General features: G+C 37.9%; 89 protein-coding genes and 1 tRNA gene (1 of these 90 running past the window's edge). 33 read left to right on the top strand and 57 right to left on the bottom strand.

Going from position 1 to position 115,343, the window contains the following annotated elements:
* The 5 genes from G525_RS0112770 to G525_RS0112750 all read right to left on the bottom strand — a co-directional run.
* A protein-coding gene (locus G525_RS0112770; protein WP_027126513.1) for an ABC transporter permease crosses the window boundary here: on the bottom strand, positions 1–2,025 show its 5' portion. Its footprint begins 375 nt before the window's first position; only the first 2,025 of its 2,400 coding nucleotides appear in the window; its start codon is at positions 2,023–2,025; its stop codon lies off the left edge, out of view.
* A 57-nt stretch (positions 2,026–2,082) separates the two neighbouring features.
* The gene (locus tag G525_RS0112765; RefSeq protein WP_027126512.1) at positions 2,083–4,503 is read right to left on the bottom strand and encodes an ABC transporter permease; all 2,421 of its coding nucleotides are present in this window, start codon (positions 4,501–4,503) and stop codon (positions 2,083–2,085) included.
* A gap of 121 nt (positions 4,504–4,624) precedes the next feature.
* On the bottom strand, positions 4,625–7,072 hold the full coding sequence (locus G525_RS0112760; protein ID WP_027126511.1) for an ABC transporter permease: 2,448 nt from the start codon (positions 7,070–7,072) through the stop codon (positions 4,625–4,627).
* A gap of 112 nt (positions 7,073–7,184) precedes the next feature.
* The gene (locus tag G525_RS0112755) at positions 7,185–7,871 is read right to left on the bottom strand and encodes an ABC transporter ATP-binding protein (RefSeq protein WP_027126510.1); all 687 of its coding nucleotides are present in this window, start codon (positions 7,869–7,871) and stop codon (positions 7,185–7,187) included.
* A gap of 143 nt (positions 7,872–8,014) precedes the next feature.
* Positions 8,015–9,271: an efflux RND transporter periplasmic adaptor subunit gene (locus G525_RS0112750; protein ID WP_027126509.1), complete on the bottom strand. Its 1,257-nt coding sequence runs from the start codon at positions 9,269–9,271 to the stop codon at positions 8,015–8,017.
* 207 nt (positions 9,272–9,478) lie between these two features.
* Here G525_RS0112750 and G525_RS0112745 point away from each other — a divergent pair, with 207 nt between their 5' ends.
* Together G525_RS0112745 and G525_RS0112740 are read left to right on the top strand one after the other, a co-directional pair.
* Positions 9,479–10,822, top strand: a complete 1,344-nt coding sequence (locus tag G525_RS0112745; protein WP_027126508.1) for a sigma-54-dependent transcriptional regulator — start codon at positions 9,479–9,481, stop codon at positions 10,820–10,822.
* Positions 10,812–12,155 carry a sensor histidine kinase gene (locus G525_RS0112740; protein WP_027126507.1) on the top strand — a complete coding sequence of 448 codons (1,344 nt, stop codon included), beginning with the start codon at positions 10,812–10,814 and terminating at the stop codon, positions 12,153–12,155. Before G525_RS0112745 ends, G525_RS0112740 begins: the two co-directional genes overlap by 11 nt.
* Positions 12,156–12,374: 219 nt before the next feature.
* On the opposite strand, the gene G525_RS21785 is transcribed toward G525_RS0112740, so the two are convergent.
* The 3 genes from G525_RS21785 to G525_RS0112725 form a co-directional block, all read right to left on the bottom strand.
* The gene (locus G525_RS21785) at positions 12,375–13,109 is read right to left on the bottom strand and encodes a PRC-barrel domain-containing protein (protein WP_051209926.1); all 735 of its coding nucleotides are present in this window, start codon (positions 13,107–13,109) and stop codon (positions 12,375–12,377) included.
* Positions 13,110–13,121: 12 nt separating this feature from the next.
* Positions 13,122–13,763: a hypothetical protein gene (locus tag G525_RS20965; protein WP_035479644.1), complete on the bottom strand. Its 642-nt coding sequence runs from the start codon at positions 13,761–13,763 to the stop codon at positions 13,122–13,124.
* A gap of 299 nt (positions 13,764–14,062) precedes the next feature.
* Positions 14,063–14,533 (bottom strand): hypothetical protein, encoded by a 471-nt coding sequence (locus tag G525_RS0112725; protein WP_027126506.1) that lies wholly within the window; start codon positions 14,531–14,533, stop codon positions 14,063–14,065.
* 404 nt (positions 14,534–14,937) lie between these two features.
* On the opposite strand from G525_RS0112725, the gene G525_RS0112720 reads away from it, so the two are divergent.
* From G525_RS0112720 to G525_RS0112695, 6 genes are all read left to right on the top strand, one after another.
* Positions 14,938–15,021, top strand: a tRNA-Leu gene (locus G525_RS0112720).
* A 123-nt stretch (positions 15,022–15,144) separates the two neighbouring features.
* Positions 15,145–16,044 (top strand): MerR family transcriptional regulator, encoded by a 900-nt coding sequence (locus tag G525_RS0112715; RefSeq protein ID WP_027126505.1) that lies wholly within the window; start codon positions 15,145–15,147, stop codon positions 16,042–16,044.
* A gap of 48 nt (positions 16,045–16,092) precedes the next feature.
* On the top strand, positions 16,093–17,580 hold the full coding sequence (locus G525_RS0112710; protein ID WP_027126504.1) for a phytoene desaturase family protein: 1,488 nt from the start codon (positions 16,093–16,095) through the stop codon (positions 17,578–17,580).
* The gene (locus tag G525_RS0112705; protein WP_027126503.1) at positions 17,564–18,403 is read left to right on the top strand and encodes a phytoene/squalene synthase family protein; all 840 of its coding nucleotides are present in this window, start codon (positions 17,564–17,566) and stop codon (positions 18,401–18,403) included. The genes G525_RS0112710 and G525_RS0112705 overlap by 17 nt, the downstream gene beginning before the upstream one ends.
* Positions 18,404–18,411: 8 nt before the next feature.
* Positions 18,412–18,861 carry a sterol desaturase family protein gene (locus G525_RS0112700; protein WP_027126502.1) on the top strand — a complete coding sequence of 150 codons (450 nt, stop codon included), beginning with the start codon at positions 18,412–18,414 and terminating at the stop codon, positions 18,859–18,861.
* 21 nt (positions 18,862–18,882) lie between these two features.
* Complete coding sequence (locus G525_RS0112695; protein WP_027126501.1) at positions 18,883–20,031, top strand: lycopene cyclase family protein; 1,149 nt, start codon at positions 18,883–18,885, stop codon at positions 20,029–20,031.
* On the opposite strand, the gene G525_RS0112690 is transcribed toward G525_RS0112695, so the two are convergent.
* From G525_RS0112690 to G525_RS0112660, 7 genes are all read right to left on the bottom strand, one after another.
* Entirely contained in the window at positions 20,017–20,583 is a 567-nt protein-coding gene (locus tag G525_RS0112690; RefSeq protein ID WP_027126500.1) for a TlpA family protein disulfide reductase, read from the bottom strand. The two genes, G525_RS0112695 and G525_RS0112690, sit on opposite strands and share 15 nt — an antisense overlap.
* 65 nt (positions 20,584–20,648) lie before the next feature.
* Positions 20,649–22,913, bottom strand: coding sequence for an aconitate hydratase (locus G525_RS0112685; RefSeq protein ID WP_027126499.1), 2,265 nt, complete (start codon positions 22,911–22,913; stop codon positions 20,649–20,651).
* A 238-nt stretch (positions 22,914–23,151) separates the two neighbouring features.
* Entirely contained in the window at positions 23,152–24,261 is a 1,110-nt protein-coding gene (locus tag G525_RS21780; protein ID WP_051209925.1) for an acyltransferase family protein, read from the bottom strand.
* A gap of 49 nt (positions 24,262–24,310) precedes the next feature.
* Entirely contained in the window at positions 24,311–25,264 is a 954-nt protein-coding gene (locus tag G525_RS0112675) for an AAA family ATPase (protein WP_027126498.1), read from the bottom strand.
* Between the two features lies 1 nt (position 25,265).
* Entirely contained in the window at positions 25,266–26,717 is a 1,452-nt protein-coding gene (locus G525_RS0112670) for a peptidylprolyl isomerase (protein ID WP_027126497.1), read from the bottom strand.
* Entirely contained in the window at positions 26,680–27,534 is an 855-nt protein-coding gene (locus G525_RS0112665) for a hypothetical protein (RefSeq protein ID WP_051209924.1), read from the bottom strand. Before G525_RS0112665 ends, G525_RS0112670 begins: the two co-directional genes overlap by 38 nt.
* Positions 27,531–29,477, bottom strand: coding sequence for a peptidylprolyl isomerase (locus G525_RS0112660; RefSeq protein WP_027126495.1), 1,947 nt, complete (start codon positions 29,475–29,477; stop codon positions 27,531–27,533). Before G525_RS0112660 ends, G525_RS0112665 begins: the two co-directional genes overlap by 4 nt.
* Positions 29,478–29,818: 341 nt before the next feature.
* Here G525_RS0112660 and G525_RS0112655 point away from each other — a divergent pair, with 341 nt between their 5' ends.
* Positions 29,819–30,274 carry an SRPBCC family protein gene (locus G525_RS0112655; protein WP_027126494.1) on the top strand — a complete coding sequence of 152 codons (456 nt, stop codon included), beginning with the start codon at positions 29,819–29,821 and terminating at the stop codon, positions 30,272–30,274.
* Positions 30,267–30,503, top strand: coding sequence for a hypothetical protein (locus G525_RS0112650; protein ID WP_027126493.1), 237 nt, complete (start codon positions 30,267–30,269; stop codon positions 30,501–30,503). Before G525_RS0112655 ends, G525_RS0112650 begins: the two co-directional genes overlap by 8 nt.
* Positions 30,504–30,757: 254 nt before the next feature.
* Here the strand turns inward: G525_RS0112650 and G525_RS0112645 are convergent, their stop codons facing one another.
* On the bottom strand, positions 30,758–31,690 hold the full coding sequence (locus G525_RS0112645) for a peptidylprolyl isomerase (protein ID WP_027126492.1): 933 nt from the start codon (positions 31,688–31,690) through the stop codon (positions 30,758–30,760).
* Between the two features lie 265 nt (positions 31,691–31,955).
* Between G525_RS0112645 and G525_RS0112635 the strand changes: the two genes are divergently transcribed.
* The gene (locus G525_RS0112635) at positions 31,956–32,894 is read left to right on the top strand and encodes a hydrogen peroxide-inducible genes activator (RefSeq protein WP_027126491.1); all 939 of its coding nucleotides are present in this window, start codon (positions 31,956–31,958) and stop codon (positions 32,892–32,894) included.
* A gap of 109 nt (positions 32,895–33,003) precedes the next feature.
* Here the strand turns inward: G525_RS0112635 and G525_RS22690 are convergent, their stop codons facing one another.
* From G525_RS22690 to G525_RS0112515, 24 genes are all read right to left on the bottom strand, one after another.
* A complete protein-coding gene (locus G525_RS22690; RefSeq protein ID WP_027126490.1) occupies positions 33,004–33,201 on the bottom strand; it encodes a hypothetical protein in 198 nt (65 codons plus the stop codon).
* A gap of 140 nt (positions 33,202–33,341) precedes the next feature.
* The gene (locus tag G525_RS0112625; protein ID WP_027126489.1) at positions 33,342–34,142 is read right to left on the bottom strand and encodes a TIGR00266 family protein; all 801 of its coding nucleotides are present in this window, start codon (positions 34,140–34,142) and stop codon (positions 33,342–33,344) included.
* Positions 34,143–34,343: 201 nt separating this feature from the next.
* Complete coding sequence (locus G525_RS0112620; protein ID WP_027126488.1) at positions 34,344–35,735, bottom strand: exopolysaccharide biosynthesis polyprenyl glycosylphosphotransferase; 1,392 nt, start codon at positions 35,733–35,735, stop codon at positions 34,344–34,346.
* A gap of 469 nt (positions 35,736–36,204) precedes the next feature.
* Positions 36,205–37,227 carry a glycosyltransferase family 4 protein gene (locus G525_RS0112615; protein WP_035479641.1) on the bottom strand — a complete coding sequence of 341 codons (1,023 nt, stop codon included), beginning with the start codon at positions 37,225–37,227 and terminating at the stop codon, positions 36,205–36,207.
* The gene (locus G525_RS0112610; RefSeq protein WP_027126486.1) at positions 37,178–38,569 is read right to left on the bottom strand and encodes an O-antigen ligase family protein; all 1,392 of its coding nucleotides are present in this window, start codon (positions 38,567–38,569) and stop codon (positions 37,178–37,180) included. Before G525_RS0112610 ends, G525_RS0112615 begins: the two co-directional genes overlap by 50 nt.
* A gap of 40 nt (positions 38,570–38,609) precedes the next feature.
* Positions 38,610–39,683: a glycosyltransferase gene (locus G525_RS0112605; RefSeq protein ID WP_027126485.1), complete on the bottom strand. Its 1,074-nt coding sequence runs from the start codon at positions 39,681–39,683 to the stop codon at positions 38,610–38,612.
* A gap of 204 nt (positions 39,684–39,887) precedes the next feature.
* Positions 39,888–41,024: a glycosyltransferase gene (locus G525_RS0112600; protein ID WP_027126484.1), complete on the bottom strand. Its 1,137-nt coding sequence runs from the start codon at positions 41,022–41,024 to the stop codon at positions 39,888–39,890.
* Complete coding sequence (locus tag G525_RS0112595; protein ID WP_027126483.1) at positions 41,021–42,016, bottom strand: glycosyltransferase family 2 protein; 996 nt, start codon at positions 42,014–42,016, stop codon at positions 41,021–41,023. Before G525_RS0112595 ends, G525_RS0112600 begins: the two co-directional genes overlap by 4 nt.
* Complete coding sequence (locus tag G525_RS0112590) at positions 42,017–43,558, bottom strand: glycosyltransferase family 2 protein (protein WP_027126482.1); 1,542 nt, start codon at positions 43,556–43,558, stop codon at positions 42,017–42,019.
* 3 nt (positions 43,559–43,561) lie between these two features.
* Positions 43,562–44,386, bottom strand: coding sequence for an FkbM family methyltransferase (locus tag G525_RS0112585; RefSeq protein ID WP_027126481.1), 825 nt, complete (start codon positions 44,384–44,386; stop codon positions 43,562–43,564).
* Entirely contained in the window at positions 44,383–45,531 is a 1,149-nt protein-coding gene (locus G525_RS0112580; RefSeq protein WP_027126480.1) for a glycosyltransferase family 4 protein, read from the bottom strand. The genes G525_RS0112585 and G525_RS0112580 overlap by 4 nt, the downstream gene beginning before the upstream one ends.
* A complete protein-coding gene (locus tag G525_RS20955) occupies positions 45,528–46,934 on the bottom strand; it encodes a hypothetical protein (RefSeq protein ID WP_035479639.1) in 1,407 nt (468 codons plus the stop codon). The genes G525_RS0112580 and G525_RS20955 overlap by 4 nt, the downstream gene beginning before the upstream one ends.
* Before the next feature lie 19 nt (positions 46,935–46,953).
* Positions 46,954–47,655, bottom strand: a complete 702-nt coding sequence (locus tag G525_RS0112570; RefSeq protein WP_027126479.1) for an acylneuraminate cytidylyltransferase family protein — start codon at positions 47,653–47,655, stop codon at positions 46,954–46,956.
* Entirely contained in the window at positions 47,655–48,812 is a 1,158-nt protein-coding gene (neuC, locus tag G525_RS0112565) for a UDP-N-acetylglucosamine 2-epimerase (protein WP_027126478.1), read from the bottom strand. Before neuC ends, G525_RS0112570 begins: the two co-directional genes overlap by 1 nt.
* Before the next feature lie 226 nt (positions 48,813–49,038).
* Positions 49,039–50,043 (bottom strand): N-acetylneuraminate synthase family protein, encoded by a 1,005-nt coding sequence (locus G525_RS0112560; protein ID WP_027126477.1) that lies wholly within the window; start codon positions 50,041–50,043, stop codon positions 49,039–49,041.
* A gap of 48 nt (positions 50,044–50,091) precedes the next feature.
* Entirely contained in the window at positions 50,092–51,003 is a 912-nt protein-coding gene (locus tag G525_RS0112555) for a glycosyltransferase family 2 protein (protein ID WP_035479638.1), read from the bottom strand.
* 6 nt (positions 51,004–51,009) lie between these two features.
* The gene (locus G525_RS0112550; protein WP_027126475.1) at positions 51,010–51,852 is read right to left on the bottom strand and encodes a glycosyltransferase family 2 protein; all 843 of its coding nucleotides are present in this window, start codon (positions 51,850–51,852) and stop codon (positions 51,010–51,012) included.
* 39 nt (positions 51,853–51,891) lie between these two features.
* Positions 51,892–52,803 (bottom strand): glycosyltransferase family 2 protein, encoded by a 912-nt coding sequence (locus G525_RS21775; protein WP_157491937.1) that lies wholly within the window; start codon positions 52,801–52,803, stop codon positions 51,892–51,894.
* 17 nt (positions 52,804–52,820) lie between these two features.
* Positions 52,821–53,732: a glycosyltransferase family 2 protein gene (locus G525_RS20945; protein WP_035479636.1), complete on the bottom strand. Its 912-nt coding sequence runs from the start codon at positions 53,730–53,732 to the stop codon at positions 52,821–52,823.
* On the bottom strand, positions 53,725–54,384 hold the full coding sequence (locus G525_RS20940; RefSeq protein ID WP_051209922.1) for a class I SAM-dependent methyltransferase: 660 nt from the start codon (positions 54,382–54,384) through the stop codon (positions 53,725–53,727). Before G525_RS20940 ends, G525_RS20945 begins: the two co-directional genes overlap by 8 nt.
* Positions 54,377–55,669 carry an ABC transporter ATP-binding protein gene (locus tag G525_RS0112530; RefSeq protein ID WP_027126474.1) on the bottom strand — a complete coding sequence of 431 codons (1,293 nt, stop codon included), beginning with the start codon at positions 55,667–55,669 and terminating at the stop codon, positions 54,377–54,379. Before G525_RS0112530 ends, G525_RS20940 begins: the two co-directional genes overlap by 8 nt.
* Positions 55,670–55,797: 128 nt before the next feature.
* Positions 55,798–56,658, bottom strand: coding sequence for an ABC transporter permease (locus tag G525_RS0112525; RefSeq protein WP_027126473.1), 861 nt, complete (start codon positions 56,656–56,658; stop codon positions 55,798–55,800).
* A 54-nt stretch (positions 56,659–56,712) separates the two neighbouring features.
* Positions 56,713–57,645, bottom strand: coding sequence for an NAD-dependent epimerase/dehydratase family protein (locus G525_RS0112520; RefSeq protein WP_027126472.1), 933 nt, complete (start codon positions 57,643–57,645; stop codon positions 56,713–56,715).
* Between the two features lie 443 nt (positions 57,646–58,088).
* Entirely contained in the window at positions 58,089–58,391 is a 303-nt protein-coding gene (locus tag G525_RS0112515; RefSeq protein ID WP_027126471.1) for a hypothetical protein, read from the bottom strand.
* Positions 58,392–59,203: 812 nt separating this feature from the next.
* On the opposite strand from G525_RS0112515, the gene G525_RS20935 reads away from it, so the two are divergent.
* From G525_RS20935 to G525_RS0112495, 3 genes are read left to right on the top strand one after another with little or no spacing between them, the layout of a single operon-like run.
* Complete coding sequence (locus tag G525_RS20935; protein ID WP_084647759.1) at positions 59,204–62,203, top strand: SusC/RagA family TonB-linked outer membrane protein; 3,000 nt, start codon at positions 59,204–59,206, stop codon at positions 62,201–62,203.
* 19 nt (positions 62,204–62,222) lie between these two features.
* Positions 62,223–63,608: a RagB/SusD family nutrient uptake outer membrane protein gene (locus G525_RS0112500; protein ID WP_027126469.1), complete on the top strand. Its 1,386-nt coding sequence runs from the start codon at positions 62,223–62,225 to the stop codon at positions 63,606–63,608.
* A 28-nt stretch (positions 63,609–63,636) separates the two neighbouring features.
* Entirely contained in the window at positions 63,637–66,198 is a 2,562-nt protein-coding gene (locus tag G525_RS0112495; protein WP_084647758.1) for a S9 family peptidase, read from the top strand.
* A gap of 45 nt (positions 66,199–66,243) precedes the next feature.
* Here G525_RS0112495 and G525_RS0112490 read toward each other — a convergent pair whose 3' ends face one another.
* The 4 genes from G525_RS0112490 to G525_RS0112475 form a co-directional block, all read right to left on the bottom strand.
* On the bottom strand, positions 66,244–66,531 hold the full coding sequence (locus G525_RS0112490; protein WP_027126467.1) for a DUF6520 family protein: 288 nt from the start codon (positions 66,529–66,531) through the stop codon (positions 66,244–66,246).
* Positions 66,532–66,615: 84 nt separating this feature from the next.
* Complete coding sequence (locus tag G525_RS20930; RefSeq protein ID WP_157491936.1) at positions 66,616–68,103, bottom strand: MauE/DoxX family redox-associated membrane protein; 1,488 nt, start codon at positions 68,101–68,103, stop codon at positions 66,616–66,618.
* A gap of 131 nt (positions 68,104–68,234) precedes the next feature.
* A complete protein-coding gene (locus G525_RS21770; protein ID WP_027126466.1) occupies positions 68,235–69,179 on the bottom strand; it encodes a helix-turn-helix domain-containing protein in 945 nt (314 codons plus the stop codon).
* Complete coding sequence (locus tag G525_RS0112475) at positions 69,179–69,544, bottom strand: DUF7793 family protein (protein WP_027126465.1); 366 nt, start codon at positions 69,542–69,544, stop codon at positions 69,179–69,181. Before G525_RS0112475 ends, G525_RS21770 begins: the two co-directional genes overlap by 1 nt.
* Positions 69,545–70,114: 570 nt before the next feature.
* Between G525_RS0112475 and G525_RS22090 the strand changes: the two genes are divergently transcribed.
* From G525_RS22090 to G525_RS0112455, 5 genes are all read left to right on the top strand, one after another.
* A complete protein-coding gene (locus G525_RS22090) occupies positions 70,115–70,312 on the top strand; it encodes a hypothetical protein (protein WP_084647757.1) in 198 nt (65 codons plus the stop codon).
* Positions 70,313–70,539: 227 nt separating this feature from the next.
* Positions 70,540–71,052, top strand: coding sequence for a type II RES/Xre toxin-antitoxin system antitoxin (gene parS, locus G525_RS0112470; RefSeq protein ID WP_027126464.1), 513 nt, complete (start codon positions 70,540–70,542; stop codon positions 71,050–71,052).
* Entirely contained in the window at positions 71,052–71,525 is a 474-nt protein-coding gene (locus tag G525_RS0112465; protein ID WP_027126463.1) for an RES family NAD+ phosphorylase, read from the top strand. Before parS ends, G525_RS0112465 begins: the two co-directional genes overlap by 1 nt.
* Positions 71,526–71,995: 470 nt before the next feature.
* The gene (locus G525_RS0112460) at positions 71,996–72,745 is read left to right on the top strand and encodes a hypothetical protein (RefSeq protein WP_027126462.1); all 750 of its coding nucleotides are present in this window, start codon (positions 71,996–71,998) and stop codon (positions 72,743–72,745) included.
* Between the two features lie 379 nt (positions 72,746–73,124).
* The gene (locus G525_RS0112455) at positions 73,125–73,520 is read left to right on the top strand and encodes an endonuclease domain-containing protein (protein WP_027126461.1); all 396 of its coding nucleotides are present in this window, start codon (positions 73,125–73,127) and stop codon (positions 73,518–73,520) included.
* Between the two features lie 384 nt (positions 73,521–73,904).
* On the opposite strand, the gene G525_RS0112450 is transcribed toward G525_RS0112455, so the two are convergent.
* The 5 genes from G525_RS0112450 to G525_RS0112425 form a co-directional block, all read right to left on the bottom strand.
* Positions 73,905–74,903, bottom strand: coding sequence for an SDR family oxidoreductase (locus G525_RS0112450; protein ID WP_035479630.1), 999 nt, complete (start codon positions 74,901–74,903; stop codon positions 73,905–73,907).
* A 53-nt stretch (positions 74,904–74,956) separates the two neighbouring features.
* Positions 74,957–76,249 (bottom strand): nucleotide sugar dehydrogenase, encoded by a 1,293-nt coding sequence (locus G525_RS0112445; protein WP_027126459.1) that lies wholly within the window; start codon positions 76,247–76,249, stop codon positions 74,957–74,959.
* 156 nt (positions 76,250–76,405) lie between these two features.
* Positions 76,406–76,522 (bottom strand): hypothetical protein, encoded by a 117-nt coding sequence (locus tag G525_RS22775; RefSeq protein ID WP_281170399.1) that lies wholly within the window; start codon positions 76,520–76,522, stop codon positions 76,406–76,408.
* 323 nt (positions 76,523–76,845) lie between these two features.
* Positions 76,846–79,326 (bottom strand): exopolysaccharide transport family protein, encoded by a 2,481-nt coding sequence (locus G525_RS0112430; RefSeq protein WP_027126458.1) that lies wholly within the window; start codon positions 79,324–79,326, stop codon positions 76,846–76,848.
* Positions 79,327–79,332: 6 nt separating this feature from the next.
* Entirely contained in the window at positions 79,333–80,124 is a 792-nt protein-coding gene (locus G525_RS0112425) for a polysaccharide biosynthesis/export family protein (RefSeq protein WP_027126457.1), read from the bottom strand.
* Positions 80,125–80,825: 701 nt separating this feature from the next.
* On the opposite strand from G525_RS0112425, the gene G525_RS0112420 reads away from it, so the two are divergent.
* From G525_RS0112420 to secA, 6 genes are all read left to right on the top strand, one after another.
* Positions 80,826–82,685 (top strand): ABC-F family ATP-binding cassette domain-containing protein, encoded by a 1,860-nt coding sequence (locus G525_RS0112420; RefSeq protein WP_027126456.1) that lies wholly within the window; start codon positions 80,826–80,828, stop codon positions 82,683–82,685.
* Positions 82,686–83,099: 414 nt separating this feature from the next.
* On the top strand, positions 83,100–83,870 hold the full coding sequence (locus G525_RS0112410; RefSeq protein WP_027126455.1) for an O-methyltransferase: 771 nt from the start codon (positions 83,100–83,102) through the stop codon (positions 83,868–83,870).
* A 180-nt stretch (positions 83,871–84,050) separates the two neighbouring features.
* Complete coding sequence (locus G525_RS0112405) at positions 84,051–84,734, top strand: ABC transporter ATP-binding protein (protein ID WP_027126454.1); 684 nt, start codon at positions 84,051–84,053, stop codon at positions 84,732–84,734.
* 386 nt (positions 84,735–85,120) lie between these two features.
* On the top strand, positions 85,121–85,696 hold the full coding sequence (locus G525_RS0112400; RefSeq protein ID WP_027126453.1) for a cob(I)yrinic acid a,c-diamide adenosyltransferase: 576 nt from the start codon (positions 85,121–85,123) through the stop codon (positions 85,694–85,696).
* Positions 85,697–85,853: 157 nt separating this feature from the next.
* Positions 85,854–86,075 carry a DUF2795 domain-containing protein gene (locus G525_RS0112395; protein WP_010177336.1) on the top strand — a complete coding sequence of 74 codons (222 nt, stop codon included), beginning with the start codon at positions 85,854–85,856 and terminating at the stop codon, positions 86,073–86,075.
* A 199-nt stretch (positions 86,076–86,274) separates the two neighbouring features.
* Positions 86,275–89,628 carry a preprotein translocase subunit SecA gene (gene secA, locus G525_RS0112390; protein ID WP_027126452.1) on the top strand — a complete coding sequence of 1,118 codons (3,354 nt, stop codon included), beginning with the start codon at positions 86,275–86,277 and terminating at the stop codon, positions 89,626–89,628.
* Between the two features lie 140 nt (positions 89,629–89,768).
* Here the strand turns inward: secA and G525_RS0112385 are convergent, their stop codons facing one another.
* Positions 89,769–90,959 (bottom strand): C40 family peptidase, encoded by a 1,191-nt coding sequence (locus tag G525_RS0112385; RefSeq protein ID WP_027126451.1) that lies wholly within the window; start codon positions 90,957–90,959, stop codon positions 89,769–89,771.
* Positions 90,960–91,270: 311 nt separating this feature from the next.
* Here G525_RS0112385 and G525_RS0112380 point away from each other — a divergent pair, with 311 nt between their 5' ends.
* The 4 genes from G525_RS0112380 to G525_RS0112365 all read left to right on the top strand — a co-directional run bounded on the left by G525_RS0112380 (position 91,271) and on the right by G525_RS0112365 (position 100,992).
* Positions 91,271–95,230 (top strand): AsmA family protein, encoded by a 3,960-nt coding sequence (locus tag G525_RS0112380; RefSeq protein WP_027126450.1) that lies wholly within the window; start codon positions 91,271–91,273, stop codon positions 95,228–95,230.
* Positions 95,231–95,661: 431 nt separating this feature from the next.
* Complete coding sequence (gene nrfH, locus G525_RS0112375) at positions 95,662–96,261, top strand: cytochrome c nitrite reductase small subunit (protein WP_035479626.1); 600 nt, start codon at positions 95,662–95,664, stop codon at positions 96,259–96,261.
* Positions 96,262–96,273: 12 nt separating this feature from the next.
* Positions 96,274–97,770, top strand: a complete 1,497-nt coding sequence (gene nrfA / locus G525_RS0112370; protein ID WP_027126448.1) for an ammonia-forming cytochrome c nitrite reductase — start codon at positions 96,274–96,276, stop codon at positions 97,768–97,770.
* A gap of 69 nt (positions 97,771–97,839) precedes the next feature.
* Complete coding sequence (locus G525_RS0112365) at positions 97,840–100,992, top strand: cytochrome c biogenesis protein (RefSeq protein ID WP_027126447.1); 3,153 nt, start codon at positions 97,840–97,842, stop codon at positions 100,990–100,992.
* A gap of 331 nt (positions 100,993–101,323) precedes the next feature.
* Here the strand turns inward: G525_RS0112365 and G525_RS0112360 are convergent, their stop codons facing one another.
* The 6 genes from G525_RS0112360 to G525_RS0112335 form a co-directional block, all read right to left on the bottom strand.
* Positions 101,324–102,892, bottom strand: coding sequence for a serine hydrolase (locus G525_RS0112360; RefSeq protein WP_027126446.1), 1,569 nt, complete (start codon positions 102,890–102,892; stop codon positions 101,324–101,326).
* A 131-nt stretch (positions 102,893–103,023) separates the two neighbouring features.
* Positions 103,024–103,629: a bifunctional nicotinamidase/pyrazinamidase gene (pncA, locus tag G525_RS0112355; protein ID WP_027126445.1), complete on the bottom strand. Its 606-nt coding sequence runs from the start codon at positions 103,627–103,629 to the stop codon at positions 103,024–103,026.
* A gap of 197 nt (positions 103,630–103,826) precedes the next feature.
* Positions 103,827–105,230, bottom strand: coding sequence for a nicotinate phosphoribosyltransferase (locus G525_RS0112350; RefSeq protein ID WP_035479622.1), 1,404 nt, complete (start codon positions 105,228–105,230; stop codon positions 103,827–103,829).
* 11 nt (positions 105,231–105,241) lie between these two features.
* Positions 105,242–106,267 (bottom strand): threonine aldolase family protein, encoded by a 1,026-nt coding sequence (locus tag G525_RS0112345; protein ID WP_027126443.1) that lies wholly within the window; start codon positions 106,265–106,267, stop codon positions 105,242–105,244.
* Positions 106,268–106,864: 597 nt separating this feature from the next.
* Complete coding sequence (locus tag G525_RS20915) at positions 106,865–108,403, bottom strand: bifunctional metallophosphatase/5'-nucleotidase (protein ID WP_051209921.1); 1,539 nt, start codon at positions 108,401–108,403, stop codon at positions 106,865–106,867.
* Between the two features lie 233 nt (positions 108,404–108,636).
* A complete protein-coding gene (locus tag G525_RS0112335) occupies positions 108,637–109,089 on the bottom strand; it encodes a KTSC domain-containing protein (protein ID WP_027126442.1) in 453 nt (150 codons plus the stop codon).
* Positions 109,090–109,338: 249 nt separating this feature from the next.
* Here G525_RS0112335 and G525_RS20910 point away from each other — a divergent pair, with 249 nt between their 5' ends.
* Together G525_RS20910 and G525_RS0112325 are read left to right on the top strand one after the other, a co-directional pair.
* The gene (locus tag G525_RS20910; RefSeq protein WP_051209920.1) at positions 109,339–110,043 is read left to right on the top strand and encodes a DUF4382 domain-containing protein; all 705 of its coding nucleotides are present in this window, start codon (positions 109,339–109,341) and stop codon (positions 110,041–110,043) included.
* 645 nt (positions 110,044–110,688) lie between these two features.
* Positions 110,689–111,279: an FMN-binding negative transcriptional regulator gene (locus G525_RS0112325; protein WP_027126441.1), complete on the top strand. Its 591-nt coding sequence runs from the start codon at positions 110,689–110,691 to the stop codon at positions 111,277–111,279.
* On the opposite strand, the gene G525_RS0112320 is transcribed toward G525_RS0112325, so the two are convergent.
* Positions 111,276–112,691 carry a hypothetical protein gene (locus G525_RS0112320; RefSeq protein ID WP_027126440.1) on the bottom strand — a complete coding sequence of 472 codons (1,416 nt, stop codon included), beginning with the start codon at positions 112,689–112,691 and terminating at the stop codon, positions 111,276–111,278. The two genes, G525_RS0112325 and G525_RS0112320, sit on opposite strands and share 4 nt — an antisense overlap.
* A 330-nt stretch (positions 112,692–113,021) precedes the next feature.
* Here G525_RS0112320 and G525_RS0112315 point away from each other — a divergent pair, with 330 nt between their 5' ends.
* Entirely contained in the window at positions 113,022–113,771 is a 750-nt protein-coding gene (locus G525_RS0112315; RefSeq protein ID WP_027126439.1) for a DJ-1/PfpI family protein, read from the top strand.
* Between the two features lie 258 nt (positions 113,772–114,029).
* Complete coding sequence (gene xerA, locus G525_RS20905; protein WP_051209919.1) at positions 114,030–115,178, top strand: site-specific tyrosine recombinase/integron integrase; 1,149 nt, start codon at positions 114,030–114,032, stop codon at positions 115,176–115,178.
* Positions 115,179–115,343 lie beyond the last annotated feature (165 nt).

Genomic DNA, 115,343 nt, shown 5'->3' with positions numbered 1-115,343 from the left:
ACGCGCTGTCCTTTCCTCAGATGCATATAACTGCGCCACATGTCGGTCCAAAAACTGATAATCAAACGCTGTGTTTGGTAAGGCTTCGTTGAAAGTTGACTGCAATTGCTCCATAAATTGAGACAGATTTTGTGAGTTATAGCGCACTAAAAGGGTGCGAATCCCTTCTGGAGCCCTGCGCGATTTATAGTACATATAACCACCAATATCTTCCTTAAGCGAATTAAAATTGAAATTCTCCACCACGCCGGTGATTAGGGCTCTCGGGCCCAATTCAGTATGGATTATTTTCCCAATGGCTTCGTCAGGGGTCTGATAGCCCAAATAATTAAGGATTTTCTCATTGATCAAGGTATAAATAATGGAATCCCCCTCGGTAATTGTCTCTGGAAGTTCAGTCCCAGCCAGAACATTTAGCTTTAGGGTTTGAACAATATTCCCATCCGTACGGCAACTGGCTATGGGCATTCCTGTATTGTCCGTAGCCAATTTGAGCACCGCCCGTCCACTCTCATTGGCGCCGGGCATGGATTGTACGGCAGAAACACTTTCCACCGCCACCTGTCGTTCCAAACTTTTAATCAAACTTTGAATTTGTTGCCCAGTTTCAGCAGAGCTGACCGAAACCGCAACGATTCCGCTAGGGTCATAACCCAAATTTTTATTTTTTATGAAGGACATCTGCTGAAGGATAACCGTCACCGCAATGATCAAGACAATAGAAGCAGCGAATTGAAAGACTACCAATCCTTTGCGCACCAACTCAGAAGCCGCACCTTTTGTCTTAGATTTATTCACCAAAATAAGCGGAGAGATACTCGACATTGAGATTGCTGGGTAACTACCTGCAATGAGCGTGACCAGAATCCAGATAATTAATAATCCGATTAAAATTGGTGCGGCTAATAGATCTTGATACCCGAGTTCATTCCCCGTAATACTTCTAAACAATGGGAGTATCAAAAAAGAAATAGCATACCCGATCACAATGGATAAAAACACCATAATTCCGGTTTCGACATAAAACAAGGATAGCATATGGCGTCTGCTGGCGCCCAAAACCTTATTCATTCCAATACTCTTTGCCCGTTTTCGAGAATTAGCGGTGGCAAGGTTCATATAGTTGATACAGGCTATAAAAAGTACTAGCAAAGACAAGAAAAGGAGGCTTTTAATGGTCGTGATGCTCCCCAATTTTGTTGAATACCCTTCTCTGACCTCCGCCGAATACAAATGGATTTTTGTGAGCGGCTGCAGCAAGAATTTCGTAAAATATTGGTCTTCTTTATCCACATATTTATCGATTAAAGCGGAGGCTTGATTCTCAATTTCGGGAATATTCGCATTAGGCTCAAGTTGGACAAAGGTTTCATAGCTGGCATTGCTCCAGTACACATTGGTGCCCATCCAGGAGTCCATAATATTATAGACCATATTAAAGTCCATCACGCTGATTTTGGGTAAATCGGCATAAATTCCTGAAACTTCCAAAGTGTCATGATTATTTACGGTTATAAGTTGCCCCATTGCTTCTTGGTTACCAAACAGACGTTTTTTGGTGGTCTGCGAAAGCACAACCGACTTAGGTTTTGAAAAAGCAGTTTCAACATTTCCTTGAAGAAATTCAAAATCAAACATTTTAAAAACCGAAGAATCTGCCAAATAGAGGTTGTTTTCAGTAAAATTCTTATCGCCGATCTTTAAGGATGCCGTAGCGCCAAAATCATCTTTAATGAGTCGCGCCATTCTTTTTATCTGAGGAATGTCCTGCTCCAATGCCGGGCCAACAGCGTTAGGCATGGTCGCCCAGGTTTCAAAATTGTATTCTTCTGAAGTTTCCATATTTACCCTATAAATGTCATCAGAATTAGAATACATCTTATCAAAACTAAGCTCTGTATTCACAAAGGAAAACAAGATAATGCACACACAAATACCAATGGCCAACCCCGCGATATTTAATACGGTGAAGAGTTTGTTCGCGCGAATGTTCCGCCACGCGATTTTAAAATAATTTCTGATCATAATTTTATATTTTCTAAGACCTCACAGGTTTTTGAAACCTGTGAGGTCTGATTAACGTTATTCGGTTCGTAAACTTTTTACCGGATTCGCAACCGCTGCTTTTATGGCTTGAAAGCTCACGGTCAAAAGCGTTATAATCAACGCCGCAGCTCCTGCAATCACAAACACCCACCATTCGATGGCAATTCGGTATGGGAAATCCTCCAACCAGTTTTGCATAACGATATAGGCCAATGGTGTCGCAATGATAAAAGCAATACCTACCAACCTTAAAAAATCCTTGGTTAATAGCCGGACTACATTTTGCACACTTGCACCCAAGACTTTACGGATGCCAATCTCCTTTTTCTTCTGCTCTGCCACGAAAGAAATCAGACCGAACAATCCTAAGCAACTAATCAATATGGCCAAAGACGTAAACACCACCGATATTTTGCCCAAGCGTTTTTCTTCCGCATATAATTTCTCGACTTCCTTATCCACAAAAGTGAACACAAACGGCGTGTTGGGATTTATGGTTTTCCAAGCGCTTTCAAGGTTATTAAGAAGAGCCTCGAAATTTTGGGTGTCTGCTTTGAGCAGCACCCAATCGGGTTCGGTTTCGTTGTAGAGCAACATGGGCTCTATTTTATCCTTTAAACTTCCAAAATTAAAATCGGCCGTCACCCCTACAATCTCGAATTCATCGGTTTCGCCACCATTGGAGTTCACAAGCTTTGAACCAACAGACTTTTCCAAAGAAATATTGAAAGCATCAAGCGTTGCCTTGTTGACCAAAATCTGATTACCATCATTAGAGCGTAAGGTGCGACCAACAAGCAGCGCAGTTTCGACCGTTTCGAGGTATTCTGGTGTCACCCCATTATAATGCACGATGGTGCGATCGGCCAAGTTTCCTCCCGGAAGGATCAACCCCATATCACCCATGATAAATGCCGACGGATAATAATTGGTACCCGCAACTTTACTAATCCCATTTATCGTTTGGAAGTTGGATTGAATGGCACCGAAGTTCTCGGAAAGATCTTGTGTTCCCAACCGGATCGCAATCAGATTCTCTTTATCAAAACCCATATCCATCTGTTGGGCATAGTTTACCTGTTGGGTGATGATGATGACTGTAGAAATCAAGCCGATAGAAACCACAAACTGAAACACCACCAATGCTTTTCGCAAATAACCATTCCCCAAATTAAGATTTACGGACGCTTTTAAAACTTTTACAGGTTTAATGGCTGACAAAATAAGCGCAGGATACAGGCCAGCAATAAGCCCCGTCGTGACCCCCAAAACCAAGAGTGCTATTAAAAGTCGCCAATCGAAGAGATTGACATAACCGATGTCACCTTGGGTCAAGGTATTTACGTAAGGTAATGCCAGCGCGGTTAGTGGAATGCTGAGCACCGAAGCGACAAGTGACAGCAGCACGGACTCTCCTAAAAACTGCCGTACCAAATCCTTCCTATCTGCACCGATGGCTTTACGCACCCCAATTTCCTTAGCCCGCTTATTGGCGTGGGCCGTACTGAGATTGATAAAATTGATACAGGCCACCAATTGGATGAACAGGGCCAAAAGAAGCAACATATACAAATAGTTAATGTCCGAAACGCTCCCAATCTGAAATCTGACATCTTTTGAATACAGATGAATATCCGTGATTTTTTGCAAGGATAATATTTTGTGGAAACCAACCTCAGCAAAGTCCTTCGCTCCATGTCGTTCTAAAAATCCCGGAAGTTTTGCTTCCACACGGGATGCTTTTGTTCCCGTCTTTAATTTGACATAACTTTTAGCGAAATTTTCCGTAGCAAAATTAGTGACGGACAATACCTGTTGGCCTAATCCACCGGAATCCATAGTCAAAATATAGTTGGGATTTAAGTGCGATTTTCCAAAACCATCCTTAAAAACACCTTTTATGTTAAGCGTCTGTTCTGCCGCCCCACTTCCCAGGATCAAAGTTTTGTTCAAGGCATTTTTTGATCCGAAGAGTTTTTTGGCCAAGGTTTCAGAAAGCACGATTGAATTTGGTGCTGTTAGAGCACCTTTTGAAGTGCCTTCAACAAAAGGGTAATCGAATACTTTGAAGAATGTAGAATCTGCCAGGTAACCTCGGGATTCATAATAGGCTTGATCCGTTTCTGGATTTCTTAAAAGTCCGTCGTTACCGGCGCCAAAATATACAACTCTACAGGCCTCAACGACTTCCGGGAAATCGGCTTTCATCGCCATAGCAATGGGTGGCGATGACCCTGCGGACGTCTCGCCATTAGCGTGCTCTGTGATGACCGTATTAATTCTATAAATGGATTCCGAATCTGAGAATTGTTCTTCATACCCAAATTGGGCGATCACATAGATAAGGATGCTCAAACAGCACACCGTACCCACGGTTAAGCCCAATAGGTTGATAATTGTCTGAAGTTTATTCTTCTGAAGACTTCGCCAAGCGATTTTTATATAATTTCTGATCATAATTTTATGTTTTAAAGACTTCACAATTAGATTGCTTCGCGCCTCGCAATGACCCAGTTCTGAATTTTTTATTTATAATACCGTCCGAGTAAGCGTTCCCCCTTCGGGGGCTAGAGGGCTTTTATTCGGTTCGTAAACTTTTTACCGGATTCTTACTGGACGTAGAAAGTGTTTTCACACTCATAATTACCAGAGCCAATCCACTTATTCCCAATCCGCTGACCGCAAAAATCCACCAGCTCAAATTCGTTTTATAGGCATAATCCTGAAGCCAATTATGTAATCCATACCACGCAATAGGTGCCGCAATGACAAAAGCCAAAAGGACCAGCACTAAAAAGTCCTTACAAAGCAATACATTGAGCTGTACCAATGAGGCTCCCAAAATCTTGCGGATCCCAATTTCCTTGACCCGTCTTTCGGTGGTATAGATCACCAAGCCCAATAGCCCAAGACAGCTGATCAAGACCGAAAGAAGTGTCGCCCAATTGAGCAGCTTGGTCATACTGCGTTCCTGTAGGTAAAACTTTGCAATGGATTGGTCTATAAATTCCATTTTAAAGTCCGATTCGGAATACATTCTTTTCCATGCTTCTTCGGCCTTTGCAATCGCGGTTGGCCAATTGTCGGAACTTGCTTTGTTCAATTGAAGATGCAGCGTATTGAATTGCGAATAGCGCTTTCGGTTCCAATCGCCCACAAAGGCCATGGGCTGAATTTTCGATTTTAGGGATCGCTGATTAAAATCTTCCATCACTCCAACAATGGGCACGGCCTCTTCCCCTTGGCTAACCATTTTGCCGATTGCTTCCTGCGGCGTTTCAAATCCCAATAATTTGCGATAAGTATCATTGATAATATATTCATGGATGGAATCATTACGAAGTTGGCGACCTGCCATAAGATGGATGTCGTATAATTCCAAATACTGATCATCGCCATATAATAATTCCAGATCGCTACGTATTTCTTTTTTTCCATCCCGATAAATGGCATTAGTAGCATGGGTGTTAAAAGATGCCGGCGGCGAACCGCCAAGACTTACGTTCTCTATTTGCGGGATGGAATTTAATTTTTGGATCAACACTTCACGCTTTTCAAGGGAAGAATCCATCCAAGGCGTTCTGATGTTGGTGATGGCTTCGGTTTTAAAGCCCATATCCTTTTTCATCAAAAAATGGATCTGTCGTCCTACGGCAACCGTTGAAATAATAAAGACTTGGGCAATAATAAACTGAAAAACAATCAATCCCTTTCTCAGTGAAATATGGTTATTGGTCGAAAACACCCGATTTTTCAATACTGAGATCGGCTTGAATGACGAGAGCACCAAGGCCGGATAGAATCCTGAAAGCAGACTAATGGTGACAATCAAAACACCTGCGAATGCGATGATCAGCGGATCTGCAAACAATCCAAAATGAAGTCCTTCCGGCGTAAAATCTTCAAATACGTTTAGCAATCCTGCGGCCAAAACAATAGAGAACAATCCCGAAATAAGGGTCAGCAAAAAGGTTTCCCAAAGAAATTGAAATACCAATTGTTTTTTGGAGCTGCCCAAAGTTTTACGAATCCCGATTTCCTTGGCACGTTGCGTGGCTTGCGCGGTATTGAGATTGATGAAATTGATGCATCCTAAAAGCAATAAAAATGCGGCAATCCATAACAAACCCAGCAATACCTTTTTGTTGGCGACATGCTCCGTAAAATCAAAGATGCCATCGGTTTCGCCAAAATGGAGCTCCTTCAAGGGTTGCATATAAAAGCTGCGATATTCGCCATATTTCACTGCATCTTTACTTTCGTTTTTCTTGGCGATATCGTTAAGCTGCTTTTTTGCGGTAGAAAGGGCATTTTTACTGTTGAGTTTGACAAACAATTGGGTCATGGAACTTGTGCTGTTCCAATTTCCGTCCGTTATTTGATCTTTCAGATAAGACTGCTTCCCGGTTTCCAAGGAAATCATTTCCTCAAAAGTAAAGTCGGTGCGTTCTTTAAAATTGGCGACTATGCCCGTAACCGTTGTGGAAACGGAATCGTCATAAACAAGCGTTTCACCCAAGATGTCTTGATAGCTTTTATTGGGGAAATATTTTTTGGCCCGCGTTTCAGTAAGCACCACCTGATTGGGAGATGCCATGGCCGATTCGGGGTGGCCCGCAAGCCATTCATAATCAAGAAACTTAAAAAAATCGGGATCGGCAAAAATTACTTTTTCAGGATTGTTATAAGCTTTTGAAAAGGACGTGTTCATTACCCTACTCGGCTCGGTCGTAAAGAAAGCAGTCGCTAGTTGAATCCCCGATAAATTTTCCTTGACTTCTGCAATCAATGGCACGGAGACCCCGTAATTATAATCCTCCCCTTCCGGAGAACCGTAAACCGTAGTAATGCGATAGATTAAATCTCCATCTTTATGGAAGTTATCAAAAGTAAAGTCATAATACACCATGAGGCCAATCACAAAAGACGCACTCAAGCCAATGGCTAAACTGATCACGTTAATGACAGAGAAGAGTTTGTTCTTCCAGATGTTTCGCCATGCGATTTTGAAATAATTCCGTATCATTTTTCTTATGTTTTAAAAATCTCTGTCAGTTAGATTGCTTCGTGCCTCGCAATGACTCAATTCTTAGTTTTTATTTATACTCCCGTTCGAGTAAGCATTACCCCTTCGGGGATTAGGGGGCCTCCATCAAAATATTCTCCGTCACCTTCTGCCCATCGAGCATACGGATGATACGGTGGCTGTATTTAGCATCGTGTTCGCTGTGGGTCACCATGATGATCGTAGTTCCTGCTTCGTTTAATTCGGTCAACAGGGCCATTACCTCATTACCATTGCTGCTGTCCAAATTCCCGGTAGGCTCATCGGCAAGGATGAGTTTAGGATTGTTCACTACCGCCCTGGCTACCGCCACCCGCTGTTGTTGTCCTCCGGATAATTGCTGCGGAAAGTGTTTTCTACGATGCATAATCTGCATTTTTTCCAAAACCGCTTCTACACGTTCCTTTCTTTCGGCCGCTTTCACCCCAGTGTAGATCAGCGGCAACTCCACGTTTTCAAAGACCGTCAATTCATCGATCAAGTTAAAGCTTTGGAACACGAAGCCGATGTTGTGCTTGCGCAGTTCAGCACGTTTCCGTTCATTAAAGCCAGAGACTTCAATGTCATTAAAAATAAAGCTGCCACCGTCCGGATCGTCCAACAGTCCCAAAATATTCAACAAGGTGGACTTCCCGCAACCGGATGGACCCATTATAGCCACAAATTCCCCTTCCTTTACGTTAAAGGACAATTTGTTGAGCGCAATCGTTCGGACTTCCTCGGTAGCGTAGTACTTTTCTAAATCTGTTATTTTTATCATGGTTGTAATAATTATCGTTGGTTTTCTATTGGTTATTTTCTTTTCAGATCTCCAAGGAGATTGGTTATTTCCTCGTTATAAGACCTAAAAGGACCGCTTGGCTCCTATCTTGCAGGTCTTGCTAGAAGTCCCACTTCGGGGGTTTAGGGGGATTTCAATACCAATTCCTGCACGTCTCCATAATTGTCATAACTGCTGGTAATAACTTTATCCCCGGGTTGGAGGCCGCTAAGCACTTCATAATACTCTGTGTTCTGACTGCCTAAAGTAATATCCACCTTGTAGGCGGTGTCTCCATTTTCGCTGATCTTAAAGATCCAATTGCCGCCAGTTTGTTGAAAAAATCCGCCCTTCGGAATCAACACTGCTTGTTTCTCGTCGCTTAAAGCCAACCGAATCTGCAAAGTCTGCCCGCGACGGATGCCGTCCGGGATATCTTCTTCAAACTGCATATCCACTTGAAATCTCCCATTGGTCACCTGCGTGTACACTTTTTTAATGCTCAAACTGTAACTTTTCCCGCTCATGGTAAACTTCCCTGTTTGTCCATTATAAATTCGAGAGATATAATGTTCATCGATATCTGCGCGGACTTTAAATCCGCTCAAAACATCAATTTGTCCCAAACGTTCCCCTTTGTTTTTTGATTGGCCAATTTCAGCATCCAAGGACGTCACTTGTCCATCAACAGGTGCTTTTACGACTAAGTCCGCTACTTTTCTGCGCATCAGTTCCAATGCGTTTTGTGTACGTGCGTAACTATTCTGTACTTGGCTTTGTTCCTGTTTTACGGCAATCGAATCCTCACTTAATATTTGTTTGGACAACTGCATTCGTTCCTTTTGATAATCATATTCGTTTTTTGCCTTGATGTAGTCCTGCCTTGCAATCACTTTTTTCTCGTACAATTTGCTATTGAGCTCATAAAGCCTTTTGGCCTCTATTAACCCACTCTCCACATCTGTGTTTTGGTTAAGTTTATTGATGGTGTTCTGACGGGCTGCATTTTGCGAGATCTGCATTTGGGTCAATAGATTGTACACTTGTGTTTCTTGATTGATGAGGCTCAATTCTAGATCAGTGTTTGATAATCTCAAAATAGGATCGCCTTTTTTAAGGATGGCGCCATCTTCTACAAATTTCTCTTCCACACGGCCACCTTCCAACGCGTCTAAATAGATGGTTGTAATTGGCATCACAATGCCGTTGACAGGAATATTCTCCTGAAAAACACCTTTTTCAACCGTATTAATACTGATCCGTTCTTTTTCCACATTGAGCTTTGAACCTCCCATTGAGGAGAAAATGACAAAAACGATGAGTGCTATTAAAAGAATAATGCCACCTATAATAAGTAGTTTTTGAGTTGAAAAGCGCTTTTTTTCCAGTTGGATGTCCATATAATATGTTGTTTTACAGTTAATACATGTTCAAAATAATGCCAAAAACATAACTCACTTATTTACAGCACAATACTCATATTAGTACGATGAGAAAGTGTTCGGTATTGAGACACTTCCTGTTCGATGCTGGTACACTTTTATTAATTCACAATTATGGATTGAGAATTCATCATTAAAAGACTTGAATTTATTAATATTGTAGTTATGCTACTCCATAACGCCAAAATATTAGTTGTTGATGACGATGAGGACGTTCTTATCGCGCTTCGGCTTTTGCTAAAATCAAAAGTAAAAGAAGTAACTACCAGCAAAAACCCCAATAGCATCCTCAGTTTAATGCAAGAAAACGCGTTTGACCTGGTCATCTTGGACATGAATTTTAACGGCTTGGTAAATACCGGTAACGAAGGGATTTTCTGGTTGAACAAAATAAAAAAACAAAAACCTGAGATCGATGTGATCCTTATTACCGCTTATGGCGATATTGATTTGGCCATTCGGTCTTTAAAAGAAGGTGCTTCAGATTTTATCGTAAAGCCCTGGCAAAACGCTAAAATCCTTGAAACCGTCTGCGAACATGTTGGAAAACAAAAAAAGAAGCAACCACAAAAACTACATCTAAATGCCGAAACCCAAATTATAGGTGAAAGCGAACCGATGCAGAATGTGTTTGTCAAATTAAACAAAGTAGCGCCTACCGATGCCAATATATTAATCTTAGGTGAAAACGGAACCGGGAAAGATCTTATTGCCAAAGCCATTCATGACCATTCCCTTCGCAAAAACAAACCTTTTGTAAAAGTTGATGTAGGATCCTTAACGGATACACTTTTTGAAAGCGAACTTTTTGGATATAAAAAAGGGGCGTTTACGGATGCGCGGGAAGATCGTAAAGGTCGGTTTGAATCGGCTCAAGGTGGCACGCTTTTTTTGGACGAGATAGGCAATATTTCGCTTAGACAGCAGGCAAAACTACTCACGGTTTTACAAAACAGACAGGTCACACCTTTAGGCGCCAACCAACCCATTCCTATTGATATCAGGTTAATTTGTGCTACCAACGTCTCAATTAAAGATTTGGCGGATGAGGACCGTTTTAGAAAAGATTTAATTTATCGCATCAATACGGTGGATATTACCATTCCGCCTTTACGTGAAAGAGGGACAGACATCACGCTCCTTGCGCACTATTTTGTCGATTTTTATGCTGCAAAATATGGAAAGAATGCTTTTAGTCTATCTCCAGGTTTTCTTCAAAAATTAAAAAACCATTACTTTAGTGGTAACGTGCGCGAATTGCAATATGCTTTGGAACGTTCTATTATTATGGCAGAACACCAAACTTTGGAAGCCGACGATTTGACCTTTTCTGCTATTGAACAACCTCAGCAAACGATGGGTCAAAATGAAACTAATTTAGATGCACTTGAAAAAAACACCATCCTCGCGGTAATTGAAAAAAACAATGGAAACATCTCTAAATCCGCCAAAGAACTAGGGATCACCCGCGCTGCACTATACCGAAGACTCCATAAGCATGACTTATAAAAGCTATTTATTTACGCTGACACTTCGGGTTATAGGGCTACTCATCGCACTCATGCTCTTGGCTTTTGGCATTGTTTTGATTCATACCTACGCAATTGTGGGAGGGGCTATTTTTTCAGGAATTGCTGTTTATAATTTGTATCAATTTGTCATAAAGCGCTTCTTGGAAGTGGACGATTTTTTTGAATCGGTTAAATATCGTGACTTCTCAAGATGGTTTGTAGAAACCAAAGGTCCGCAGGATATACGCCAATTGCACAAAGGTTTCAATATGGTCAACAAAACCATTAAAACCATAGACAGTGAAAGACAGGCCCAGTTTGTTTACCTACAAAAAATACTGGAGATGGTCAATATCGGGATTATCGCCTATAATGTGGAAAGTGGCGCTGTGCTTTGGGCCAACGACTCCATATTAAAGACCTTGGATTTCCCTAACTTTAAGAACATCAGCTTTGTTGAAAAAAGGCGTCCTAAAATCTATGACGAATTGTTTGAGACCTACCATTCCAATACGGCATCTGTGACGTTGGAAATGCAACAGGAAACCTTAAAAGTTTTGATTTCTGATACCGTTTTTGAAATGGATGATGCGTCTTTTAAACTCATCGTGCTACAGAATATTGAAGAGACCTTAAACAGAAATGAAAGTGAAGCTTGGAAAAAACTGTTGAGTGTGATGACCCATGAAATCATGAACAGTATAGCACCAATCACTTCTTTGGCTGAAACGCTTCAGAAAAACATTCAGGATTCCATGGAGCAATCACAGCCTGAAACTTTGGAATTAGAGGATATCAATGCGGGATTAAAGAGTATCAAAAAACGAAGCGAGGGCTTGATGAAATTCGCAAAAACCTATCGCAGTCTAAACAAAGTAACGCATGTCAACAAATCAAAAATAAAAGCTTCCGTTCTGTTTGATAGCATCAACGAACTCATGAAGCCTTCATTGGAAGATAAACTAGTGACACTCGCTTTTAAGCTGGATGACCCTAATCTGACTTTTGAGCTCGACACGTATCTTATAGAACAAGTACTCATCAATTTAATTCTGAATGCGATTGATGCCACTGAAGGCATTAAGAATGCCCAAGTTTTAGTATCGGCCGACTTAAGCCATAAAGGTGTTGGTCAAATAAAAGTTACCGATAACGGTAGCGGAATCCCCGCGGAAATTATGGACAGTATTTTTGTGCCATTTTTCAGCACTAAAAAAACCGGTAGCGGGATTGGCTTAAGTCTTTGTAAACAGATCATGTTATTGCATGGCGGTAAGATTCAATTACAGAGTTCTGAAGACCAAGGAACGGTGGTAAGTCTGCTTTTTTAAATTCTTTCCTCATTTTTTTTATTTTGAAATTTTTTGACCTAGCAACATAATCCTCTTTCGCGCATGCCGTTGGATGTGCTCAATTGATAGTTGACTAATTTTAAGGATTTATAAAATTCACTTATCTTCCAAGAAATTAGATTGGCTTTAAACTGAAAAAAGAGAATTTACAAATTGTAAATCCTCTTTTTTATTTAAAAATAATCTGCTATTGAAAGTTTACCAACGGGATGTATGGTTTTTAAAACGTTTGTCATAAAACTCCTTTCGCTCATAAAAATTATCGTCATCACTGACTTGATTATCCTCCAATCGCTTTTTCAAGGCCAACTCTTCATCAGAAACAATTACCGCTTCTTCAAAATCATCTGGCTCATTGAATGGCTCGGAGGCTTTATAGCTCGTATTCTTATCGGCATCATGATGATATTTTCTTATCTCATCTCGGATAATCTCCCGAAGTCGGGTTTCATCCTTAAGCAAATTCAGGTCAGTAACCGCTTCTTCTCGATTTTTTCTCCGCCCATAAGATCCTAATACTTGATTTTCATAAGTTCTGTTAATGTTATCTCCTTTTCGGTATCTCTTTGTTTCCGCAAAGGTGCGATGGTCAATAACATCCGTGTAAACATAATTTGAATCTTCATTTAAATCCACTAAACCAATAGGCACAATAATATGGTTTTCTCCATCTTTATTGACAAATTCTCTAACTTCTGTTTGATTTGGCCTTCCATAAGGGTCATATTTTGCGTCAATAATACTTTGATCGACATCGACATCAAGATAGACCACGCGTTGCGCTTCTTTATTAACCAAAAGATTATCGACCTTACCAATCACACGATTATCAATATCCTTTACATCCCATCCTCTAACGTCCGGATATCCATCTGAAATTTTATAATCAGAAAGTTCATTTATATAATAGAGGTGTTTATTTTGATCTGTCATAACTTTATTATTTTATTCATTCATAGTTCTTAATATGTCCCTTGATTTTCGCAAAAACTCATAAATAGGTGTTTGCTGACTGTTCATATTGACATACCCATCAATTTTTTCATTAATTTGTTTCAAATCCGATACTTCAGACTGTAAGCCTGGAAAGTTTTTGGATTGAATATCTTCCAAAACCTTTACAACTTTATCCCCAGCGGTCTTAAAGTTTTTAGCATCTTCTTTTTTACCTAAAGGACTTGATACCTTAGTAATAAGCATTGAAAATTCTCTTAAATCCTTCAATTCCTTAGAATCTTCCACACTATTCTCGTCAGCCACATTCACTACGGCTTTGGTAAGATTGTAGTAAGCTTTTTTAGTGTATGATGAATCTACTGCAATCCGGGTAGAGTCACTGATAGAGCCTTCAAATGCAGCATACTGATTGTAAGTGTTACTGGAATAATCAGTAGTTTGAGAATGATCTTGTGGTGAAGTTTGACTGTCCAACACCTGCTCATTGGTGATGCCATCATCAAAATCATCATTTAAATCAATCTTATCTTGATTATCATAAACCAAATACGCAATAATTCCCAAAATAATGAGGACCAATAAAATCCAGGGCCACATTGGTTTTTTCTTTTCAATTTTAATTTCAGCCATAATTATATGTTTTTAGATTAATTAGTAATTGCAAATAACTGTATTCTAAGTTATTCAAATAAAATTAGGTATCCTAATCTCATATGCAATGCTCATTTAAAGAAAATTTTAACTTGATAACGTTTTCTTAAATTAAGGATGACTTTAAAGAGTTGTTTTCATATGCACAGCCATTACATGAAGGCACAAATAGCGTTTCCTATGAATTCATCTCTCATATTAACTTCACGTAAAGAACGTAAAAGCTCATATATAGAGCCTTACCCACACTTTATTTTAAATCAAGCCCTAAAGACAATCTAATTTCTTAAATCATTGGAATTCGACCATTTCTTATAACGTTCGTACTGCGAATCGTCGAGAATCTCCTTTAAAATTCTATTTTCTTCTTTGATTTTTTCATTGGCGGATAGTACTTTAAAGGCATCATCATGTTCAGATTCCTTCCAAGTTCGCAATGCTGCTTCATATTTCTGAATCTGATCTTGCGACATATCAAAGGTTAAGTATAAATTTTCCTTCCGCTTCGGATTGTCCAAATTCCAATTTTCATTTAAACTATCGGCAACCTTATCATTTCCAACAGAGTTTTCATCCATGGCATCAAAGTTTCCTGTATTTTTATAATTGGTGGTATTGGTTATATCTTCATTTTCAGGAACCGCCCTTCCTGTAGTGCTGTGATCCGGCGAATTGTTTTTGCCAAAATCGCATGCCATCATTAATAGGGAGACAAGAAAAAGGGCTGCTAGATGGTTATATTTTTTCATAATGTTCTGATTTATGGTGAACTATAAAATTACAACTTTGGAACAACAGCTCTTTTCTCTATTGCATAAATCATTGCCTGTAAAGAAAAAATTGATATTGGAAATTACGGAAAGAGCGATATAGCCTAAAGAATCATGGAGAGATGAATTACTTGCGCATATGATGAGAATTATCGAAAAAACCGCTGTATAACCAAGGGTTCAGAATTTTATGTTGATCCGTATCGTTTAATTTAACAATTTTAATGGCAAACAATTAAAAGTAAATTGAAAATATCGCATAAAAAATATTTGATTTTTTATATTTGCACCGCTAAAGTTCTTTTGGATGCGTTTTGAATACCAATCAAAACATAAAATTAAGCAGCTGCTTCAATTTTGCATCCCATATTATAATATTTAATGCGCACGTGGCGGAATTGGTAGACGTGCCAGCTTGAGGGGCTGGTGACCATTAGGTCGTGGAAGTTCGAGTCTTCTCGTGCGCACATAAAAAAATTAACTTTAAGCAAAAATATCCTCCCTCCTTTCTCCATATTCCTATTATAAACATATTCTTTGATTTCATATCATAAATTAGTTTAATTTTGTTTCATACTTTAGAGAAAAGAATGAACAATATTAAGACCATTTTCAGCATAAAAGATTTAGAAAATCTCACGGGCATTAAGGCCCATACCATTAGAATTTGGGAGAAGCGCTACAAACTGCTCGAGCCAGAACGCACAGATACCAATATCAGATTTTACAATTTAAGTCATCTTCAAAAATTGCTGAATATTAGTTTTTTGAATAATCACGGCCATAAAATCTCGAAAATTGCCTCATTAACACAACTAGAAATTCATCAACAGGTCAGAGAACTAGCGGGCAAAGGTCTGCTTAAAAACCATGCCATCAACACATTCAAATTGGCAATGCTAGATTTTGACCAAGATCTATTTTATGAAACCTACAACGGACTCCTTAATACAAAGTCGTTTCGTGAAATTGTCTATGAGGTCTTTATGCCTTTTCTTTCGGAAATCGGCTTGTTATGGCAAACCGACACCATCACACCTGCCCACGAACATTTTGCTTCGTCATTAATTAAGCAAAAATTGTTGGTCAATACTGAACTCATACAAGCGGAGAATAAAATAGTACACAACAATGCCTTCGTTCTTTTTCTACCCGACAATGAAATTCACGAAATCGGACTCATGTTTGTCAATTATGAGTTGGTATCCCGCGGGCATCGTTCTATTTTTTTGGGGCCAAGTGTTCCTATTATGAGTTTAAGCGATGTGCTTCCTTATTATAACAAAATCACTTTTATTTCTTATTTCACCATTAAGCCTGAAAAGGATGAACTGTCAAATTACCTCACAGAGTTCGACTCAACACTTTTAAAAGAAAAGGACCATAATCTATGGGTACTTGGGCACATGACCCAATATATTGAAAACCAATCCTTACCTCAATCTGTAAAAATATTTAGGACAATAGACAGTTTAATAGCAGCAATTTAATTCTATAAAATTGTTTTTTGTTTAACTTTTTTGTACTTTTGTTAAACAATGAAAACACGTATTGCAATCATAGGTTCCGGATTTTCTGCATTATCTGCAGCATGTTACCTTGCCAAGGCTGGCACTTCAGTAACCATCTTTGAAAAAAACAAAACTATTGGAGGCAGAGCCAGACAGCTAAAAAAGGAGGGGTTTATCTTTGATATCGGTCCCACTTGGTATTGGATGCCCGATGTGTTTGAGCGCTTTTTTGCCGATTTCAGCAAAAAGCCTTCAGATTACTATCAATTGGAAAAGCTGAATCCTGCTTACAGCGTTTATTTTGCAAAGGACGATTTCATTACTATTGAAGATACTTTGGGAAAAATTTGCGAAACATTTGAAAAAGAAGAACCAGGAAGCTCCCAAAAGCTCAAAAAATTTATTGCCAATGCGCAACACAACTATGATGTTGCCATTAAAGATTTAGTATATAGACCAGGAGTATCAGCCTTTGAGTTGATGACTCCTGTAACTATTAAAAAATTAGATCAATTTTTTAGCACAATTAAAAAGGATGTTCGTAAAGAGTTCAAAAACGATCGGTTGGCTAAAATTTTAGAATTTCCGGTATTGTTTTTAGGTGCAAAGCCTGATAATACGCCATCGTTTTATAGCTTTATGAATTACGCCGATTTTGGAATTGGCACTTTTCATCCCAAAAAAGGGATGTATGAAGTGGTGTTGGCAATGGAGCAACTCGCCATGGATTTGGGCGTTACCATAAAAACGGAAACTGATGTTGAAAAAATTGAGGTTTCCAACCATCACGCCATCGGAATTATTGCCAATGGTAAAAAGTTTGAATGCGATATTGTACTGAGCGGTGCCGACTATCATCATTCGGAAACATTGTTGGATAAAACCTACCGTCAATATTCCGAAGCCTATTGGAACAAAAAGGTTTTTGCACCTTCTTCCCTTCTATTTTATGTGGGTTTTGATAAAAAGCTAAAAAATGTTAACCACCATACTTTATTTTTTGATGTGGATTTTGAGGCACACGCAAAAGAAATTTATGATACACCGCAATGGCCTAAAGATCCCTTATTTTATGCAAGTTTTCCTTCTAAAACCGATGCTTCCGTAGCACCTGAAGGACAAGAAGCAGGAATTTTTCTAATTCCCCTTGCACCAGGATTGACGGATACAGAAGAATTAAGATCTACTTATTTTAACAAAATTATGGAGCGTTTTGAAAATTTAACATCGCAAAACGTTAAAAATAACATTATATTTAAAGAGTCCTTTTGTGTCAATGATTTTAAAGAGGATTATAATTCTTTTAAAGGCAATGCCTACGGAATGGCCAATACGCTCATGCAAACGGCCTTTTTGAGACCTAAACTAAAGAGCAAAAAAGTACACAATTTATATTTTACTGGGCAACTCACGGTTCCAGGTCCAGGAGTCCCGCCGTCACTGATTTCTGGAAAATTAGTGGCTGAACTTATTAAAAAACACCATAACCTGAAAGCCCATGAAAGCGCTATTTGATATTGTTTCACATAAATGTAGTATGGCAGTCACGGCCTCTTACAGCACTTCATTTTCTCTCGCTACCAAAATGTTGGCCAGAAGTATCCGGCAGGATATTTACAACATTTACGGATTTGTGCGCTTTGCCGATGAGATTGTAGATTCTTTTCATGATTATGATAAAACAGCGCTTTTTAATCGATTTGAAGAAGATTTGGAACTTGCGATTGCACATAAAATCAGTCTCAACCCCATTCTAAATGCGTTTCAGGAAACCTACCACAAATATCATATTGATAAACATCTTGTAGATTCCTTTATGAAAAGTATGCGATTGGATCTGCACAAAACGGATTATCTGACTGAGTCCGATTACAAAATGTATATTTATGGTTCTGCGGATGTAGTTGGGCTTATGTGCCTAAAAGTATTCGTAAAAGGAGATCAGGAAAAATATGAAAATTTGAAGGAGGGCGCCATGAGCTTGGGTTCTGCCTTCCAGAAAGTGAATTTTTTAAGAGATTTGAAAGCGGATTATGAAGATTTAAGTCGCACCTATTTTCCCAACACCAACCTGAACCAATTGGATGAAACTTCCAAACAAAAGATAATTGACGACATAGAACATGATTTTACCCTGGGATTAAAAGGAATTAAAGAACTGCCCATTGAAGCAAAGTTTGGCGTTTTTATGGCCTACCGCTATTATAACCAATTGCTCAAAAAGTTAAAAAGCACGCCCGCACTAGATATCAAATCAACACGGATTAGAGTTCCAAATTACAAGAAATTTGAGCTTCTAACCAGAAGTTATGTCAAATATCAACTCAATTTAATGTAAATTTGAACATGCAAGTTTTTCTTTGGATACTTATATTTTTCGGTACGTTTGCCATCATGGAATTTAATGCCTGGTTTACGCATAAGTATATCATGCACGGTTTTTTATGGAGTTTGCACAAAGACCATCACCATAAAGATCACGGCAGTTGGTTTGAACGTAATGATGCGTTCTTTATTTTCTATGCCATTGTGAGCATGATTTTGTTTTATTTATGGAGTTACGAAGGTCTTTGGTATTGTCTTCCACTTGCGCTTGGCATCTTAGCTTACGGCATCGCCTATTTTACGGTTCACGATATTTTTATACACCAGCGCTTTAAAATCTTTAGAAACGCTAATAATCGTTATGCCAAAGGCGTGAGGCGCGCACATAAAATGCACCACAAACACAGAGGGAAAGAAGATGGCGAATGTTTTGGCATGCTCGTCGTGCCTTTTAAATACTTCAAAAAATAATACCCAAGGTCAATTTTAGCTATGCAGGACACTTTTGATTATCTCATCATTGGAAATGGTCTTGCCGGTTTGCAGTTGGCCCTAAAGCTTTCAAAAGACCCATTTTTTGAAAGTTATAAGATAGGACTTATTGATCCTTCCGATAAAACAGAAAACGACAAAACCTGGAGTTTTTGGGAAAAAGGTGAAGGGAAATTTGATGACGTTGTAGAAAAAGTTTGGCATACGGCTAAATTTGAATCTCCTACAATTTCATTACGACTCCCCCTTAAAGAATACAGTTACAAAACGATCAGGGCGATAGATTTCTATAATTGGACGAAAAATCAACTGTCCATAAAAGATAACTTCAGCTTTATCTCAGATAGCGTTCAAACTATTGAAGAAAATGCGATCTCAAAGGTTATTGGCCTTAAAAATAATTATTCGGCAAATCATGTGTTTGATAGTAGAATACCCAAAGAATTCAGATTACACCTCTCTAAACACACACTTATCCATCAGCATTTTAAGGGATGGCTCATTGAAACTGATACACCAAGCTTTCAGCCCGATGCTTTCACTATGATGGACTATAGGTTTCAATATAGAGATTCGACAAGTTTTATCTATGTCTTGCCTTTTTCTGAAACTAAAGCACTTATTGAATATACCTTTTTCACACCTTTCACGGTGGAAATCCAGGTTTATGAAGAGGCCATTAAAGAGTATCTTAATCAGGCTTTGAACATCGAAGCCTACAAAATTCTAGAGACAGAAGTGGGCAATATTCCAATGACAGATTTCCCATTTTGGGACTATCACACTAAAAATGTTACAAAAATTGGCACTGGTGGTGGTTGGATAAAAGGATCGACGGGCTATTCGTTTAAGCATACCGAAAAAAACGTGGCTCGATTGATTGCAAACATCAAATCAGGAAAGCCTCCTTCAAAAAACATGTTCAAAAAGAAATTTAAGTTTTACGACAAAATATTCCTGAAAGTCCTTCATGATGAAAACGAAAAAGGCGTTTGGATCTTTGAACGTTTTTATTCTAAAAACTCCATTCGGACCATGTTCCGATTTTTAGATGAGGAGACCCGTTTTTCAGAAGACCTCGCTATTATGAAATCTCTTTTTTCAATAGCATTTATAAAAGCCTTTTTTAAAGTCTTATTCAGGTTTTAGCAAATCATCCAAAAGTGTTCTTACGGTTTGACTATTCCAGTCTGCAGCTCCCGTTTTATCAATAACGATATGTCCTTCTTGATCTATCACAAATGTTCTCGGGATTGAAGTCGCCTCTAAAATTTCCGGATGTGCATTAATCGACGAATGGACCGTAAATTGATAGTCGTTTTTTTCCTTAAACTTTGAAATGACGTCCTGACTTTCACCTGAAACAAAGAGAAAGACCACCTCATTTTTATACGCTTGATAAAGCTTCTCCATACTTGGCATTTCGGCAATACACGGCGGACACCAAGTTGCCCAGAAATTGATAAAGATTACTTTTCCTTTGGCTTGATTAAAGTCATAACCTAATCCATGTTCATCTACCAATTGCCAATTGTAATCAGTTAGGGTCACGCGATCTTCTTTATCGACAACTGAAGGACTGAACTTAGCCAAACCTTTTTGCAATAAAATTTGAATAGGTTGACGGGTTTGTGGAATGATCATGATCAAAATAATGACCAAAAAAATAATATTGTTACGTTGACTTTTTGAAATTTTCATAATTAAAAAAACAAAAAACTCCCAACAGACATTGGGAGTTTTATTAAAATATTTAGTCACTAAGCTTAAGAAGCATTTTGCTTTTTAATCAAGTTTAAAGCCGAACCTTCATTATACCAATCAATTTGTTGTTGGTTATAAGTATGGTTTACTTTAATCACATCCTTACTGCCATCCGCATGAACAAACTCCAAATTAAGAGCTTTGTCCGGAGCAAATTGATCTAAGTCTAAGAAATTAATGGTATCATCTTCTTGAATTAAATCATAATCATTCTCATTATCAAATGTCAAGCCTAGCATTCCTTGCTTTTTAAGGTTTGTTTCATGGATACGTGCAAAAGATTTCACTAAAACCGCTGCAACCCCCAAATGTCTTGGTTCCATGGCTGCATGTTCACGAGAAGAACCTTCACCGTAATTATGGTCTCCCACAACAACTGTAGGAATTCCCTTAGCTTTATAATCTCTTGCGACATCAGGAACACCACCATACTCACCTGTCAACTGATTTTTAACAAAGTTTGTTTTCTTACCAAAGGCATTTACTGCTCCAATGAGCATGTTATTTGAGATATTATCCAAATGCCCTCTGTAACGCAACCAAGGTCCAGCCATAGAAATATGGTCTGTCGTACATTTACCGAAGGCTTTGATCAACAATTTTGCGCCTTTAATAGAATTTCCCAAAGGTTGGAATGGTGTTAATAATTGTAAACGTTCAGAAGTTGGACTTACTGATACATCCACATTGCTGCCATCTTTAACTGGCTCAACATAGCCATCATCTTCTACATCAAACCCTTTTGGTGGCAATTCAATGCCTTGTGGCGCATCCAATTTCACTTCTTCCCCATCTTCATTGATAAGCGTGTCATTCATTGGATCAAAATCCAAACGGCCCGAAATTGCTATTGCGGCCACCATTTCTGGAGAACCAACAAAGGCATGTGTATTTGGATTCCCATCGGCACGCTTTGAGAAGTTACGGTTAAACGAATGTACAATCGTATTTTTCTCATCACCTTTTAAATCGCTTCTATCCCACTGACCAATGCAAGGTCCACAAGCATTGGTAAAAATGGTAGCATTCAAGTCTTCAAATACTTTTAAAATGCCATCACGTTCTGCTGTATAACGAATAGTTTCAGAACCAGGGTTGATTCCAAAGTCCGATTTCGCTTTTATTTTTTTATCAACCGCTTGCTTAGCAATTGAAGCAGCACGGGTTAAATCTTCGTAAGAGGAGTTGGTACAAGAACCTATTAAACCCCAATCTACTTTTATTGGCCATCCTTTTTCTCTGGCAAGCTTGCCAAGCTCTCCAACCGGAGTTGCCAAGTCTGGTGTGAAAGGTCCGTTTAAATGAGGACGCAATGTGTCTAAGTCAATTTCAATCACTTGGTCAAAATACTGCTCAGGATTTTCATAAACCTCATCATCGCCAGTTAAATACTCACGGATTTTATTAGCTTCATCAGCAATTTCAGAACGGTCAGTAGCTCTTAAGAAGCGCTCCATAGAATCATCATATCCAAAAGTTGATGTGGTTGCACCAATTTCAGCACCCATATTACAAATGGTTCCTTTTCCTGTACAAGATAAATTCTTAGCACCAGGTCCAAAATACTCAACAATAGCACCGGTACCACCTTTTACAGTTAAAATTCCAGCCACTTTTAAGATCACATCTTTAGATGCCGTCCAGCCATTAAGACTACCTGTTAATTTGACGCCAATTAATTTAGGAAACTTTAATTCCCAAGCCATTCCAGCCATAACGTCAACAGCATCTGCGCCACCAACACCAATGGCAACCATTCCCAACCCACCTGCGTTCACGGTGTGCGAATCAGTTCCAATCATCATTCCTCCAGGAAATGCATAGTTTTCTAAAACCACTTGATGAATAATACCTGCTCCTGGCTTCCAAAAGCCAAGACCATATTTATTAGATACTGAAGCTAAAAAATCAAAAACTTCACTACTGGTTTCATTCGCTCTTCTTAAATCTGGCACTGCACCTTGTTTTGCTTGAATCAAATGATCACAATGCGTCGTAGTAGGCACTGCAACTTTAGGCTTACCAGCTTGCATAAACTGAAGCAACGCCATCTGTGCCGTGGCATCCTGCAATGCAATTCTATCCGGAGCAAAATCCACATAGTCCTTGCCTCTCTTAAAAGCAGTTGTTGGCTCTCCGTCCCAAAGATGGGCGTATAAAATCTTTTCAGATAAAGTTAAAGGCTTACCAACAATCTGACGCGCTTTGTCCACACGTTCAGGCATAGTTTTGTAAACTTTTTTAATCATGTCAATATCAAATGCCATAGAATATATTTTAAAGGTTGATGTTTATTTAATTTCCGAGGACTCGGACTGCAAATTTACGAAATTTCAAAGACTTTTAAAAATCTGTAATAGAATCTAAAAAACATTGAACATTATTCAATAAACCTTGACAAACAAGGCTGATAATCTGAAATTTGACAAAATAACAACTGATATTATATTAAATTGGTAATTTATGAGTCCGATGAAATTAATGAGGATGTCCATAGTAACATTTTTAGCGCAGATTTCTATCGCGATAATTCAAAATTGGCTTCTCAAAATAAATGTAAAGCAAATTTGAAAGACTAAGGGTCAACAACAAAAATACAATACACAACGTAATTTTTAGCAGCAAAGCGGCCCCACTAATGTCTACTATATAGCGAATACTCAATAAAATTATTGAAAAGTTGATGAGATAAATGGCGTAAGACCGCGTACTTACAAAATAAATGAGCGGATTAAAAGTGGTGCTGCGCTTCATACTAACAGCAAATGGGAAGGCTAGCGCACAGCTTATAGAAATTAGTGGCAGGTACATAAACACATAAAAAAACAAATGGGTTTCCGGCTGCAAATCCATGGTATAAATGAGAAGGTGCATTCCGGCGAAAACAATGGCGCCCAAAAACAAAAGTTCAATTTTTAATTTTTGAAAAATGGTTGGCCAATGTCGCATTATATACACTAACAAAAATCCTAAATAGATGGCATCCAATCTATAAATGACTACTTTTCTGAACATCCCACTCCAGTTCTTATGATTGACATTTTCAACATACATATAAAAATGTAGTTTCACCAAGAACCCAATAAATATCACCACAAGCGTGGCCCATAAAAAAACAGAATGACTACGGTTTTTAAATATAAAAAAGCCGCAAAACATTACGAAAGGTAAAATTAGATACGCGTATTCTTCGATGGACAAACTCCAAGATTCTGTAAAAAAGTAGGATTGAGGCGTCGAAAAATTCTGTAGAAACACAAAGTATGAACCGGTAGATTCTGGTAAATCAATTGAGAAAACATAAAAAACACCGATGTTGATTAGGAGGACTAGAAAATAGTTGGGCAAGGTCCGCCACCAACGTCGTTTCCAAAAAATCACCAAGTTCTGAAATTTTGTATGGCCTTTATCGATCTCTTTTAATAATATGCCACCAATTAAAAAACCACTTAGCACAAAAAATAAATCGACCCCCACGGCGCCCATGGTCCGCATCAAGATCACAACTAAATTATCGGATTCTCGAACAAAAAGAAACGTTGCATGAGATAAGACGACTAAAGCAATAGCAATGGCTCTTACTAAATCCAATCCGAAATTACGCTCTTTTCTCATTAAAGGAAATTAAGGGTGTACCCAAAATGGCATTAGAACAAAATGCGGGTTAGAATAAACTCTTGATAATTTGATCGTCCGTAATACCTTCAGCTTCCGCCTTGTAATTTTTGATAATGCGATGACGAAGAATGCCACTTGCAACCGCCTGTACATTTTCAATATCTGGTGAAAACTTACCATTGATGACGGCATGGGTTTTAGCTGCCAAAATGAGATTTTGCGATGCTCTTGGGCCCGCACCCCAATCTACAAACTCCTTGACCAAAGCCGAAGCAGTCGCTTCTTTTGGCCGCGTTTTGCCCACCATGGTCACGGCGTACTCAACAACGTTATCTGCTACAGGGATCCGTCGGATTAAATTTTGGAATTCGATAATTGCTTGAGCGGAGAATAACGGGTTAACCGTTGCCCTATGATCAGAAGTCGTTGCTTTAACTACCTCTACTTCTTCAGCAAAGGATGGATAATCTAAAGAAATGGCAAACATAAACCGATCCAATTGTGCTTCTGGCAAAGGATAGGTGCCTTCTTGCTCTATCGGGTTTTGGGTGGCCAACACAAAATAAGGCAAGCTCAATTGATAATGGTGTCCTGCCACCGTTACCGAACGTTCCTGCATAGCTTCCAATAAGGCAGCTTGAGTTTTAGGAGGCGTTCTATTGATCTCATCTGCTAAAATAATGTTTGCAAATATGGGACCTTTAATAAATTTAAAATGTCTGTTTTCGTCTAGAATCTCACTGCCCAAAATATCACTTGGCATTAAATCTGGCGTAAATTGGATGCGTTTAAAATCGAGACCTAATGCTTTGGCAATGTTATTGACCATTAAAGTTTTTGCCAATCCGGGAACACCAATCAAGAGCGCATGTCCACCAGAAAAAATAGAAATTAAGATTTGGTTCACCACCTCATCCTGTCCTACAATTACTTTGGCAACTTCACTTTTTAAGGCTTGATATTTTTTTACAAACTGTTCTACGGCAGCAACATCCGACATACTATTCCTTTTTTAACCAATTACTGTTGAACTCACAGTTTCTATAGTCGCCATTAATATTGATGTAGGTATCCATAATTTTCTCGGTTACCCATTTTTCAATAGCTTTAAACTGCTCGTCTTGTTCTGTCAAGTTTTTGATCTTCAGGTAATCCTTGGCAAAATCAGCATCGTGTTCATCGATTCGGTCTGTTACGGTGAGAAGTTTAAATTTGATAGGATTGATTCGGTCTTCATCTTGAAGTACCAAACTAATTTCATCATCCTTTAAACTTTCAATTTGCGTATATAGTTCAGGGTCCATTTTGGTCAATTCAAAACTATAATCCTGGGTACGTGGATTGATTAATTGCCCGCCATCATTACGTGTTTCATCTTCATCACTAAACTCCCTTGCGGCTTGACCAAAAGTAATTTCCTTATCAACTATACGCTGACGGATCAAATCAATTTTTTCTTTAGCTTCCTTTATGGCTGCTTGGGTCACTTCTGGACGCATTAAAATATGGCGCACATCATATTCCTGACCACGGATTTTTTCCAATAGGATAATATGATATCCAAAATCAGTTTCAAATGGCTCAGAAATTTCACCTTCCTGCATTGAGAAGGCCACATCTCTGAATTCTTTTACCATTTGTGGACGCTTTCTGTTCAACGTATACAAACCTCCTGTTTTTCGGGACGCAATATCGTCCGAATACAAAACCACTTTTGAAGTAAAGCTGGCACCATTTTCTACAACATCGGCCTTAAACTCTTTCAGTTTTTCTACCACCTTTTGTTTTTCTGCTTCTGAAATTTTAGGAATGACCACAATTTGAGCCACCTTTAACTCGGTTCCAAAAAACGGGCGCTCCTCCTTAGGGATGTCATTAAAATATTGTCTTACCTGCTCTGGAGTCACCTCAATATCCTTTACAATTTTCTCCTTCATACGCCCGGCAAGTTGCTGACTTTTGTTGATTTCAAACATCTCGTCTCGCAAACTTTGTTCCGTGTCCTTATTGTAAAATTTTAGCATTTTTGGCATGCTGCCATCCATTTGCTCCAAGATATAACTGAACTGCTGATCAACTTGAGAACGGATTTCCAAATCATTCACAACAATACTATCCTGAATGGCATGATGGGCATATAATTTATCCTCCAATAACTTCCCGAACAATTGGCAACGGGTAGGCAAATCGGCTTTTGAAACACCAGAAGCTTCCAACTGGGCAAATTGCTTGTCGAGATCTGAATCCAGAACAATATAATCGCCCACAACAGCAACTACGCCATCAATTTTGATGCGTTCCTGGGAAGAGGTATCTTTTACGATTTCCTTTTCCACAACCCCTTCTTCAATGATTTCTTGTGCTGAACTAAAAGTATAGGATAATAGGACTACTAATGCCAAAAGTGGCTTAAGCTTAGTTGTAAATTTCAAATTGGTTATTTTTAATGGCATCTTTTGTGATATCTTTTTCAAATTGCTTGATGAGTTCTAATTTTCTACGATTCATTATGATTTGTTTTACCGTAGGTTTTACATATTCTAATGGCGCATAATCATTTTGTTGCAAGACCTCATTAATTTGGATCAAATATAGGCCTATTGAATCTTTGAGCTGTATAAAATTAGATTTTTTTAACAGTTCTTTTTTGTTGTCACTGCTCAATACCGGAATTTTTTCCACTACCTGAGCGACCTTTACCCAAATGGAGTCATTTAACGAGTACGATTTAAATTGAACGTGCAAAGAATCGAGATAGCGTTGGTCCTTCTCATCAAACCTTTTAAAGCGCTTTTCAATATCGTCTTTATTGAGTGCACTTTGTGAGATGTTGATATACCTCAATTTGATCAACTCTTCATTAAGTTTAAAGGATTCTTTATTATTTTCATAAATCCGTTGTGCCTCTGCAGTAGATACGGCAGTATCAATATTTCGTTTTACCAAGGCTTCCACATAGGCTTTGGTATACAGGTCATTACGATATTGATTGATCAATTTGCTAAAATCATTTTGAATCTCTTCCGGCAAATTTCTTTTTGCCCCTTCAACCAACAGGAGCTGTGTGGCCCATCGCGTAATATAGCCGTTCACGATAAGCGTGCTATCTTCTACAGAGGTTCCTTCTGCCACTAAATCCATGACATCTTCATCATAAAGAAACGATTCTCCAACTCTAGCCACGGGAATCCTATCATCGGTCTGCTTGAAAAAATTACAAGAGAACAGAAAGGAGCTCGTTACGATTACTAAAATGGCTTTTTTAATCAAGGTTCCTCATTAATTTGAGATTTAACTTTCTGTAATACATCGGCATTGATATCAACCTCATAACGTTCATGGAGATCTTCTAGCCATTTGGCTTCCAAAGCATTTTGATAATCACTGATAATCTTACCTTTGGCTTCATCAAACGTTTTATTGGTCTTTGGCAGCAAGGCATTGACTTTAATAACATGATAGGCACTGTTATAATGGTAAATTTTTGAAAGTCCAGTTCTAATAAGCTCCTCTTCAGGCAAACTTGGGTCGTCTGCAGGTTTGATGCCCTTGGTAAACATGACCCTCTGCACCTGATCTGTATTTAACTGGTTGCTAATTTCTTCTGAGGACTTCCCACTTTTAAGGAGTTTTGCCACGGTTTTGATATCCTTTTCTCTAGTCGATGTCGCAATCACAACATCCACCCGATCTTCCCAAAAATAGTTATCCTTGTGCGCACTATAATATTTTTGAAGTCCTATGCTATCAGAAGCAGCGGCATTCCAGACTTCTTTCTCCATAAGATCGAACAACAACAAACCGTCTCTATATTCTGCCAAGATCTGGGCATATTCTTCATTAACAAACTCCAAATTTTCTTTATGGTACTTTAAAATGGCATCCTCTTCAAAGTTTTTGTATTCCTTTTCAATGATGGTTTTAAAAGGCATGGACTTCTCCGTATAAACTCTCTGGATGCTCATGAGGCGCTTTCCAAAATCGTCATAGCGTATCGTGTCTTTCTCAATGGTGAATAACACTTCATCTTTTTGAAAGTTCTTAGGCAATACCCAAGCGTTCTTAAAAAAATTATTATTTAAGATGGATTCGAAATATACCTTGCCATTAGGATTGGGCACTATGTCATACGTTTGTTTTAAATCATTTGCCAAGGTTGTATTGATGAGGCTGGAGCGAGAATCGCGCTGAATTTTATTTTCGATATCAAATTTGACATCATCATAGGCCGGAACTCCCTTCTTATCCAGTAACTTGATAATATGCCAGCCATAATTGGTTTCAAAAGGTTTAGAAACGTCACCAATAGTTTTCATTCCAAAAGCCACATTTTCAAATTCTGGAGCATTCAATTGGCCACCAGAGAACGGTGCTAATTTTCCACCGTCACTGGCAGAGCTTTTATCGTCAGAAAACTGTTTTGCCAAGATTTCAAAATCCTCATCCTTTTTAATCATGTTGTAAATCTGGGTGATGCGCTTTTCAGGAGCTGACAGGCTATCCTTTTCATTTGGCGTTACCATAATATGTGCTACGGTAACCTCGCCCAATGATTGGCGCTTGTCTTCTACATTCACAATATGATAGCCAAATCGGGTTCTAAAAGGTTGGGAAACCTCACCTACTTTAGTGTTGTAAGCGGCATTCTCAAATTCATAAACCATTTTAAAGGCCGAAAAATAGCCTAACTCTTCTGCAAAAACCGTCTTGCCATTATGCACGTCATCTTTAACAGTCTCAAAACCTTCCTTTATGACACGATTGCGCAATTTCATCAAATCCTGATAGACCTCTAAAGTATCTGTCACGTTTTCTTCTAAGCGAATCAAAATGTGACTTGCTTTTACTTCATAACGCATTCTCTCGTAAGCTTCCTTGGTGAGCGCTTCAGTAACTTTGGAATCTGACAGATAGTTTTTAACCAATTGGTCTTTGTAGGACGAAAATTCCTTAATGTATTTTTCATCCTGATCCAATCCCAAACGTTTAGCTTCTTTTATCTTTAACTGATAATTCACAAAGAGCTTGAGATAACCATCAATATCCTTTTGACTCTCATCTTTCACCAAATCCAAGTTCTTATTGTAAACTCTCATGAATTCTTCTGCCTTGATAGGCTCATCTTCCACAGTAAACAATATATCTTTAGAAGACATTTGTGCATTAGCGAAGGTGGTTAGCCAAAGCATTACTAAACTGACATATAATTTCATTATGCTATTTTGATTTCTTTAGATTGAAATAAGCGGCATTAAAAAGTGCTATTTCATTTTTGTTAGAACCAGGTTGACACTATTTGCAAAAATAATATAATTAGCGCATTAAACAAGTTGCTTTTTTTTCAAACGATGCACATCTAAATTTAGTATATGATGCTGTTGATAATATTCGGCAATCCAGATGGTTGATGCCATTTATTTCCGATTCATTTTACCTCAATTTCACCGTAAATAACATCTCAACATACTTTTTGGACTGTTGGTCTCAAAGACTTCTATTTTTTCTAAAAACCAATTATCTTTACTTAGACGTTATCTATTTTTTATCTCAATCCATGAAATATACTGTAGACATAGTGATTGAAGTGCCTTTGGACATTTGCACAAAAATGTTTGACACCATTGAAAACCTGAAGCATTGGCAACGCGGTTTTATTTCCGTTGAACATGTCTCCGGAACTCCGGGTGCCTTTGGGTCAAAAATGAAGACCCATTATAAGGTAGGAAAAAATCAAATGGCACTTATTGAAACCATTACACATAAAAACCTGCCTTATGAAGTGCATAGCACTTATAATATAGATGGTCTGGACGATATCCAAGAAAATTATTTTGGTCCCACACCTGAAAACTTCACCAAATGGGTGAGTGTCAATGAATTTGTACCTCTAAATTTTAAGATGCGCATGATGATTTGGCTAATGCCAAAAACATTTAAGAAACAGACCTTGCAATACATGAAGGATTTTAAGAACTTTGCTGAAAAAGGAATCTCTGTTAGCCATGCGTAAACTAAAATTAATCTGGGATTTTAAAGGTCCCGACGGTTTAAAGATCGCTGAACACCACGCTGTACATCTCAATGAATTTATTGAAGCAGAAAACTATATGGACCTCTTTTCAGGATTTGAAGTTCTCAATGACGCCCACGCCATTGCGTATCTGGTAGTTTCTGAAGATCAAATGAAACCTTTGAGAGATGCTTTAAAACCTCATCGCGGACAGGTGTATTCTGAATAAATTGCTTTCACTTTACACCTCTTTATTTTTGTTTTATAAAAATTTGATACCATTTTTTAGGATTTGGAAGTGAGCATATAGAAAATTTAGTTTTCGGAGACACGCCCTTTGATTGATAATTTCGATTGCCAAACAGCTCTCAATTCCTCTTGCTTGAAAATTCGAAGTTACAATTCGTCAAAAAGCGACAGTGGTTGAACCAATAAAAAACGCAGCTCTAGAGCTGCGTTTTTTATTGGTATATACATGCAAGTTTATTTCACATCCATCAATTCCACATCAAAAACCAAAATGGCATTTGGGGGTATTACACCTCCGGCACCCTGCGCGCCGTAGCCTAAATCACTAGGAATGACCAAACGTGCCTTATCACCAACGTTCAATAAACAAATGCCTTCATCCCATCCAGAAATTACCTGACCTACACCAACTTGAAACTCTAACGGTTGTTTACGTTTGTAGGACGAGTCAAAAACAGTTCCGTCAGCCAATTGGCCTTTATAGTGTACCGAAACGGTCTTACCTTTCTCTGCGGCCTTCCCAGTTCCCTTATTAATAATTTTATAGCGCAAACCGCTTTTGGTTTTATCAAAACCTGTCGCCAATTTGTCAAGTTCCGCTTCGTTTGCCTTACGTTCTTGAGCAATGCGCTCTTCTCTTGAACCTTCAAAGGTTCTAAAAGCCTCAACACCATTAAAGTCCTCAGCCTCTTCACCTACTCTAACAATCTCCAATTTTTCAATTTGATCGCCCTGAACAATGGCATCCACCACATCCTGTCCTTCAATAACATTCCCAAAAACGGTATGTTTATCATCCAACCATGGTGTAGCGATATGGGTTATAAAAAATTGACTGCCGTTAGATCCCGGCCCTGAATTCGCCATTGACAAAACGCCTGGAGCGTCATGTCTTAAGTCTTGATGAAACTCATCTTCAAATTTATATCCTGGATCACCAGTACCTGTGCCCTTAGGACATCCCCCTTGGATCATAAAATCAGGAATCACACGATGAAATTTCAAACCATCATAATAAGGTGTGCCTTGTGGTTTCACAGAATTCTCTAAATTTCCTTCCGCCAACGCCACAAAATTACCAACTGTGCCCGGGGTTCTTTTGTATTCCAAATTCACTAAAATATCACCTTTGTTGGTGATGAATTTTGCATATAAGCCGTCTTGCATTGTATTTTATTTTTTGTTTGCAATGGCAAAGATACGAATTGATTTGGAAAAATTGGGGAGGAGTGGGTAGGTTAGGAAAGGATAATGGCGAAGAACGACAGGTTGGTGCCGGAGCGCCGACCGCGAACGGAGGATGAGATGCCAAGTGACGGAAGACTGAAGGCTGCCAACTCAAAACTGCCAATTGATTTTAAGCTTTTATTAACCATTTTTATAATAGCTTTTATAGATAGTTTATATATTTTTATAGTTTAAATGAATAACCATGACCATTACCCAATTAACTTATGTTCTGGCAATTGCGGAACAAAAAAACTTCACAAAAGCAGCCGAAAAATGTTTTGTTACCCAACCGACATTGAGCACGCAAATTCAAAAACTAGAAGAAGAGCTCGATGTTCTTATTTTTGATCGGAGTAAAAAACCTATCGAACTCACAGACGTTGGACGGAAAATTGTCCATCAAGCTCGAAATATCGTGAATGAATCAGAGCGGATCCAAGATATTGTAGATCAACAAAAAGGATTTATTGGTGGCGAATTCCGTATTGGAATCATTCCCACCATCATGCCAACTTTGCTGCCCATGTTCCTTAAGGCATTTATTAAGAAATACCCTAAGGTGAAACTTAAAATTGAAGAATTAACCACGGATGATATTATCCAAAGAATTAAAGAAGGCCATCTAGATGCGGCTATTGCAGCGACACCTTTGGAAATTGAAAACATCAAGGAGCGCGTGCTCTATTATGAGCCGTTTGTTGGTTATATTCCAGAACACCACCGACTTTATAGCAAGAAAAAAATTGAAGTGTCCGATCTTGAAATTGATGATATGTTACTGCTTGAAGATGGGCATTGCTTTAGGGATGGAATCATCAATCTTTGTAAGGCCTTTAAGGATCAGACTGATGATAGTTTTCAGTTGGAAAGTGGGAGTATTGAAACCTTGATCAAGCTTTCAAATGAAGAATTGGGCATGACGCTGCTCCCCTATTTACATACTCTTGAACTCAATGACAATCTAAAAAAGAATCTCCATCATTTTACAGAGCCTTCTCCGGCCCGTGAAGTGAGTATTATTTATCATAGAAGCGAGTTAAAAATGCAAATTATTGAGGCTTTGCACGACGTAATTTCCGGAATTATCCGTGGGGCTATTGCTTTTCAAAATGTTAAAATAATTAGTCCGCTCCCAAAATAAATAGGCCCAGGCATATCTTAGCAATAAGGTCTTAGACAACTTTGAAAAACCTATAGAACTAAATTTTGATTTCATCCATAAAAAAAGCGACCAATTGGTCGCTTTTTTATTATGTTTTTAAATAGATTAAACATTGATTTAAGTTGGGATTCTGCTGTATCAGAGATCTAATGAAAATCTCTAGTTCTTCAAGTTCGTAAGGTAGTAAGCGGTGAATAGCTTTTTGAACTTCTCTACAGAACAGTGCGGGATCAAAACTAACTTTGCTAAGTACCGTTTTAGTGTACTCAAACATTGCTCTTGCCATGATTTTTTAGTTTAGGTTATAAATATTAGGTAGATTTCAATAATAGGCATCTATATTTAAGGTTGCTTAAAATTAGTAAAAAAAACCTATGGAACACAACGTAAAGATAACTTTAACAAATTATAAAAGCCCACGTTGATTCAAAAACGATTATCCCCATCCAAAATATTCCCCAATCCGCCCAAAATACTGCCTTCACCTTTCTGTTTACCACCGCCTTGCGGAGCGCTTGCCCAAACCCGCGCTGCCAGCCTACTGAATGGCAAAGACTGTATGTAAACGGTTCCCGGCCCTTGGAGCTTTGCATAAAAAAGGCCTTCGCCACCAAACAATTTGTTCTTAATCCCTCCTATAAACTCAATATCATAGTCTATGTTTTGGGTAAACCCTATCAAACAGCCTGTATCCACCCGCAACACTTCTCCAGCTTGAAGCACTTTTTTGGCCATCGTACCTCCTGCATGCACAAATGCCAAACCGTCACCTTCCAGCTTTTGCATGATAAACCCTTCTCCTCCAAAAAAGCCGCGTCCCATTTTTTTTGAGAACTCAATGCCCACACTCACTCCTTTTGCCGCACATAAAAAAGCATCCTTCTGACAGATAAACTTGCCTGCGAATTCCGTAAGATCAATAGGAATAATTTTTCCTGGATATGGCGATGCAAAAGATACATTTCGCTTTCCCGGAAGGACATTATAAAACATGGTCATAAACAAATTCTCTCCGGTGAGGATACGCTTCCCGGCTCCTAAGATTGAGCCTAAAAATCCTTTGTTTTGTTCAGATCCATCACCAAAAATAGTTTCCATTTTTATGCCGTCATCCATCATCATAAAACTACCGGCTTCAGCTACAACGCCCTCCTGAGGATCAAGTTCTATTTCTACGTATTGCATTTCTTCACCGTAGATTCTGTAGTCAATTTCGTGTGCTGTCATAATGTTTTTGTTTGTTTTTATTATTTCCAGTTATCAATTTCTCAGTTATCCGTTATCCGATATCAGTTAATCAGTCTCTCTGTCCTCAGTCTTCAGTCTGCAAACTTCCCCATTCGGTATTCCACATTCAATATTCGCTATTCAAACCTTCTACAATCATCAATCAACAATCGTCAATCCTCAATCGTCACTGCCCACCACCTACTGTCCTCTATAATACAAAACAGTACTCAAAGTCTTCACCATAATATTCAAATCGAGGAAAAAGCTTTTATGTTTAATGTAGAAAAGATCATATTGTAACTTTACAAGACTTTCGTCAACTGATGCGCCGTAGCGGGTTTTCACTTGCGCCCATCCCGTCAAACCGGGCTTTACAATATGTCGCGTTTCATAGAAGGGTATCGTTTTTGCGAGTTCTTCAACAAAAACTGGACGTTCTGGTCGTGGCCCAATCATACTCATCTCGCCTTTAATAATGTTCAAGAACTGGGGGATTTCATCAATACGACTTCTACGGAGAAACTTTCCAAACTTGGTAATTCTAACATCATTCAATTCGGCCCATTTGGCGCCATTGGTTTCCGCATTAATAATCATACTTCTTAACTTGATTATTTCAAAAAGCTTTCCATTCTTCCCAACCCGTTCTTGTCGGTATAACAAAGGCCCTTTATTGCCGCATAGATTACCTATAACAATTAGTGGCAAAATTAGAATTCCAAAAAACAGGCCTATCAATGAAAAGAGGATATCAAATAGACGGTGAAAAAACAGATATAAGGTGTTTTGATTGCTTCGGCTAAATGGGAAATACTTATAAAAATCCTTCCCTATAAACTGAACAGGGACCCGATTTGTAATTTCTTCATAAACCTGCGAATATTCTCTAATCGTAAAACCACTTTCTAACAGCAACATGAGATCATTATAGACATCTACCGTAATATTCTCGGAATTGTAACTGGCCACAACCACTTCTGATATATTTTGATCTTCAATCGTTTTAAGTAGCTCCAATGCGCCATATTCTGTGACCCCTTTAAATTTTATCGGTTCATTTTTTGGCACTTCACAATTAATAAAACCCACAATTTTATAATTAGGGTCTGATTGGCTCAACGCATTGACAAAATCCTCAACATAAAACGGCTCACCCACCAACAGCACACGTTTATAAAATCGTGGGGAGGCAATTAAGGTCACATAGGCCATCCGCCATAAAAAGATAAAAAAGGCGATGGTAAGATAAAAATAAACAATTTGGAGGCGCTTTTCAGGTAGAAAAGGTGTTAACACTGGGGTCAAAAAGTAAAACAAAACACTTGTAGAAACGGTAAATACAATAATTTTAAAAGTGACGTCCAACTGGCTGGATTTCTGTAAATCGTAGATTTCGAAAACAGTCCCAAATACCGCCAAATAAAATAAAAGAATAGCAATAGCCAAACTGTTTTCCCAACAGATTTTCAAGTAGGCATAATCAAAAAAGAGCCCCAACAAATACAAACCAAAAATAACCATAAGCAAATCCATACCACGGAGCAGGAGTTTACGCTCTGAGATTTGAAAATGAATGGCGTTTTTTGGCATTTGTTAAAATAATCTTAAAGCGAAGATAATAAGTCTTGAGAATTCTACAAGAGTAATTCGTTATTTTGGATAAAAGTCATCATTTATCAGTCATCATTAAAAAAGTTTCGAGTTACAGGTTTCCCGCTTTTGTATTTTCATTCGAGAGCTACTTGAAATGAAAGTTTGCGACCGCATCAAATATGCAGCGTTCACGAAAGCTATTATTTAAAGATAAAGACGCGTGAGTAACTTCTAAGTTATTACTTCGGAATATTATCACTTCACTTCAACCTTCAACAATCCGCAATATTTACATTCAAGCCATCACAAAAGACGAGTTCCCTTTTTTTAAGGGAAGGTGGATTTAAGCTCAGAAAAGAGTTTATAGACGGTAGGGTCATAATCCTCAATCCCTGAAGAATCCAAACTTCAACACTCAATATTCAAACCTTCCTAACTTCAAAAATCAACATTCAACAATCGTCAATTAAAAATCTTCAATCTGCAACACCTCCCCCCAAAGCTCCCTCACCTTCTCCCAATCAAATCCTTCCACCTTCTCTCGAGCTCTAACAACCATGGCGTCAGTTCGGTATCTATCCTCGAAAAAGGTCTCAATAGCATCAGCCATCACCTCTTTATCATTTGGAACTACCAACACCCCGTCAACGCCACTATCAATCAAATACGGCATCCCACCTACATCAGTTGACACCACAGGAAGTCCCAATGCCATGGCCTCAATCACGCTCACCGGCATATTATCGAAATTAGTCGTATTCATAAACACGTTATAATCTGTAGAAAGATCAATCCACGCTTTTTTAGAAAGCTTTCCGGTAAAATTAACTGGGACATTTAATGTAGCTGCCAAGGCTCTCACTTGAGACAAACTCTCATCAGAATCAGGTCCAACCATAGTCAAGGTGGCATCATAGCCGCGTTGTATCAACTCATACAAAACTTCAACTGCCAACTTAGGATTATAAATTTCAGAAAAGGAACGCACCCATAAAAGCCTGGGAACATCAAAGGTTTTTTTATGATATGGGTAATTTTCTATTGTTATGGTGTTTGGAATGTAAACTACATTCTGATACCCAAACTCTTCAAAACTATGTTTTAAATATAAAGAAGGTGAGACATTGGTATAGGCGTTTTTAAATAGTCTTTGAGATAATTTAGGTGAGTTTTTTAAGCGATTTGGTAAGTTGCCACCATGCAAAAGAGGGATATACCGCAATTTTAATAGCCTACACAATTGACCAACCAAAACGGCATAATAAAAATTCTGGGTGCTGTAGGTGTCAATTAAGACAAGGTCTGTCTTTTTTCGAGCCCTAAAAGTAGTCCATAACATTTCTAAAAGCCGCAACATTTTATTGGTTTTATCAGAAGTATAACGTACCTGATACCCGCTCTGTTCTAACAAAGGTCCCAAAACAGCACTGTAACTGGTGTTAGTCTGTGAGCTCTTGAGATGGTTTCCGACGTAGAGTAGGTTTTTCATTGGTAACATGTAATAGTGATAAGGCGTATAAAAAAGCAGGTGCGGCAATCCGCATGGCGGAGTGGTTAATGGTAGCGAACCAAAAGCCCAAAAAAGAAAAGAAAAAGATGTTGTTGCGATGCCGGCTCCTGAAATCCAGCGGCTTCAAAATTAAAATTATTAAGATCAAAACGCCAAATATGCCATGTTCTGAAAGCAAACGACTGATTTCATTATGCGAGGCAATTGTTAGTCCACTATCATCCAAGCGTGACTGCTTCATGCCACTGGCCCCAACCCCGAGAAATGGATGATTCTCAAAACCTTCAAATTCATCGACAAAAATATCCACACGCCCTGTTGAAATATCCCCTTTTTCACGACCTAATGCATCTTCATTGGCATAACGGTTGCCAACCAAACCACTGGATTGATTGAGACTGACTGTCCAGATAATGAAGGTTACGAATATCAATAAAAAGATGGATACTACAATTTGTTGTTTTTGATGAAATTTAGCACTGCCATAATAGATGATCAAAAAAGCTAAAATCATAATGATGGCTCCATATACTCCACCTCTACTCAAGGTAACCAAGGCCCTAAAAGATACGGCAGATAAAAGCAGGAGATTAAATATCTTTAAAAACAAACTGGGTGATTTCATGAAAAATCGCACCGTCAAAGCGAACATTCCCAATCCAAGTAAGGTGGCCACTTGATTGGGACCAAATCCTCCAGAAGTAGCAAAACTAGATCCTGTATCAGTCAAAACTTCTTTGACACTCGGGTTATATAGAAATAAATGCGTGGTCATGGTGACGATGGGATAACTCATGCAAGCCACAATTTGGAGCAGGACCTCCTTGCTGACCTTCCTGTCATAACAGTAGAGCGCCGAAATCCCTAAGCACACTGGGCCACTCAGCACAAAAGCCACACTGGTCCTAAAATTAAGATCATAGCCCAAGGTGGTAGAGGCCACCAACACCGCCGGCACCAAAAGAATCAAATAAATAAAATAGGGGTAGCCTTTTCCTGAGATCCCATCGTAAAACATGCCCATCCCCATCAATAGAATCACGAAATATTTGGAGAATTCGTAGAACAGACCTCCTCCGGTCATTCGAAACAAGGATTCCGCGGCCGCCAAATAAGCTGCCCCAAACATTACCCAAACCACCTTATCGCGTTTTGGGGCCACGATGATCTTGAAGATAAAAAACGTACAGACCACAGCGAAATACAATTTGGAAAACTGGGGGATCATATTGATAAATATGCCCATCACAATATGCAAAGCAATCAAGGCCACATAGGCATCATTGGTAAAGCGGTAACGATAGTGTCGTTTGGCAGTCATGGGATAAACATATAAAGAGCTCGCAAAATACAGTATTTTTTTAGAGTTGGGAATACAAGGCGGTCAATTTATCCTCTACCGCACTTGCCGAAAAATACTCCAAAACATGCCCATGTATCAATGTCCCCGTACGACGGCGGAGCGCTTCATCAGACATCAACACCATTATTTGTTTCGCTAATAGTTCGGGATGGTTGGGTGCGACCAAAAATTGCTGGCATGCTACGGGCAATACGCTGCTGCAATCGCCAACCTGGGTTGCTACGATGGGCAATCCGCCCAAGCCATATTCCAGTAACGCTAAGGGCAACCCTTCTGATACTGAGGACAAGACTCCAATATCCACCTGCTGAATAATGGCGCTGGTATCCTGACAACTGCCGTAAAAAAACACCTGACATTCCAACCCCAAGGTTTTCACCAACTGAAATAACGATTCAGCATAGGCGTCTTTAAAATCTTGGCCCACACAATGCAGGGTCCAATCAGGATGTTGCTGAAGGACCAATTTAAACGCCTGCAACAGCGTATGGTGATTCTTTTGGGGCCTTAAATTTGCCAAACACAAGAGTCGCTTTCCGGAATTTCCCTTGAGTTGCGTGACGGGCGTGCTTTCTGTTTCCCGGATGGCAAAATTTGGCAGATAGGCCACTTTTTTACATTTCAGATGGGTATTTGCCCAGGTTTCCAAATCCCGGTTCACACTTAAGATCAATGCAAAATAACGGGAACAAAATTTCAGCACGGCAAAGTGGCGGTGTTCCAAAAAGGCACTATTTCCATAATGGTCGTGCCACACGATTTTTAAATTGGGATGCTGCCATTTCATGAGCGTGGCCATAAAAAAAGATGTGGAATGGGCATGGATGATATCAATCTGTTCCTTTCGGATATAGTGGTTTAGGTTATTAATGGCGGACACGTCAATCTTACGCTGCTTATTCAAAAACAAATAGGACACCTCCGGCTTGATGGATGCTTTCAACAACCCTTCCTGCCGGGTCGCGCAAATATAAGAACGGTCAATGGTCCCAGAAAGCAGGTTGGCGATGTTGACCGCCATGCGCTCCGCCCCTCCGGCTTCCAAACTGTCTATGAGTTGTAATATGCGCATGCTTTTTTCTTTTGTTTTAGTGGTTATTCTTAGCGTTATGGGGATGTTAGCTTGCTATTTTTTAAAAGTGCTGTCCATACTTTTAAAGGCTTCCCATTGAACAGATTGCCGCGACGTTCCTTTGGTCGCGTCTCGCAATGACGCTGATCTAGGATTTGCCCTTTTGATCGCAACTCGCAACCCTCAAACCGCATCCCTCATCCCTCACACCTCACACCTATAACTCCCCGCAAGCACCCTCCCAATATCCGCCTCCAACCGATCAAAGGTGTATTGTTGCGACCAAGTTAAAGCAGCTTTCGCCATGGCATCCAGATCGGAAGTGGTTACGGCAGTCACAATCCGCTCCACCGCCGCTTCCAATTCAGCCTCTATCAAGATGCCCCGTGACCCCTCCCCGAGCATCCAGCCCACGCAAGAGACTGGGGTGGCAATGGGGATACAGCCAAAAAACATCCCTTCGGCGACGGCCTTGGGCCAACCTTCACTTTTGGATGGAAGGATATTAAAATGGGCTTCCACCAATGAAGCTTTCACCACACGCTTATCCTGATTGCCATATAAAACCACCACGCTTTCCAAACCGTTGGTTTTAACATACTCTTGCAGTTCCGGCATCAAGAGGCCGTCGCCGTACATGTGCAGCAGCACAGGGATGCCCTTGTGGTGCAAACGCTCAATAATTTGAATGGTCAACAGGGGTCGTTTCCCCACAACCAAGGCCCCTGCGAATACAAAACTTAAGGTTTGGGTATAATCTTTGGGGTTGAAGGCTACTTTTTCATCTTCATAATAGGTTGCCGAAATAAACGGATGGATATTCGTGGTTTCATTGGGCCATTCGCCATATACCAGCACCTGCATATTACGGGTCAAAAACGTATTGCGCAAGATGGCTTGCTGCAAGCGATAGGTCCAAGGCTGATTGCTATTGGGATCCCAATTGCCGGCATATTTGGTGGATTTTTTTTTATTGGGAAAAAAAATCTGTGCAAAACAAGCCACCAAACTCACATTGGCAGGACATCTCAAATGGATATGATCTGCTTGGCGCATGACTTGGACACATTTCACAAAAATATAGGGTAATTTAATCAGTGTTTTAAAGGTATCCATAATTCCCAGAATATTGAAATTAGGGACGGGTACAAATTTCAGGTGGGGATGCTGATAGGCTGTATCCAAATCATCAACGGCGTTAATTGGTTTCTTGGTTCCCACCACGACCACTTCCTCCACATACTTGCCCCAGAGATTCATTTCATTCACATAAGGAGCATAGCCATAGTAACGACCATCCTTAAAACTGTGTTGAACTAAGGTGAATATTGCGAGTTTCATAATGTCAGTTTTTGTTTGTTGAAAAATAGACTCCACCAGCCAACGCATCGGCCGAGACCTTCATTAAAAGCTCCCATTTTATCCTTTTGGGTCAACACGCCCAAAAAAGTCAACTTTAAAAGTAAAATAGCCGTTAAATGCCATTTAAGTAGCGCTTTCCAAGAAGGGTCAGAATATTTTACCCTCCAAATATACCAACCATTTCTGATTACCATTTTTCCATAGTGGTATTTATTTGGACGTCCCAGTTGATCGTGATGATGTTCCAGCCTGGCCGCGGTGTTAACGTATAATGCCCCTTTTTTAGCCAGTCGCAGACAAAAATCAGCATCCTCATATAAGCCATAGCCTTCAAAATAGGTAGAAAAAGATAAACTGTCAAAAACTGATCTTTTATAAGACGATACGCCGCCCATAAACAGTTCAGCGGGGTAGATCTTTCCTGATGGAGGCAAAAAACTGACCGAACGTCCATGGGAAAAGGTGGGCAAATAACAAGGTGGAGTATCTGGATGGAGCCCAAACCAGTGTCGCACCCTAAATCGTAAAGGTTCACTACGCATCCAACCGTCATAATAAAACCGTTTTGAGGTGTTGTTTCCCTCTGTCTTTTGCCACTCTACTTCATTGGTAATATAGCCCCCAACGCCCAACGCATTGGGATAACAGTCATAAGTATTTACCATTTGTTCAAAATAATCGACTTCCAAAATGGTATCATCATCCAAAAAACAAATGACTTCTGATTGTTGGTCGACCTTTGAAATCCCGTAATTACGTTGTTTGGTCAGCCCCAGATGCTGAGCCTCAACTTTATAATAGCTTAAATTTTTAAAGCTATTCAGTTTTAAACGTTGTTCAGTTTCTGTAGTGGGCGACCCATCGATGATTAAAATTTCATTAGGATAAAGGGACTGAACTTTCACTGAATCCAATAAGTTTAACAAGGCATCTGGACGCATGTAGGTGCAGATGATGAGCGAAAAATTCATTTATTGAGTTTTATTCATTAATTGTTCTGCCCAAAATACGCTTCGGTTCCAGCGAGCTATCATCTGCTTAAAATATGAAAAAGGATTTTTAATAGGTTGTCTGTTAAAGAACTTAATAAATAAAAGTGTCTTATAACCTTTTTGTTGTTGCAATGTTTGATGTTTTAAATTGTAAAGCATAACTGTAGGAGATGGCTTGGGTTGTAAGGTGTCTTCTGTCCATGCCTGTTTATTTATGTTTCTAAAACCGCCCACAGGGGCTTTTAAATGGAGTAATTGTGAAAAAGGTAGATAAGCAATATCACAGCCATGATTACGTAACTGCATTCCAAAATCACTATCTTCTCCAAAACCAAATTCAAATGCCGTATCAAATTCAAGTTTCTTTGCTATGGCTGAATTCACCATACTGCAGCCGGAACCAAATGTAAACCATTGCATAGTGTTTTTAACAGTGTCTTTTTGTCCTTCTTGTAGGCAGCTTAAAGTAGCTGCCTTAAAGTTGTATGTAACCATGGTTAGGAAAGCGTTTTCTATGACATATGGCTTACATCTTATGTCGTCATCTGCCATGAATACATATTCAGAAACCACGTCCTTTAGTGCTAGATTTCTTGAGTTACAGGCTCCGGTCTGCTGAATAAATTGATGTTTAACTACAAATGGCCACGTTTCATTTTGTAAATAATCTAAATCTGAAACACTACCAATAATTGGATTTTGTTCAATAATGATAACATTTTTAGGTATTAACGTTTGGTTTGCCAAATCTTTTAAAACATCATATAAATAGGATCTTCGACCAATAGTTGGAATGATGACATCATAATTCAATTCATTACTTTTCGCTTGAGTCGAATTCTCTATATGAGCTAATTCCAAATGCAAGCATTTTTTTGAAGTTAATAGCGACTTTAAAAATGGTAGAACAAACAGTTTATTTTCATAAATAAAGAAATTGAACAATAAAATTGCAGTCCAACGGGTTTTGAAATGTTGTTTTACAAATTTAAAAACCTCAAAAACAGACGCTTTATTTATATTTAATTGAGGTGCATTACCATTTAAAAATTGAGGTGCAGAATAACAAAAGAGACCTTTTGATTGTCCTCGTTTAGCAATGGAGTTCAATAAATAATCAAAAGATTCATCTTTAAACATTTTAGCATTGAAAGCTCTTAAAACTTCAGAATGGATAACACCAACACAACTACTCATCATCCAAGTGGGATATGTCACCTCTTTTTTGGGGTTAGCAAAAGGAGAACTGTCCACATAACCAATTTCTTGAGGTAAATAATTTTCTTCTTGATTATTATAAGAAGCCATCACAAGTTTATGACTACATAAATTACTTATATTTTTAAATAAAACAAACGGTTCCATATCTAAATGACACCAGATAACAAATCGGTTTTCAAACTTTGACGCAAGATCAAAAAAACATTTGATCATATCATATTCGTCTATAATAATGTCCAATTCGGAATCTAAATCAAAAGCTCTGATACATTTATCATTTTTATGGAATAAAACAATCATATTTTAATTTTTAAAATGATTGGCTACATGTGATCCAGCAAAAGTGATGATTTCATAACCTCCAAATCTTTTCGTTAAACATGGATAATTAATGCTCTTAAAAAAATTCTCCAACATCAAATATGTGGGTTTCCCGTCAACTATATGATAAGACGCAATTGCAAAGTTGGGTTCATATTTTTCAATTAACGCTAAACAACCCTCAATAGCTTGTATTTCAGCTCCTTCAATGTCCAACTTTATAAAATCCAACCGCTCTAGCTTATTTATCTTTTCCCATGTATCAAGGGATGTTGTTTTCTTTTTTACTATACCATCGGTTCCTGAAAACCATAATGCCGAAGACGCAACAGTTCCTGATTCCTGAAAATCAATTTCAGTTTCTTCATTCCACATTAACTCGTTGTGGATTCTATAATTATCTGAACAGTTATTTAAAGAAAAGTTAGCCTTTAACTTGTCTATATTATATTGGTCTGGTTCAAAACTATGAACATAACCTTTATCTCCAACTTTCATCAAGAATAGCAATGACAAGATACCTACATTGGCACCTCCGTCAATAACAACGTCTCCTGATTTTATTTTATAAAAGTGCTGATAATTATCAAAATCAGGAGTGATAGTGTACAAGGGTTCATATGTAAATAAATTCAAACCTTCATATATAGTTTCATAGATTAAGTTGGAATTCTTTTTTTCAATAAGTTTATATTTAATGGACTTGCTAGCCAGAGCATTATACCAAAACATCTTCAATTTTTCCTTGAAAATGCCCTTGGGCAATAACCTACTAATCGTTTTCTTAATCGATTTTTTTAAAGTCATAGTACTATCGTGTTGTAATACTCTAAGGTTGTTTGAGCCTGTTTAATAATATCAAATTGGAGCTCCACTTTTTTTCGAGCTGCCTCTCCCATTTGCTGGCATAGGGTTTCATCCTTCAATAACATCTCTATCTTTTCAGCATATTGCTTAAAATTAGAAGGATGTTCCAGAAAACCATTTCTCCCGTCGTCTATCAGCTCTTTCGCCCATCCGATATTGGTATTAACGACCGGTTTTTTCAGTGCCATCGACTCAATGGTCACCATACCAAGGGTCTCAGCAAAAGACGGAAACACACACACATGGGCATTTTTTATATGCTCTTGTACTTCGTTATAAGCTACTCTCCCCAAATAGCGCACACGTCGTTTTGCCTTTTCTGAAAAATGCTGCTCCATTAAGGCATAGGTTGAACCTGTTCCTATTTGGATATCTGGAGCATCACTACCGATTAACACCAACTCCGCCTCTTCATTAACTTCCAACACTTTATTGAATATCTGCGCAAGTTCCAAAACGCCTTTTTTTCTGATAATTGTACCAATATAAAGAATTGTATTTCTTTTAAAAACAGCTGGCGCATTATTCTCAAAATCTTCCATTTTCAATCCATGGTGGATGGTTGTAATGGTATCATTTCTCAAACTAAAAATCCCAGCGGTCAATTGGCCTGCATAATTGGTAGGAGCTATAAAGCCTTTAGCCCCATTTAAGGCTAATTTTTCAAACATAAAATTTTTAAACTTTTGAGGTCTCTTTTCGAGATGGCAAAAATAGGCATCCGTCCCGTGCAAACGAATGACCAAAGGCACCTTAAACTTCATAAAGGCCGTAATGCCTGTCCAGTCGGGTGCTTCGACGATCTGAATTTGATACCGTACTATGGCTTTATTGACATGATTCTGGATGTGTTTTCTATAGAAAAACCATTGGGCTATCCTAAACTTTTTGGAGCTGATCAAATGCAACGTTACCCTGGCATCATTGATGATGTCATCGGTATCCTGATGGTAAACAAATACGTGCACCGCTAGTCCTTTTTCCGCAAGCGCTTCTGCTAAATTTTTTATACTGGTGCCGATCCCAGCAGCATGTTTTACTTTGGGGTGCGGATATTCTGAAGTAATAAAAGCAACGGACCTCATACTCCAGGTTTTTGAAGTCGTTGGGAAATATTGGTCACGATACGCGAAGATGTTTCATGAAAAGGTGCTTTATTAATATGTTCAAACCAAGCTTGGGCATGGGATACCACCTCTGAACTGTCCTTCAACATCCTCTCAATCGACTCCGAAATCATTTGTGGTGAATCGATCCAAAAAACAGCATCAGAGTTTGGCATCGATCTAAAATGCACGTAATCGTAAACATGTACGCCTTTTTCAGACATGGATTCAGTATTATAACGATAATTCATATAACCGCAGGGTTTGTTATGGATGGCAAAGTCAAAGACCATTGAAGACCCCAGATTGAACACTGCCTTACAATGCGTTGCCATAGTTGCCAATAAAACGGTATCTGCTTTGGTCGGCAATTTGGTGTTCCATCCCTCACCCACCGACTTCCATAAAGGCGAAATCGGTATAATGACATCTTCAAATTCCTTGAGGACCGCATCAAAACGATCGCTAAAATCCACCGGACACCGTCTAAAAAGAATTCCCAACCTGTCATTATTCGTATTCATTGTCCTCACTGCTCGTGCCACGTCCCGCAAATACAGAGGATCTTGTGGGGAGGTCGTTATATCATCACCGCTAAAACAAATATAGTCTTTGGCCAGATTTAGTCCATGTTGTGCATAAAAGCCATCTCTTGACGGTATGGAAACTGAATTATAATGAGGTTCAAACTGTGGAGTTCCCGTCACGGTAATTTGATCACGACGCACAAAAGGATAATAAGTCAATAGTTCTTGCTGCATGTGGTCGCTCCATACGTGGTAATGATCGGTTTCAACATCCACCATGGATTTTGGCAAATTATCCCATGAATACACAAATCCTATGGTCGGGATGCCAAGGGCCTTTGCGGCTTCAATTGGCGCTATGGCCAAGATGGAACGCTGGCTTGCACAATAGACCAAATCGGGCTGCAGAGTTTCCAAAATTTCTTTACAGGACGTGTAATAGGAGGTTTGACGCTCCAAGAATCGAATTTGCTTTCTTAAAATGCCTAATCCTTTAGCCGAATTTAAAATGGTCACCAAGAGTTGGGTAATGCTGCTTTTTACTACCGCAGAAAAATTTCGGTACGACAGATCAAACCAATACTTCTGGTACACGGGATCCTTAAACCGTTTGATGAATTGGTTCAGTTCTATGCGTTTTTTGGCATTCTTAAAACTGTCCGTCAATGGGTGTTGTTTAATGGGTTGAGGCACCACCTCATCTAATCCCAAAGTCGCCAATGAAAAACTGGTCAGGTTTAAAAAAACTATCGTGATGCCAGTCGATTGGGCTTCTTGATAAAAAGAGGTATAAACAAAGTTCCTTAAACTCACCCCGTCAGGGATTATAAAAAGGATTTTCTTTTGCTTCACCATGGGAAAGTCAATTTATACATTATGAGTTATTAAAAATCTCCGCCATTTGTTCGGCTCTTTCCCAATCGGCTTGCGTATCTATATTAACATAAAATTCTTTTGATGCTTGGATGTAAGCCGTGCTTTCTCCGTATAATGACGCTTGGTGTTGAAGAACTTCCGTCTTGGTAATATAAATGCTACCATCTCTATAAAAAGCTTTTGGTAACTCCTGCCTGCGGGTGATGATTTCTTTTTCGCCGGTTGCAATGTGCAGTATTTGATTTTCGTCCGCTTCAAAAAGCCAATGCGGATTAAATTCATGGGGAACTTCCAAAACAGAAATCAAGGAATCCGTTCTCTTTTCAATAAACTGTTCGATAGCACGATCCATAAACGCTACGGTTCTAAAGGGTGCCGTTACTTGCAACAGACACACCGCATCAAAAAACTCGTTTCGGGATGCATAAAAATCAAGGGTATGCAGGATTACTTGAAGGGTTGGTGTGGTATCTTCCGCCAAATGAGCCGGTCTTTTAAAGGGTGCCTCTACGCCTAAAGCCTTTGCAACACCAATGATGTGATCATCGTCGGAACTCACCACAACCTTGGACAAACGCTTTGAAGCTTTTGCTATATCCGTAGTGTATTGCAATAAAGGCTTATCTCCCAAAAGTTTAATGTTCTTTCCGGGAACACCTTTTGATCCGCCGCGTGCTGGTATAAGACCCAATATGTTCATCAATACATAATCGTTTTATGGAACTGAAGTGGCAAACGCTCCAAATGCGCCGCAATCTTCTCTCCCGCATTACCATCGCCATATACTAAAGATGGAGCCGTTTTTTTAGTGTTGAGCTGTTGCTGAATGGCGTTATAGATAGCCTCCCGTTGGTAAGGTACATCAATAACGTTCGCACCTCGTTCCCGACGGTGCTGCCGCGTCCCGATATTAACCACCGGCACCCCCAAATAGGCACATTCCCTGATGCCCACACTACTGTTGCCAATCAAACAGACGGACTGATTTAGGAGCGTCAAAAAATCATCGCCGGTCATGTTTTTAAAAAAATGGATGTGTTGTAGATCATGATGCTCCCTGTAGGCACGGATGCCCGAAGAAGTCCCGTCGGCACCGGCATCCACATTGGGCCAAAACCACAATACCGGTAAAGTCAATTGGCTGACCACCTCCAAGGTTTCTTCTATATGACGCCTAGAATCCTTGTATTCGGTGGTCACCGGATGTTGCATCACCACCACATATCCGTTGGACAAGTCGGGTTGGGCCCCCACCCCACCGTATCGGGTATAGGGATTGAAATTTAAGCTGTCTGATTTCGATATGAGCTTGGCGATATCGATGGAAGGACATCCGGTGTTAAACACATAATCGGGTTGCTCCCCTAATTTGAGCACCCGGGTTTTTGCCGCTTCCGAAGCCACAAAATGGTAATCGGCCAATTTGGTAATGGCGTGCCGTACTTTTTCATCAATGTTGCCCGTCACCTCCCCGCCCTGAATATGCGCCAGGGGAATATTCATATAGCTGGCGGCAATGGCGGTAGCCATGGTTTCAAACCGATCGGCCACGGTGACCACAATATCCGGTTTTAGATTATCAAATACGGTGGACAATTCCAAAATGCCTATGCCAGTGGTCTTGGCGGCAGCGGTGAGGTTTTCGCCCTCCAATACATTGAATACCTTGGCCGCAATAGTGAAGCCATCCGCTTCAATATAATTAACGGCAGACCCGTAGCGCTCCAACAAGGCCGAAGCAGCCACGATAAGCTGTAATTCCAAATTCGGGTGGTCCTGAATGGCCTTTAATACCGTTTTGACACGACTGTAAGATGGTCTTGCCGTTACGACAACAGCTATTTTTCGGTTGGTCATAAATGGTTTGGTACTTTCAATCCGTAATAATACAAATTTTATAGATTTTTAAGAAATGATTGACCAAAATGTACTTTTAAATTATTTTTCTTAAAGACATACTCCAAAAACAAAACAACAAGGAAAACCCGATAAATCCATGTCCACTTTCTAATCCGCCAACAATCCGTGAAATCGATAAAATCCCTATCCCAAACCCATTAAATAATCCAATCATCACAACCCATCATTCCAAATCCCCCCAATTTAGAAACGCCCATTTCGATAGATCATGTTTTAAACGTTTCCCCACCACTTCCCCAAATAAGGACGCATCAATCCCAAACCCTTTAGGCTTTTTGCTCTCCAGATCAGAAAACTGAACCACAGCTCCCTTTCTCAAATTTTTATTGACCGCCAGCGATTTTTCAAAGATCTGTTTAAGATCTGAAAATTGTGTTGTGTTCTCCTTGTCAGTGGGATGGGACAAGGCCGTCGAGATATTGGAAACGGCTTTGACCAATTGGGTGGCTTCAGTGAAATTTAAGGAAGCTTTGGCATCGGGCCCAAACATGTCCTTATCAAACACCACGTGAAACTCTAAAAGTTCAGCGCCCAGCGCCACGGCGGCAATACACGCTTCAATGGAGGACGAATGGTCCGAAAACCCCACGGGCAGGCCATATCTCGCTTTTAGTTCCTGGATCACATTGAGGCCGTACTCTTCAGGACTTGTCGGATAAGCCGTGGTGCACTGCAAGATGGAAACGTCCACGTTGCGCTCGGTTAAAAAAGCCACCGTTTTATCAAGTTCCCTTAAAGAACTCATGCCCGACGATACAATCACGGGTTTACCTGTTTGGGCAATTTTTTCCAATAACAGCAAATTAGTGACTTCTCCAGACCCAATCTTATAGCGTTTGACCCCCACCTGTTCCAACAGATCGACCGCAGCATTACTAAAAGGGGAACTTATAAACTCAAGCCCCACCTCATCGCAATGCTGTTTTAAACCTTTCCATTGCTCTAAAGTAAACTCCATACGTTTCCAATAGTCAAAACGGGTGGCGTCCTGTTTGGAAAACTGTACCCTAAAAGGTTCATGGATGCTGCTTTCAGCCTCGGCAATATGGGTCTGGAATTTGATGGCCTGGCATCCTGTTTTGGCCACCGCGTCAATATAAGCATGTGCCATCCCCAGACTGCCGTCGTGGGCTTGGGCGATTTCGGCTATTATAAAAGGTTGAACCATTTCAACTATGAATTAAAAGATTAGGAGATTAATATATCTAGTCCGAATTTATTCTGGTTTCCAATAAATTTTTGCCTCCTCAATTGATTTATAGGCAATATACTCTTTCTCAGTTAAAGCATTCCGATGAGTCAAATTCTTAGGCATTTTTACCGCGAGATCTATCAGACCTAAAAAAATTGATTTTAAAGCCGTAATGTCACCTTTAAAAACTTTCAGCTTCAATTGCATCCAAATGGTATAAGCCATTAATCGAGGTATTTTAGAGAAAGGAATAAATAAAAAAAATAAACTCCATCCTGAACATAATGACCGTCTCTGACGTAAACCAAAGTCTCCTTTGTTTTTTCTTTCATGTAAGTCAACGCGATGCTGTACTAATACTTCTGGCAAATAATATATTTCCCATTTTTGTTTAAATAATTCGTAGGACGCAAAATTTTCTTCTCCATAAAAAATGAACCATTCAGGATAATCGGCAATATCTTTCCAAGCTTGCATCCGCCAAACATGTGCACAACCAACAAAACTTTGCATTCTGACAGGTATTTCTGTAGTGAAGTGATTAAAAATTTCATTCTTTGACCAATATACTCTAAAACCCAGAAGTCCTACCCTAGGATTTTTATCAAAAAACTCAGTTATTAAACCCAATGGGTTCTCCGTTATAAAATGAGCATCATCATCAACAGAAATAGCGAATTCAGTTGTAACCGCATTAAGCATTTTATTTCTGCAGTAGATATATCCTTTTGAAACGATATTGATATAAAGTATAATATCAGGATAGTACTCAGAAATATAGGCTGATGTTCCATCTGTCGACCCATCGTCATAAATAACACAGATCACATCATTTCGACCAATAAGATGATTAATATTATTTAAAGTTTTTTTTAAATCTTCCAATCGATTTTTAGTCGAAATCAGGATGGATATTGAATCCTTAATAAAATCCATAGTGATTTAAATCATTTTCTTAAAAAGATTATATGCTTTCAAATGTGTTCTTAATTCTCTAAAGTTACCCTTTGCAAACAACTTTAGACTTTGCAATAGAATTAGATAATATTCTCTCTTAAAAGCAGTTTTAGAAAAATGCTTATGTATTAAATAGAAATAGAGTTTACTCTTTTCTAGCTTAACGTCCATGCTCTTGGATTTATCTCTCTGACCACCTGAATAAGTGTCAAGATGTTCAACAAGTATTTTAGGCTGGTAATATATAATTGCCCCGGCCTTTAATAAACGCAAGCCGTAATCCCAATCATCACCCCAAATTGTAAAGTTTTCGTCAAAATAAAAACCTGCCTCTTTAAAAACATCAGCGTTCACAATATTTAATCCAGAACTTACTTGTAGACGAAATCTACTTTTTGAAAAGTCATGCGGTTTCGCAAGTGTTTCAAAAATGGAATCATATTCGAATTTCTTCGTGTATAGATCATTTCTAATGATACCAGGAATTAGGACATCAATGATTTTGGGGGCTAACTCCTGAACTATTTGATTAAATGCAAATGCGGGAATACGTAAGTCATCGTCTAGAAAAAACAACCATTCTTCATTTTTATATGCACGTAACGCCAAATTTCTTGAATGGTTGACGGAAAACTTTCTATCATTTTCAAAAATGGTATATTTATATTTTAAGTTTAAAGATGAAATATGAACATCATTTTTTATTATACTTTGATCTACAATTACAACATGCGAAATATGATTACAGAATTCATTCAGATCTAAAAGCAAATTAGATAAAAAATCTATTCTATCTCGTGTGGGTATGACTAAAAAAAAGTTATTCATGTTCTCAATAGGTAATTTTATATTTAGATCTTTGTCATATTATGATTTGTACTTTTCTTGTAAGTGTGTTTTTAAGAAGTTGAAATCAATTGCTAAAAAAATTGTACTCAAAGTAAAAAAAAGTTCCTTGAACCTATCTTTACTTTGAAAGGCACTGTAGAAAGTTATGCATCGTCTTATCATTATCTTACGATATTGATAATCCTCAAAATTGTTTAAGCAATTTTTATTTTTCAAATTTAAAAATGTTAATCGTTCTGCCTCAATTTTACATTTTATCTTTAAAACATCCCTCCCTCTTCTAATACCTGATTGTGACATTCTAAATAAATACAAAGGTTTTTTAATAACTTCTATTTTGGGTTTGGTTATCAATAATCTATTAAAAAACTCCCACTCCTGTCTAATCAGAAGACTTTCATTATATAGAGGCATGTTTTGCAATAAAAAATCTTTTTTAAACAAAGGTCCATTGGTGACAAAAGCAATGCGACCACACACATGATTGAATATAATATTACCTCCTAGATGTAATGGCCACGGAATGGGATCAATTGCTGGTAAATTTTCATATATCGCACCTTTGCAAACCACAAAGTCACAAGATGAATTTAACAACAATTGCAACTTTAATTCTATTTTATTAGGCAACATAATATCATCACTATCAAACCAATTTACATAATCGCCTTTACTCATTTCAAACCCATAATTGCGTGCTGCATTCCCCCCTTTTAATCTATTCTTTGGCCTGTGGTGATACTGAAATCGCGCATCTTTAAGGCAATATTCTTTAATCAAATGAGATGTTTCATCAGTACTTCCGTCGTCCACCACAATACATTCCCAATTAGAATATGTTTGATTCAAAACACTATCAAGAGTCTCAAGAAGCATGCTTGCTCGATTAAATGTTGGAATTATTATTGAGACTAAATGTTTATTTGACACCTTTAAAAAATTTAATCCTATAAATAATGAGATCCTTTTGACAAGTTTCTTTTTCTACTTTCTTCAATATCTTTACAGATGCTTTTCAAAAGGATAAATTCTTTTGAAAAACCATAAGCTTTTTTTATTCTTAATTGTATAAACATCTTAAAAACTCCTCGTTCGACTATTCTTATACTTTTTTTTATTGTAAACGGTAGCAATATGTTCGCCAGTTTTATTTTATACGATATTTCAGCCATATTATAGTATGCTTTGCTAAACATTCTTGATTTATTTTTTTGACGATATTCTCTATCGTGAATAACATAACATTGTGGCAATACTCCAATTTTAAGATCATGAAATACAACTCGCTGACAATAATTCTCATCTTCTCCATAATGAAAAAACAAGGGGTCAAATCCTCCAACGGTTTCCAAACATTTGCGAGAAATTAACCAGGCAGCTGCATTGATAAAAGGCACTTCATAAACAGCAGCCAAGTTATTTCCCAAAACAAAGTCAGAATAAAACTGACCCGTTTTTTCTTTGAGCATAAAATTAGAAAAGTTGTTATCTAGCTTTTTTTGATCACCTGTTATATGAATTGGGCTTAAAACACCATAGTTAGAATGTTGTTTTTGAAAGACAACCAATTCATCTAAAACTGAATCCACTAAATACGCGTCCTGATTCAATAAAAACACATGTTCTGCACCTTGATCCAATGCATAACGAATGCCAATATTGTTGGCTTGACCGAAACCTAAATTATCTGCTTGCCTAAATATTGTAACATCTGGATAATTGGTTTCAATAAAAGAAACGGTTATATCTGTGGAAGCATTGTCAACTATAATTACAGCGTAGGCCGCACAGCTATCTAGACATTTTTTTAGCCATGGCATGCCGTTATAGGTTACAATTATGATATAAGTTTTAGGCATGTTGACACACTATAATATGTTGAAAAGTCACCAAATCTTTATTTAAAAATTTCAAAACTTTAGCCTTCCAATTAAATTTTGACCCCATGGCATCACGAGATCTGTATTTACGTTCATAAGTTAAAACCTTTAGGTTTGCAGAGGATACCAAGCTATAAACATCTTTTCTTGTAAACCAACGCAAATGAGTCTTATCAAATATGCCTCTCTCATTTCTTGGCCATGTGCCTTTAATATAAATTTGAATGAACAATTCGATATGAGCTATATTTGGAAGAGAGATAATCACCTGACCATTCGGTTTTAGTTTTGAGACCAGGTGCTTTAAAACATAATATGGATCGTATAAATGCTCTAAAACATCACCAAATAGAATATAATCAAAAGTTGATGATTTACTCATAATCTCGTCGAGAAAAGCACATTTGTTTAAATCTCCACGCCACACTTTTGTATTATGCTGAGCAGCTTCTTTGGCCATATCATTGTCATACTCAACACCATAAACCTCTTTTGCTTTATGATGTTCTAATAAATATCTGCCATTAACTCCCAAAGCGCATCCAACATCCAACACGATATGATTTCCTACAGGGATGTATTTAATTAAATCAGGGCGCAAACCAATATAAGAACTATTATATTCAGACATTATATTCAATAGTTGTTAGGTTGATATGGGATTGGAAAAATAAATTTCCCCAACTGCCATTCCAGTTGGAAATATAATCGCCATCGTCTTCCATTTGTAAAATTTCAAAAGCTATCGCTTGATACGCATGATCCATTCTCTCCAAATTAGAGTTTTCGACACTCCCTTTGGAAATAGAAAGGTTTAAATAATATACTCCAACAGATAAATTATGGTTCGGCAATTCTAGCTCAACAATATGTTTTCCTTCCTTTAAAATCATGTTTTGAGTAAAAAACGATCCAATAGCGGTATCGTCAAGAGCACATATTGACCCAGTTAAGCAAACTGCCTTCTGTATATTCTGATATACTTCAAAATAAATATCAAATTTAAGAGCTCCTCTAATCGTTGTTTTCTCGTTTTTTGCTATTATTTTAATCATCGAAAGCCTATGATCTGTAATTCCTCTTCGATGCGATTTATTAAAATAAACCTCTTTGTGACCAATAGCGTTTGCTTCTGAAATATAAAAATCAACCGCATCATCCACCTTTCCTTCAAAAACAATCGCCCCATGCTCCAAAACAATCGCCCGAGTACACAAACTTTTTACCGCCGCCATATTATGACTCACAAACAACACCGTCCGTCCCTCTCCTTTGCTAATATCCTGCATTTTCCCAATGGCTTTCTTCTGGAACTCGGCATCCCCCACCGCCAGCACCTCATCGATCACCAAAATATCAGGCTCTAAATGTGCGGCGACCGCAAAGGCCAAGCGCACCGTCATCCCCGAAGAATAGCGTTTGACAGGTGTGTCAATATAACGTTCGCAACCAGAAAAAGCAATTATCTCGTCCAATTTACTGGTGATTTCTTTTTTGGTCATTCCCAAAATAGCACCATTCAAATAAACATTTTCACGGCCGGTCATTTCTGGGTGGAACCCGGTACCTACTTCCAAAAGTGAGGCAATACGGCCTTTGGTCTTGATTTCGCCTGTGGTGGGGGTGGTGACCCGGGATAGAATTTTTAACAACGTTGACTTCCCGGCACCGTTTTTACCGATAATACCCAATACTTCACCGCGCTGTACTTCAAAGTTGATGTCTTGTAATGCCCATACGTAGTTACTATCCGCTTTTATGCTTCTATCATTCACAGAACCCACTTTTAAATAAGGATCCTCTTTCCCGCGAATCCCAGCCCACCATCGGTTCAAGTCATGACTGATGGTGCCTGTACCTACAGAACCTAATCGGTATTGCTTGCTAATATTTTCGGCTTTTAAAATGATGCTCATTTTCTGTTATCGATATTCGGTTATCTGTTTTCTAACCTCTTTTTTCTATTCTCAAAACTATCCTCTCACCTCTCAAATACTCACCTCTACCCTCTCACCACTAATACCTCAAGCTTACTACCTCAAAACTAAACCGTATCTATAAACGACTTCTCCGTTTTATTGAAGATTATTAAACCTACTAAGAACAACACGATACTAATTACAAAAGTATATCCAAAACCTGACCAACTGAAGGTGCCTGTATTTAAAAGCATGTATCTGAACCCTTCAATAATTTGGGTTAAGGGATTGTATTCTACAAAAACTGCCACCGCACTTGGAAACTTTGCTTTTGCTTCACTGACAGGATAAGGCACCGCAGAAACATACATCAATAACTGCACGCCAAAACTAACAAGAACCGTTAAATCTCTATATTTGGTGGTCATGGAGGAAATAATCATGCCCAAACCCAAACCCAAGAGCGCCATCATCACAATATAAACAGGGAGTAAAAAAATATGGTTATTAAAGCCCAAAGTCTGCCCCTGAAATGCATAATAGCTATAAAATCCGATAAAAATGCCCATTTGAATTCCAAACTTTAAAAGATTTGAAATGGTAATGGACATGGGCATAATGACCCTTGGGAAATATACTTTCCCAAAAATGCTTTGATTGGTTGTAAAGGTACTGGAAGTTCCTGTGAGGCATTCCCTAAAATAATTCCATGCAGTAATGCCTGCTAAATTAAATAGAAACGGGGGCACCCCATCAGTTGAAATCTGTCCGAGGTTATTGAATATTAAGGTAAAAATAACCGATGTGAACAAGGGTTGGATAATATACCATAAGGGCCCTAAAATAGTTTGTTTATAGACCGTAACAATATCCCGCTTCACAAAAAGAATCAGCAAATCCCGATAACGCCAGATTTCCTTAAAATTAAGGTCAATAAGTTTATGTTTTGAAGAAATGGTGTACAACCATTGATCTTGTGGTGTCATGAGAAAAAAAACATTTTTTACTGAGCTAATATAAAAGAAAATATGGAGTTGTAGCTAACTTTTTGATTGTGACTTATAAAAATCGACCATTTGAAGTAAACCTTCGTGCAAGGTGGTCAATTCCCGATGTAAAATGGCCTTCATTTTGGTGACATCAGGACAACGGCGTCTCATATCACCCTCTGTAAGAGCCGGTAAATGGATTATTTCAGACTGAGACCCTGTCACTTGAATGATTTCTTTGGCAAGTTCTAAAACGGTCATTTCACGATCATTCCCCACGTTCAACACACTGTTCTTATAGTCCTCATGCAGGGTTTCAATACAAGTGGCAATAGTGTCATCAATATAACAGAACGAACGGGTCTGTAGACCATCACCATGAATTTCTATAGGCTTTCCTGCCAAAGCAGCTTTTAAGAATTTAGGCACCACAAAGTCCAGGCTCTGATGCGGCCCATAGGTATTAAAGAATCGAAAAATAGTATAAGGCAGACCGTATTCCTTTTCGTAAGACCTAAAAAAGGCTTCGCCAACATTTTTAACAATGGCATAGGGCAACCGCGAATTGAGAGGCGTGGTGTTTTCATTTTGCGGGATTTCAAAAGGTTCGCCATAAACTTCAGACGAACTGGAAAAAAACACACGCTTCACGTTTGAATCTTTTGAAAGGGCTAAAACATTCTTAATCCCTTCAATATCCTCTAATACACCAATGGGATGCTCTAAAGTACGCTTTACCCCAACAACTGCTGCAAAGTGAAATACGTAATCAAAGTCAAAACGCTCAAAAACGGGATGGATATCATTATAGATATTGACATCGGCATTGATAAAACTTACGTTGGCAGCTTTTGGTATTTTGTTGACATGCCCAGTAGACAGATTATCGACAATGGTAATGTTGTAACTCTCGGTTTTAGCCAATTGAGTAGCCAAGGCACTACCAATATTACCAGCACCACCAGTGATCAAGAAATTAGTCATATTATATATTGAGTATTAAAGATGTCCATTTATCATTAACCCATCTGGAATCAAAAAACGAATATAAAAAAATAGACGGAACTACGTGTTCTAAATAGTTATAAAATTGAAGTTTAAAATAAGCTCTCCATTTTGGCTAGTTAATTAAGTGTGGTTATTTAACTTGACAAATATTTTATATTAAGCCAACTAGAAGTGACGTGTTTAGTAAATAAATTCCAAGATTAGATATATACTAACAATCCGGCTCCCCTCTTTGGAAAAAGAGGGGAATGAATTTACCGTAGTGCAACGGAGGTAAAGAAAGGGGAGTTTGAATAAGCCGGTTGGCCTAATAATTTACAGCAGTGCAACGGAGATAAAGAAAAGGGAAATTATAATACAAAGTTCAAAGCTATGACAAGAACGAATAATTCTAATTATTAAATTGGAATACACTTAATTCATTCTTCTATATAACTATCATCCAACTTTTGATCATATTTTTTCTCTAATGATTTAAGGAAACTAGAAAGCTCAATTCCTCTATAAAAACATATAATTATAACTGTGGAAAACGGTATCTTATATCCATTTGTTTGATTTATTTTTGAAACAACATGCTGATGAATTCCATGGATACGCCCCAGTTCCCTTAAAGATAATTTTGAATCAAACAACTCCTCAGAAATATAATTGCAAATATATTTATCAGCCAAATAAACCTTTTTTGGATTCTTACTTTTATCTGATTTCTCTAAGGACATATTACAAAAGAAGATAAATTATTAATTTATTTTGAGCATCATCGTGCTCAGTTGATTTATTTTAGTATATTTGAAGCGATATATAATATATTTGCGTTTCTTCTAAAGAAAGTTATTAGAAGCATACGCTTTGAACCTCGCATAAGAAAACTGGCGTTTTTAAAACCACGAGAGGATAAGCAAGATGCTCACGACCCGGGCGTGGGCTCGCTTATTGTGGTATGGTATGCCAGTACCTCTTATGCAGTAAGTTGAGTCCCACGCCTTCTCGTTACCAAACGTCAGGGTAATCTACTGGCATCAGCCATCGGATCGGACACTCCACTTACAAAACCTCTTAGATCTGCAATAAGCAGATATAAATGTGATATGCTATTATTCATTTAATAATTATAAGTGTCTATACATAGTCTGAAAAAATAAACATTAACAAAAAAGCAATATCATCAGGAGTTCTGAACGAAGCACATAGCAGAATTATATGACATAATCAATTTTAAACTGAATATCTCCAACCTTAAGGATTAGTAGCAGCACCCTTAATTATAGTGAAAACGAGTAGTAGAATTAGTCCTGGGAAAGGGCCGTTGTAGGTTGGAGATCCCTAAAAACAAAACAACGGCCTACTTCCCTTTAATTCTTAACTGCTATTAAAATTAAATTTAAACAATATGCCTGTGAAATAAATCAATCCTCAACTCCTAGCTCCTAGCTCCTAGCTTCTAGCAAAAAAAGACCCGCTCCCAGTTTTCGACGACAGTTGAGCAGGTCTACAAGTTAAATAGTTACAAACCATTAACCAATACAAAACTATGATAAATAATCATAAATCAGTAAGATGGCGGCGCATTTTTAGCTGTAATCTTCTTTTCTTAATCTTCACTTTGCCCATCATGGCTCAGGATCTGTTGGTCACTGGCAAAGTTACCGATGGCCACTTGCCCATCTCAGGCGCAAATATTCTTATTAAAAACACCAAAAATGGTGTAGTATCAGATTTTGACGGGCGCTACAGCATTACCGCCAAACCAACAGACACCCTTCTGGTCTCCTATTTGGGTTATACTACACTTACTATCCCCATACAAAACCGTACCACTATTGATGTTGCATTGCAAGAAGATGCGACCGCTTTAGGAGAGGTGCAAATTAACGCTGGTTACTATACTACTACAGATCGCGAAAAAACGGGAAGTATTGCACGTATAACCGCCAAGGAGATTGAGACGCAACCTATTAGCAATCCAATGGCAGCCTTGCAAGGAAAAATGGCAGGAGTAAATATAACACAATCTACTGGAGTACCAGGTGGTGCGTTTAATATTCAAATTAGAGGCACGAATAGTTTAAGAGCGGATGGTAATACACCATTATATCTGGTTGATGGCATTCCATTTGGCACAGAAAATCTTGGAAGCACGTTAATATCAGGAGCTGTTCTTACTGGCTACGGTATTAATCCATTAAACAGTCTCAATCCAAAAGATATAGAAAGTATAGAAGTGTTAAAAGACGCAGATGCAACAGCCATTTATGGATCTCGTGGCTCAAATGGTGTGGTGCTCATTACCTCGAAAAAAGGAAAACCTGGTAAGACAAAATTAAATATCAACAGCTATTCTGGCATTGGCAGTGTTTCAAGAAAACTTAAATTAATGAATACCCAGCAATACCTAATCGTCCGTGAGCAAGCTTTTATAAATGACGGCTTTACTGAAATCCCTTTTTATGCTTATGATATCAACGGCACTTGGGATAGAAATAAATATACTGATTGGCAAAAAGAACTTATTGGCGGAACAGCATATACCAATAGCACTCAAGCAACATTCTCTGGTGGGGCAGAAAATACCAGCTTTTTGCTAAGTGGGACTCACTACAAAGAGACAACTGTATTTCCCGGTGATTTTGAATTCAGTAAAAAATCGGTAAGCTTTAACATCAATCACAGTTCTACCGATCAAAAATTTGAATTACTACTATCCAGCAATTATTTAGCTGACACGAATGATTTGTTAGCAACAGACCTCACTAGACAGGCCTATACTCTAGCGCCAAATGCTCCCGAACCATTTAATTCTGACGGCACTCTTAATTGGGAAAATTCTACTTGGGATAATCCTTATCGTTATATAAATGAAAAATACTTGGCTCAAAATAATAATTTAATTTCAAACGCGATGCTACAATACCAGCCATCAAAAGAATGGTCGCTCAAATTAGGACTAGGCTTTTCCGATTCTCAACTTCAAGAATCTAAAGCCTCTCCTCATACCATCTATGACCCATCTTATGGTTTAAGTAGTAAAGAATCCTCTCTTACCTTAAATGACGCTAAAATGCAATCCTGGAATATTGAACCTCAAATAGTATTTCATAAAACTATTTTATCTGGAACAGTAAATGCTTTAATTGGAACTACTTTTCAGAATAGAACTAGAAAACAAAACGGATTATACGCTCGGGGCATTTCCAACAATAACTTAATAAAAAATTTAGCAGCAGCTTCAAATATTTCGGCATTAGGAACAAATAATACTGAGTACCGTTATAATGCTGTTTTCGGACGTTTTAACTATGCTAGGGCTAACAAATATTTTCTAAACTTTACTGGACGCAGAGATGGATCTAGTCGTTTCGGACCTGGAAAACAATTCGCTAATTTTTGGGCTCTGGGCGCTGCATGGCTCTTTTCAGAGGAACATATATTTAATCAAAATAAAAGCTGGCTGAGTTACGGGAAATTGAGAGGAAGTTATGGAACTACCGGTAGTGATCAAATTGGAGATTATCAATTTTTAGATACATATAGTTTATCGGGGTTAAACTACCAAGGAAATACTGGACTGAAACCAACCCGATTATTTAATCCCAATTTCAGTTGGGAAACTAATAAAAAAATGGAGCTAGCCATTGAATTAGGAGCTTTCAATGACAGGTTAATGCTCTCTATAGCACACTATCAAAACCGCTCTTCAAATCAATTAGTCGGAATTCCGCTACCCGGTACAACAGGATTCCCTCTCGTAACAGCAAATTTAGATGCTACTGTACAAAACATAGGTTGGGAATTTGAAATGCAAGGTAGAATAGTTCGTAGTGATAATTTAAATTGGACAACTTTTCTAAATTTCACTGTTCCAAAAAATAAGCTAATTGCCTTTCCTAATTTAGAAGGTTCCACTTATCGGAATAAGTTTATAATTGGAGAGCCTTTAGATATAACCAAAGTCTATCATTATACAGGTATGAATCCTCAAACTGGCATTTATGAATTTGAAGATGTAGATGGGGACGGTCTACTCACCTCTGCAAATGATAGAAAAAAAATAATTAGCAGCGCCCCAAAATTCTTCGGCGGATTTCAAAATAATATCAATTATAAAAATTGGCAATTTGATTTTCTATTCCAGTTTACCCAGCAACTGGGAAGGAACAATAATTATTTAGGGGATTTGCCTGGTGTTGCGAGCAACTTGTCAGTGGAGTTTAATAATGCGTGGTCAGCTGTTGGAGATGAAAGCAACATACAACCATATTCAACAGGAATAAATGCAAATATAACTACAGCGTATAATAGATTTACTACTAGCGATGCAGCGTTTAGCGATGCTTCATTTGTAAGGCTAAAAAACTTTTCTATATCCTATACTTTGCCAAAATCATTTTCCTCAATTGTGGAGTCTAGTGTCAACATTCGAGGACAAAATCTATTGACAATTACCAAATATAATGGTCCTGACCCAGAAAACCAGTCTGTAAGGCTGCCTCCTTTACGCATCTTTACATTTGGTTTAGATTTAAATTTTTAACCTTATTTAATACGACATTATGAAAACTATAACAAAATTAAACTTCGCCTATATAATACTTATAATCAACGGAATAACACTCCTAAATTGTGAAGATTTTATTGAAATTGATGTGCCAGATTCCCAGTTAACTGGAGAAACAGTGTTTAATGACATTAGTTCCGCAGAAGCAGCAGTTTCAAATATTTACAGTGAACTATCAAACAACACCTTGGTTTGTGGAAACAATAAAGGCGTTTCAATATTACTAGGAAGTTATTCAGATGAATTACAAACTTATAATACCGGTATTCCAGAGTTCGTCTTCTTTCAAAATAATCTTACCAGTTTCAATGCGTCTGTAACGTCCATTTGGAATGGAAGCTATAACTTAATTTATGCAACTAACGCTGTATTTGAAAGACTTAAGAGCTCAACAGCTATTCCTATAAATGATAAAGAGCGCATATTGGGTGAAGCTCTCTTCACAAGAGCATTTATCCATTTTTACCTTAACAATATATTTGGTGAAATACCTTATATCACTACAACTAATTATACAATAAATTCAAAAGTAAACAAATCGACAACCCCTGAAATATATAGTTTATTAATTGCCGACTTAGAAGAAGCTAAACTACTTTTAGCTTCCAAAACTCCAAGCCCTTTAAAATTGCGTCCTTCGTACAATGCTGTCAAATCACTTTTAGCTAGAATACATTTATACCATGAAAATTGGGAGGATGCTAAAAATGAAGCAAATGCGGTTATCAATTCAGAAAGTCTCGTTTGGATAGAATCGCTTGAAAGTGTCTTCTCAAAAAATAGCTCAGGAACCATTTGGCAACTCATGCGTAATCAAGAAGGGCTTCCAACCTATGAAGCTCAAAGCTTCATTTTTACATTAGCTCCACCTCCCAATCGCGCATTGAGCAACGTGCTAATGGATGCTTTTGAACCCGAAGATTTACGTAAAGAAGTCTGGACAGGACATGTCAAAAGCGAAGAAAACATTTGGTACTATCCCTATAAATACAAACAAATTGTAACGGACGGGGAATCAAGTGAATATTCCATAATGTTTCGTATAGAAGAACTTTACCTAATAAGAGCAGAGGCGCAAGCCCACTTAGGCGAATTGGAAGGTGCAAGAAATGATATCAATAAAGTTCGTAATCGCGCTTCATTATCGAATACTTCAGCTGAAACTAAACATGAACTTCTAAACGCTACAATAAAAGAACGTCGTATCGAGTTTTTCAGCGAATTGGGACACCGCTTTTTCGATTTAAAACGCACGGGGCGCTTTAATACGACGTTAACTCCTACAAAGCAAGGCTGGGATGCTACTGATATCTTGTGGCCTCTGCCAGATTCTGAACTATTGCTCAATCCAAATCTACTGCCTCAAAATGCAGGATATTAACAATCAAGCGAACTAAAAAATAATAAATATGACATCAAAACTTGTGTGTTTCAAAATAGTATTTCTCATATGTTGGATTAATCTTGCCCAGGAAAAGAAAAATCTCACACCAGAAGATTATAAATTATGGCATACTCTTAATATGGGTACTTCATCGTATGATGGAAATTGGGTGTCCTACAAAAAATCTTATAAAAATAGCAAAGATACTTTATACTTGACAAATACGAAAACAAAGAATCTCTATGTCCTTCCCAATGGTTATAACGAGCATCTAACACCAAATGGCGATTGGTTTGGCTATATGGAAACAAATACATTAAAACTTCTTGAAACAAAAACTGGCAGAAACTTGAGCTATATAAATGTAATACAATATGATTTTTCTAAAGACGGTATGTATCTCATATATATTCAAAAAACACCAATATCAAGTTTAATGAAAGTCAAAAATTTAGAGACAGGTTACGAACATTCATTTGAGAATATCGTTAACTATAGTATCAATCCTTTAGGCATAAATATAGCTATTTTACAAAGCAATGATAAAAATAGAATCATCAAATTATTAAGACTGGCAAATTTAAAAGACCCAGAAACTTTATCAATTTATCAGGATTTTGAAGTGGAACAATTGACTTGGAATAAAACGGGTAGTGCTTTTGGATATGCCCTTACAGACAAAGAATCTAAGATTAACAAAATTATATTACACAGTGATATAGAGGAAAGACCAACAGCATATACATTAGCTTCAACATCTGTTGAAAGTTTTTTAAAGAGTAGACATGTTGCTAAAACAAAGTTGTTTATTTCTGATCATGGAGACAAAGTATTCTTTGACACAGCAAAAACAGAGAAATTGGATATAGATAACGACGTAAAAATATGGAAGTCAACTGATAAGCAGTTTCCTAATAGAAAGATTGCCAATTACCATCAATGGAATGTTTGGGAACCAAAACTAAATACGATTCAGAGAATAGAAAATGATTCTTTAGTAGTATGTGGTTTAGCTAATAACCTAGATAAAGCAGTACTTTTAGACAATAATCGCTATTTACCGTTGTACAAATTTGGGGATAGATTTAGTGACGTTTATATCATGGATTTGGACTCTGGATTTAAAACGAAAATTCTTGAAAAACAATTAAGAATACATAATCATTTAATTACATCACCTAATAGTAAACATATTGCATACTTCAAAGATAAAAACTGGTGGAGCTATAATATAGAAACAGGATTACATAAATGTCTCACTAAAAATTTAAACTCTAAATTTAATAAGTCAAAAAGTGATAGGCTAGATACACATCGAGCTCATGGTTTTGCTGGCTGGACCACTAATGGAGAAATAATGGTTTATGACGAATTTGACATTTGGCTTTTATCAATTGAAGGCAATTATTCGGCAAAATTAACAAATGGCTCCAATGATCAAATTAAACACAGAATATATACTTATGCATCTAAATTAATACGTGATAGTTTTTTTGGTTATGGCTCAGATTACCAAGATATAAAAAGCGGGATATTAATTAGCACAATGGACAATAAAACTTATAATGAAGGTTTTGGTTTATGGTCGGTAGAAGAAGGTTTTAAAAGTTTAATTAGTAAAAAGCGTAAACTAGGGTATATAAAACGAACCGAAGACTTAAAATCATTCCTATTTACTGAAAGTTCATTTGATGTTTCACCTAAGTTAATGTTACTTAACAAAAAAAATGAACAATTCACGATTGCTTTCTCAAACATTCAACAAGATTCTTTCTATTGGGGTAAATCAGAATTAATCCACTATTTCGGAACTAATGGCACAGAATTGAAAGCAGCACTTTTTTACCCTGCAAACTATGATTTGAATAAAAAATATCCTTTGATTGTTTCTATTTATGAGAAAAAATCAGATTCATTACATCAATACACATTGCCTTCCATTACAAATTATGGGGGTCTAAATACTACAAATTACACTTCTGAAGGATATTTTGTATTAATGCCAGATATCTCCTATGAACTTAACAACCCCGGTAAATCTGCACTTAATAGTGTGCTGTCATCAGTTGACAAGGCAAAAGAATCGGTTTCGATTGATGAAAATAAAATTGGTCTAATAGGTCATTCCTTTGGAGGATTTGAAACCACCTATATAATTAGTCAAACAAATCGGTTTAAGACAGCAGTTGCAGGTGCCGGTGTAACAGATTTGTTGAGCTTCTACTTAGATATAGATTCCTCTAACCTCTCAAACATGGAACGATTTGAAAGTGAGCAATTTAGAAACCAAATTCCTTTTACAAATAGTGAATTTGATAATGAGTCACCAATTATGAACGTTAAAACGATGAAAACACCTCTAATGTTGTTTATAGGAGATAAAGATCAAATGGTGGCTCCTTCATATAATATTAAATTATTTGCTACATTATGGCGCTTAAAGAAAGACATTGTTTTACTAATATATCCAAACGAGGGTCACACTATTCTAAACGAAGATCATTTAAAAGACCTAACTATTAAAACTAAAAACTGGTTCGATTATCATTTAAAAGAAAGCCTAGAACCAAAATGGTTGAAAAAATAATTATAAAAGGTGTCTTTTCAAGACACCTTTTATCCATTTAAATTGTTATGGCTGCAATTTGTATAGAACCCTCGCACAATTCATAGAGCTGGGGTCTTGTTTCCCAAACGCCTGATGTCTTACCCCATTATAAATAACAGTACAGACTTCTTCTAGCAAAGGATTATTATCACATTCCACAGCAACAGTGCATGGTGTACCAGGCAAATTAATCCAGCCCGTTTCTGGAGCTAAGAGAGCCTTTTCTTCAATGCCTTTGAAAGCAAAAGCACTTACTACTGCCAACATAAATACAAATGCTGGTAAAATCGATCTTAAAAATTTTGTTTTCATGATTTTGTAAATTTAACTGTTTAGATCTACTCTATTTCAGGTTTTCGATCTTCCCCCTGATACGGCCGTATATTATTTCCAATTTCAATCTGTTTCAATACTAAAGTAGTGGGGCTGCAATCGATACAGCACCAAATAATTCTCACTAAGTCCTATCAAAAAATTGTGGGAAATAGTGAAGCTTTTTATACTCTCTCCCTTATAATGATATAAATAAAAACTAAATTCATAGCTTCTCTTCTTTAAGTCATACACATCTACAATCGAGGCATCATTTAACATCTCTTTAGACTCATACCTTCCCAATCGTTCGGATTTTATGAATAAAAACTTCCCCCAAGTGTCAGAATATCTATTAACTATCAAAGCTTTATTTTCCAATTGACGTATTCGACCTGAGCTCATAGTTGATATTTTGATTGAAGCTTGTTTAACTGTATCTATAGTTCGCCCTCGATATTCTAAATTGAGATGAGTATCCGCAACTAAGAATTCATTCCGATAATAATATACATACAGCAATCTATCCAACTTTACATTATAGCGTAGCATTCCATCTGTGTCAAAAATGCCATCAATTTGTTTTTGCAACAATCGTGTAGAAAAAGATACAGTATCAGTAGCTCTTAAGTCAATCCTGCCAATTACATTTTGATCACTGAGCTTATCAAGACCACTAAAAACAAATTGAGCAGATGAAGCAACTTCAACTCGAGAAAAAGCTTGATAATCATAGCCTTTCCACAGTAGCTTCGCCTTCCAGTCAGTTAATAAGCCTTTATAAATAACAGGCACCTTACCATCAATAATAAAGAAATAAGAATCATTCACTTTAATTTGAGGTGCATAAAAAGGAATTTGTTGCTTATTATTTAAATCTATCTGATGGGTTTTTAAATCATTGAGTGTCGTATCAACACTCAACAAGTGAGCAGGAGCACTGGTATTGCCAAGATATATACGATCGTCCGATACACCAGCAATATAATAGGAATTATATTTAATCTTCAACCCTTTTATTGTCCTTACCGGATGAGGAGGATATCTACGTAAAAAGCTATTATTCCTATGTATTTCCTTTTCTGATAACAAATATAAAATCGAGATAGAAATAATTCCTCCAAGGAAAATACTTACTATTGATACGATGAACGATTTAGATTTCCTTAAGTTTATATTGTCGCACTCTAACCCACTAACTGCTATAATAATAAAACAAATATTAAAAACCATATGCTCCGTCCACCCAAACGCCTCCAACACCCCACCACATGAGCAAGGCACAAAATCAGTAAAGTTCAGGATGATGACTATATAAGCAGTAAACATCACCATCATGGTAAAAAAACCATAAAGAGCAATCCGTCTGGTGCGCTTAAACACCAAGAATAACGAAATAAGCAATTCCAATAGTGGCACCCCAATCGCTATAGGTTTGGCATAAGCACTCAATAACGGCGACTGGCCCAACTGGGTTTCAAAAGTCTCAAAATCCAATAACTTGCTCACTGCCGCGTACACAAATAAGAACGCACACAAATAAATGCCAATCTCTAAAGTATAGTGTTTCAATATATCCCATCGTGGTCGCATAACTGAATCTTAAGTAAGAATAAAATTCGTGAATTGTAATGTTTTCAAAAGAATAACTGATAGTCTCAGAAGGATTAGAATCAATTTGAATCTTGAATTTCGAATCGATATTACTTCCTCAAAGCCATCGGCGCGACCCCATATTGCTTTTTAAATGCTTTTGAAAAATGTGACATGTTTTTAAAGCCAATCATTTGAGCAATTCCTTTCACCGGTAGGCTTGTATTCTGCAGTAGCATACTTGCTCGTTTTAAGCGCTCCTGGGTTAAAAAACGATAAACAGAAGTGCCATACAATTGCTTAAAACCATTTTTTAATTTATGCTCATTGGTTCCAAATTCATGAGCCAAAACCCGTAGTCCAGGGAGCGGTTGTGAAATATTTTGGAGAATACAATCCCGGACGCTCTGAATAATTCGAACATCCTTTTCATTGGATAGCTTAAAGGGAGGGTTCGCTTTTGCACGCGATCGTAAATCTCCTGATCCTAATAGAGCCTTGATCCTATTTTCTATAAATAAACTACTCAGTGAAGTTTCAAAGGTGGTTACCAAAATAAAAGATACAGGCCATTCCGCTATGGAAACGGTACTAAAAGCAAAAGTGCATCTTTTGGTTAACTCACCCAGAACCTTGATAGAAAGGTCATGTGTCCCGTGATAATTGTCTTTATAAAGCAGGTCGCGGGCAATCAATTGCCAGCCTGACAATGAATCTGCCGTTAACAAATCAGAAAAAGAAGCCCCTAGTAAAGCATCAGATTCCTGGCCCAATAACGTATGAACTGTGTTGTTGACATACCGCACCTGAAAACCGGTATCCAGAACAAATAGCATATGTACATATTCCTTGATGGCTTCGGGAGAATCCAAATAACCGACATACCGCAAAGTGTCAGCCATCTCTTCAACCATCAGGTTGGCCATCACAAGCAACACTTCAATATCGTCATCTTCCTCTGATCGTTCCAAAAGATAGGTCCCTTCCCCAACAATCAAGGTCATGAGTAACCGCTGGATTTGCTGTAGCCGATATATATTGACAGCGCTTTGCATCAGCGGTAGGATTTTAAAAAATGCATAGCTTCAAAATGGTTTTCAAACAACTGCGTCGGAATGAGCGGTTTGCTTCGGTGAATATAAACACGCAGTAACACCTCTATAATAGCTCTTGTGTCAACCATTGCTACAGCTTTTAATAATGACGAACCTTCATTGGCAAGATAATCACGCGCCGACTTATCGGCATCCTTTATACCTTGGAGGTCGCACAATACCGGAAAGCAAGCGTCTTGCTGGTAATGAAGCCGTTCATTCACCACAATCTTTGCTGTGCTATAATCAAGGACAGGAAGTGGTTTATAAACAAAAATAAGAATGCCATCTGCCATCCAAATTTTAGAGTAAGTAGTCTCTTTCATAAGTATGAAGATCGATTGGAGCTCTAACTTATGAAAAAAAACAATCCGTTTAACGCAAAAGCAATTCATAACCCATTTTTAATCAAATATTTAAAGGAGTTTAAGCTGAAGTTTTGCTCTAAGGGAGATTTTCTATTCCCAAAAGGATTAACATGGTAAATAGATATCTCGTAATTATGAACATCGCATATTATTTTATAGTTTCCACTATATAATAAGAGGACTAAATCACAACAATAAATAGGCAAACAGAAATTCACCTTTAAAACTGATTTTAAAGCCCCAAAATATAGCTCCTTTGATCTCTAAAAAACTTAACCTAAAACCGCTTACATGAACAAATCCATCCTTACTTTTCCGACAACTTGTGCTATTCGCCCTCAAGTAGAGCATAGCCAAGATTAAATATGGCCAAAAGTGTCTTTTTGTGAAAAAAGACAGACAGATCAATATAACGATATGACCGGCCGTAATCACCGCTCAATTCCTACATATTAAGGCTTATACAGAACATTGCCTATGGGATGTGTTGATTTCTTTAACTTTTTCAATTTTAAAAATAAACTTCTGATGCAAAGAATTTGTATTTACAGTAAGGATATTTGTTGGATAACCGGAAAGAGCGAACGTTATGCGAGAGATATATTGCGTGATATTAGATTGCTCCATAAGAAAAAAAAGCATCAACTGATCACTATTGCCGAAGCCTGCGATTATCTAGGATTGCCGTATGAACAGGTCTGTGAAATGCTAAACCGAAGATCATAAACTCCATCCAAGCCCTCTTATCATTTAAAAAACTCTAAAACACACCTCTAACCCTGTCATCCCTCCTACGCTCTGAACTCTGAACTTTCATTGCATATTGTCTCTTGCCTCTAAATGCAATACTCCTACTCACTACCCTTTCACCACTCACCTTCAACAAAAAATTACTCACACTAGAATTTGAATTTGTAGCAAAATTGCTGTATCTTCACAACAAATATATTGCCATGAAAACAAAAAAGAACAAAACACCATCCTCTACAAAAGCAATAGATCCGAAAAAAAGTATTGATCGTGCAAGAATTAAAAGATCTGAAGAACCTAAATGGAGCATAGAGGTTGCCGAAGACAAATACACTTGGACCACAAAAATGGATAGAGTAGAGATTATTAGACATGGATTGCCTTATGAATCAATTGAAGTTATAGGTACAAGAACAAATTTACCCATCAAACAAGTGTTGCACTTAATGGGGGTAGCACAAACCACTTATAATAAAAAAAAGAAAGATAAAGATTTACTTACAGGCAGAGATAGCGAACTCGTTTTAGTGCTTACAGAGTTGCTCGATTTTGGCTTAGAGGTGTTCAATAATGAGAAAGATAAATTTCAACGCTGGTTAAAAAAACCAAATATTTCTCTGGGAGGTGTCTCTCCAAAAAGCCTCTTCGATTCATTAACCGGGATCCAAGAAGTTAGAAATAGCCTCAACAGACTTGAATATGGTAATATGGCTTAATGAGAGTATTCAGAATTGAAAGAAAAAAATTTTTAGAAACCACATTAAAGGGCATAGGTGCCGCGCTGACCGAAGGCTACCGCTGGAATAGCCTCAACACCTGTTTAGTATACTCCTCTGAATCACGAGCCCTAGCAACTTTGGAAGTTTCGGTGCATTTAGACTTTAATGAAGACTTACCAACAGATCGCTATTATGTTGAAATTGATATTCCTGATGCAGTGGAAATCTTAGAATTAAGCACCGAAGATTTACCAGATAATTGGAATATTCAGCCTCCTTCTCTTGAAACACAATACATTGGAGATGATTTTGTTTATGATAATGAGGCAGCGGTTCTAAAGGTACCCAGCAGTATTGTACCACCAGAATACAATTACCTGATTAACCCAAATCATTCAGACGCTAAGAAAATTACTGTGGTTTCAACAAAACGATTAACTTTTGACAAAAGATTCAAACAGATCAGGTAAATAGAATTCCAAAAGTATCTACTACCTCCTCTACTCTCTACTACCCACCACTCCGCCATTGCTGGTGTTTTCCACCAAAAATTTTCTTAATTGTTGATACTTAATTCTTAATCACACCTCCTCCCTACTTACCTCATAGACACTCCATAGATATTCCATAGATACTCCATAGTAAAGAATGCCAACAACATCTCGGCATAAAGAGTGAGAAACGGCAGAAAAGGAAATTGTGGCAATAAATCTCCAAATGAAGGAAAAATCAAAAAACGAACATATTGCTGAAACATAGAAACGAAGCGGCAAAAGTGACATCAGAACTTGATGATTCCCCCATAACTTTAGTCTCGGATCCAAAACCGGACATATAAGAAACAGCGGCCGATGTTTTGCGCAACTAGGTTCTGGATACCAAACGAAAGAATAGTATAACCTGAAGACATAGAAAAAATGTTTTCACAACAATTAAAATTATGGCAAAATTAAAAAGCTTAATTAAGATCGAAGGTACACTGGACGATCTTACCTTTTACAAGGGCAGAGATGGGTTTTTAGTCAGAACCAAAGGAGGTGTAAGTAAATCTCGCATTGCCAAAGATCCCGCCTTTGCACGAACACGCGAAAATGGGTCTGAATTCGGAATGGCAGCCACAAGCGGCAAAATGCTGAGACGAGCAATTCTTGATTTAATGGTAGACGCAAAGGACGGTCTCGTTACCTCAAGATTGACACGTGTGATGACATTGGTCAAAAATGAAGATGCCGTCAGTCCGCGGGGCGCACGCAACGTTGCAGTGGGCATCACGACACCACAAGGAAAATTGGCCCTAAAAGGCTTTAACTTCAATAACAGAGCAATTATGAGTGCGGTAGTTTTGTCAGATATCAATCTTACTATGGCAACGGGTGAGATTATTATACCTGACTTTATTCCAGCACAAAGATTGTATGTTCCAGAAGGATCCACCCACGTCAGTTTAATTTCAGGCTACTTGAATTTAGATTTCATAACGGGTGACAAAGACCTGCAGTTGAGTCCAGTTTCCAACATGCCTATTGACAATACCTCTTCAACAGTAACCTTAACTCCTGCCGCAGTACCTACAGGCGCTGGAGCAGAATGTTACTTTTTAAAAGTGGCCTTTTATCAAGAAATCAACGGCATTCAATACCCATTAAACAATGGTGCATATAATGCGCTCCAGCTATTGGAGGTATTATAATCTGAATTCCAAATTTAAAGCGGACCCAAAAAAGGTCCGCTTTTTTATTTGACTTTTTCAAAATATTCAAAGTCATTAGGTGTGTTTAATTAACCTGACAAATATTTAATTTTAAGCTTACTAGAAAGAGCGTGTTTAGTAAATATATTCCAAAACTTAATAAATACTCACAATCCCGCTCCCCTCTTTGGAAAAAGAGGCGACTGAGCGTTAGAAAATAGTCCCGTGGACTATTTTAGCGAAAGGGCGAGCTGGCGTGTTGGCACTATAATTCAAACTTGTGGAAAGAAGTCTGGACGGGGGTTTGAAACAAGAGTATGAAAAAAAGAGTTTAACTAATTTTTAATCTCCTTACCCAAATAATCCGTATGTTTAATACATGTCCAAACAACGCACACATAACAAAATAGAACTGCAAGATTACAGACAACAGCTGCGCAAAAAACTAACACCTGCAGAAGCATATTTATGGACACAACTAAAAGCTAGAAAATTAGATAACAAACGGTTTACTCGACAACATAGTATTGGCTATTATATTGTTGATTTCTATTGTGCATCTGAAAAGCTGATTATTGAATTGGATGGTCAAGGGCATTTCAATCCTGAAGCTCAGGAATATGACAGAAAAAGAACAGAATACCTGGAAACCTTTGGATATAAAGTAATCCGGTTTGAAAATAAGATGGTTTTTGATTATTTACCATCTGTTTTGATGGGGATACGGGAGTGTTTTAACAAAGCCTTAGATCAGCCACCTCCTTTTACTGAATAATAGGCCAGGGTGCAAATACAAACCCTCCGACTATCCCTCCTCCGTCAGGACAGCCACCTCCCTTTTACCAAAGGGAGGAGCCTTAAAATGTGAGGATTTATTAAAATGGTTTATAACCTGGACAAGGTCTAATTTTTAATTTAATAAAAAAGGACGCGTTAATAAAAACACTCCAAATATTAATGAAAAATAACAATCTGGCTCCCCTCTTTGGAAAAAGAGGGGAATGAATTGACCGTAGTGCAACGAAGGTAAAGAAAGGGGAGTTTGAAAGCGGAGTTTGAAAAAAAGCAAGTTGGAATGAATTTACCGTAGTGCAACAAAGGTAAAGAAAGGGGAGTTTGAAAGGGGTGTTTAAAAACTAAACAACCAACATCACAAACCCTACCCCCGCGCAGGAACAGACCCCTCAAACCAATCCCAAGTAATTTTAAGTCCTTCGCGGACCGTATATCTTGGTTCATATCCCAATAAGTTTTCAGCCTTTGAAATATCTGCTAAAGAATCTCTAACATCACCTTGACGTTCTGGGCCATATATAGGCTCTAACTGAGAGTCAGCTGCCGTTTTAAGGGAATCCCATAAATAGTTAATATCGATACGCTCTCCACAGGCCACGTTATATACTTGATTACCGGCTTCTTTTGAGGCAAACATACCTCTCACATTCGCCTGAATCACATTATCTATAAAGGTAAAGTCTCTGGTTTGTCCGCCATCACCATTTATTTTTGGTGCCACATCGTCTTTTAAAGACTGCATAAACAACGGAATCACAGCGGCATAAGCACCATTCGGACTTTGTTTTGGTCCGAAGACGTTAAAATAACGGAACCCAATCACATCGGTGCCATAAGTTTTACCAAACACATCAGCATACAATTCGTTAACGTATTTTGTAACGGCATAAGGTGATAAAGGCTTCCCGATAGTCTCCTCTACTTTTGGCAAGCTTTTACTATCACCATAAGTAGAACTTGAAGCGGCATACACCATGCGCTTCACATTAGGATTGTCTTTTACGGCAATCATCATATTTAAAAAACCTGAAATATTCACATCATTAGTAGTCGCAGGATCATTTATAGATCTTGGCACGGAGCCCAACGCCGCTTGATGCGATACATAGTCCATATCTTTTACTGCACGATGACAGGTGTCCACATCTCTGATATCGCCTTCCAACAATTCAAAAGCAGGATTAGCCATAAACTCGGTAAGATTCTCTCTATATCCGTTTGAAAAATTATCGAGCACGCGTACTTTCTTCGCACCGTGTTGCAGGAGGTACTGGACCAAATTGGAACCAATAAATCCTGCGCCTCCAGTAATTAAAAAGCTGTGTTTAGATAAATCTTCAGTATGATGGGTGTGTGTGTACATTATTTTTAATTCTGGGGTAATTATGATCTGATTCTGGATTGATGGTGATCTAATTAAAGCCTCGCGTCAACAGATTCTTTTGGCAATAAGGATTTGACGTCAAAAATAACGCCGATATCTGATTTTAATTTTTGGATGTCCAATTGTAAAAATTCGTTATGGGACACCGCGAGTACAATAGCATCATAAGAAGAAGCCAATTTAGTATCTGAACAAATTAAATCAAACCCGTATTCATGCTTCACCTCATCTGAAGAAGCCCAAGGGTCAAACACATCCACATTGACATCATAACTTTCAAATTCCTTAACGATATCAATCACTCTAGAGTTTCTGATATCGGGACAGTTTTCTTTGAAAGTGATTCCTAAAACTAAAACTTTAGAACCTTTTATTTTGGCGCCCTTCTTGATCATCATTTTAACAGTTTCCTGAGCCACATAGCTTCCCATACTGTCGTTCATCTTACGGCCCGCTAATATAATTTCAGGATTGTAGCCCGATTCAATGGCCTTTTGTGCCAAGTAATACGGATCGACACCAATACAGTGTCCGCCAACCAAACCTGGCGACATTTTAATAAAATTCCACTTGGTACCTGCTGCTTCCAAAACCGCTTTCGTATCTATATCAAGCAATCTGAAGATTTTTGAAAGTTCATTCACAAAGGCAATATTGATATCACGCTGTGAGTTCTCAATTACTTTAGCCGCTTCTGCCACCTTAATGGTTGGCGCCATATGCGTACCCGCAGTAATGATAGTTTTATATAGATTATCAACAATCACAGCAATTTCTGGCGTAGAGCCTGAGGTAACTTTTAGGATTTGAGTCACTGTATGGACCTTATCTCCTGGATTGATACGTTCCGGAGAGTAGCCTGCAAAGAAATCAACATTAAATTTAAGACCTGATTCCTTTTCTAAAATTGGCACACAAATATCTTCTGTTACTCCAGGATAGACCGTCGATTCATAAATGACCACGGCGCCTTTCTTCATCACTCTTCCTACTGTTTCACTAGCTTTTACTAGCGGTGTAAAAATTGGTTTGTTAAGTGCATCTGTTGGTGTTGGCACTGTAACAATAAAAAAATCAGAGTCCTTAATATCTGAAGGATCATTTGAAACAAGCAGACCACTTTTAGCATTATGGTCTGTAGTCAAAATAGCTTTCAGATCTTCATTCTCTACTTCTAAGGTTCTATCCACACCTAGATTGAGCTCGTCAATACGCTTCTGATTGATGTCAAAACCGACAACAAGAAACTTTTTAGCAAATTCCACCGCAAGTGGCAAACCTACATATCCTAATCCTAATACCGTAATTTTTGGGTTGCTTGTCATTTTGAGTTTTTTATGGATTTTAAAATGAAGTGCAAATCTACTGAAAAACTCCAATTTTGAATGTATTTTTTATTGATTTCAACCTTATCTACCCAAATAATCGTTCTATTGTACTGTTCAGGGTCTAATTGTGGTGCCAAGAGGAGTTCTTCGTCTTTATATTAAAGTTGCTGGATCAGTAATTCCCGGTCTGATATGTAGAATGATGCGATCAAAACCTTTCAATCTATCAGCAAAGCCAGCAATATCAGGCCTTGGTCCAACAAAGCTCATCTCGCCATTTAAAACATTAAACAGCTGCGGCCATTCATCTCATTTATAACGTCTTAAAAACTTACCAAAGTAGTTGCGCTTGCGTCAAGATGTCCTAGGCGGTGAATGCCGTCTTTTAATGTCCTGATTTTATAAATTTTAAAAGGCATCCCATACTGACCAATCCGATCCTGTAAATACTAACCGCATTGCCCAGTTTCCCAAGTTGCTATTAAGATTAGTAACAACATAGGGACTAGAAGAAATGGCACCAAACAACTCCCGATAAATACATCTAATGCACGTTTAAAAGCGGTTGTTTGAAAGATGACATTAAAGCTAGATTAGGTATTGATTTTTATAAATTTTTTGATACGCTTTAATAAGGATTTTTTCGAGTTACCTTCATGATAGGCATTGCCATAAACGCCATAGCCATATCCATAACCGTAACCATAGCCATACCCGTAGCCATAATTATGGTTGGTTTTATGCTTATAAAAGTTAAGAACGAAACTGATGTTCTTTACCTCGCCCATTTTATATTTTGCGTTAATTAAGCCCAACATCCCCTTTTTGGTGTAATCCAAACGCACCATAAACAACGTGGCATCAGCATACTGCGTGAGTTCCAACGCGTCGGTCACCAATCCCAACGGTGGCGTATCCAATACAATCATATCATAGCGATCGCGGACAAGTTCAATAAGCGCCTTCATGCGATCGCCCATCAATAGTTCTGAAGGATTTGGAGGTACGGGTCCAGAAGGGATAACATCTAAGTTTTCTATATGCGAGCTGTAGTTAACCTCATCAAAGGTATTATCTCCAATTAAGTAATTGACGATGCCTTTTTCATTTGTAATGTTAAAGTCATCAAATATTTTCGGTTTTCTTAAATCGAGACCAAGTAATAAAGTCTTTTTCCCCGATAGCGCATAAACCGTCGCAATATTGATAGAACAGTAAGTTTTTCCTTCGCCACTTACTGAGGAGGTAATCATAATTGTTTTTCCTCGTCCTTCTTTTTTTCCTTGCTTTTTATAAATAAACTGCAAGCTGGAGCGGATTGACCTGAAAGATTCCGATACCGCCGATTTAGGTTTTTCAAAAACCACGAGGTTGTTCTTATAACTGTATTTACCTATTAGACCAAGAATTGGGATATTGGACAAGCGCTCTATTTCATCAGATCCGTGAATGGTACTGTCCAATAAGAATATTATAAATATTAAAAACATTGGCGCAAAAAAACCAACCATTAATGCCATCATATAGTTGAGTGACTTATTTGGCCCTATAAGTCCACCCCCAATATCCTTAGCTTCGTCAATAGCCGTGATATCAGAAACATTGGCAGCCTTTACTATAGCTGCTTCGCCACGTTTTGACAAATAAACATCATAAGACTGTTGACTAATATTCATCTTGCGCTGAATTTTCAAAAACTGTTGTTGATCTTCAGGAAGTCCGCTCAACTGAGCTTCTAATCTGCCAATTGTTTTGGACAGCGTGTTCAATTGCAATCGGATGGTGCCTTTGGTAGCGTCAATAGTTTCCAAAAGCACATTCTTTTCAGAATCCAACTGTTTATCAATATCCTTAAATAAGATACTTCCTTCTTTAGTAGTGTATTCCAAGTTTTGACGCTCAATTGCGAGCGCAGTTATTTTAGAAACACTCGCTAAAATATTATTCTCCTCTATCCCTACGGAGGTGGGTGCAGCAATTTTAGTGTAGTCAGTTTTAGTACGTAAATAATTTTCTAAGGCATTAAGGTAATTAAGCTTGGATAGCTCTCCTTCTTTTTGGATGTCCAATCCTTTTAATTTCTCAGAAATAATCTGCATTTCATCACTGACGTCAAAAACCTTGTTCTTTTTCCTGAAGGTATTCATTTCATCCGTAACGTCCTTCAAATCATCATTAACAGCATTTAAACTACTATCAATAAACCTAATAGTATTGGTGGCGTACAAATTTTTACGTTCGAGTTCCATTTTACTCAAAATTGCCGTTGTGGCATTGAGATAATCCACGATTTTGGATTTATTATTCCCCGTCAAGGACAATTTCAATACAGAAGCAGACTCTTTTGAGAAAGGTTCTATTTTGATACCATTTTGAAACCCATTGACTACCCCATCAAAATTTAAGAACTTTATAAAATATTCTGAGTTCTTTTCTGGAATATGATTTGGTCTAGGATTGATAGTGGCATTGAAAAACGGTAGATTTATGGTTTGTCCAAAACTGTAGGTTTTTTGAAAAACTCCTTGGGGTACCCGCTCTTGATAAATGGACTTATCAGTAGGTATTTGAACTCTGCCCACCGTACCATTAAAGGTTATGAATATTTCAAATTGATTCTCATTTAAAAAGCGAATACCTATGGGCGATTCTAAAAGCTGACCTTTGGTTTTGTCAAGTTTTACAACAAATGGTGCATCTTTGTATATATCTTCCATGCGATATTTACCTTGTTCTAGATATAGCATATAATATTCCAAAGAATCAACCACAAATTCATTATGAGTCCTGGTCTTAATAGAGGTCATAATTTTACCCACTTTACCAGAAACGCCGCCCCAATTAAAAGAAATACTAGTATTTGCTGTAAAAAATGGATTCTGCTCAGTCTCTACCGAAATTAAAGAATCAAGTCGGTAGATATTTTGCTTTCTTACATTAATTAGGTAGGCAATAATTAAAGCGGCTCCAATACTCAATAGTACTAATTTCCAAAGATTAAGTGCTTTAAATAAGAAGCCTCTAAAATCGAAGGTAACACCTCTTGGTTCTGAATAATCATCGTGTTCTTCCATGAAAAACTACAGTCTAAGTAATAAAATGGTTGTGGTTACAAGGCTCAATACAGATACAATTGTAACTAAAGTCTCTCTACCAGTCGTTCCCGTACCCCAAGATTTTTGTTTGAGCGGCTTCACATAGATCATATCATTGGGCTGGATATAATAATATGGCGAATTCATAACATTCACATCGGTCAAATCCAAATGATGGATTTGCTGTCCTTGAGGATATTGCCTGATGATCAAAACATCCTTTCGATCGCCGGTCATTTCTATTTCACCCACATTGGCAATGGCCTGAAAGATATCCACCCGTTCCTGAAATAGTATTTGCGACCCCGGCGACCCTACTTCTCCCATGGCCGAATAGCGTAGTCCCGAAAGTTTAACGGTCACAAACATATTAGCGGTTTCTTTGAATTGCTCATCCAGCAATCTTTGCTTAATATGCTCTTCGATCTCTGCGGTAGTGTACCCAAGCACATTAACAGTACCCAACTCAGGTATTTTTATACTTCCGTGGACATCTACTGTAAAGCCATCAAAATAGGCGCGCTCGGCTGCACTAGCGTTCAAGTTTTCCTCACCTATGGGATTAAAAATATTGACGTTTTCCTGATCTAATACTTTAAGACGAATATTTAATATGTCATTGATCTGAACACGATAGGGCTTCTGTTGCTCCACCATTCTTTGAATAGAATCTGTAGCAGTGCTTTTATTTTGGAGATATACAAGGTCTTTTTGAGGAATACAGGACGTTAACAAACTACTGAGAATTAATCCCATAACCAAAAAAAATCGTTTCATAAAGGGTCAAATGTATTTTGACAAATATAAGTTTTCACTAGGAATATCAAAACAAATCGTCATGTTTTTGGAATATTGGCGACGTACGCTTTGAAAATAGCACTTTCGATATTATGAGATGATCCCTTACAATCGCATCGAGGTGGATTTAAAATAAAATCTATTTATATAAATCTGCTTAGATTGAAAGTACAACGTTTTATAAAAACGTCCTCTATCCTTCTTTAAATCGCGTGGTGAGTAATATTATTTTGTATGAAATGCTTAGAAACCACCTCAGTTGCTAAACTCATGTTTTAGGAAACAATTGGGCAGCTTTATACCCTATTGATATTTGGTTGCTAGAGCGAGGTCCATTGAAGCACTGATGTACCTGACACTTTATGTGGAGTTTTTTTTCCCCTTTTTATCACTAAATTATTTATTACGCTTATCAAGCTCATTCCGCATGTCTTTCTGATCTATTTCAATAATCCAACACCCAGCTATTTCTCGCTACTGATTTTAAGAACGACTAACAAAATCTTAGTGCTAAAAAGTTAAAATTAACTATACCAATTCCTATTCACCTCCCTATTTAAATCTTGATTTATAATTTTAAGAGCGAAGCGGTCTTAAGTCATTCCTCTCAATTATTCTTTTAAAACGACCGAAATTCAATCCCTTGTGTTTTATTTCCGTTATTTGCAAAAAAATAGACCTTGAATTACCTTACTGTTGAATCGATATCAAAAACTTATGGCGACGCTGCGCTATTTGAAGACCTTTCCTTTAGCATCCATAAAGATGATAAAATTGCATTCGTGGCAAAAAATGGAAGTGGCAAAACCTCCATTTTAAATATTATTTCTGGAATAGACCAACCGGACAATGGTCAAGTGGTGATCAGAAAAGGCCTGCGATTGTCCTTTTTATCGCAATCGCCCCAATTTGAAGATGAGATGACCATTGAAGATACCATTTTCAATTCTGATCTGCCTATCTTAAAAATCATCGAAGATTATGAGAAAGCCCTTCAAAATACCGAAGACGCTGATGCCTACCAACATGCCTTTGAAGGTATGGAAAGACACAACGCCTGGGAGTTTGAGTTGCGCTTTAAGCAAATCCTCTCGCAATTGAAGTTGGACGACCTGAGTCAGAAGATTAAAACCATGTCCGGAGGACAAAAAAAGCGCTTGGCATTGGCAACAGCACTCATCAACGAACCGGATCTTTTAATATTGGATGAGCCCACCAACCACCTCGATTTAGAAATGATCGAGTGGTTGGAGCAATATTTTGCCAAAGCACAGATGACTTTGTTTATGGTCACCCACGATCGGTATTTTTTGGAGCGGGTCTGTAATGAAATTATTGAATTGGACCATGGCAAACTATATACCTACAAAGGAAATTACTCTTATTATTTAGAGCAAAAAGAAGCACGCGTTCTCAATGAAACGGTTGAAACTGGTAAGGCCAAACAACTTTTTAAAAAGGAATTGGATTGGATGCGCCGTCAACCGAAAGCACGGACTACCAAATCAAAATCGCGAATTGACGATTTTCAGGATATCAAAGCCAAAGCCCATCAGCGCAGAAACGACCATCAGGTGCAACTGGAAATCCATATGGAGCGCCTTGGCAGTAAAATTGTGGAATTTCATAAAGTGTCGAAAGCGTTTAACGACAAGGTGATTTTAGACGGCTTTGAATATGTTTTCAAAAATGGAGAGCGGATTGGGATCATTGGGAAAAACGGCACCGGGAAATCGACTTTCTTAAATATGTTAACGCAGACAATTGTACCCGATTCTGGAAAAGTCATTATTGGTGACACCGTCAAATTTGGATATTATACCCAAAATGGGATCAAAATAAAGGAAGGCCAAAAAGTAATAGAGGTCATTAAGGAGTTTGGCGAGTATATTCCGCTGACCAAAGGGCGACAGATCAGTGCTTCACAATTGTTGGAACGCTTTTTGTTTGACCGCAAAAAACAATATGACTTCGTCGAAAAACTAAGTGGTGGGGAGCAAAAGCGTTTATATCTCTGTACTATTTTGATCCAGAATCCGAATTTCTTGATACTGGATGAGCCTACCAACGATTTGGATATTGTGACCTTAAATGTCCTTGAGGAATTTCTCTTGGATTTCCCTGGATGCTTGCTCGTCGTTTCGCATGACCGATATTTTATGGATAAGATTGTAGATCACTTATTTGTTTTTAGAGGCAACGGTGAAGTGGAGGATTTTCCCGGAAATTATTCTGATTACCGCGATTATGAAGTTTCAACGCCTTATGTGGAACCTGCGAAAATTGAAACAATGGCAGCAGACCCGAAGAAGAATGAAGCCAACAAGTTGTCCTACAACGAACAAAAAGAACTGAAATCTTTGGAAAGCAAAATCCGATCTCTGGAATTGGACAAAAAATCATTTGAAAGTAAATTTCTGGACACTTCCTTAAGTCAAGATCAAATCAATAAGTTATCGCTGGATTTGCAGAAAATAATTGATGATATGGCAGCTAAGGAAGCGCGATGGTTTGAATTATCTGAGAAACTGGGGGAATAAGTCCTATTCTTGTGGTTCTAGCGCTTCTCGTGGTTCTTGCAGAGCCGCGGAGACGCAGAGTTTCCTATATTGTGCGTTATTACTTTTTATAAGTATTGGTTTTTGGCATATTTAATATAAAGATAGACTCTTTGCGTTCGTTGCGTAAACGTTGCGATCTTTGCGGTTAAAAGAAGTCTCTCGGAGAGCCGCGAAGGTGCAGGAGTTACGACTGTTGGATATTTATTGTTTTTATTTTTTGTTACAGAATAAAATCAGTCAAAATCCGTAGAATCAGCGTCATCAGCGTTCCATTAAAAAATAATTCCAAAACGTTAATAGCTTTTTAACTTGAAACTTGAAACAATAGAAACCAGCCTGCCCGTCCGAAGCTTTTGCGGAGGCGGGAAACCATAGAAACCAGAAACAAACACCTTGCATCAATTTATTTCCTACATAAAATTCCTACTAAAATCAAGCAACCAACACGGGGCGCACTCCCCCTTTGTTTATAATTTGATTACCAAATGTTTTTATGACAAATCAGAATATGCTGAATACAAGATCCTAAAAGCATACCGTTCTAATTTGCTTCAAAATCCTGAAACAATCAAGATAACCGATTTTGGATCAGGATCTAAGGTATTCACGACTGATGAGCGCAGCATTAAAGCTATCGCAAAAACCTCTGGCACTTCACTTAAAATTTCGGAATTGCTCTTCAGAATCGTCAGATATTTTCAGCCAAACACTATTTTAGAATTGGGCACCAATCTTGGTATTGGCACTCATGCCATGGCACTGGCAAATCCAAAATCTCAAATTACGACCATAGAAGGCTGCGCAGAAATCTTAAAAGTTGCCCATCAGCATTTGCTTGAGCCTGAGCTTTCGAATATCAACACCGTTCAAGGCGATTTTAGATCGGTAATTGAAAACTTAAATAAAGATACTTGGGATTTGATTTTTTTTGACGGGCACCATTCCCAAGACGCAACCTTGACTTATTTTGAAAAACTTTTACCCAAAGCCCATAATAATTCCATTTTTATTTTTGACGATATTTACTGGTCAAAAGGCATGACCGAAGCTTGGGAAAACATCAAAAATCATCCACAAGTAACAGTAACCGTGGATACCTTTAATTGGGGTCTTGTGTTTTTTAGAAAAGAACAATTTAAAGAACATTTTAAGATCAGAGTGTAACAAGTCGGCGAATTGAACGTCAAACTAATCGTAAATCAATTAACTTGCAAACTTTAAAAAGTTCAGAGTTCAGAGTTGAGTTCACAGTTTGGAATTTGGAATCCTGAATTACCAACCAAATTCAGGCATGCTCAATTCTTCTGAACCTTGATCTTTAACCTTTGAACCATAAACATACCCATGGGAAACGTCATTCACATTAGAAATATCGTCAGGAACTTCCAATTAGGATCAGAAACCGTCTATGTATTAAAAGGCATCGACCTGGACATTGAACGTGGTGATTATGTTGCGATCATGGGACCTTCAGGTTCTGGGAAATCGACCCTAATGAATCTTTTAGGTTGCTTAGATACGCCAACAGCCGGTACGTATATTCTTAATGATAAAGATGTCAGCAAATTGAGTGATGATCAGTTGGCTGAAATCAGAAATAAAGAAATCGGTTTTGTTTTCCAGACCTTTAACTTACTGCCAAGAACGACGGCCTTAGACAATGTGGCCTTACCCATGATTTATGCTGGAGCCTCAAAAGCGGATCGCTATGCTCGTGCTACTGAAGTATTGACCAATGTAGGCTTGGCAGATCGTATTCACCACAAACCCAACGAACTTTCTGGAGGTCAACGTCAACGTGTGGCCGTAGGCAGAGCCTTGGTCAATAGGCCGTCCATTATCCTCGCTGATGAGCCAACGGGAAATTTAGATTCTAAAACCTCGTTGGAAATTCTACAATTATTCGACGATATCCATAAAGCAGGAAATACCGTCATCGTTGTTACCCACGAAGAAGACGTGGCCGCACGTGCAGCACGTATCATACGTTTACGAGATGGGTTGATTGAGAGTGACGAGCGGAATTGAGATGAGGTGTTAGGAATTAGGAATTAGTACATTGCATTGAACTTCTCTGATTAGAGTTGACCTTTATCAATTTAAAGATAACATTTTTCGCGTCCCTCCGCAATGACAGTGTATGCGAAAATACCCAGAAATTATTCGCACGGATTCTATAGACCCGACTGACTTACGGGCAAATTTCCGCAGATCTATCGCCACTTAATCAATGAGTTTCAATCAAAAATAGACTAAAGTCCATTCCATTACCTATCCATAATTCATTCTTTTTATCTTTTTTTTGATTTTTATATTTTTATATTTTTTGATTCTTTACGTCCATTCTATTCTTTCATTACTAGTTAAATCCCGTAACTTTGAATAAAGAACTTTAAATCTAAAAATCGTTCAGCATGAAAATCTACACAAAAACAGGTGATAAGGGCACTACTGCCCTATTTGGTGGCACAAGAGTACCCAAACACCATATTCGCATTGACAGTTACGGAACCGTGGACGAGCTCAATTCTTATATTGGCTTGATCAGAGACCAAAACATCGCCCAACATTACAAAGACGTTTTAATAATTATACAGGATCGGTTATTTACAGTGGGTGCAACATTAGCTACAGATCCCAATAAAGCGATCCTTAAAAGCGGAAAAGAACGCTTGAATATCCCGAAAATTTCGTTTGAGGATATCGAACGTTTAGAAAAAGAAATGGACCTTATGAACGAAAGCCTGCCAGACATGACGCACTTCGTGTTGCCTGGCGGCCATCAAACAGTGTCATTCTGTCATATATCCCGTACGGTGTGCCGTAGAGCGGAGCGTTTAGCGTCTGCACTTAATGACTTAGAACCTTTTCAACCCGAATCCTTAACTTATTTAAACCGTCTCTCTGACTATCTTTTTGTGTTGGCACGAAAGTTGTCTCATGAATTGAAGGCTGAAGAAATCCAATGGATTCCACAAAAAGAATCTTAAGGAAATTAGGCGGTTACATTTTTTTTGTTTATATATTATAAATCAAGAAATTATGTAAAAATTATACGCTCTTTTTATTAGTGATTAAATAATTCATTTTTTACTTGATTTTATCAACAAAAAAATTATTTTTGCAAAAATTTAAAACGAATAACAAATGTATTGGACGTTAGAACTAGCATCTTATTTAAGTGATGCGCCTTGGCCAGCCACCAAAGACGAATTAATTGATTATGCAATCCGTACTGGTGCACCTTTAGAAGTGGTAGAGAATTTACAAGCGATTGAAGATGAAGGAGACTCTTATGATTCGATTGAAGAAATTTGGTCAGATTATCCAACAGATGAAGACTACCTCTGGAATGAGGACGAATATTAAATAAATTAGAAAAAACTGTTAAAAAGTCTCCTTATGAGACTTTTTTTGTGCGCTATTTTTTAATTACCATAGCACAAACCGTATCTTTGTGAGCCATAAAAAAGCAACACAACATACAAACAACATATTTATATTAACGTACCCTGAGCTTTCCTGCCTCGAGCAACAAGAAAGATAGCAGTGTAAACAAAAATACCATATGACTTTTTTAGATTCAGTATTAAAGGTCTTTGTTGGCGATAAATCCAAACAGGATGTCAAAGCCATCACTCCTATTGTAGAACAAGTTAAAACCTTTGAAAAAGCTTTGGAAGCTTTGTCTCACGACGAATTAAGGGCAAAGACGGACTATTTCAAATCTAAAATAGCAGAAGCACGACAGCCTTTTAACGATAACATTGAGAAACTTCAAAAAGACGCTGAAGCAACAGAAGACATTGATGAACGCGAAGATATCTATCTAGAAATAGACCGTATCAAAGATGATATTTACAAGGCTACTGAAGACGTATTAAATGCTATTCTTCCAGAAGCTTTTGGTGTTGTTAAGGAAACGGCCAAACGTTTTGTACATAACACTTCTATAACCGTAACAGCTAGTGCTTTTGACCGTGAAATTTCAGGAACTAAAGATTATGTGACCCTAGAGGATGACAAAGCAACTTGGGCAAATTCTTGGGATGCCGCCGGAAAACCTATTACGTGGGACATGATTCACTATGACGTGCAGCTTATTGGTGGGGTGGCACTTCATCAGGGTAAAATTGCAGAGATGCAGACTGGTGAAGGTAAAACTCTTGTGGCGTCGTTACCAATGTACTTGAATGCCCTTGCTGGTAAAGGTGTTCACTTAGTAACGGTGAATGATTACTTGGCAAAACGTGATAGTGCGTGGATGGCTCCTCTGTTTGAGTTTCATGGGATGAGCGTTGATTGTATTGATTACCATCAGCCTAATTCTGCTGCACGTAAAAAAGCATATAACGCCGACATTACCTACGGAACAAATAACGAATTTGGTTTCGACTATTTACGTGATAATATGGCACATTCGCCTGATGATCTCGTACAACGTCCGCATCATTACGCAATCGTAGATGAGGTGGATTCTGTTTTAGTGGATGACGCCCGTACGCCGTTGATCATTTCTGGACCAATCCCACAAGGAGAACGTCATGAATTTAACGAACTAAAACCAAAAGTTGATGCCATTGCTGCTGCACAACGCCATTACCTGACCGGTGTTTTGGCGGAAGCCAAGAAATTGATTGCAGAAGGCGACACCAAAGAAGGTGGTTTTAAATTGCTCCGTGTTTATAGAGGAATTCCTAAAAACAAAGCTTTAATCAAGTTTTTAAGTGAGGAAGGTATCAAACAATTACTGCAAAAAACAGAAAATCATTACATGCAGGACAACAATCGTGAAATGCCTAAGGTAGACTCGGAACTGTACTATGTGATTGATGAAAAAAACAATCAGGTAGAATTATCTGATAAAGGTGTAGAATTTCTTTCCGGTGAGGACGACCCTAATTTCTTCGTCATGCCAGAAATCGGAATGGAAATCACAAAAATTGAAAATCAAAACCTTTCCAAAGAAAAAGAAGCGGAAGCGAAAGAAGAATTGTTCAGAGATTTTGGCGTCAAGTCAGAACGTATCCACACTCTAAACCAATTATTGAAAGCTTATGCCCTATTTGAAAAAGACATTCAATATGTGGTGATTGACAATAAGGTAATGATTGTTGATGAACAAACGGGACGTATCATGGACGGCCGTCGTTATAGTGATGGTTTGCACCAAGCTATTGAGGCCAAGGAGAACGTAAAAATTGAAGCGGCCACCCAAACATTTGCCACGGTAACGTTACAAAATTACTTCAGAATGTACCGTAAATTATCAGGAATGACCGGTACGGCATTGACTGAAGCTGGTGAGTTCTGGGAAATCTATAAACTGGACGTGGTTGAAATTCCAACCAACAGACCAATCGCTCGTGATGATCGCGATGATTTGGTTTATAAAACGAAACGTGAAAAATATAACGCGGTGATTGACGAAGTGACCAAATTATCACAGGCAGGCCGCCCTGTTTTGATTGGAACAACCAATGTTGAGATCAGTGAGTTATTGGGTAAAATGTTGACATTACGAAAAGTGCCACACAATGTTTTGAACGCAAAACTCCATAAAAAAGAAGCTGATATTGTTGCAGAGGCAGGACAGCCAGGCCAAGTGACCATTGCCACAAACATGGCAGGTCGTGGTACGGATATCAAGTTAAGCGAGGAAGTTAAAAAAGCTGGTGGTTTAGCCATTGTAGGAACAGAACGTCATGATTCACGTCGTGTGGACAGACAGTTACGTGGTCGTGCCGGGCGTCAGGGAGATCCAGGAAGCTCACAGTTTTATGCGTCTCTAGAAGATAATTTAATGCGACTTTTTGGTAGTGAACGTATTGCTAAGATGATGGATAGAATGGGCCTTCAAGAAGGTGAAGTTATCCAGCATTCCATGATTTCAAAATCTATTGAGCGTGCCCAGAAAAAAGTTGAGGAAAATAACTTTGGAGTTCGTAAACGTTTATTGGAGTATGATGATGTGATGAACGCCCAACGTGAAGTTATTTACAAGCGTCGTCGTCATGCCTTACATGGTGAGCGTTTGCGCGTGGATCTTGCCAATATGATTTTTGATACCTCAGAAATCATTACCCAAACCAATAAAGCGGCCAACGATTTCAAAAACTTTGAATTTGAACTGATTCGTTATTTTTCAATGAGTTCTCCTATTACGGAAGCGGAATTCAGGAAAATGTCTGAACAGGAAATTGCCGGTAAAATATACAAGGCAGCTTTTCAACATTACAAAGAGAAAATGCAGCGTAATGCTGATATGGCGTTTCCTGTTATTAAAAATGTATACGAAACACAGCGCGATAAATTCAAGCGTATTGTCGTTCCATTTACGGATGGTGTAAAGAGTTTACAAGTGGTAACCGATCTTGAAAAAGCTTATGAAACCAACGGGAAACAGCTGATCAATGATTTTGAAAAGAACATTACATTGGCCATTGTAGATGATGCATGGAAAACGCATTTACGTAAAATGGACGAATTGAAACAATCCGTTCAGTTGGCAGTACATGAGCAAAAAGATCCATTATTGATCTATAAATTTGAAGCTTTTGAATTGTTTAAGGTGATGATTGACCAAGTGAACAAAGATGTGATTTCCTTCTTATTTAAAGGAGAATTGCCATCAGAAACCACAGATGCCATTCAGGAAGCGCGCCAAACACGTTCTAAAGAAAAATTAGAAACCAATAAAGAAGAAATCCCTAATTTGGACGAACGCTCCTCTCAAAGCAGAGCTGCAGGAAATACCCAACGTCAAGAAGTGGTGGAAACCATTGTACGGGACAAACCGAAAATTGGTCGTAATGATAAAGTCACCATCAAGCATGTGCTCAGTGGCGAAAACAAGTCGTTGAAGTACAAACAAGCGGAACCTTTTTTAGCTAAAGGCGACTGGGTGTTGACTGAAGAATAATCAAATTCCTGCCGAGACAGGAATCTCGTAAAAAAAAAAATCCTGATATCAGAAGATATCAGGATTTTTTGGTTTTGTTATTTTCACGAAGCTTTTAAATCAGGTCTCAGACCCTCTAAAAAAGCAAGTAGATCACCTCTCTAAAATAGCGGTGTGTTTTTTAAATTGATGAGACCTTCCTTACTACCATTAAGTGGTCTTTTGGTACGTAAATAGCGATCAAGATTATACTTGTCAAAATTTGGTGCATCCTTATCCACACTACTTATTTTAACACGACCTGCAGAATGGATAAACTCGTTATTGCCAATCCACATACCCACATGAATCACTCTTTCTGCCGTAGAATCGGTAGCCTTTTTACCAAAAAACAATAAATCGCCGGGAAGAAGGTCCTTAAAATCTTTCTCATCATCCATTAATTCACCTGTATGTATCTGTTGGGAGGCATCTCTTGGTAAAATAATGCCATTTAGGAAATATATTGTTTTGGTAAATCCACTGCAATCGACACCCTTTGGTGAGGTACCTCCCCATAGATAAGGTAAGCCCATGAGTTGTTTAGAGGTGGCCACCAAATTTTCTTGGGAAGGATTGGTATGTGATAACCACGATTGATAAGCCTCAGCTTCCGTTTTGTTTATGAATGCAATGCGTCCATCTGGATAAATAACTTTATAAAACGCACCTTCTTCACCTAAAATCTCCAAGATTCCGCCAGCAACAATGTCAGAGACCACTTGTGAGTTTGTAGAAGGCTCTGAGTAACTACTACCGAACATCTTCGTATATATCATCTTAGATTTCGTTTTCCAAAGATCCAACTCCTCAGGGGACTTTGGTTCTACGCCACCACTATCTACCCATGACAAATAGAGGTCAGGAGTCTGGATTAAGGACCAGCTCCCCTCCTTTTTTAGAATCTTAACTGGGGTGCCCAAGGTTGCTTGTGTGGACAATTCCGCTGAATGTGCAGGATTACTTCTCAAATTTGCCACAGAAATAGTCACTAAACCCATTGTTTTATCCGCCAAATCAGCTGTTGGTAAAAGTTGAATGCTGTCCACATAGTCCACTTTAGCCTCTGAAAGCTGATTTTTCAATTTCGCAACGGCATCTGGTAAGTTGCTTTCTCCTTTCAAAACATAGGTGCTACCGCTTTTATCTGCGTTAACAGCAAATAAAGCCACTCTTTTGTCTGGAGCAAATTCATTTTTAACAGCGTCTATATCTTCTGTCAAATAATTTTTATTTTCAGCCTTCTCGGCGCAATTGAACAGCAACAATAGCGTTAAAATTGACAAACCGAATTTTGATATTCTTTGTAACATTTTTATCTGATTTATTAAGGTAGCAAATTATAAAATTATATCTAATCTCGTAAAGATTTTAAGCTTACTTTTTATTTGCGCTTCAGTTCTATAACTCAACAGAAAGCTTAGTTCTTTCTAATGGACTGCTTCTGAATCGCCAAACATCCTTTCCTAAAACATTTTTAAAGATGAAGCAGCATTATTCAACATGTTAATTATAAGACAATTAGAAACCACCCACACTTGTATCTGCTTTAATTGTGCCAACTATTTTCAATCTTATGTTTTGCAACCCAACTATTCTGCTTATTTTTCAATAAACTTCAAACTTGAAAAACCCAAAAACAAAGATTGGAATTTCCAAAAAACGAAGATGGTTAAAGCGCATCCTCATTACGCTTGCCATTATTGTACTGTTGCCGTTAGGCGTATTTACAATTGGGTGGTTCAACAGAGATCGTGTTTTGGATATGGTACAGGAATGGTATGCTGAGAATACCTCAGGCACTTTAAAAATTGGAAAAGTCAATGCGCGTTTTCTAAGTGGGTTTCCAAACCTCGGGTTCACTTTCAAAGATATCCACCACACCCATAGAGACAGTATTTCAGGTCAAGTGTCTTCACTTCTAATTGAAGAAGCAAAAATGATTATTGGCGCAGGCAATCTGTTACGGGGTGATTTTATTTTTAGAAGAATTGAGCTCACAAATGCCATATTCACTTCTGAAGTTATTTCAGAAAAATCAATAGCTTACCATCAGCAATTAAAGCGCGATAAACAAGCAGACAATTATGGTTTACAGTTCCCAAAATGGATCAATCCTAAAGGCGCAGTAATCACCTTAAAAAATGTCCAATACAGTGCGAAGGACACTATTTTAAATAAGCATTTTGACGTTCACGTTCATAATCTTAAAACTGCCTTTAATACCGATGGCGACAAGCTCAAGGGTTATTCTAACATCGATCTTACCGTTAATAAGATGGGTTTCAACACCACAAAAGGTAGTTTTTTTAAGGCAGCACATATCACTGGACATCCTAAATTTAGTCTTAATCTTACCAACGAAACCATTCATGTTCCAGACTTTCCTCTTCAAATCGATGCCCAGACCTTCCAACTCATCGCTAAATTCGATTTGTCAGAAGCAACTGTATATGAATTCGAACTAAAAAATCCAAAAACCGATTTTAAAGCTGTTAAAAATTTATTGAATGATAGCTTGACCAGTAAATTAAATGGTTTCGAAATCCAAAAGCCTTTTGAAAGCAGCATCAAGTTAGTTGGAAAGTTCGCCTATGGCAATAACCCTGATATTGCCGCCGAGTTCTCGAGTCTTACTAATGAAATTACCATTTTGGATAAGTTTCACTTAAAAAACGCCGACTTCATCGGATATTTAACCAATGATATTTATACCACCGATAGTTTAAAAACCGTAAAAAAAACGCCTAAGGATATTAAAGTTGTTTTTAAGAGCCTCAATGCAAATTTAGATGATATTGAAGTAAAAAGTCAGAACTCCTATTATCAGAGTACCCCTGATTCCCTTAACTTCATTGAAGCCTCTGTCAGTTTAAAGGGCAGCAATGAAACCTTGGCAAAAATTATTGAAACAGACAATTTCGATTTTAAAGGAGGCCATTTTAAACTGGATGCTCATATTTCAGGAGATATTCCAAAGCCTTATGAAATTTTGAATAAATCAAGAGGCGATTTCAAACTAAAAAACACCCATGTAATTCTTAAAAAGAACGGTCTTCAATTACCAGTGCAGACCATTTCAGTGGCATTAGAAAATGAAAATGCCATTTTAAGAGAATTAATCGTCAATCTCACCAATGGAGAAGATTTAGTATTCAGAGGAAAACTCAAAAACATTGCCGGCCTGCTGTCAAAATCCCCCATATATCCCACTACTAGCCAGATTTCATTAAATTCAAACCAGATAAATATCAATGATGTGATTACCATGGCCAAATCATCTGCGCCACCTTCCAAATCCAGAATTGATGATCGCAAAGATTTATACGAAACGCTAGAAGCGATTTACAGCCAATTTCATCCGCAATTCGATTTTAATATTGGCGCCATGAGTTATAATGATGTAGAGATCACAGATGTGAAATCGAAAATAGAGCTGAAGGATTCTGAAACCATCTTACTACGAAATTTCAATTTCAATTATGATGATGCCGTTACCAACCTTAAAGGCACCATGAAGGTATACGCACCAGAAAGCGGACTCACCGACCTGATTTATATGAATGCTCAAGCCACCTCAGAGGGTTCATTAGCTGTTTTTACCGATTTGTTCAATATTGAGCTCTTCCGAATTGATTCCGGTAAGTTCAAATTTAATGGTAAGGTCAATGGGAATGTAAGAGCACTCAAAGAACTGCTTAACAACGCTCAGGGCGACTTGACCTTGACCAAAACAAAATTGCACTACCCACCCGCTAAAATGGACGTGGTTATCGATTCTTTAGCACTTTATGTAAACAAATCAGATATCCTCCTAGAGCAATTCAATATTGAAATTGATGAACTACATTCTATCGAACTCAGCGGAAGTATTCATAAATTTCCGAATTTTCTATTGGACGATATTCCGGAACGTGGTACCATAGTTTTAAAAGCAACGGCACCCTTTTTTGATGGCGATGAACTTCTGAACACTATTAATTCGTTCAAACAAGAGAATAATAGCAGCACTTTAAAATCTAAAAAAGGACTTCACACGCTATTTAAGGATCTCAATGAATTTAATCCAAAAATAGAGATTGCTATCGACTCGCTCAAATACAAAGGGCTAATTACAGAAAATATAGAGGCTCAATTAAATTTTGAAAATGATTCTATTTTGAAGTTGAATTATCTCAATCTTAATTATAAGGAGAGCACAGCACACATTCAAGGAGAAATTAACGCCCATAACAACCGGGAGGAATTACTGAAAAACAATCCCTTTAACCTCAATTTTGATGTCCAGGTAAAAGGGAAATCTGAGAACCTGAATGACTACCTAAAAACCACAAACTTTGTTTTTAAGTCAGGAAACTTTCAGTTTCATGGAAATTATAACGGCCAAGCTAAAAATTTAACACTTTTGAATTCTAAGTCCTTTGGCGATTTAAAAATTGGAGGCACACTAGTCGATTTTGAAGCGGCCGATATTCAGATTCCAGTTGACAGTTTGCATTTGGAAATAGATAATGACCTCGCAACGCTAAAGACACTGGACATCCAACTTCCAGGAAAAAGCTCGGTGGTCTTTGAGGGCACCATAGACAACTTCACACAGTTTATAGATGGTAAAAAAGAAGATCAAAGACACAGTTCAAGTTTCTCAATCTACTCGCCCTATTTGGAAACAACCAGTATTGAAGAATTTTTAGAGCGTTCAGAAGCCACGACAAAAAAAAGAGAAGCAAAGGATGTGAATCCTAAAAAATGGAAAGACATCGTAAGGAAAATTAATTACTCCTTTTATCCAACTATAGATATCAGGGTGGACACTTTGGTATACGATAACTTTAGTATTACCAATTTTAAATCCGGTCTATTATTTGACTCTGAAGGTCGGTTGAACATTGAGGATACCGCCCTCAATTTTTATGAGGGCACCATGACCATCAATGCTTCTGTAGATCTACAAAACAGCGAAAACACCCCAGTCACCATTGAAATGACCGCTAAAAATCTCAATCTTAAAGAACTCATAAGTCGTTTTGATTATTTTAAAAATGACGATCTAAGAGCGGCAGAACACATTGCAGGGCTTTTAAATTACAGTATTATTGCCAATGGTACCGTCGCTAATAATGGCCAACTGAATATGGATTCCTTAAATGGATTTCTCAATTTAGATTTGGAAGGTCTGGAAATATACAACTACCAACCTGTCATGGAAAATGTGCCATTGATGAAAAGCGACCGCTTCAGGAATTTAAGGTTCAGACCTATTGTTCAAACGTTTGAAATTAGAAATGGGGAAATTATTATTCCCAAAACTGAAATACAATCATCCGCCATCCACGTATTTGCAGAAGGACGCATCAAACTCAAGGAACATGTGAATTTATGGTTATCGGTGCCATATAGAAATCTAAAAAGTAACGACGGTCTATCCTTACCAGAAAAAACAACTTATGAAGGAGCAGGATCTAAATTCTTTCTGCAATTTGTTCAAGATCAAAACAGCAAAAAAGCGAGAAAACAAAAGCTTAAAGTAAAAATTAGATTGGGCAATAGAAAGCTAAGGAGGATGAGAGATTCGTTGAATTGATTTCAAGAACAGCTATTGAAAATCCCAACTGTTTTTAAGTAGAAATGAGAATGTATTAGCACAAAACATCACTGCCATCCTATAGTCATATACCCATCCAAATCTTGGATTAAAACACATGCTTTCTTTTAAATGTCGAAACCTACGAGTTATTTGATGGATACATTGTATTTTAGAATGAATCTAAATCCTTTTTAAAAACGAATTAATCAAGCATATTTATAGGGTCTTCAAAAATAATTTCGCATCTTAGGTACTGACAAATAAGATGTTAAAATCTGAAAAAAGCCACAGATGAAAATATCTGGCGAGTATTCTCAACTTTTTTTGGACCTCTTGCATTTTCAAATTTGGTTTTTATTAAAAATATGATAAATATCAGCTCTGCATTAGAAGCGATAGATTATTTTTAACATACAATTCATGAGTATATGAAGTTTATTTCTAAATTTTTTCCAGAAAAGGGCTCGTCATGGCGCACATTTGCGGTTGTTGCCGTTGCAACAATTATAGGTATGGGATTTTTCTTAGTAAGGGAAGCTGAAGTTGTATCTTATTTGTCAGACAATCCCCAAGCCTGTGTAAACTGTCACGTGATGACGCCTGTTTACAATAGTTGGATGCACAGTTCCCATAGAGAATGGGTGTCGTGCAATGGTTGTCATGTACCTCAGGACAATATTTTCAACTCTTATTATTTCAAAGCCAAGGACGGTTTGTACCATTCGGCAGTTTTTACGGCTAGAGCAGAGCCTGATGTCATTACGATGCGCGAACCCTCAGAAGAAGTCGTTCAAAACAATTGTATCAGATGCCATATTCAACAAGTTACGGAGGTAAAATATGATGGTTGGCTTGATAACCATAGAGAAAACCGAACAGATAGAGCCTGTTGGTCCTGTCATCAAGAAGTGCCACACGGTCGTATCCATGGCTTGTCAACAGTAAAATATAATATTGCTCCACTCCCCACTGATCAAGATGAAATGGTCATTCCGGAATGGTTAGCAAAAGAAATTGAAGACCAATAAACCACAACTATTATGAAAAACAAAGTACTCTTCATCGTCACAATCATAGTCGTCTTTTTACTAGGACTGCTCGCATCAAGTATTATTAATCGGAAAAGTGAGGCCAAGTACCAATATGTTCCAAATGTGAAAATTGGTGAAAATGAGCCACGAAATGCAGAATGGGGGAAAAACTACCCAAGAGAATATCAATCTTATCTACAAACGGCAGACACCTCTTTTTCTACTTATCAAGGAGGTTCAGCCATGCGTGATGTCTTGGAGGAAGATCCTAGAATGGTAGTACTTTGGGCAGGGTACGCCTTCTCAAAAGATTATTCTCAAGGCCGTGGACACTATTATGCTATTGATGATATTCACAATACCTTACGTACAGCAGCTCCGGAAAATAAAGAAGACGGACCAATGCCTGCAACCTGTTGGACATGTAAGGGCCCAGATGTGCCGCGCTTGATGAATGAAAAAGGAGTGGCAGAATTTTACAGTGGTACTTGGGCAGAAAATGTTTCAGAAGTGGTCAACCCAATTGGATGTGCAGATTGTCACGATCCTGACAACATGAAGTTACGCATCACAAGACCCGCATTAGTGGAGGCTTTCCAATCTATGGGCAAAGATATCAACAAAGCAACGCACCAAGAAATGCGGTCTTTAGTTTGTGCACAGTGTCACGTAGAATATTATTTTGACAAGAAAAAACCAGGTCTGGAAGGGGTCAATTATTTAACTTTTCCATGGGAAAACGGATTTACGGTGGAGGCCATGGAAAAATACTATGATGATATCGAATTTTCAGATTGGACGCACGCTATCAGTAAAGCGCCAATGCTAAAGGCCCAACATCCCGATTATGAAACGTATTTAACGGGTGTGCATGCTGATCGTGGGGTTTCATGTGCCGATTGTCATATGCCATATAAAAGTGAGGGGGGTCAGAAATTTACAGATCACCATTTGCAATCGCCTCTAAATAATGTTGCCAACTCTTGCCAAGTATGCCATAGAGAAGAATCAGATAAATTAATTGAAAATGTTTATGACAGACAGCGCAAAGCCAATGAGAATAGACTTAAGTTAGAGGATGTATTGGTAAAAGCACACGTTGAAGCCGGTAAGGCTTGGGAACTGGGCGCCACAGATGCACAAATGAAAGATATTCTTATGAGCATCCGTCACGCACAATGGCGCTGGGATTATTCAGCGGCCTCTCATGGGGCATCCTTTCACTCTCCTGTAGAAGTAGGACGTGTTTTAGGTAGTGGCCTTGCTGAAGCACAAGAGGCGCGTGTAATGTTGGTGCGTTTATTGGCAACTTTAGGACATAATGAGCCAGTGGAAATGCCAGATATTTCAACCAAAGCGAAAGCCCAAAAATATATTGGTCTCGATATGGATAAACTAAGAGAGGATAAAGAAAAATTCAAATCCAATGCTTTGCCAAAGTGGCTTGAAGAGGCAAAAGCGCGTGAAGATAAAATGGGTTCCAATAAAGTGGTCAGCGCCAACTAACAATCAGATCCAAAAAACAGATTACAATCTATCTCTAAAGGCTTTATTTTTAAAGCCAGATTTCCCACTATGAAATTTATTTACCGCATTTTTTCGTCCTCAGTTTTAGCATTACTTTTACTCTTGATCTTTGCGGTGGCCATGGCTACCGCAACGTTCATGGAGAACGACTACGGAACGGACACCGCGTGGATTAAAATCTATGATTCGCTATGGTTTGAATTGGTCATGGTAGGCTTAGCGCTCTGTTTTTTAGCCAATACCTTTAAATATAAGATGTGGCGCAAAGAAAAATGGGCGGTGCTCGTTTTTCATCTTGCGTTTATCATTGTGATCATTGGCGCAGGAATTACCCGCTATGACTCCTATGGTGGCATTATGCGAATACGGGAAGGGCAAAGCTCTAATATGATCATCTCTGATAAAAACTATCTACAAGTCCATATTTCAAACGGTAATAAGACACGACATCTTGAGAAAAAGATGGAGTTTTCTACATTAATCGACAATAGCTTTTCTATCAACACAGATTTAGAGGACGAAAAAATCAACATCTCCCTCAAAGAGTTTGTCGCTGATGCCTTACCAGAGATTGTAGATGATCCCGAAAAAGGAGCTCCTTTATTACAAATGGTGACTACTTCCGGTAACGGCAGAGAAACCATCTTTTTAAGCAAAGGCGAAGTTGAAGTCATTGGTCCGCATAAACATAAAGTCGGATTTGAAGCCGATGAAGAAGGCATTATCAACATTCTCGAAGAAAACGGAGCATTTAAGATCTATGCGCCCCATCCGCTGGATTTCTTTGTGATGGCCGATCAAAAAGCAGGTGTAATCAAAGGCGATTCTCTACAGGCCATGTCGCTTAAAACGCTATACAGGCATGGCGACTTATCCTTTGTGCCGATGTCATATCATAATCATGGACAGATCAAACTATTAAGTACTTCAGAAAAACCAAAAGATAACGATCCTGTAAAAGATGATGCCATCGTACTGAATGTTACCGTTGGTGATACAACGGAAGAAGTCATGCTGCTCTATCGTAAAGGCTTTTTACCAACCTCTCATGAATTAAATATAAACAATACTAATCTTAGCTTTTCTTATGGTGCCATGCCTATTGAAATCCCGTTTGAGGTGAAGTTAAACGATTTTCAATTGGAACGTTATCCCGGTTCTGAAAGTCCATCGTCTTACGCCAGTGAGGTTACCGTTTTAGATGGTGAGGTTCAAATGCCATTTCGTATTTACATGAACAATGTTTTGGATTATGGTGGCTATCGCTTCTATCAGGCCAGTTATGATACCGATGAAAAAGGTACGTTATTAGCGGTAAATCATGACGTTTTGGGCACCACTATTACTTATATCGGTTACTTTTTATTGATGATCGGGATGTTCTTCACCCTCTTCGGAAAAGGCACCCGCTATACAGTAATCACCCAAAAATTAAAGAAATTAAAAAACGTTGCTCCGCTACTTGTGGTTGCGCTGTTTAGCTCCTTCAATACGTTTGCGCAATCGCCAATGCAAAAGGATTCCATTCCTTCTGTAACAGAATTGGTGGCTTCCCAAGTGATCGACAAACAGCATTCTGATCTGTTCGGACGTATTCTGGTTCAGGATATGGACGGCAGAATCAAACCTATCAACACTTTGGCGTCTGAATTTCTACGTAAAATTTACGGCAAAACGACTTATACCTATAAAGAAAAGGATAAAACCATAAGTTTGGATGCCAATCAGGCTTTTTTAGCGATGCACGTTTCCCCGGGTGCATGGCAGAAAATTCCAGTCATTAAAATCGATGCCCAAAAAGGTGGCGATTTCTTTAAACCTCTTAAAATTACGGACGACGGTTATATTTCCTTCGAGCATTTAATAAATCCGGAAGGGAATTATGTCCTATCAAAAATGGCAGAAGATGCCCATGCTAAGAAACCTGCTGAACACAATGAATTTGATAAGGAAGTTATCAAAGTTGATGAGCGCTTCAATATCTTATTTAATATTTTCTCGGGAAATTATTTAAATATTTTTCCAAATAGTCTTGACGAAAAAGATAAATGGTTTAGCTACACGCATCATTTTAATGACTTCCCTCCAGAAGACGGGATTTTCGTACAAAATATTACCCGCACCTATTTTAATGATATAGCCTCCGGAAAATGGGCAGAAGCTACAAATAAACTGTCTTATATTGATACGTATCAAACCACCTTGGGCAAAGACATCATTCCGTCCCAAGAGCGGATTGAAGCCGAATTATGGTACAACCAAATGAACCTCAATTTTTGGTTATTCCAAGCCTTTTTCACAATTGGCTTGATCATGTTGGTATTGGCACTTTCAAAAATATTCGTTGAGAAAAGAGTAATCAATGTGCTTTGGGAAATTTTTATTGTGATCTCATTGATCAGTTTTCTGGTATTTACAGGAAACATTCTTTTGCGTTGGTATATCGCTCAACATCCACCTTGGAGCAACGGCTACGAGATGATGGTATTTGTGGCTTGGGTACTCATGCTTTGTGGTTTGCTCACCTTTCGAAAATCGGATTTTGCATTGCCTTTAGCCACGTTATTTGCGGGTTCTCTCCTATTTGTGAGTTACCTCGATTGGTTAAATCCGGAGATAACCAATTTAATGCCCGTTTTGAAATCTTCCTTTTGGTTAAAGGTTCACGTAGCCACGATTGTGAGTAGTTACGCGCCTTTGGCTCTATCCGCAGTATTAGGTTTTATGGCCTTGATTTTAATGATTATTAGAACGAAAGGAAGTGCGTTTAAAATCGACGTTCGTATTAAAGAGCTCACTTATATCAATGAGATTTCAATGACCATGGGCTTGTTTGTATTGACTATTGGTACTTTTTTAGGAGGTGTTTGGGCAAATGAATCGTGGGGCCGTTATTGGGCTTGGGATCCTAAGGAAACTTGGGCCTTAATTTCCATTATCGTCTACGCCATCGTATTGCATCTTCGCTTGGTGCCTGGACTGAAAAGCAGATATACGTTAAACGTTGCTAGTGTGTTTGCTTTTGGATCTATCATTATGACCTCTTATGGTGTGAATTATTATTTGACGGGTTTACATAGTTATGCCGCAGGAGATCCTGTTCCTGTTCCAACGTTTATTTATATCTTGATTGCGGTGGTGGTCATTATTGCGATTGTTGCTTTTATAAGAGTAAGAAAACCTAAAAAGAAAGTGGCTTAAATCTCATATTTAGAATTAGCGATACACATGTATTTTGAAATTATTTGGATAAAAGTTCTATGAAGTTGATGTTATAGAACTTTTTCTTTTTTTACTATAGAAAAGCCTGAAAAGTTTTAAAAACCTGACAGGTCTAATGGTCTTACAATTATAATTAACTGAATGGAGTATGGTTAAAGTACTCAAATCAACAGTTAACAACTTCTATTATCCTATCAAAACAGATAGCCTCGGATGTCAATCACACAAAAAAAACCTAACAGGTTTTAGAAACCTGTTAGGTTTGATGCGTTCATTTATGGGCCCTAAAGCCATCTTTTATAAATTCCTATTATTTTACCTTCTCAAAATTTAAATCCTGATAATCATAACTAAAGTCAGTCAATGGCGAAATAGGGCTCATGGTAAACCCATTAGCCTTACCTTCAATATCTAAACTAAAAGTCACAAAGGCGTCAGCTTTAAGTGATCTATCATTCCAACGGACGGCAAAGGTGGTTCCTTTGTAGAACGCCATAGTTCCTGTTAAATCAGAAAGTTTAGCCGACTTAAAATGTAGCGTTTTGTCTTTATTGCTGATCACCACGTCGCCAAACCAAGGATCTTGGTAGGTTCCAATATAATCTGATGGGTCAGGCTTTGTAGTTTTATTTGTAAGTTGCGCAGCAATCTCCTTTTCTACCGCTGAAACGATGCTATCTTCTTCACGTTCACCTGCCAAACGACGCTCATTGTAATCCTTTATTCTATCCTTCCCTTTGATATCAAAATAACCGTCTTTAAGCGAATTGGTAATCGCACTGAACGCTGCACCACTCTGTTGGTTGGTAAGCACGATGATTCCCAAATCAAGCTCCGGAATAATGGTGACTTGGCTCACAATCCCCAATAAACCTCCCGTATGTGTGGCCTGAAAATAGCCATTGACATCACTTAAAAACCAGCCCAACCCATAAGCCAGAAAGTGCGTATTGTAAGGACCACTTCCGGTTCTTACCAGGGTTTGTGGCGTCCACATTTCACGGTGGGTTTTCTTACTGAAAAGACTGTCTTTAAGCTGCGTGCCATATTTCCCTTCATCCAATTGTGCTTGTACCCACGTGCTCATATCGTTGATGGAGGCATATATTCCTGCAGCCGGCGTTGCAATTTGCGTAAAGGTATAGCCGGTAATTTCAAGTTTTCCATTTACCGGCGCATGACCATCAATCCGATTGGCATCAGCATCGATCTTAGACATAGAAAGCAAAGAACGATCCATTCCTAGAGGTTTAAAGAAATTTTCTCTAATATAATCATCATAAGAGGTATTGGAAACACGCGTTACGATTTCACCCGCGATAATATAGAGCAGATTGTCATAATCATATTTTGAACGGAATGAAGATACCGGTTTGAGGTACCTCATATTATGGATCATCTCCGGTAATGTGGTGGTATTGGTCGCCGGAAAAACCATTAAATCCCCAGCGCCAAGCCCGAGTCCACTTCTATGGGTGATAAGATCACGCACGGTAAACTCATTGGTAACGTAGGCATCATAAAGTTTAAATTCAGGAATAACGTCATTCACTTTGGTATCCCAAGTTAGCTTTCCAGCATCCACAAGCTGACCTAGCGCTGCCGCAGTAAACGCTTTGGTGTTTGAAGCCACACCAAAAAGTGTATTTTCGTCTACAGCCGCATTCATTTTTAGGGAGCGCACACCATAGGTGTTTTTGTGATAAACCTTACCATCCTTTAAAACAGCAACCGCCATTCCTGGTACATCAAAGATTTTCATTGTTTTTTCGACCAAACTATCAATTTGGGTAGTGCTTAAAACTTGTGCTTTTAGTGAGTGATTCACATAAAAAAGGAAACCCAACGCGATAAGGGATTTGAAATAAAATTTGTTCATATCAAGGATTTAATTGTGGAATAATGAGAGTTATAAAATTGTTTAAAAAAGTTGTAGTGTTGTGTGAATTTCGAAAAACCCAATGAAATCAACGCGATTTGCATTAGGAAGACCGGACCTCATCGTTTGCATTAAATGTCTGCCGAAGAAATGATTTGGATTCCCAAATACGTCATCTTCTCCTTTAATTTTTCAAATTCTTCAAAATCTAATGGACGCGAGGCATCTTCAATAAAAAAGCATGCAAAACCTTCCTTAAAGGCATCGTAGGTGGAAAAGTAAACACAGATATCTGCTGCAAGACCACATAAAAAGAGTTGGGAAACGCCTTTTTCTTTTAGATAGCCTGTCAAGCCGGTGGATTTTAAATGTCCGTTGTCATAAAAGGCACTATAACTGTCAATGTCCTTATCAGTTCCTTTCCTAAAAATAGTTTCCCATTTTTGAGTGTCGAGATTGGCATGAAAATCAGCACCATCCGTGCCTTGCACACAGTGATTGGGCCATAATGTCTGAGGTTTCCCATGAATTTCAATCACATCAAAATTTGATTTGCCTTCATGATTGGAAGCAAAACTCACGTGATCCTGCGGATGCCAATCTTGAGACGCCACCACCAAGTCAAATTTATGCTGAATGCTGTTGATTATTGGTACTATTTTATCGCCATCGGGTACGGCCAAGGATCCGCCTGGCATAAAATCGTTTTGAACATCGATGATAAGAAGAGTTTTCATGTACACTTTATTTTTTGAACTATTTTGCAGTAAAGTTAATTAAATGCTGGGTTTTCAACAAACTCAAATGACGCCTTAAAAGAATGATGGTGCTTAACTAAAACCCCATTTCAGACACTCATAACATCAAACATTATTTATTTCTGCATAAAAATCGTCCTACTATTTACGCCAAAAAGGTCACTTCAACTTCAAATTTAAAATTTATGTTTTTGAACCAAAGCATCGCGCTCTTGCTTCAATTTTGCGCTAAGGCCTATTTTATAAATATGCGGATTTTGAAAACGTTTATATTCTTCAGGAAGTTTTTCCAAACGCGATTTTGAATAGGCGGCAATTTCAGTAACCGTTCGCGGAGGCATTAATTTTTTGCCATTTTCCATCACTTTTTCCAGCAAAGGTTCATGTTCAAAACGACCAAGGTCTAAACTTTTCCTAGAATCAAATGGATGTACCATTTCGGTAACATTTTCTTCTGTGAAAACTGCCACAGCGTCCGCGCCATAAAACATACCGCTTTCATCTATCATTCGGTACACTTGCTTTTTGGAAGGCAAGGACACTTTAATAATATTCTCAGAAAGCTTGATACGAGGCTCGCCATTAAATTCTGATAATTTATACACCCCACCCAAGGATGCATCCGGATTACCAGTCACCAAGTTGGTACCCACACCAAAAATATCGATGGGTGCACCTTGTTCTTTTAAACTTTTGATGACATATTCGTCCAATTGGTTGGAAGCTACAATTTTCACATATCCCAAATTGGCATCATCCAAGATCTTTCGTGCTCTTTTAGACAAATAAGCTAAATCGCCACTATCCAATCTGACGCCCAACAACTGTTCTCCCCTACTTTCCATTTCTTTGGCCACGGTAATGGCATTGGGCAATCCGATCCTAAGCGTGTTATAGGTATCAATTAGGAACACACAGTTTTTAGGGCGATATTTTGCAAAATCACGAAAAGCCTGCAACTCATCCTCATAACTTTGTATAAAAGAATGTGCCATTGTTCCTGAAGACGGTATATTATAATCCTCAGCGGCCTTCACGTTACTGGTGCTGTCAAAACCTCCTATGGCCGCAGCTCTAGACGCATAGTAGCCACCCGTAGCGTGAGCACGACGCAAGCCCATGTCCAGTAAAATTTCATTTTTTGCGCTATGCCGTATGCGGTTAGCCTTTGTAGCAATCAGCGTCTGAAAATTTAGGATGTTCAATAAAAGGGTTTCTATAATCTGTGCTTCTATAATATTGGCTTCAACCTGTAAGATAGGGCGGTTTGGAAAAACCACATCACCTTCTTTACTTGAAATGATCGTCCCACGAAAGCGAAAATCCCGTAAATAATCCAAAAATTCTTTTTCAAATCCATGAGTTTCCAAATAGCTAATATCAGAAGGTGAAAACTTTAGGGTTTCAAAAATATTCAACACATCCTCCAATCCAGCAAAGATGGCATAACCACCATCAAAGGGATTGCTTCTATAATAATAATCAAAAACCGCGCGCCCATCCGGTTTCGTTTTGAAATAGACCTGGGCCATAGTCAATTGGTAAAGATCTGTATAAGCTGCTGTAATATTCAAAAGCATGTCGTTTTAAATTAGTAGTTTAATTTTTTTAAAGCATCTAAAAATTGATGATGCCTCTCCTCAGTATAATCCAAATGGGTCACGATGCGTAATTTACCTTGACCCATCGTACTGATTTTAATGTTTCTTTGAAGTAAGTCAGCCATGAATTTCTTTTCGGAAATAGGTGTCTTCAGGTAAAAAATAACAATGTTGGTTTCTGTAGGCTCTACCATTTTGACATAAGATTGCTCTGAAAGTACTTTGGCAATTTCTGAAGCTCTTTTATGGTCTTCCTGCAATCTATCGATATGATTATCGAGCGCATAGATGCCGGTTGCCGCCATAAATCCTATTTGTCGCATGCCACCACCCAAAACTTTACGTACGCGCATGGCCTTATCCATCAACTTCTTTTTTCCTAGCAACACACTGCCCATTGGCGTGCCAAGTCCTTTGCTTAGGCAAACTGAAATGGTATCGAAAATCTCCCCATAGATTTTTGGATCTTGGTTTTGCGCCACCAAAGCATTCCAGATACGCGCACCATCCAAATGAAATCCTAGGTGATGCGTATCACAAACAGCACGAATCTTTTGAATTTCTGAAAAATCATAGCAAGCACCACCGCCCATATTCGTTGTGTTTTCTAAACAAACCAAGCTCGTTAACGGACTGTGGTAAAAATCTGGAGGATTGATATTTTCTTCAACCTGTGCGGCCGTGATCATCCCTCGGTGCCCATCCACCAGTTTACAAGAAACGCCGCTGTTGAACGAAGCGCCTCCACCTTCAAAATTATACACATGTGTCCATTTATCAGCTATTAACTGCTCTCCAGGTTGGGTGTGCAGTTTAATGGCCGCCTGATTGGCCATACTACCGGTAGGAAAAAATAAGGCCGCATCCATCCCAAACATCGTGGATAGTTTATCCTCAAGTAGGTTTACCGATGGATCTTCTTTATAAACGTCATCCCCAACTTCAGCCTGCAGCATTGCATTGCGCATTGCTTTTGTAGGTTTTGTGAGCGTATCACTTCTTAAATCTATTGTCATTATTATGAATCTGTCTTTAAATCTTCAGCCAACCATTTTTGTTAAAGCTCAATTTCTTGAAGGTGAAACAAGAAAAAGGCTCGCACTTGGCTTACGCTTTTCCTTTAAAACAAAACGTATCCAAAGCTCCATAAGTAAGCCGATAAAAATATTCCACTCACGAAGTTAAGCGTATTTTTTGGTACATGTTGTCTTGACGCCCGCTTTTTTAAAAGAATTGAATATCGTTGTTATTAAAATGAATTTGAATGGGAACGCACTAAATGGATTTCGTTTTTACAGAAAGAATGATTTGTTGAAAATAAAATGTTGTGAGCTAGACCTTTTATAATAAACAAAGGGAACAAGTGTTTAAAACATTGTTCCCTTTGCAAATCATATTCCTTCTATAGAGGTTATCCCTTTTGAAGTTCAACGGGTATATTCTCAGCTATTTTTAAATGAATTAAGCACCCCGATATGATTGTTTTATAAATATACAAAATTTTTAGATTGCTTCAAATGTTGAATTAAAATTTAACATAATTATTTCCAACCTAACTACCTCAAAATTGAGATCAGAAAGAAGTATGATGCAATAATGCTTTTTCTCTATGTTTAATTGGCTAAGCTTTTTAAGTAATGTACAAGGGCCAATCGAATATCAGATTGAGGATGGCCATTTGAAGTTTCAATAGGATACACTTTGAGGATCTCTGGATTATCTTCATTTAAAAAATTTAGATTAGTCTCCATCCCTGTAAGCAAAAAGCCCAACATCGCTACGCGGTACACCGTGTCACTATCTATTAAATTTTCGCCAATAAACCAGTGATCCTTGACCTTCTTGAGATTGGCATTTCTTAATAAATAACCTCCAGTGCCTATATTACTTTCGCCAACCTCCAAAATCTTCTGAAGCAAACTGCCCTTCATCTCAACCTCTCTTATTTCTCCGCCAAAAGGCATAGCTCGCAAGATGTCATATTGAAACACTGGAGCATGATAGATATCATCCACACGAATTGCCCCAGCATTCACGAGAACAACATCCGCAAGAGGAACGGCACTTTGTACACCGCGCAGCACGAGCTCCGTTAAATTGCTAGGTTGCGATCTAATTATAAGCTCTCTCCCGTCCAGCGGTTCACTGGTTTCTAGGACGATTTCCATAGCATCAAATCCTAAAGAACTATAGTTATCATTGGCAATTTTTATCCACTTTTCAATAACTGCATTCGTTTGTGGTTCAAGCGCTATGTCTTCATTAAGGTATCTTAATTTTGGAACTACTTTTAATTTACCGTTGGTTTTATTTAAACTTAAAGAGTTTACATAAGCAGTTTTGGCATTGGCGTGAGCCTTCGTAATATACACGTCACCCACTTTTTCAAACTGCATATCATGCTCATGCCCTCCCATGATCAGCCCCAAAGTTGGAATCTCTTGTGCAAGTTTGATATCATCCTTAAGATCTAAATGGGTTAAAGCAATAACGACATCCACAGAGTCCTTTATTTGAGCGTATAACCTTTTTGCCGTAACAATAGGATCAGTATAGTGCACATACGAGGTTTTGTTAAACGGAAGCGTCAACCCTAAAATTCCAATTTTCGCTTGGGTGCCATCGGCATCTGAAACCTTTAAAATGTAAGTTTCGGGGAAAGGTACTGTAGAAGATTTTGCGAAAGGCTGAATGGTATCGCCGTTTTTATGGAATGTATTTGAAGAAACCCAAGTAAACTCTGATTCGTCAATTCGGGACTGAAGTTCGCTTTCTTTAATATCAAATTCGTGATTTCCAAAAACGACGAAATCCATCTCGGCAGCATTTAAGGCCTCAATCATTTGTTTGCCTCGAATACGCTCTTCTTCATATTTCAAACCATTATATATGGATGGACTCACAAAATCTCCCCCCATAACCAGAAAGGTATTTTTATTTTTTTCCTTTTCCGCTTTCTTCAAGCTCGCCACGCGTGCAACGCCGCCTTCTTTTCCATTTGCCAGCGGGGCTATTTCATACACATCATTGACCTGTACAAAAACGATATCGATTTGACCATCATCATGGATCGATGTGCTTTTTTGTTGTACAGAACATGAAGTTATAAAGAGTGAAACTGCAAAATACAAAAGCGGAAGTCTTATTTTCATAATTAAGAGGTTTTATGCAAAATAAGCATTTACAGCCTAAATAAAAACTTTTCACACCCCAAACACCTTTAAAATCAGAGCTTAACGAACATCAGCAGCATTTCCTATCCTTCGCATGAAGATTGTTTTCTTAAATTACCAAAAAAACAAAGGGAATACGTATAAAATAACGTGTTCCCTTTGCTAATGAGTTGTTGTGTAGCGCTAATTATTTGCAATCCATCTCCCACTTTCTACTGAGCGGATTCTAAAATTCTTTTCGATTTTCTATAAGTATAGTTTGGATAGATGTTCCGTTTTGCAAAACGGTTCACTTTATCGCTATTGATCATTTTAATATAGATTTGTTTGGTCACGCCAAAATATTCATAAGTTGACCCGTCCATAAAGGTGATTTCCATCAATAACCCTTTGTGTTGGTAATCAGCGATTCCTGAATTGGTTATTGTTTCGGTATATTCAGCCAAATTGGACGCAATAGTTTCGGGTGCAATGCTCACCAAAAAATGATACCCATCAATGATTCTTCGGCTTTGTATTTCAGCTTCTTCTTGTAAAGCGTCTCCATTTTGGAATTTATCAGGATGCCATTCCTTCACTAAATCACGGTAAGATTTTTTTAAAGTCTTTAATTCGACTTCGTTTTCCACTCCAAAGAGTTTCTTGTATTCATTTATGCGCTTCATACCAAATTTTATTTGAGGGCGCAAAAGTACATGTTAATATCCAATGTATTACAATAAATTAACGAATGTTTTTGGTCTTATAAAACGTGTTTTTTACAATCCAATGTTAAAGCCAGGAAGCCAAAATGGTATGACTTCCTTTGTTAACCTTCCTGACACTCATCAACTACTTTGAGAAATCTTTAACATATTAGAAATAATAAAGAGTTTTTAGGACGTTAAACCCTTATAACCTATAAACGAAAAACAATGAATTTAATCAAAAAAATGACATCTGGTGCCGTTGCACTTTCAATGGCAACAGTATTTGTTGCCTGTTCATCTGATGATGACACCAACCTTACTCCAGATCAAGGCATCTTAAAAATTGGTGCAAAAGCGAGTTATACCGAGACAAAAAATAGAGGGAGTGAAAATGTGAGCCTTTCAAAATTTCTCGTGAATTTTAAAGAGATTGAACTTGAGCTCCAAGAAGGTATTTATGGTAGCGATGATGATATCGAACTGGAAGGCCCTTTTGAAATTGATTTATTATCAGAAAACAGTTTTCAATTGATTGATATTCAAATTCCGAATGGCATTTACGAAGAAATCGAATTTGAATTTGACAAAAGCGAAAATTCCAACTCTGAATTGTTTGGTAAAAGCATGAAACTGACCGGAGAGATAAGTGGAAAACCTTTTGTGTTTTGGCATGATTTTGAAGAAGAAATTGAAATTGATTACGAGGACACTGACCAAAAGTTGGTTATAAATAATGACACAAAAGAAGTTGTCATTAACTTTGATCTTGATGCAGTATTGGCGATGGTAGATATCTCTATGGCTACTGATAACGATAAAGATGGTATTATCACAATCAGTCCACAAGATCTTGACGGGAATCAGGAGTTAGCGGAAGCGCTTAAGAAAGCCATAAAAGCACAAATTGAGTTGATGGATGACTTAGATTAAGCTGCTACGTAATTCTAATGGTTAATAACTGCCCATGAAGTTAAATTGCTTTATGGGCAGTTTTTTGTTATATCACACTGCATAGACTTGTAAAAATAGGTTCCATTGAACTCATAATTTGATAATTATATCTTCATGATGAAATTCCTGTTGAGTTTTTAACTTAAGCAAATAATTTTATTGTGTTCTATTAATTCGCAACAACTTTTTTTCAAATACACCCGCTGCCCACAGTTCTGCTATCGGAATTCTTTAATCTTATGAAATGATCATGCGATTATCTTTTTAAATTGTAAAGTATTCTAAAAATTTAAAAACATACCTTTTCAGGAATTTTATCATTATAATTTTTATTCAATTGGAATGAATAGAAAAATCATAAGATTGCTGCATGAAAGAATTCTTCTCATAATTGTTCAATATTAATTATTTGTGATTTAAATTCATAGCATACATGAGAATCAATGACATTCTACTCCTTATACTGCAAACGCAGCTCTACAGAGCAAACTCGCTAGATTGAAAAAACAGATTAATGTAAAAACCCATAACTTCAGCAATTTTTAATCTAAAAGTTGATAATTATCAATTGTTATCTTAAATTAAGACCCCGAAGCATAGGGACTATTATAACGCGCATTTATTTTGAACTATCCACCACAACAACATCAAGACGACAATCGTGACCATATGATTGAAGTCATGAATACCTATCCTTTAGCAATGCTTGTTTCTGTACAGGACAATACGCCCATAATCTCACATTTGCCGTTGATTTATTCTGAAGGAAAACTGATTGGACATTTAGACAAATTTAATCCGCAAGCGGAATTATTAAAAAACGACAACGACGTTACGGTCGTATTTTCAGGCCCACAGTGTTATATTTCACCAAGTATTTACAGCACCACACAATTGCCAACGTGGAACTATATTATGGTCCATATCAAAGGCAAGGTCACGGAAATCACTGATCCAGAAATCATCATCCAATCTATGATGGATATGACTTCTTTTTTGGAAGCACCTTCACATCGCTATCAATTAGAACGCGACAATCCTAGGATGGCGCAATTTATAAGTTATGTCAGGGGGTTTGAAATAGAAATCACCAATTGGGAAGGCAAATTCAAACTCTCACAAGATAAAAAACCTAGCGATATTGAAAGTGCTCGAAGTGAATTGATCCGTGCCAATCAAGAGAGCATTCGCTTGTTTTTAGATACCGTTTTTTAGCGGATGCGTTCCATTTTCGCAATAGGAAACTCAGTTTTAAGTTGTTCCTGCTCCGCTTTATAGGCCTCATAATTTTTGTTATAAAAATCTAATCCAGATTCAAGCGTCTGATGGTCTTTTCTAATACTTTTTGCCGCCATAAAATGTGCAGAAAGCACAGTTAAATAATTCTGAAAGCTGGTTTGCATGGTATAATTATATTCAAAAAGCGTGTTTTCATTGATGCTGATCTTGAGCTTTTCGACTAATAAATCCTTTGGAACAATGATTCCATCTACCTTTATCTGATTGTCGATATCGATTATCAATTTATTTTTACTAGCATAATAGTCATTAAAATATTCCAAAGGATTATCTAATACCGAATAAGGTTTGGGAGTTGTAATTGGAGTGGTCAATTCATCTTTATAAAAATAAGGAATACAATGTCTTACAGGAAGCCCTTTAGACACAAATCGTTCTGAGGCCACGTCCTCATTTTTCACGAAATAGACGACCATGCAAAAATCAGCTTCATTTAGCACATTCAAAAAACCAACAACATGCCTCATTTCAAGTGCTTTATCAATAGAAAGACCCACTTTTAAAAAGGGGACAAGTTCTTCTCGTCTTGAAGTTTTTTCACTATTCAACACGTTTTGAAGTTCATTGATCTTAACACGATTCATATGTGCATCAATGATGATAAGATTATCGTGTTTATCTAATAGTAGCCTAAAGTTTATAAGCCTATCAAAATTTCCTATAGTTTCTGAGAAATAAGATTGCGGTAGATCAACCTTTGGATTCATTTCAAGACTGACCGCATCAATAGCTTTGTAATTTACAACGTCCACTTTGGACATGGCAAAACTCAAACTTAACAGTATTAAAAAATGGATCAACATCCATTTATAGCCTTTTAATCCTAAAACTTGAATCCAGGTTTTCCATGTTTCCAGATACATGACCACATGTAATAGCAGCAATGGAAAATAAAAGTAAGGGCGATATGGAAAATCAAAAAGACTCATGGAACCTGCGCCAAATAAAAGCCCCATTTTACCAAACCAATATGCGAAATTCAAATTCAGGAATATCTGATCGTTAAGAATCCTGTTTCTTTTGGTATTACTTCTCGAAAACACGTTTTGAGGTTTGCTTAATAAAAAGCTGATGGCAATTGAATTTCCGAATATCATAGATAAACCCGCAAAAAAAAGATTGTAGAAATCCCTAATGGATTCGAGGACGATGTTCGGAATATTCATGAATCCGAAAGAGATCACCCTAAAACTTTCCTTTACCACATAAAAAAACGAATAAATAGTAAAGGCTGCTCCCAAACCAATTACGATAGCGAGAAGCAGATCGTTTTTAGATAAATTTCTAAAATTTAACGACGAATCACTAAAGCGTCTCTTTAATTTCATTATAAACAGTTAGTGAGTATTCGTATTGATTTTATTGAAATTGTTACATCCATTTCTGAATTGTGATGGAATAAAAACTTTCAAATTCTGAGCAAAAAAGATGAACACCACAAACAAATAAGGTGTATTAATTTCTTAACTTGTAAAGGGTCAATTTCAAAATTAAAACAGGAATCAATTTAAAAATAGGAATTATAATATCTAAAATTTCTAGGTTGATTATTTCTGTATAATTTCATGCTATTTCCCGATACTATATTGAGTGGTACTTTCGTCAATATTACTTAACATCTTCTGATACAAAACTGCTAATATCATAAACTAAACATTATGAATTCATTAAAATTACTGTCAATTACGTTGCTATTGATTTTCTTTAACTGCAACACCGATAAGAAGAAACAGGAAACCAATCCATCCCTTACGTCTAAAAATCAATCTGCCACGGACACACTCAGCAAGCATTTAAAGCCTTTTAATGCTGCGCTGCCAACCATAGGACTGTTGATGTACAATGGGGTGCTTCAAAGTGAAGTTATCGCAACCTCCGATGTTTTTGCAAAACCAAGCGAAGATGGGAAACAACTTTTTAACGTGATTACCATTGCCGAAACTTCAAACCCCATTTCGACTGAGGAAGGCATGCGTTTTGTTCCCGATTATACTTTTGAAAACTGCCCAAAATTAGTAGCGCTTTTCGTTCCGAGTGCTTATGATATGTACGCCCAGATCCATAATCAAAATATTGTGGATTTCATAAAAGAGAAAAACGAAGAAACCACTTATACCGTAAGTAATTGTGCCGGCGCACAGCTTATTGGTGCCTCCGGAATTGCAGACGGACACAAAATTGTAACGTGGATTGGCGGTGGTGAGCAATTGCAGAAGGATTACCCAAATTTAAAAGTGCAGAATGATAGTTTAGTGAGTTTTGTTGAAGATGGCAAGTTCAGTTCTTCCAATGGCAATTTGGCCAGCTATATTTCAGCATTACAATTGTTCGAAAAAATGACAAGTCCTGCACATCGAAAATTTGTTGAATCCTATCTGTATCTCGACAGATTACGGGATTGGAAGTAATAAAAAGATCAATTACCAATCAATACCTTTCAAATGCTCGCAACTCTACAAGTTTTTTAAACTCATTCCGTTTAATATTATGATTTTATAAGCTATCTTCGATAAACAACTGAAATTTAAGCATATAAAACATGTCAATCTATGTATTTATGATGTACTATGAGAAATGTCAAACACATCAAAACAAGGAAATAACGAGGACAAATCGACTTTATAGGTTTTGAATAGCAATCAGATTACTCTCAAATTGATGTTATTATGAATCGATTACCACATATAAAGCTAGCTAAAGTGCATTATGATAAGCAACGTTATATTGCCGTGACATTTGATTACCATTCCCAACTGATAGCTACGATAAGAAAGATCCCTACTGCAAAGTGGAGCAGTTCAAAAAAGCAATGGCATGTAGAAGATTCACAAGAGCACTACCTGCTCATACTTAATCTTTTTAAAAATCAAGCGTTCATTGATGACATGGATTATAAAAAAGGAAATATCAAAAACGTCCCTAACCAACCTTTTAAACGCGAAAGAAATTTAACCGATGTTCAAAAGCACCTTCTCAATAATTTTTATAAGTATTTAAAAGGCAAACGGTATAGTCAAAGCACAATAAACACCTATGTTTTTTATGTTGCAGACTTTATCGAATTTTGCACAGACAAAGTACCAAGCGAACTCAAAAACAGGGATGTTGAGCTTTTTATTGAATCGGTGTTCATTGCGCGGAATTACAGTATCAGTACGCAGCGGCAATTCATCAGTGCTTTAAAGCTATTTATACTTTTTGAACCTTCAACACAGATTGAAAATCTTGAATTAGAACGACCACAGCGTTCCAAGCATCTGCCCAATATATTAAGCCAAAGAGAGATTGTGGCATTACTATCCCACACCAAAAACTTAAAACATAGAGCAATTATCGCCCTATTATACTCATCAGGATTACGCATTAGCGAACTCATTAATTTAAAAATATCCGATATAAGTATTGATAGGCGACAAGTTTTTGTAAAAAACGGAAAAGGACGCAAAGACAGATATATCACTTTAGCCGAAAGCATGTTGCCCTTATTGCACCAGTATTTGAAGTTTTATAAGCCCCAAGTATATTTTACTGAAGGCTTGCCGGGCGAGCAATATTCGGCAAGTAGCATTAGAAAGTTTTTAAAAACAAGTGCTGCGCTAAGTGGGATTAGCATATCAATAACCCCGCACACTTTGCGTCATAGTTATGCTACCCACTTAATAGAGCAAGGTGTTGGAATCAGGCATATCCAAGAGCTATTAGGGCACAGTAAACCAGAGACCACGATGATTTATACCCATATTGCCAAGAAAGATTTATTGAACATCAAAAGTCCTTTGGATTATGCATTAGAGCAGCTAGGGCAACATTTATAAACAGGAACTAAAACTCCACTTATCCAGAAAATTAACCGGAATAATTGGTATATTTATCCACATATAACGAGTTGCCCACAATTTGAAAAAAATGCAGAAATACCTCATAATTTTAGCTTTGATTACAATGTCTTGCAAAGGACAAAACAAGAAAAATAATCCGAC

The sequence above is a fragment of the Gelidibacter mesophilus DSM 14095 genome, from assembly GCF_000423005.1.
Taxonomy (GTDB): Bacteria; Bacteroidota; Bacteroidia; order Flavobacteriales; family Flavobacteriaceae; genus Gelidibacter; species Gelidibacter mesophilus.
The sequence above is the reverse complement of the archived record's forward strand: the minus strand, read 5'-3'. Positions and strand labels throughout refer to the sequence as shown.

What these genes read in the sequence shown, in the direction of transcription:
- G525_RS0112765 (WP_027126512.1), bottom strand. Translation starts at nt 4,503, where the DNA reads ATGATCAGAAATTATATAAAAATCGCTTGGCGAAGTCTTCAGAAGAAT.
- G525_RS0112760 (WP_027126511.1), bottom strand. Translation starts at nt 7,072, where the DNA reads ATGATACGGAATTATTTCAAAATCGCATGGCGAAACATCTGGAAGAAC.
- G525_RS0112755 (WP_027126510.1), bottom strand. Translation starts at nt 7,871, where the DNA reads ATGATAAAAATAACAGATTTAGAAAAGTACTACGCTACCGAGGAAGTC.
- G525_RS0112750 (WP_027126509.1), bottom strand. Translation starts at nt 9,271, where the DNA reads ATGGACATCCAACTGGAAAAAAAGCGCTTTTCAACTCAAAAACTACTT.
- G525_RS0112745 (WP_027126508.1), top strand. Translation starts at nt 9,479, where the DNA reads ATGCTACTCCATAACGCCAAAATATTAGTTGTTGATGACGATGAGGAC.
- G525_RS0112740 (WP_027126507.1), top strand. Translation starts at nt 10,812, where the DNA reads ATGACTTATAAAAGCTATTTATTTACGCTGACACTTCGGGTTATAGGG.
- G525_RS21785 (WP_051209926.1), bottom strand. Translation starts at nt 13,109, where the DNA reads ATGACAGATCAAAATAAACACCTCTATTATATAAATGAACTTTCTGAT.
- G525_RS20965 (WP_035479644.1), bottom strand. Translation starts at nt 13,763, where the DNA reads ATGGCTGAAATTAAAATTGAAAAGAAAAAACCAATGTGGCCCTGGATT.
- G525_RS0112725 (WP_027126506.1), bottom strand. Translation starts at nt 14,533, where the DNA reads ATGAAAAAATATAACCATCTAGCAGCCCTTTTTCTTGTCTCCCTATTA.
- G525_RS0112715 (WP_027126505.1), top strand. Translation starts at nt 15,145, where the DNA reads ATGAACAATATTAAGACCATTTTCAGCATAAAAGATTTAGAAAATCTC.
- G525_RS0112710 (WP_027126504.1), top strand. Translation starts at nt 16,093, where the DNA reads ATGAAAACACGTATTGCAATCATAGGTTCCGGATTTTCTGCATTATCT.
- G525_RS0112705 (WP_027126503.1), top strand. Translation starts at nt 17,564, where the DNA reads ATGAAAGCGCTATTTGATATTGTTTCACATAAATGTAGTATGGCAGTC.
- G525_RS0112700 (WP_027126502.1), top strand. Translation starts at nt 18,412, where the DNA reads ATGCAAGTTTTTCTTTGGATACTTATATTTTTCGGTACGTTTGCCATC.
- G525_RS0112695 (WP_027126501.1), top strand. Translation starts at nt 18,883, where the DNA reads ATGCAGGACACTTTTGATTATCTCATCATTGGAAATGGTCTTGCCGGT.
- G525_RS0112690 (WP_027126500.1), bottom strand. Translation starts at nt 20,583, where the DNA reads ATGAAAATTTCAAAAAGTCAACGTAACAATATTATTTTTTTGGTCATT.
- G525_RS0112685 (WP_027126499.1), bottom strand. Translation starts at nt 22,913, where the DNA reads ATGGCATTTGATATTGACATGATTAAAAAAGTTTACAAAACTATGCCT.
- G525_RS21780 (WP_051209925.1), bottom strand. Translation starts at nt 24,261, where the DNA reads ATGAGAAAAGAGCGTAATTTCGGATTGGATTTAGTAAGAGCCATTGCT.
- G525_RS0112675 (WP_027126498.1), bottom strand. Translation starts at nt 25,264, where the DNA reads ATGTCGGATGTTGCTGCCGTAGAACAGTTTGTAAAAAAATATCAAGCC.
- G525_RS0112670 (WP_027126497.1), bottom strand. Translation starts at nt 26,717, where the DNA reads ATGCCATTAAAAATAACCAATTTGAAATTTACAACTAAGCTTAAGCCA.
- G525_RS0112660 (WP_027126495.1), bottom strand. Translation starts at nt 29,477, where the DNA reads ATGAAATTATATGTCAGTTTAGTAATGCTTTGGCTAACCACCTTCGCT.
- G525_RS0112655 (WP_027126494.1), top strand. Translation starts at nt 29,819, where the DNA reads ATGAAATATACTGTAGACATAGTGATTGAAGTGCCTTTGGACATTTGC.
- G525_RS0112650 (WP_027126493.1), top strand. Translation starts at nt 30,267, where the DNA reads ATGCGTAAACTAAAATTAATCTGGGATTTTAAAGGTCCCGACGGTTTA.
- G525_RS0112645 (WP_027126492.1), bottom strand. Translation starts at nt 31,690, where the DNA reads ATGCAAGACGGCTTATATGCAAAATTCATCACCAACAAAGGTGATATT.
- G525_RS0112635 (WP_027126491.1), top strand. Translation starts at nt 31,956, where the DNA reads ATGACCATTACCCAATTAACTTATGTTCTGGCAATTGCGGAACAAAAA.
- G525_RS22690 (WP_027126490.1), bottom strand. Translation starts at nt 33,201, where the DNA reads ATGGCAAGAGCAATGTTTGAGTACACTAAAACGGTACTTAGCAAAGTT.
- G525_RS0112625 (WP_027126489.1), bottom strand. Translation starts at nt 34,142, where the DNA reads ATGACAGCACACGAAATTGACTACAGAATCTACGGTGAAGAAATGCAA.
- G525_RS0112620 (WP_027126488.1), bottom strand. Translation starts at nt 35,735, where the DNA reads ATGCCAAAAAACGCCATTCATTTTCAAATCTCAGAGCGTAAACTCCTG.
- G525_RS0112615 (WP_035479641.1), bottom strand. Translation starts at nt 37,227, where the DNA reads ATGAAAAACCTACTCTACGTCGGAAACCATCTCAAGAGCTCACAGACT.
- G525_RS0112610 (WP_027126486.1), bottom strand. Translation starts at nt 38,569, where the DNA reads ATGACTGCCAAACGACACTATCGTTACCGCTTTACCAATGATGCCTAT.
- G525_RS0112605 (WP_027126485.1), bottom strand. Translation starts at nt 39,683, where the DNA reads ATGCGCATATTACAACTCATAGACAGTTTGGAAGCCGGAGGGGCGGAG.
- G525_RS0112600 (WP_027126484.1), bottom strand. Translation starts at nt 41,024, where the DNA reads ATGAAACTCGCAATATTCACCTTAGTTCAACACAGTTTTAAGGATGGT.
- G525_RS0112595 (WP_027126483.1), bottom strand. Translation starts at nt 42,016, where the DNA reads ATGAATTTTTCGCTCATCATCTGCACCTACATGCGTCCAGATGCCTTG.
- G525_RS0112590 (WP_027126482.1), bottom strand. Translation starts at nt 43,558, where the DNA reads ATGATTGTTTTATTCCATAAAAATGATAAATGTATCAGAGCTTTTGAT.
- G525_RS0112585 (WP_027126481.1), bottom strand. Translation starts at nt 44,386, where the DNA reads ATGACTTTAAAAAAATCGATTAAGAAAACGATTAGTAGGTTATTGCCC.
- G525_RS0112580 (WP_027126480.1), bottom strand. Translation starts at nt 45,531, where the DNA reads ATGAGGTCCGTTGCTTTTATTACTTCAGAATATCCGCACCCCAAAGTA.
- G525_RS20955 (WP_035479639.1), bottom strand. Translation starts at nt 46,934, where the DNA reads ATGGTGAAGCAAAAGAAAATCCTTTTTATAATCCCTGACGGGGTGAGT.
- G525_RS0112570 (WP_027126479.1), bottom strand. Translation starts at nt 47,655, where the DNA reads ATGAACATATTGGGTCTTATACCAGCACGCGGCGGATCAAAAGGTGTT.
- neuC (WP_027126478.1), bottom strand. Translation starts at nt 48,812, where the DNA reads ATGACCAACCGAAAAATAGCTGTTGTCGTAACGGCAAGACCATCTTAC.
- G525_RS0112560 (WP_027126477.1), bottom strand. Translation starts at nt 50,043, where the DNA reads ATGGTTCAACCTTTTATAATAGCCGAAATCGCCCAAGCCCACGACGGC.
- G525_RS0112555 (WP_035479638.1), bottom strand. Translation starts at nt 51,003, where the DNA reads ATGGATTTTATTAAGGATTCAATATCCATCCTGATTTCGACTAAAAAT.
- G525_RS0112550 (WP_027126475.1), bottom strand. Translation starts at nt 51,852, where the DNA reads ATGAATAACTTTTTTTTAGTCATACCCACACGAGATAGAATAGATTTT.
- G525_RS20945 (WP_035479636.1), bottom strand. Translation starts at nt 53,732, where the DNA reads ATGCCTAAAACTTATATCATAATTGTAACCTATAACGGCATGCCATGG.
- G525_RS20940 (WP_051209922.1), bottom strand. Translation starts at nt 54,384, where the DNA reads ATGTCTGAATATAATAGTTCTTATATTGGTTTGCGCCCTGATTTAATT.
- G525_RS0112530 (WP_027126474.1), bottom strand. Translation starts at nt 55,669, where the DNA reads ATGAGCATCATTTTAAAAGCCGAAAATATTAGCAAGCAATACCGATTA.
- G525_RS0112525 (WP_027126473.1), bottom strand. Translation starts at nt 56,658, where the DNA reads ATGACACCACAAGATCAATGGTTGTACACCATTTCTTCAAAACATAAA.
- G525_RS0112520 (WP_027126472.1), bottom strand. Translation starts at nt 57,645, where the DNA reads ATGACTAATTTCTTGATCACTGGTGGTGCTGGTAATATTGGTAGTGCC.
- G525_RS0112515 (WP_027126471.1), bottom strand. Translation starts at nt 58,391, where the DNA reads ATGTCCTTAGAGAAATCAGATAAAAGTAAGAATCCAAAAAAGGTTTAT.
- G525_RS20935 (WP_084647759.1), top strand. Translation starts at nt 59,204, where the DNA reads ATGATAAATAATCATAAATCAGTAAGATGGCGGCGCATTTTTAGCTGT.
- G525_RS0112500 (WP_027126469.1), top strand. Translation starts at nt 62,223, where the DNA reads ATGAAAACTATAACAAAATTAAACTTCGCCTATATAATACTTATAATC.
- G525_RS0112495 (WP_084647758.1), top strand. Translation starts at nt 63,637, where the DNA reads ATGACATCAAAACTTGTGTGTTTCAAAATAGTATTTCTCATATGTTGG.
- G525_RS0112490 (WP_027126467.1), bottom strand. Translation starts at nt 66,531, where the DNA reads ATGAAAACAAAATTTTTAAGATCGATTTTACCAGCATTTGTATTTATG.
- G525_RS21770 (WP_027126466.1), bottom strand. Translation starts at nt 69,179, where the DNA reads ATGCAAAGCGCTGTCAATATATATCGGCTACAGCAAATCCAGCGGTTA.
- G525_RS0112475 (WP_027126465.1), bottom strand. Translation starts at nt 69,544, where the DNA reads ATGAAAGAGACTACTTACTCTAAAATTTGGATGGCAGATGGCATTCTT.
- G525_RS22090 (WP_084647757.1), top strand. Translation starts at nt 70,115, where the DNA reads ATGCAAAGAATTTGTATTTACAGTAAGGATATTTGTTGGATAACCGGA.
- parS (WP_027126464.1), top strand. Translation starts at nt 70,540, where the DNA reads ATGAAAACAAAAAAGAACAAAACACCATCCTCTACAAAAGCAATAGAT.
- G525_RS0112465 (WP_027126463.1), top strand. Translation starts at nt 71,052, where the DNA reads ATGAGAGTATTCAGAATTGAAAGAAAAAAATTTTTAGAAACCACATTA.
- G525_RS0112460 (WP_027126462.1), top strand. Translation starts at nt 71,996, where the DNA reads ATGGCAAAATTAAAAAGCTTAATTAAGATCGAAGGTACACTGGACGAT.
- G525_RS0112455 (WP_027126461.1), top strand. Translation starts at nt 73,125, where the DNA reads ATGTCCAAACAACGCACACATAACAAAATAGAACTGCAAGATTACAGA.
- G525_RS0112450 (WP_035479630.1), bottom strand. Translation starts at nt 74,903, where the DNA reads ATGTACACACACACCCATCATACTGAAGATTTATCTAAACACAGCTTT.
- G525_RS0112445 (WP_027126459.1), bottom strand. Translation starts at nt 76,249, where the DNA reads ATGACAAGCAACCCAAAAATTACGGTATTAGGATTAGGATATGTAGGT.
- G525_RS22775 (WP_281170399.1), bottom strand. Translation starts at nt 76,522, where the DNA reads ATGAGCTTTGTTGGACCAAGGCCTGATATTGCTGGCTTTGCTGATAGA.
- G525_RS0112430 (WP_027126458.1), bottom strand. Translation starts at nt 79,326, where the DNA reads ATGGAAGAACACGATGATTATTCAGAACCAAGAGGTGTTACCTTCGAT.
- G525_RS0112425 (WP_027126457.1), bottom strand. Translation starts at nt 80,124, where the DNA reads ATGAAACGATTTTTTTTGGTTATGGGATTAATTCTCAGTAGTTTGTTA.
- G525_RS0112405 (WP_027126454.1), top strand. Translation starts at nt 84,051, where the DNA reads ATGGGAAACGTCATTCACATTAGAAATATCGTCAGGAACTTCCAATTA.
- G525_RS0112400 (WP_027126453.1), top strand. Translation starts at nt 85,121, where the DNA reads ATGAAAATCTACACAAAAACAGGTGATAAGGGCACTACTGCCCTATTT.
- G525_RS0112395 (WP_010177336.1), top strand. Translation starts at nt 85,854, where the DNA reads ATGTATTGGACGTTAGAACTAGCATCTTATTTAAGTGATGCGCCTTGG.
- secA (WP_027126452.1), top strand. Translation starts at nt 86,275, where the DNA reads ATGACTTTTTTAGATTCAGTATTAAAGGTCTTTGTTGGCGATAAATCC.
- G525_RS0112385 (WP_027126451.1), bottom strand. Translation starts at nt 90,959, where the DNA reads ATGTTACAAAGAATATCAAAATTCGGTTTGTCAATTTTAACGCTATTG.
- nrfH (WP_035479626.1), top strand. Translation starts at nt 95,662, where the DNA reads ATGAAGTTTATTTCTAAATTTTTTCCAGAAAAGGGCTCGTCATGGCGC.
- nrfA (WP_027126448.1), top strand. Translation starts at nt 96,274, where the DNA reads ATGAAAAACAAAGTACTCTTCATCGTCACAATCATAGTCGTCTTTTTA.
- G525_RS0112365 (WP_027126447.1), top strand. Translation starts at nt 97,840, where the DNA reads ATGAAATTTATTTACCGCATTTTTTCGTCCTCAGTTTTAGCATTACTT.
- G525_RS0112360 (WP_027126446.1), bottom strand. Translation starts at nt 102,892, where the DNA reads ATGAACAAATTTTATTTCAAATCCCTTATCGCGTTGGGTTTCCTTTTT.
- pncA (WP_027126445.1), bottom strand. Translation starts at nt 103,629, where the DNA reads ATGAAAACTCTTCTTATCATCGATGTTCAAAACGATTTTATGCCAGGC.
- G525_RS0112350 (WP_035479622.1), bottom strand. Translation starts at nt 105,230, where the DNA reads ATGCTTTTGAATATTACAGCAGCTTATACAGATCTTTACCAATTGACT.
- G525_RS0112345 (WP_027126443.1), bottom strand. Translation starts at nt 106,267, where the DNA reads ATGACAATAGATTTAAGAAGTGATACGCTCACAAAACCTACAAAAGCA.
- G525_RS20915 (WP_051209921.1), bottom strand. Translation starts at nt 108,403, where the DNA reads ATGAAAATAAGACTTCCGCTTTTGTATTTTGCAGTTTCACTCTTTATA.
- G525_RS0112335 (WP_027126442.1), bottom strand. Translation starts at nt 109,089, where the DNA reads ATGAAGCGCATAAATGAATACAAGAAACTCTTTGGAGTGGAAAACGAA.
- G525_RS20910 (WP_051209920.1), top strand. Translation starts at nt 109,339, where the DNA reads ATGAATTTAATCAAAAAAATGACATCTGGTGCCGTTGCACTTTCAATG.
- G525_RS0112320 (WP_027126440.1), bottom strand. Translation starts at nt 112,691, where the DNA reads ATGAAATTAAAGAGACGCTTTAGTGATTCGTCGTTAAATTTTAGAAAT.
- G525_RS0112315 (WP_027126439.1), top strand. Translation starts at nt 113,022, where the DNA reads ATGAATTCATTAAAATTACTGTCAATTACGTTGCTATTGATTTTCTTT.
- xerA (WP_051209919.1), top strand. Translation starts at nt 114,030, where the DNA reads ATGAATCGATTACCACATATAAAGCTAGCTAAAGTGCATTATGATAAG.